Below are 114,719 nucleotides of genomic sequence, written 5' to 3'. Positions count from 1 at the left end.
CTTCTGTCTACAATTTATACGTGATCGTCTCCTGCGTTAGACTTACACCGTGGACGTGCTGAGCGACGTGATCGCCTCCATGCGCATGGGCGTGCCGCGCTCGGCGCGTGTCGAGTGGCCGGCGCCGTGGGGGCAGCGGTTCCCGTCAGCGCCTGGCTTGGCGGGCTTCCAGGTCGTGCTACAGGGCTCGTGCTGGGCGATCCCGCCGGAGGGCGAGCCGATCCCGGTCGGGACGGGCGACGTGCTGTTCTTCCCCCACGGGCACGGCTACGCGCTGGCCGACTCGCCCACCAGCCCCATCGCGGAGCCCGACTGTGACCCCTATGCCCACGCCGAGCTATTCGCCTCTGCCTCTATGGAGGGCACCGGGCCCGTCACCGTGACGCTCTGCGGCGGCTACCAGCTCGACTCCAGCCGGGCGCATCCGCTGCTCAGAGGGCTGCCCGAGATGATCCACCTGCCCGCCAGGCTGGGGCACAACACCGAGCTGCGCGCCGCCGTCGAACTGCTCGGCAAGGAGATCGACGACCCGCGGCCAGGCGCGGACATGGTGGTGTCGGCACTGCTGGACATGCTGCTGCTGTACATCCTGCGTGCCTGGTTCAACGTCTCGATGGAGCACTGCAAGGTTGGCAGCTGGGCCGCCGCGCTGGCCGACCCGGCCGTCAGCGCCGCGCTCGACGGCATCCACCGCGACCCTGCCCACCCGTGGACGGTCGAGTCGCTCGGCCGCCGCGCCGGGCTGTCCCGCGCGGCGTTCTCCCGCCGGTTCACCCAGTTCGTCGGGCAGCCGCCGCTGACCTATCTGACCTGGTGGCGGCTGGGCACGGCCGCGCGCATGCTGCGCGACTCCGACGCCGTGCTGAGCGAGATCGCCGCCGCGGTCGGCTACGGCTCGGAGTTCGCCTTCGCCAACGCCTTCAGGCGCGAGTACGGCATGGCCCCCGGCAAATACCGCCGCCTGGGCTGCCCGCCTACGGGCCGAACAGCGGTAGGCACCGCTCCAGCCCCCGGATCTCGAAACCCGGCTCGGCGGCCCACTTTCCAGACCCGGCGGGCGCGCTCCAGATCGTCAAGGCCGGACAGGTCGCCGTAGGTGGACTCGTGCGGCGCGGGAGTTTCGCTCGGCTGCGCACCCAGCAAGGCCGGCACCTGTTCACTGTGAAGAAGCCGGTCGACAACTCCATGGCGTGCCTGGAGTACGAGACAGCGATCGATGACCGGGAGCAGATGCACCACGCCATTACGGTCATGGGCATTCATTCCACGGTCCGGATCGTCAAGACCCGCCGCACCGCGACGCTGGGACCATGATGATCTGCGTCGACGAAGTCGAGCACGCCGGGGCCTTCGTCGAGATCGAGCGCACAGTGAGCGGCGAGGAGTCCGGGGCCTCAAGGTGACCACCCACTTCGACGACATGGAGACAATCCGGCAACTGGTCACGGACGCGCCGGCTTCCTGAGGGCACACCAGACCCGTACGGCTCCCGCCCCCTTCTCAGCGCGGGAGCAGCTCACCCGCTACATGTCGGCACGTATCCGGCCTCGACGATGGACCTCCGAGCGCGCTCAGCCACGGCGGGGTCGTACTCGACCGAGGTCACCGCTCCGCCGCCGAGGCGCTGGCACATCAGCGCGGCCGAGTAGCCGGTGCCGCGAAGCACTTCGCCGCCTCCATGGACACCCGTCGGCCGGTGGAGCGCCGTACCCGCACCATGATCGGGCTGCGATGCGCTCACGCCCACCTGCGCGGAGGCGACGCCGAACAGGCCGCGGCAACGGTGCTCGGCTTCCGCCAGGACCTCACGGGGATCGCATCGGCTCGCGTCCGCGGCGAGCTGCGGCAGCTCCGTCGGGGGTGGCAGCCGTACCGGGCTGCGCCGCGGGTGGCTGAGGCAGGTGCGCTCGCGGCTGGATTGCTGCGCTGAGTGGCACCTCGGACAGCAGAAAGCCCCAGGCTGGAGCTCCTCACGGTATGCGGCTACTGCTCGAGCAGGGTGACGGGTGGGAGTGGCTCCGGGTGGTGGGTGGGCTGCTCGGCCCGGCCGAGCAGGGTTGCCTCGTCGATGGGGTTTTCGTGGGTGCCCGGCGCCGTGCAGGCGTGGGCGCCCGCGACGGCGCCCAGCCGGACGGCCTCCTCCAGGGATCGTCCCCCGAGGAGGCCGTACAGGACGCCGGAGACGAAGGCGTCGCCTGCGCCGTTGCTGTCGATCACCGGGCCCGGCAGCGGGGCGGCGGGGATGTGCCGGAGCCCGTCGGCGTCGAGGACGTGGCAGCCCTCGGCGCCCGCCGTGCAGATCACCGTCGTGGCGCGGCCCCTGTCCAGGATGTCGCGCATGACGGCGTCGCGGCGGGAGCCGAGGGCCGTGTCCGACAGGAAGACCAGGTCGGAGGAGTAGGCGAAGTCCCTGTGGTGGTCGTTCTCCCCGTCCCAGTCGTGCAGGTCGGTGGAGACGGACCTGCCCTCCAGGTCGGGGTAGACGTGCCGGGAGAAGTCGGTGATGGACACGTGGACGTGTCGGGCCTCACGCACCGCCGCCAGGTAGAGCTCCCTGGGCAGCCGCTCGCCCGGTACGGCCCGTGGATCGAACAGCGACAGCCGCCGCCCGTCGGGGCCGACCAGCAGGACGCTGCGCCGGGTGCCCTGGGGGGCGAGTCCCCAGGCGAACTCCACCCCCCTGGTCTCCAGGTGGGTCCGGATGAACCGGCCCTGCGGGTCGTCGCCGATCAGGTCGACCAGCTTCACCTTGAGCCCGAGGGTGTGACAGCCGAGCGCGACGCCGCTGCCGGTGTTGCCGATCCGGTCGACCATTGGCGGGACGGGGTAGGTGTCGGCGTACGGCAGTGGCAGTTCGGGCACGTAGGCCGTGGTGTCCACTCCGGTACCGCCGATGACGACGACGTCGTAACCAGTCTTCATCACGCCAGGATCTCAGCCGCCGGGGACGGCCCGCGTGGCACGGGGCCGTGCGCCGCGCGACGCGTTCCTAGCGGTTGACCAGCGGGCCGGAGCCCGTCGAGCGGCGCACGACCAGCTCGGGCTGGAACATCAGCTCGATGTGCCTGCTCGGGATGCCGTTGATCTCCTCCAGGAGGGTCGCCACGGCGGCCGAGGCCATCGCGCCGATGGGTTTGCGTACGGTGGTCAGCGGCGGGTCGGTGAACGCGATCAGCGGCGAGTCGTCGAACCCCACCACCGACGCCTCCCCCGGGACCGACAGGCCCCGGTCCCGGCAAGCCCGGATCGCGCCCAGCGCCATCAGGTCGGAGGCGCACACGATCCCGGTGCAGCCCCGCTCCAGCAGCTGCGCCGCCGCCGCCTGTCCTCCCTCGACCGAGAACAGCGAGTGCGAGATCAGCTCGTCCACCTCGGTCACGCCCAGCAGCTGCGCCATCGCCTGCCGGTAGCCCTCGATCTTGCGGATCACCGGTACGAACCGGCGCGGCCCGACGGCCAGGCCGATCCGCTCGTGGCCCAGGTCCACCAGATGCTGTACGGCCAGCCGCGCCGCGGCCCGGTCGTCGGGGGAGATGAACGGCGCCTGGATCTGGCCGTTGTAGCCGTCCAGCAGGACGATCGGCAGCCCTCGGTCGATCAGCCTGGCGTAGCGGTCCATTTTGGCCGTGGTGTCGGCGTGCAGGCCGGAGACGAAGACGATGCCGCTGACCCCGCGGTCGATCAGCAGTTCGGTGAACTCGTCCTCGGGAGCGCCGCCGGGGAGCTGGGTGCACAGCACGGGGGTGTAGCCGTGCTGGGTCAGCGCCTTCTCGATCGCCTGGGCGAACGCCGGGAAGATCGGGTTGTCCAGCTCCGGGGTGACCAGGCCGATCAGCCCGTTGCTGCGCTGGCGCAGCCGCTGCGGACGCTCATAGCCCATCAGGTCCAGCGCCGTCAGCACCGCCTGCCTGGTCCCCTGCGACACCCCCGACTTGCCGTTGAGCACCCGGCTGACCGTGGCCTCACTCACCCCCGCCTGCGCGGCGATGTCCGCCAGCCGGATTCCCGTGCCATCGGGGCGGGATCGGGGCGTGTGCGTGAGTTCACCGTCCATCAGACGTACCCCACCATGCGGTCGAATCGGGTGCAAACCAAGCGGCGTTCAGCTCCTTGGATATGAGACTCGTTGCTGAAACTTTGTGCAAACGGTAACACTCCCGTCCCGGCGTTACGGGCGTTGACCCAGTTGTGGCCGGTTTTCCTCTGACTCGAAACTTTCCTACCAGTCGGAAAGAGAGAAGTGACCAGCAGGTGTGCGATTTCTGAAAACACCTATGGACACGTGGGCAATTGGCGCGATGTACTACCTCATCAATCACAAGGCTGGATCCGGGCAACACGGTCCGGGAGGAACGAGCGCGCATGAGTACCGTCGTCCTCGACAATGTGAGCAAGGTCTACCCCGGCGGGTACCTCGCGGTTGATCGAATGAACCTGCGCGCCGAAAACGGGGAGTTTCTGGTCTTACTGGGACCCTCCGGCTGCGGTAAGTCCACGCTGCTCCGGATGATCGCGGGACTGGAGGAGATCACCTCCGGGGATCTGTGGCTGGGCGGTGAGCTCGCCAACGACTTCGCCCCGCGCGACCGCGACGTCGCCATGGTCTTCCAGAACGGCGCGCTCTACCCGCACCGCACGGTGCGCGGCAACATGGCCTTCCCCCTGGAGATCGCCAAGGCCGATCCGGCGATGGTCAGGGAGCGCGTGACGGAGCTCTCCAAGGCGCTGCACATCGACGAGACCCTCGATCGCCGCCCTGGAACGCTCTCCGGTGGCCAGCGCCAGCGCGTCGCGATGGGCAGGGCGATCGTCCGCCAGCCCTCGCTCTTCCTGATGGACGAGCCGCTGTCCAACCTCGACGCGGGCATGCGCACCGAGCTCCGCATGGAGATCTCCTCGCTGGTCCGCTCGCTCGGTGTGACCACGATCTACGTCACTCACGACCAGGTCGAGGCCCTGACGCTGGCCGACCGGATCGCCATCATGAACCGGGGCGTGCTCCAGGACGTCGGTACTCCCGGCCAGGTCTACAACGACCCGGCCACCGCCTTCACGGCCGCCTTCCTCAGCTCCCAGCAGATCAACCTGCTCGCGGCCACTGTGCGTACCCCGCAGAACCAGTTCATCCTGCTGGACTTCGGGGTTCACCAGATCATGATCCCTTGGACCGATCCCCGGGCCTACGTCATCTCCCAGCATGTCGGTCGCCAGATCATCGTCGGCCTCCGCCCGGACTGCCTCGCTCCGGTCCCCGAGACGTTCGAGGGCCCCATCTTCCTCGGCCGGGTACGGGCACTGGAGTACCACGGTCACGAGTGGCTCGCCTACGTCGAGAGCGGCATCCCCTCCGTGACCGTTCCCGAGCCCCCGGACCCTCGTCACAAGGGACGTGACCTGGTCACCGCCGCTCCGGGCGGCCGGGCCCGGGCGGCCCTCAGGCGCCTGCTGCCCGGTCTCGGCTACGAGCCCGAAGTCCAGCGGGAGCCGGAGCAGGCCGGCGGGGGCACCCACCGCCGGGCCGATCTGATCGTCCGTGTCGGCGCCCGACCTGTCTGGCGGGCCGGTGAACCCGCCCGCGTGGGTGTCGACGTCACCCGTCTGATGCTCTTCACCATGGACGGCTCCCGCATCGACCCCCCGCACCGCTGACCTGCCGGACAGGCCGCCACCGGCGGCGCCGTACCCACCCGGTCCCGGAGGTCAGCGACCGATGATGGAGACGATCTCGACGACGCGGATGACACGGTCCGCCTCCGCCCGGTGGAAGGACGGCCCCTCGGTCCGGGCGAGGATGAGGTGCAGGTGAGCGTCCGGCACCGGGAGACTCATCAGGCGGTGGTGGCCCGCGTCGAGGACGGAGGGACGCAGGAGGGTGAGGTCGGCCACCTTGACCCCGACGAGACCCCCCGCCCCGTCGAGCGAGGGCGGCGCCTGCCAGCTGCGGTGGACGATCTCGCCGGTCCCGGAGTCCACGGTGACCGCCCAGTCGGCGCCCATCAGGGCGGGCAGTGCGTCCACGAGGGTGACGAAGGCCCTGCCCGGGTCCGCCGCGACGTGCTTCAGCAGATCGTAGTCGGGGGCGGAACCGGGGATCTCCCGGGTGGGCCAGACGGCTTCGACGCGTATTCCGGGGACGACGGAAAGCCGCGCTCTGACGGTGACGGCGTCGGCCGTGCCGGGCCAGGAGACGGTGAAGTCGTCCATGGCCCGGCCCGTCTGGCGCTCCAGCACCGTCATCTGGAGAATGTCGGCTCCCAGCGTGCCGAGGACCCGGGCGACCTGGCCCAGGGCACCCGGGCGATCGGGAAAGGACACCCGTAGCCGCACCATCATTTCGATCACCTCTCTCTGGACACCAGGGTGTCCCGGACAGGTTTCGCAGAGGTTCCGGGGAGATGTCGTCCAGCATAGCCCTGGCGCCCCCGGGACATCGGTCCGGCAGTCCCGCCGAGGGAGATGTCAGCGGATGACCTTCGGGCCCGAGCCCGTCGAGCCCCGCACGATGAACTCCGGCTGGAAGATGAGCTCGGAGTGCTTCACGGGCGCGCCGGAGACGGCCTCCAGCAGGGTGTGCACTGCGGCGGTCACCATCGACTGCACGGGCTGGCGCACGGTGGTCAGTGGCGGGTCGGTGAACGCGATCAGCGGCGAGTCGTCGAACCCCACCACCGACACCTCCCCCGGGACCGACAGGCCCCGGTCCCGGCAGGCCCGGATCGCGCCCAGCGCCATCAGGTCGGAGGCGCACACGATCCCGGTGCAGCCCCGCTCCAGCAGCTGCGCCGCCGCCGCCTGCCCTCCCTCGACCGAGAACAGCGAGTGCGAGATCAGCCCGTCCACCTCGGTCACGCCCAGCAGCTGCGCCATCGCCTGCCGGTACCCCTCGATCTTGCGGATCACCGGCACGAACCGGCCCGGCCCGACGGCCAGGCCGATCCGCTCGTGGCCCAGGTCCACCAGATGCTGTACGGCCAGCCGCGCCGCAGCCCGGTCGTCGGGGGAGATGAACGGCGCCGGAACGTCGTCGGCGTGCCCGTTGAGCAGGACGATGGGCACGCCCTGCCCGATGAGCTGGGTGTAGCGGTCGGAGCGCGCGGTGGTGTCGGCGTGCAGCCCGGAGACGAAGATGATGCCGCTGACCCCGCGTTCCACGAGCAGCTCGGTGAACTCGTCCTCCATCGCTCCGCCGGGGAGCTGGGTGCACAGCAGCGGGGTGTAGCCGTGCTGGTTCAGCGTCTTCTCGAAGGCCTGGGCGAACGCCGGGAAGATCGGGTTGTCCAGCTCCGGGGTGACCAGGCCGATCAGCCCGTTGCTGCGCTGGCGCAGCCGCTGCGGACGCTCGTAGCCCATCAGGTCCAGCGCCGTCAGCACCGCCTGCCTGGTCCCCTGCGACACACCCGGCTTGCCGTTGAGCACCCGGCTGACCGTGGCCTCGCTCACCCCCGCCTGCGCGGCGATGTCCACCAGCCGTGGCGAGGTGCCACCGGCGAGGCTTCCGCTAATCGGCATCGCGCTCCCACCAGACCGCGGAGTCGGGCGCCAGCCGTGCCGCGTCTCCCACGAGTGCGGGCTGGTCGCTGGCCAGCAGCATCCTGCCCGGGGCCGGCAGGTCCACCGGCTCGCCGGTCAGGTTGACCGTGCACACGAACCCGTCGCGGCCGAACGACAACGTGCCCTCGGGCGACTCGAGCCAGGTCAGCGAGCCGTCGCCGAGCTCCTCGCGCTCCCGTCTGAGGGCCAGGGCGGCCCGGTAGAGCCGGAGTGTGGAGTCCGGGTCGCCGAGCTGGGCCTCGACGCTGAGCCCGCTCCACGAGGCGGGCATGGGCAGCCAGCTGTCCTCGCTGCCGGGGAGGCCGAATCCGAAGTCGGGCCCGGAGGCGGCCCATGGGATCGGCACCCGGCAGCCGTCGCGGCCGTCCTCGGGGTTGCGCAGCCGCTGCGGGTCCCGCAGGAACTCCTCCGGCAGGTCGAGCACCTCGGGAAGGCCGAGCTCCTCTCCCTGGTAGACGTAGACGGAGCCGGGCAGGGCCAGCATCAGCAGCGCGGCCGCCCTGGCCCGGCGCAGGCCGAGCTCGCCCCCGCCGTAGCGGGTGACGTGCCGCTTGACGTCGTGGTTGGACAGCACCCACGTCGTCGGCGCGCCCACCAGGCCGGCGGTCAGCACCGACTCCTCGATCACCGCGCGGAACCGCTCCGCGTCCCAGGGGGTGGTCAGGAAGTGGAAGTTGAACGCCTGGTGGAGCTCGTCGGGGCGGACGTAGTTGGCCAGGCGCTCGGGCGTGGGCGCCCAGGCCTCCGCCACCCCGATGCGCTCGCCCGGGTAGGAGTCGAGAAGCCTGCGCCAGGCGCGGTGGATCTCGTGGACGCCGTCCTGGTCGAAGAACGGGACGACGTCGGCGCCGATCATCTTGACCTGGTCGGGGTGGCCGACGTCGGGCAGTCCTGCGGCCTTGACCATGCCGTGCGCCACGTCGATCCGGAAGCCGTCCACGCCCAGGTCGAGCCAGAACTTCAGGACCGACGCGAACTCGGCGTGGACCTCCGGGTTCTCCCAGTTCAGGTCGGGCTGCTCGGGGGCGAACAGACGCAGGTACCACTGACCGTCGGGAACCCGGCTCCACGCCGGGCCGCCGAAGACCGACTCCCAGTCGTTGGGCGGCAGCTCGCCGTCCGGGCCTTTGCCCTCGCGGAAGATGTAGCGCTCACGCTCAGGGCTGCCGGGCCCGGCGGCCAGGGCCTGCTGGAACCAGACGTGCCGGTCGGAGGTGTGGTTGGGCACCACGTCCACGATGATCCGCAGGCCCCGGGCGTGCGCGTCGTCCAGCAGCGCCTTGGCGTCCGCCAGCGTCCCGAAGATCGGATCCACGTCCCGGTAGTCGGCCACGTCGTAGCCGAAGTCCGCCATGGGAGAGGTGTAGAACGGCGTCAGCCAGAGCGCGTCCGCCCCCAGCTCCGCCAGGTAGTCCAGCTTGCCGCGGATTCCCAGCAGGTCGCCGATGCCGTCGCCGTTGCCGTCGGCGAAACTGCGGACGTAGACCTGGTAGATCACCGCGTCCCGCCACCAGGTGGTGGCGGTCCCGGTGTGCCGGTCGTGGATCAGCTCGGTCATGAATTATCCCCCGATTCTCGACATTCGATGGTGCTGGCGGGACCGCGTTACGCGCGCGTGGCGCGACCCAGCCTCCAGATCCGCAGGCTCGGGCCGTCGCCGGGCAGCGTCACCTCGCCCGCCGCGTCCGCCGCGAGGTCGTCCGCGCCGTAGACGCCGGTCACGGACGCGCCCAGCGGTAGGGTGACCGGGTCTCCGGCCGCCCGCCGCGCCGACACCAGCAGCGACTCCGACGCGGTCTCGCGCAGGAACACCAGGCTGTCGGTGTCGGCGTGCAGCCAGCGCAGGCCGCCGTGGCGCAGCGCGGGCTCGCTACGCCGGAGCCCGAACAGGGCCTGGTAGGCCTCCAGCGTCGTCTCGTCCCGGTCGTCCGGCCGGTTCCACGGCATCGGAGTGCGCGCGTTCTCGCCGTTCCAGCCGGTGAGGCCGTACTCGCTCCCGGCGTAGATCATGGGAACGCCCGGCAGCGTGGCCTGCAGTCCGGCTGCGACCAGCTGTCCCTCGCGGGAACCGGTGACGGTGCGGATGCGGGCCGTGTCGTGGGAGTCGAGCAGCTGCCAGGAGTGGGTGAGCGAGCGCCACGACATGCGGGCGCCGAAGACCCGGACGGTGTCCAGCGTGCCAGGGCCGTCCTGCTCCGGGACGCCGCCCGGCACGCCGAGGAAGTCGGGCAGGTCGAGCTCGGCGCCGCGCAGCCAGCGCCAGACCGGACGGGTGAATCCCAGGTAGTTCATGGTGCCGTGCCAGCCGTCGCGGTCCAGGTCGCCGGCGGCGTCGTGGGCGTGCTCGGCGACGAGGGTCGCCTCGGGCAGCGCGGCGGCGACCTCACGCCGCAGCAGCGCCGCCACCTCGTGGGTGTACTCGTCGGCGCCGCGACGGCCGGTCATGTTGGCCACGTCGACCCGCCAGCCGTCCAGGGTGCCCAGCCAGCGGCGGAGCGTGGCGATCATGCGCTCGTGCACCAGCGGGCTGCCCCAGTTGAGCTTGGGCAGGCTCTTGACCCCGCACCACGACTCGTAGTCACCGGTCTCGGGGTCGAAGTAGAACATCTCCCGCTCCGGCGCGGCCACGTCGGAGCTCGCGGCGGCGAACCACTCGTGCGCGTCACCACAGTGGTTGGTGGTGACGTCGCCGACGAGCCGCATGCCCCGGGCGTGCAGCGCGTCCGACAGCCGCCGCAGCGCCTCGTCCCCCCCGAGGAGCGGATCCACCGTGTCGAAGGTGGAGGCGTCGTAACGGTGGTTGGAGCGCGCGGGGAAGACCGGGGTCAGGTAGACGGTGTCGGCCCCGAGCGACTGGATGTGGTCCAGGTGCTCGGTGATGCCGTCCAGGTCGCCGCCGAAGAACTGTTCCGAGGTGCCGGGGCCGCGCCCGATCACCTCGTCCCTGTCCCACTCACGGGGCAGCGCCCACGCCGGCAGGCCGGCCGGGTCCAGCGGGCCCGCCTGCGCGGAGCGGGCGAAGCGGTCGGGGAAGATCTGGTAGATGATTGACTCGCCGGTCCAGGCCGGCGGCGCGTCGTACGTCACCAGGCGGAAGTCGGTGGCGTCGGGCAGGTCGTGCCCGACCACGCCCGCGGCGGTCAGCCAGACCGGCTTCCCGGTGTCGCGGCGCAGGTAGAAGCGGTACGGCGTGACCGGGTTGTGCGCGGTCACCTCCGCCTTCCACCACACGTCGGCGGGGCCGTACCCGCCGATCGCCCTGCCGGTGCGGTCCGGGTCGATCTCGGCGGCGGCGAAGTGCGGCTCGCCGTCGTACGTGGTGCGGACGTGCACCGCGGTGACCTCCATGGCGCGCGGGATCCGCGCCCAGACCGTGACCCGCTCGCCGAGCGCGGGCGTCAGGGTGGAGACGTAGAGGGCTGAACCGTCGTGGTGTGGCTCGTCGATGAGGTACATGTTTTCCTTTCGCGATAAGGAGTCGACGTTTCAGCCCGTGGACGTGCCCGGGGTCGCGACTTGTCCGTCGGGTCCAGGGGGTGGGACACCCCCTAGCCCTTGACCGCTCCGGCGGTGAGGCCGGAGACGATGTACTTCTGCAGCCAGAGGAAGACCCCGACCGTGGGGACCGCGGTGATCAGCGTGGCCGCGGCGAACATGCCGAAGTTGGCGTTACGCCCGTCGCCGGAGATCATGCCGAACATGCCCACTGCGAGGGTCTTACTCTCCGGGTCGCGCAGAAAGATGTTGGCGATGATGAACTCGCTCATCGTGCCGATGAAGGCGAGCATCGCGGTGACCGCGATGATCGGCGTCACCAGGGGCAGGATGATCCGCCAGAAGACCTGCGCGTGCGTCGCGCCGTCGACCGTCGCCGACTCGTCGAGCTCCTTGGGGATCGTGTCCAGGAAGCCCTTCATCAGCCAGGTGTTCACACCGAGCGCGCCACCGAGGTAGAGCAGCATCAGGCCCCAGGCCGTGTTGAAGCCGAAGGCCGGATAGAGCTCGGTGACCTTCGTGAAGATCATGAAGATCGTCACGATCGCCAGGAACTGCGGGAACATCTGGATCAGCAGCAGCGCCAACAGGCCCGTCCGACGGCCGGAGAAGCGCATGCGGCTGAAGGCGTAGGCCGCGAACATGCTCAGCAGCAGGCTCGCGAACGAGGCGGCCAGCGCGATGAAGACCGAGTTGAGGAACCACCGCGCGAACGGGTAGACGTCGGAGCTGAACAGGTTGGCGAAGTTGTCCAGGCTCGCCCCGGTCGGCAACAGTTCCGAGGAGGCGAGCGTGCCCAGTGGGTTGATCGCCGCCGAGAACACGAACATGATCGGGAAGAGCGCGAACGCCACCACCGCGAGCACCACGAGATGGCGCCAGCCGACCTGCTTGAACCAGCGCGTCATGAGTACACCTCCTCCTGGCGGCGGGTCTGCCGGAACGTGATCGCCGAGACGACGGCCACGATCGCGAAGATGAAGACCGAGATCGCCGCGGCGAAGCCGAACTGTGCCGAGCCGGTGCCGAACGCCAGCCGGAACGTGTAGGTGATGAGCAGGTCGGTGGCTCCGACCTGGGGGCTTTCCGCCGGGAACGGGCCGCCCTGGGTGGTGAGCTGGATCGCGTTGAAGTTGTTGAAGTTGAACGCGAAGGAGGAGATCAGCAGCGGGGTGAGCGCCACCAGGAGCAGCGGCAAGGTCACCTTGCGGAAGGCGTACACCGGTGAGGCACCGTCGATGCCGGCCGCCTCCGTCAGCTCCCTGGGGATCGCCTGCAGCGCGCCGGTGGTCACCAGGAACATGTAGGGGAAGCCGAGCCAGAGGTTGACCAGGATGACCGCGAACCTGGCCGTGGTCGGCTCGCCGAGCCAGTCCAGGCTCAGCCCGAACATCTGGTTGATCAGGCCGAAGTCCCGGTTGAACATGTCCCGCCAGACCAGCAGCATCGCGAAAGCCGGCATCGCGTACGGCAGGATCAGGGCGATCCGGTAGATCTTCGTGCCCCGCATCCGCGGGTGGTGCAGCAACAGCGCCACCCCCATGCCGAGCCCGAACGTGGCGGCCACGGACGCCACCGCGAAGAACACGTTCCACACCAAGACGCCGAAGAAGTAGCCGGAGACGGCCGGGTCGGTGAGAGCCCGCGTGAAGTTGGCGAAGCCGACGTTGACCTGCCAGCCCTGCGGAAGGTTCTGGCCAGAGGAGTCCACGAAGAAGCCGCTGGACTCGTCGGCGACCCAGCGCTGGCCGTTCTCGGCGTCGACGACGCAGTCGCACGCGGCGTCGTAGGTCTTCTGCGCCCTGCCCTCGACGGCCCGGCTCAGGCCGTTGGCCTTGATGGCGCCGCCCGGGGTGGGGACGGAGAAGGCGGTGATCTCCGGTCCGCGCTCGGCCGCCTGCGGGGTGGTCAGGACGGTGTAGCCGGGAGCCTGCGTGACCTTGCCGCTGAGGCTGACCTTCGCGCCGGGGAGCGGGGTGAGCCCGTCCGCGGCGCCGACCTGGACCTGCTTGGTCTTGGTGTCGACCAGCAGGAAGACCAGCTCGTCACCCTTGAGCGCGGCGGTGAGGCCGTACTCGGGCGAGCCGGGCGCCTGCTGTACCGAGCCGGACTCGATCGCCGTGATCGCCGCCGGCTTGTCCCCGCGGTGGCCGTCGCCGAAGTTGGTGAAGGCCGTGGTCATCGTGTAGACGACCGGGAAGACCTGGAAGGCGATCAGGAAGATCGTGCCCGGCACCAGATACTTGGCCGGGACGTACCGGCGGCTCAGGTAGAGGTAGCCGATGACCGCGGTGACGACGCCCAGGACCGCGAGCGCGGCCCAGGCCTCGGTGGCGATCAGCGGGGGCACCGCGTAGAGCAGGACCGCCGCCACGACGCCGAGCACGGCGATCCTGCTCACCACGAAGGCCGTGGAGATCTCCCGTCGCCTGGGGGCCGGGCTGTGCTTTCCGGTCCCGCCCCGCGGCCCCGGCCGGGGAGGGCTCCCGCCCTCCCTGGCCGTCGTCAGCTCCGGAGTGGACATTCAGTCGTCCCTGATCAGTTCTTCAGCGAGCCGTCGATGGCCTTCTGCGCGGCGGCCGCGGCCTTGGCCGGGTCACCGCCCTTGACCACGGCGGTCTCGGCGATGCCGAAGGGCCCCCAGATGGCGGACATCTCGGGGATGGCCGGCATCGGGAAGCCGATCTTGCCTGCATCCATGAACTTGCCGGCGTCGGGGTCGGCGGCCTCGACCGCCTCCAGCGCGGCGGTCAGCGCCGGCGGACGGGGGTCGGCCTCGTAGAGGGCCTTGGCGACGTCGGGGTTGGTGACGTAGTTGCTCACGAACTCCTGGGCCAGGGCCTTGCTGCTGCCCTTGGAGGCGACGAAGAAGGACTGCACGCCGACGAACGGGGTCGCGGGCTTGCCCCCCTCGAAGCCCGGGACCGCGGTGATGTCGTAGCTCAGGCCGCTCTTCTTCACGTCGGCCATCGCCCACGGGCCGGAGATCAGGAAGGCGCACTTGCCCGCGGCGAAGTTCGGGATGGAGTTCTCGTTGGTGAGCGAGGTCTTCAGCGCGCCGTCGCCCTTCTCCCCGAGGTCCTTCAGTTTGCCGAACGCCGCGACCGAGCCCTCGGAGCCGACCAGGACCTGCTTGGGGTCGGGGTCGCCGGCGTCGGTGGTTCCGAACAGGGCGCCGCCACCCGAGGCGAAGATCGGGTAGATGTGGAAGGCGTCGCCGAGCTGGGTGACCGGCAGGCAGAGGATCTCCTTGACCTTGCCGTCCTTCTTCAGCTTCGTGCCGGTCTTGACCATTTCCTCGATGGAGGCCGGGGCGTCGGGGACAAGTTTGGTGTTGCGGATCAGCGCGATGTTCTCCACGGCGTACGGCGCGCCGTACACCTGGCCGTTGAAGGTGACCGCCTTCAGCGCGATCTCCGAGAACGACGACTTCTGCTCGGCGGTCAGGTTCACCGGGTCGATGGCACCGTTCTGGACCAGGTTGCCGATCCAGTCGTGCGCGCCGATCATCACGTCGGGGCCGCTGCCCTGCTGTGAGGCGGTGACGAAGGTCTGCTGGTTGTCGGCGCTGATCTCCTTCACCTCGACGGTGACACCGTTCTCGGTGCCGAACTCGTCGGCGAAGGGCTTCAGGGCCTTGATCCGGTTGGGGTCGGCCCAGATGACGAGCTTGCCGTTGCCCTTGTCCTTCGCGGGTGCCGAGGTGGCGGCCGTCTCGCTGGCGGCCGTCTCGCTGGGAGCCGCGGCATCAGGCGTCTCGCCGCCGCCACAGGCCGTGACGGCAAGAGCCAGGGCCGCCACCGCGGTGGCGGCACCCGCAACACGGACGCGCATGGGATCTCCTCGTGGTCTGTGAGGTTTTCGACATAAAGATCTTTTATGACCACTTTCACGCTTCGTGCCGCGCTTGAGTGATCTTGACCTTGATGTGACTTATGTTTCCGGGACGCTAGCGGCTGGTTGCAAGTTTTGGAAGAACTTGCGAAGCAGAGTTATCAGACCGCTATCTGGCCGTAGAAAGTCGCTTGCAATACATCCCTGAATCAGCCGATTTGTCCTGGTTTTGAAGATCGAAAATCGGAGGTTGACATCCTTGAGTACCTGAAATTTGCTGAAAGTCAGCTTGACGCTCCCAGAGCCGCGCGGGATCCTTCACCGGACATCACGGACACCCATCCGCGCCAACGGACATTGCGGGTAGCTGCGGTCCGGACCATCCCCGGGAGGAACAACCAGTGACCATCCTCGGCAACGACGACTGGTGGCGCGACGCAGTCGTGTACCAGGTCTACCCGCGCAGTTTCGCCGACGCCGACGGTGACGGCACCGGCGACCTCCAGGGTGTGCGGAGCAGGCTGCCGTACCTGAAGGTCCTGGGCGTGGACGCGATCTGGCTCAGCCCGTTCTACACCTCGCCCCTGGCCGACGGCGGCTACGACGTGGCCGACTACCGCGACGTGGACCCGCGCTTCGGCAGCCTCGGCGACTTCGACCAGATGATCGGCGACGCGCACGGACTGGGCATCCGGGTCATCGTGGACCTGGTGCCGAACCATTCCTCCAGCGCGCACCCGCGGTTCCAGGTGGCACTCGCGGCCGGGCCCGGCTCCCCCGAGCGCGACTGGTACATGTTCAGTGAGGGCTCGGGCGAGAGCGGCGAGCTGCCCCCCAATGACTGGGAGTCCATCTTCGGCGGCCCGGCGTGGACCCGGCTGCCCGACGGGCAGTGGTACCTGCACCTGTTCGCCCCCGAACAGCCCGACCTGAACTGGGAGAACCCGGAGGTCCGGGCCGAGTTCCGCGACATCCTGACCTTCTGGCTGGACCGGGGGGTGGACGGCTTCCGGGTCGACGTGGCGCACGGCATGATCAAGGCAGAGGGGCTGCCATCGGTCGGCCGGAGCAGCGACGAGAACGGCCGGCAGTCGGAGATGCTCGGCGACGAGGTCGTGCCGTACTTCGACCAGGACGGCGTGCACGAGATCTACCGCGAGTGGCGGCCGATCCTGGACAGCTACCCGGGAGGCCGGATCGCGGTCGCCGAGGCCTGGGTCGCCACGCCGCAGCGGCTGGCCCGCTACATCGGCGCGGAGGAACTGCACCAGGCGTTCAACTTCGACTTCATGATGGCCGACTTCCACGCCAAGTCGTTCCGCACCGTCATCGACAGGTCGCTGGCCGAGGCGGAGCTGGTCGGCGCACCCACCACCTGGGTGCTGTCCAACCATGACAAGTGGCGGCACGTGACCAGATACGGCGACGGCGAGGCGGGACTGCGCCGGGCCCGCGCGGCCACCCTGCTGATGCTGGCGCTGCCCGGCTCGGCCTACCTCTACAACGGCGAGGAGCTGGGCCTGCCCGAGGTCCTCGATCTCCCGGACGGACTGCGCGAGGATCCGGCGTTCCTCCGCACCGGGGAGAGCCGTGACGGCTGCCGGGTGCCGCTGCCCTGGGGCGGCACGGTGGAGGAGGGTTTCCGGTTCGGCCCGACGGGCGCCGCCAGGCCGTGGCTGCCGCAGCCGGCGTCCTGGGAGCCCCTCACCGCGGATGCCCAGGAGGACGCCCCGGACTCGACACTGAACTTCTACCGGACCGCGCTGCGGATCCGCAGGGAGCACCCGGCGCTCGGCGGCGGCCGGGTGGAATGGCTGGACTCGCCGGAGAACGTGCTGGTCATCGCGCGTGAGCCCGGCCTGGTCGTGGTGGTCAACATCTCCGACGGCCCGGTCAGCCCGGCGGAGCTCGGCCTGACCGGCGAGCCGCTGGTCTCCAGCGGCCCGCTCGGTGCGGACGGCTCGATCCCCGCCGACACCGCCCTCTGGCTCGCGGTCTGAAAGCTCACGGTCTGAGCGGCCTGAAGGGTCGCGAACCGGAGGGTCGCGACCCGGAGGCCGGCAGTCCGGAGGCCCACACCTCGGGTCGGATTCAGAACATATTTCAGGAAATTTCTGCAAGGCATTGCATAGATCATGTTCAGTGAGTAACTTCCGGGCAACACCCCCGAAACACTGACATATGTGGAGGCCTTGGTGGTCTGGCCGCTCCCCCCGCGGCACGTGGGCACGTCACGACCGGGCGCAGCCGCCCGGATCGCCGGGGCCGCCGTCGCGGCGGCCCTGCTCACGTCCTCGCTCGCTGTATCCGCCTCACCCGCCGCCGCACTCCAGGCGACCCCGGCCCCGGCCGGGGTCGCCTCCGCGCTGAGCCGTACGGCGGAGCCCTCCGACAGGGATCTCGCCCGCGACGCGCTCCGCGCCGACCTGAGCCGCGAGCGCTTCTACTTCGCGATGACCGACCGGTTCGCCAACGGCGACCCCGGCAACGACCGGGGCGGCCTGTCCGGCGACCGGCTCACCACCGGCTTCGACCCCACGCACAAGGGCTTCTACCAGGGCGGCGACCTCAAGGGACTGCTCGGCAAGCTCGACTACGTCAAGAACCTCGGCAGCACCGCGATCTGGATCACCCCCGCGTTCCGGAACCGCCCCGTCCAGGGCACGGGGGCGAACGCCTCGGCCGGCTACCACGGCTACTGGATCACCGACTTCACCAGGATCGACCCGCACCTGGGCACCAACGACCAGATGAAGCAGCTCGTGCGCGAGGCGCACAAGCGCGGCATGAAGGTCTTCTTCGACATCATCACCAACCACACGGCCGACGTGATCGACTACCGGGAGAAGACCTACTCCTACCGGTCGAAGGGGGCCTACCCCTACGTCGACGTCAACGGCGTGCCGTTCGACGACCGGAAGTACGCCGGCGGGAACACCTTCCCCAAGGTCGACACCGGCTCCTTCCCCTACACGCCGGTCGCGCCGAAGAACGCCAAGACCCCGGCGTGGCTGAACGACCCCACGATGTACCACAACCGGGGCGACTCCACCTTCAGCGGCGAGAACGACCAGTACGGTGACTTCTTCGGCCTCGACGACCTGTGGACCGAACGGCCCGAAGTCGTCAACGGCATGATCGACATCTACAAGACCTGGGTGCGCGACACCGGCCTCGACGGCTTCCGCATCGACACCGCCAAGCACGTCAACATGGAGTTCTGGGAGAGGTTCTCCCCCGCCCTGCGCGGCTACGCGGCCAAGCTCGGCAACAAGCGGTTCTTCATGTTCGGCGAGGTCTACTCCAGCGACCCCGCCTTCACCAGCCGCTACTCCACGCGCGGCGGGATGAACGCCACCCTGGACTTCCCGTTCCAGGAGGCCGCCCGCTCCTTCAGCGGCGGTACGGCCGGAGCGGCCCGGCTGGCCCGGCTCTTCGCCGACGACGACTACCACACCGACGCCGACGGCAACGCGGCCTCGCTGCCGACCTTCCTCGGCAACCACGACATGGGCCGCATCGGACGGTTCATCACCCAGGACAACCCCGGGGCACCCGACTCCGAGCTCCTGCGCAGGGACCTGCTCGCCCACGAGCTGATGTATCTCACCCGCGGCCAGCCGATCATCTACTACGGCGACGAGCAGGGCTTCACCGGCAAGGGCGGTGACCAGGACGCCCGCCAGCCGATGTTCGCCTCGAAGGCCGACAGCTACCTGAGCGACAACCTGATCGGCACCACGGCCACCCACGCCCAGGACAACTTCGTCCCCAGCCACCCGCTCTACCAGGGCATCTCCGCCCTGGCGAAGCTCCGCGACGCCCACCCGGCCCTGGCCGACGGCGCCCAGATCGAGCGCCTGGTCTCAGACGGCGTCTACGCGTTCTCCAGGATCGACGCCAAGGAGCAGATCGAGTACATCGTCACGGTCAACAACGCCAAGCAGGCGGCCACCGTGAGCGTGCCGACCTTCTCGGCGAACGCGGCCTTCACCAAGGTGTACGGCACGGCCCCCGCGGCGCTCACCACGGGCGTCGACACCGGTCTGGCGGTGACCGTCCCCGCCCTGTCCGCGGTGGTCTACAAGGCTTCGGCGAAGCTCGCCACCCCGGCGACGACCCCGGCCGTCTCGGTCGCGCTGCCCGGCGCCGAGATCCGGGGGACGGCCGAGGACGGCCGGATCCCGGTCACCGCGACCGTGCCGGGAACCGGCTTCGACCAGGTCACCTTCGCCGCCAAGGTGGGCAGCGGAAGCTGGACTGTGCTCGGCACCGACGACGCGCCCAACACCTCGGGCGGGAGCCGTACCTTCCGCGTCTTCCACGACCTGCGCGACATCCCCGCGGGCACGCAGATCACCTACAAGGCGGTCGTGAAGGACTCCGCGGGCAGGTTCGCCTCGGCGACCGTGGCGGCCGCCGTCGGCCCCGAACCCACCCCGGAGGAGCCCGGCGCGGTCAAGCGCGACTGGCTGGTCGTGCACGACCAGCGCGAGAACCCGGACGGCTGGGGCCTGCACGTCTGGGGCGACGTCGAGACGCCCACCGAGTGGGGCAGCCCGCTCCCGCTGACCGGCGAGGACTCCTACGGCAGGTTCGCCTGGATCAAGCTGAAGCCCGGGGCCGCCAACGTCGGGATCATCATCCACAAGGGCGACGAGAAAGACGGCGGCGACCGGATCGTCAACCCCGCCAGGACCGGCGAGGTCTGGCTGGCGGCGGGCAACCCCGACACCCACGCCTCCCGCGCGGCCGCCCAGGGCTACGCGACCGTCCACTACAGCCGCCCCGGCAAGGACTACGACGGCTGGGGCCTGCACCTGTGGGGCGACGCGCTCGCCGACGGGGTGTCCACCGAGTGGGCCACACCGCGCCCGCCGGACGGCACCGACTCCTACGGCGCGTTCTGGAAGATCCCGCTGAAGAACGCCTCCGGCCCGCTGAACTACATCATCCACCGGGGCGACACCAAGGACCCCGGCCCCGACCAGTCCTTCACCCCGGCACTGCAGGCGGACGCCTACGTCAACTCCGGCGTGGCGAAGATCCATCCGACCCGGGCGGCGGCCGAGAACGTCGCGCTCCTGCATTACCACCGGCCGGATGGGAATTACGAGGGCTGGGGACTACATCTCTGGGGTGACGTGGCCACTCCCACCGAGTGGGTCACCCCGCTCCGACCGGCGGGCGAAGACGGGTTCGGAGTCTACTTCCGCGTCCCCCTGACCGAGGGGGCGAAGAACATGAACTACATCATCCACAGGGGTGATGAGAAGGACCTGCCGGACGACCAGACACTGGACCTCACCGCCGTCGGCAACGAGGCCTGGCGGGTGGCGGCCACCGCCGGTTACCTGCTGCCCCAGCCCTCCGCCGGCGGCGCGGACGCCGACCTCACCAAGGCGGCGGCACACTGGATCGACCGGAACACCGTCGCCTGGAAGGTGGAACCGTCCCCCTCGCTCCACCACTCCCTGGCCTTCTCGGAGAAGGGCGACATCTCCTACGCCAAGGGCGACCTCACCGGCGACCTGCGGATCATCCGGCTTGTCCCCGGGACGCTCACCGACGCGCAGAAGGCGAAATGGCCGCACCTGGCCGGCCACGCCGCGTTCACGGTGGACCCGCGTGACACCGGACTGGTCGGGAAGGCGCTGCGCGGCCAGGTCGTGGCCGTCGAGCGGGACGCCACCGGCGCCCTGCTCAGCGCCACCGGCGTGCAGATCCCCGGCGTGCTCGACGACCTCTACGCCAAGGCCACCGGCGCCGAACTCGGCCCGGCCACGCACGGAGCCGTCCAGCTGTCGGTCTGGGCGCCCACCGCGCAGAAGGTCGAGCTGGCCCTCTACCGCGACGCCACCGGCGCCGGCCGCACCGTCCACGCGATGCGGCGCGACGACGAGAGCGGCGTCTGGTCGGTGCGGGGACCGGCGACCTGGAAGGGGAGCTACTACACCTTCCTCGTCACGGTCTACGCGCCCGCCGCCGGAAAGGTCGTCACCAACGAGGTGACCGACCCCTACAGCCTGTCGCTGGCCGCCGACTCGGTCCGCAGCCAGCTCGTGGACCTCTCCGACAAGTCCCTGGCACCCGACGGCTGGCCGTCACTGCCCAAGCCGAAGGCCGTGCCCCAGGACCGGGCGTCGATCTACGAGCTGCACGTGCGTGACTTCTCCGCCTCCGACACCTCCGTCCCCGCCGCGCAACGCGGCACCTACGCGGCGTTCACCGGAGACTCCGCCGGGATGAAGGAGCTGCGCGGGCTCGCCAAGGACGGCCTGACCCACGTGCACCTGCTGCCGGTCTTCGACATGGCGACCATCCCCGAGAGGAAGGCCGACCGCAGCGAGCCGGACTGCGACCTGGCCTCGATGCCCGCCGACTCCGAGGAGCAGCAGGCCTGCGTTGCCAAGGTCGCGGCCAAGGACTCCTTCAACTGGGGCTACGACCCGCTGCACTACACCGTCCCCGAGGGCTCCTACGCCTCCGACCCGGCCGGCTCCGGCCGGATCAAGGAGTTCCGGGGCATGGTGGCGGGGCTGAACAGGGCCGGGCTGCGGGTGGTCATGGACGTGGTCTACAACCACACCCACGCCGCCGGACAGGACCCCACCTCGGTGCTCGACCGCATCGTGCCCGGCTACTACCACCGGCTGCTCGACGACGGCACCGTGGCCACCTCCACCTGCTGCGCCAACACCGCGCCCGAACACGCGATGATGGGCAGGCTCGTCGTCGACTCCATCGTCACCTGGGCGCGCGAGTACAAGGTGGACGGCTTCCGGTTCGACCTGATGGGCCACCACCCGAAGGCGAACATGCTCGCGGTCCGCAAGGCGCTCGACAAGCTGACCCTCGCCAAGGACGGCGTGGACGGAAAGTCGATCATCCTGTACGGCGAGGGCTGGAACTTCGGCGAGGTGGCCGACAACGCCCGCTTCGAGCAGGCCACCCAGCTCAACATGGCGGGCAGCGGGATCGGCACCTTCAATGACCGCCTGCGTGACGCGGTACGCGGCGGCAGCCCGTTCGACGCCGACCCCCGGATCCAGGGCTTCGGCTCGGGCCTGGCCGGCGCGCCCAACGGCTCCCCCGCCAACGGCACGGCCGAGCAGCAGCGGGACCGCCTCCTGGGTTACCAGGACCTGATCAAGGTGGGGCTGACCGGCAACCTGCGCGACTACACCTTCACCGCCTCCGGCGGCAGGCAGGTCAAGGGCTCGGAGGTCGGTTACAACGGCTCTCCGGCCGGCTACACCGCCTCACCGGGCGAGGCCGTGACCTACGTGGACGCCCACGACAACGAGACGCTGTTCGACGCGCTGGCCTACAAGCTGCCGCAGGCCACCTCGATGGCCGACCGGGTGCGCATGCAGTCGCTCTCCCTGGCCACCGCCGTACTGGGACAGGCCACCTCGTTCGTCCACGCGGGCAGCGAGCGGCTCCGCTCCAAGTCCCTCGACCGTAACTCCTACGACTCCGGCGACTGGTTCAACCGGCTGCTGTGGGACTGCTCGAAGGGCAACGGCTTCGGCGCGGGCCTGCCTCCCAAGGCCGACAACGAGGACAAGTGGGCCTACGCCAGGCCGCTGCTCGCCGACCCGGCGCTCCGGCCGGACTGCGCGGCGATCGGCTCGGCCCGGGCCGCGTACGGCGAGCTGCTGAAGATCCGTTCCTCCTCCCCCGCCTTCGCGCTCGGCTCCCTGGCCGAGGTGCAGAAGCGGCTGACCTTCCCCACCAGCGGCACCGCGGAGACCCCCGGTGTCGTGACCATGCACCTGGACTCCTCGGGCATCGACCCGCGCTGGAAGTCGATCACCGTCGTCTTCAACGCGACCCCTTCGGAGCAGCCGCAGACCGTGGCCGCACTGAAGGGCGCCCAGGTGACGCTCCATCCCGTCCAGACGGCCGGCGACGACGCCACCGTGAAGCAGTCGACCTTCGACCCCGCCACCGGCACGCTGACGGTCCCGGCCCGTACGGTCGCCGTCTTCGTGCGGTCCTAGAGCAGATCCTGGAAAAACGCCGGGCCGGGTGTTGCAGCACCCGGCCCGGCAAGGGAATCCGTCCATCGATCCTGGAGGCCCCCCGCATGAGATCCTACAAACTGCTCGTCGCCACGGCGTTGAGCGCTCTGGTGAGCGCCCTCGTGGTGGTGCCCGTCGCGCTCAGCGCCCCCGCCCAGGCGGCGCCGCCCACGCCCGGCCCGATCGTCAAACTGTGGAGCTGGAACTGGAACTCGGTCGCACGCGAGTGCACCGACGTGCTCGGCCCCGCCGGGTACGGCGCGGTCCAGGTCTCCCCGCCGGGCGACTCGATGAGCAAGGGCGGCTCGGTCTGGTGGGACATCTACCAGCCCGCCCGCTACACCCTCGCCAGCAAGTTCGGCGACGAGAACGCGTTTCGGAACATGGTGAACACCTGCCACGCCGCGGGCGTCAAGGTCCACGCCGACGCGGTCTTCAACCACATGACCGGCCAGGGCAGCACCAGCTACGGCGGCTACACCTTCAGCAAGTACAACTATCCCGGCCTCTACTCCGCCGCCGACTTCCACTCCCCCACCTGCACGATCAACGGCTCCGACTACACCAACGACGGCTGGCGGGTGCAGAACTGCGAGCTGGTCGGCCTGGCCGACCTCAACACCGGTTCCGACTACGTCCGCAACCAGATCGCCGGCTACCTCAACAAACTGACCTCCCTCGGCGTGGACGGCTTCCGCATCGACGGCGCCAAACACATCAGCCCCACCGATCTGGCCGCCATCAAGGCCAAGCTGACCGGCTCGCCGTACATCCACCAGGAGGTCATCTACGGCGCCGGCGAGGCGATCACGCCGAGCCAGTACACCGGGATCGGCGACGTGCACGAGTTCGTCTACGGGCGCAAGCTCAAGGAGCAGTTCGCCGGCCAGATCAAGAACCTGCAGTCCTTCGGCCAGAGCTGGGGCCTGTCGGTGCCCAGTGACAAGGCCGTGGTCTTCATCGACAACCACGACACCGAGCGCAACGGCTCCACCATGAACTACAAGTACGGCGACGCCTACAAGCTGGCCAACGTCTTCATGCTGGCCTGGCCGTACGGCACGCAGCGGGTCTACTCCGGCTTCACCTGGAGCAACAGCGAGGCCGGCCCCCCGTCGGCCAACGGCGGGTTCGTCACCGACACCAACTGCGGCAACGGCCAGTGGACCTGTTTCCACCGCCAGATGACCGGCATGGTCGGCTTCAACCGGGCCGTCGCCGGCACTTCCGTCGGCAACTGGTACGACAACGGCAACAACGTGATCGCCTTCAGCCGGGGCGCCAAGGGCTGGGTCGCGATCAACAACGAGGGCGGCTCCGTCACCCGCACCTTCACCACCGGCCTGCCCGCCGGAACCTACGCCAACGACCTGGGCGGCGCCGCGGTGACCGTGAGCTCGGGCGGCACCGCCTCGGTGACCGTCCCCGCCAAGGGCGCGGTCGCGATCCACGTGGGCGGCTCGGGTCCCAGCCCCAGTCCGACGGTCACCCCGGGCAAGGTCGCCACCTCCTTCAACGCCACCGTGACGACGGTCTGGGGCCAGAACGTCTTCGTCGTCGGCGACGTCGCCGAACTGGGCTCCTGGAACCCGGCGAACGCGGTCGCGCTGTCGTCGGCGGCCTACCCGGTCTGGAAGGCCACGGTGAACCTGCCCTCCGGCACGACGGTCTCCTACAAGTACATCAAGAAGAACCCCGACGGCTCGGTGACCTGGGAGAGCGACCCCAACCGCTCCTTCACCACCCCGTCCGGCGGCACCGCGACACGTAACGACACCTGGCGCTGACCCGGTGGTCCGGCGCGCACCCGGGCGCCCCCGACACTCGACCGAGGAAACTCATGCGCTCACCATCCCGCCGCGCCGCCAGAGTGCTGGTCGCGGCCGCCTTCTCCCTGACCTCCGCCGCCGTCCCACTGTCGGCGGGGCTGGCCGCCAACAGCGTCACCGTCTACTACGCCACCGGCTGGGCCACCGCCAACATCCACTACCAGCCCACCGGCGGCTCCTGGACACCCGTCCCCGGCGTCGCCATGAACGAGACCGCCTGCGCCGGCTGGAAGAAGAAGACCGTCGATCTCGGGTCCGCCAACGGGCTCAAGGCCGCCTTCAACAACGGCTCCGGCACCTGGGACAACAACAACGGCGCCGACTACACCCTCGGCACCGGGACCGTGAAGGTCTCCGGCGGCCAGGTGACGGCCGGTGACCCCTGCTCGGGAGGGGAACCCGGCAAGCAGGCCGTCGTCTACTTCTACAAGAAGACCAGGGGCTGGGCCACCGCCAACATCCATTACCAGCCCACCGGCGGCTCCTGGACACCCGTCCCCGGCGTCGCCATGAACGAGGCGTCATGCGCCGACTGGGCCAGGAAGACCGTCGACCTGGGCTCGGCCACCGGCATGAAGGCCGCCTTCAACAACGGCTCCGGCACCTGGGACAACAACAACGGCGCCGACTACACCCTCGGCACCGGCCTGACCACCGTCAAGGACGGGGTGGTGCGCGCCAACGCCCCCGAACCGTGCGTCCCCGAACCGCCGGACACCACCGCCCCCTCCCGGCCCACCGGGCTGACGGCCACGGCCGAGGGCACCACCGTCAGGCTGAGCTGGAACGAGGCCACCGACAACGTCGGCGTGACCGGATACGAGATCACCCGCAAGAAGGGCTCCGAAGCCCCGGTGACGTTCAGCACCGGCACCAACACCGTCTACACCGACGCCCGGCTGGAGGCGCAGACCACCTACACCTACACGGTCAAGGCCCGTGACGCCGCGGGCAACATCTCCGAGGCGAGCGCCGCGGCCTCGGCGAAGACCGGCGACGCCCCACCGGCGCCGACCAAGGGCTCACCACTGGGCGGCGACCCGCGCGAGGACTCCATCTACTTCGTGATGACCGCCCGCTTCAACGACGGTGACCCGTCCAACAACCGCGGCGGCAGCCAGCATGTCACCTCCGGCAACGCCAGGAACAACGACCCGATGTTCCGCGGCGACTTCAAGGGCCTGATCGACAAGCTCGACTACATCAAGGGCCTGGGTTTCTCCGCACTGTGGATCACCCCGGTCGTGCTGAACCGCTCCGACTACGACTTCCACGGCTACCACGGCTGGGACTTCTACCGGGTCGACACCCGGCTGGAGAGCCCCGGCGCGACCTACCAGGACCTGATCAACAAGGCGCACGCCAAGGGGATCAAGATCTTCCAGGACGTCGTCTACAACCACAGCTCCCGATGGGGCGCCAAGGGCCTGTTCGTCCCCCCGGTCTGGGGCGCACGCGACGAGCAGTGGAAGTGGTTCTACAGCAAGAAGGTGCCCGGCAAGGAGTACGACCCGATGGAGGAGCACCAGGGCGACGACCCGGAGATGACGGCCAAGCAGAACGAGATGGCCAAAGGCAGGCCGTACAACGGCGACCTGTGGTCCACCACGGCGCCCGCCGGCAACACCTGCAAGGACTACGGCACACCCACCCAGGCGAAGAGCCCCGAGGGCTTCACCATCTACAACTGCCAGTGGCCGAGCCCGACCTCCGGAATGTTCCCCTCCGCTTACTATCACCAGTGCTGGATTGGCAACTGGGAGGGCGCGGACTCCAAGAGCTGCTGGCTCCACGACGACCTGGCCGACCTCAACACCGAGAGCAAGGTCGTGCAGGACTACCTGATCGGCGCCTACAACAGGTACATCGACATGGGCGTCGACGGCTTCCGCGTCGACACCGCCGTGCACGTCTCGCGGCTCATGTGGAACCGCCGCTTCCTGCCCGCCCTGCAGCAGCACGCGGTGGCCACGCACGGCGACAAGGGCAAGGACTTCTACGTCTTCGGCGAGGTCGGAGCCTTCGTCAACGACAAGTGGAACCGCGGCTCGGTCAACCACTCCGCGCAGTTCTACACCTGGAAGGAGCGGAAGGAGTTCAGCGCCGACGACGCCAAGGCGGTCGTCGAGCAGTACGACTACGAGAACCTGATGGGCACCGGCAACCAGCCCGTCAGCGACAACGCCTTCCTGCGCGGCAACACCTACCACGCGCCCGACCACTCCAGGTTCTCCGGCATGAACGTCATCGACATGCGCATGCACATGAACTTCGGTGACGCGCCCAACGCCTTCAACAACGGCAAGGACTCCGACGACAGCTACAACGACGCCACCTACAACACCGTCTACGTCGACTCCCACGATTTCGGCCCCAACAAGTCCAGCGAGCGCTACACCGGCGGGACCGACGCGTGGGCGGAGAACATGTCGCTGATGTGGACCTTCCGCGGCATCCCGACGCTCTACTACGGCTCGGAGATCGAGTTCCAGAAGGGTCAGAGGATCGACTGCGGACCGACCTGCCCGCTGGCGACCACCGGCCGCGCCTACTACGGCGACCACCTCGCGGGCAGCGTCACCGCCCCCGGCTTCGGTATCGTCTCCTCCGCCACCGGCGCGGTGGCCCAGACGCTGGACAAGCCGCTGGTCAAGCACCTGCAGCGGCTCAACCAGATCCGCCGGGCCATCCCGGCCCTGCAGAAGGGCCAGTACTCGACCGAGGGCGTCACAGGCCAGATGGCCTACAAACGCCGCTTCACCCAGGGGACGGTGGACAGCTTCGTGCTGGTCTCGGTCTCCGGGGGCGCCACCTTCACCGGCATCCCGAACGGCACCTACGTCGACGCGGTCACCGGTGACAGCAGGACGGTGACCGGCGGGACGCTCACGATCGCCGCCGGAGGCAAGGGCAACCTGCGGGCCTACGTCCTGTCGCTGCCCGGCAACCCCGCGCCCGGCAAGATCGGCGCGGCGGGGCCGTACCTGAAGTAGTCCCGATTCCGAGGAGAGCGCGGCGGGGACATCCCCGCCGCGCTCTCGCCTTACTCCACGCGTCAGGTCAACAGCTTCGCCAGGCCCGGGTAGTCGGTGACGATCCCGTCGTGGTCAAAGGCGAGGTCGGCGCTGAAGCCCTCGCTCTCGTAGCGCACGGCGTTGGGGCCGAGATGGGTGTAGCGCTGGGGGTGGTGTATCACCTGCAGGTGGGGGACCCCGACCCAGGCCATGACGAAGTCCATCCGCCCCTCGCACGTGTTGAGGCCGTGACGGAGCACCGGCATGGTTTTCGTCAGCGGTGAGAGCCCGAGGTCGCAGTCGAGCGCGTCATTCAGAACTCTCATGTCCCCGCCGGGCGGCGGTCCGTCAAGATCCCCCTCCTCCTTCGTCTCGCACGACCAGGTGCCGCGGGCGGAACGGCGCAGGTCGAGGGCCCGGGACCAGCCCGGGCCGTGAGCCCGTACGGACAGCATCTCGGTCATGTACCCGGGTAAGGTCCGCAAGGTGTAGGCCAGCCGGTAGGGCACCGGGTCCGTGCCGATCGCCACGCCGACCGCAGTCAGCTCCGGCCCGAGGTCCACCTCCGCGTATTCGGCGCCCCTATCCTTCATCCACACGAGCCCGCGCATCCCGGCCCCCCTCTGCCGGCCTCCGGTCGCCCTTCCGCGAGATGGCCGACGGCACGGGCGTACCCCGGCAGGCGAGCCTGGACCGCCGTACCGGTCCAAGAACGTCAAAAAAGACGTATCCCCCGGGCTCGTCCGGCAAGGCCCGCCACCCGGGGCCGGGCTGTCAGCTCGGTAAGGGCGGCCTGGAGGTCGTCAAGCTGTCCGAGGGTTCCTTGTGTAAGAGAATCACTCCGCAGGTCCGCGGTCGAGCAGCGACTGGACCAGCGCGCCGTACTCCTGGATCAGGCTTTCGCTGTCCGTCACCTCCGGTCCCAGCAGGTCGAAGGTGCGCAGTCCGCCGGCCAGGCCGAGCAGCATGCACAGCACGAGGTGGGTCTGCCTCAGGTCCGGGGAGGTGTCGCCGATCATCTTCGCCACGCCGTTGAGATAGCGCGTCCGCATCTCCGCCCGGGTGGCCCCCGGGTCCGGGGCGTCGTGGACCAGCAGGGGGGCCATCGCCCACGGTTCGGCGGCGTTGTCATCCCGCCGCGTGACGATGTTGCGCACCAGCCGGTATCCCACCGGCTCGTCGGTCTTCCCGTCTTCGTCGGTGGACGGCATGGGCGGGGCGGCCACCGAGTACAGCTGCGCCTTGCTGCCCATCACCTTCATCACCATCGCGGGCGAATATCCGGCCAGTTCGGCCACGTCCTTGATCGTGGTGGACGTGTAACCGCGTTCGCCGAACAGCCGGCGGGCGGCGGTGATGATGGCGTCGCGGGTGGGACTCTCGTTCACGAGATCACCATCGATTCCCGAGTGTCCTCGATGTCGAAGTCGATGACGACGGACTGGGACATGACGGCGATCTGCCGCGCCCGGGTGTGCCCGCCGTACGGGGCCATCATGGTCAGGACGTAACGTCCGACCGGGGGCAGAGCCAGTTCGTAGCAACCGGTCGTGTCGCTGAACACGGTGGAGACGCACTCCCCGGTGGGTTTCGTCAGCGCGACCAGGCCGTGGTCCAGGGCTAGGGTGCCGGCGCTCAGCCGGCCCGAGATCGTCAGTCGTTCGGACAGGCGGATGCGGTGCCTGGTCTCCGGGTCCAGGAACTCCAGCACCTCCGAGTGCGGCGCCCACCCGTCTGCGCTGGTCACCACCAGGTATCGGCCCGGTCCGGGCAGCACCAGGGAGAATGCGCCATCATTGTCCGCCCGGCTCCAGTCGACTGCTTCACCATGGGTGTCCAGGATAGTGACCACCGCCTGCCGGATCGGGCGCAGGTCCTCCCGCAGCACGGTACCGCTGACCATGATCTCCTCACCGCCGGCCTCCGCGGCGCGGGCGGGAGCGGTGTCCGCGCCGGACCTTCCGGCACCGGGCAGCGTCGCCGCGGTGACCGCGGCGTCGCCGGTGACGCTGGTGACGCCGCGCCGAGGGATGAACAGGGCGACGGCGGCTGCGGCGAGGGCCGCGACGGACGCGGACCAGAAGACGTTCTTGAAGGCGCCCAGGGTCGGCAGGGTGAGCGGGCCCGCCTGGAAGGTCATGGAGGTGAGGATCGCGGCCACCACGGCGCTGGAGGTGGCGGTTCCGAAGGAGCGCAGCAGCGAGTTCAGCCCGTTGGCCGAGGCCGTTTCGGTGATCGGCACCGAGCGCATGATCAGCGTCGGCATGGCTCCGTAGGCGATCGTGGTGCCGATGTTGACCACGACCGCACCCAAAATGATCATCGCTATCGAGCCGGTCAGGAACACCCGGCCGGCGTAGGCCGCGGCGAGGATGACCGCGCCCGTGATCAGGGTGGTCTGGGCGCCGAAACGTCTGGTGATGGCCGCCGAGACCGGGGACAGCACGACCATGGCGATGCCTGCGGGGACCATGCACAGTCCCGCCGTCAGCACGCCGAGTTCGAGGCCGTATCCGGAGATCTTCGGCATCTGCAGCTGCTGGGTGGTGGACAGCATGTTCGCGTACATGGCGAAGCCCACCAGGACGGAGGCGACGTTGGTCAGCAGGACCGGACGGCGCGCCGAGGTCCGCAGGTCCACCAGCGGATGGTTGACGCGCAGCTCGTAGGGGAACCAGATCGCCAGCACGACGACCGCGGTGATGAACACCAGGATGGTCGGCTCGCTGCCCCAGCCCCAGCTCCCGCCCTTGGAGATGGCGAGCAGCAGGGCGGCGAGCGCGATCGAGAGCAGGACGGCGCCGAGGAAGTCGAACCTGCCGCGGGTGCGGACCGCGGATTCCGGGACGATCGCGAGGACGGCGCCCATCAACAGGACGCCCACCACGGCGGAGAACCAGAAGTTCGCCTCCCAGCCCAGGTGTTCGTAGATGACACCGGAGAGTGGCAGGCCCAGGGCGCTGCCGATCCCCAGGGTCGCGCTCATCAGCGCGGTGGCTGAGGCGACCTTCTCCTTCGGCAGCTCGTCACGGAGGATGCTGATGCCCACGGGGATCAGGGATATCGCGAATCCCTGCAGGGCGCGGCCCGCGACGAGTGCGGGGAAGTCGCCGCCGATGGCCGCGGTCAGGGAGCCGATGACCATCATTGTCATCGACGCGATCATCATCCGCCGCTTGCCGAACATGTCCGCCAACCGCGAGACGATCGGGGTGGCGACGGCGCTGGTCAGCAGCGTGGCGGTGATCAGCCAGGAGGCGTCGTCCGTGCTGACGCCCAGGATCTCGGGGAAGTCGGGGAGCAGGGGGACCACCATCGTCTGCTGCAGTGCGACGACGGTGCCGGTCAGGCAGAGGATCACGGTGATCAGGCCACTCGGCCTACGTTTTACGTGTCGGGCCGAGGGCGCGGACAATGTGGTCCCTCCAGGGAACATGGCTGGTGAATGACGATTCACCAGCCAGTGAACCACCATTCACCGCCTGGTGCAAAACCTGTCACTCCCCCACGGAAGCCCTGCGGAGGTGACCGGCGCCCGCCCCGTGAAGCCCGGAACAACCCCTGGACACCTCGGCCAATGGACTTCCCGTCACTGCCGCGACCCGTCAGGATTGGCCGTGTGAACCGCACAGCCGTACGTCTGGGAGTGCTCCTGCTGGCCGGAGCGGCGGTGGCGGCCGTGCTCCTCGCGCTGCTGACACCTTTCTCATCCGGGTCCTCCGACGAGGTCCGGGCGGGGCGGTTACCCGACGTCCGGGTCGACCGGCTGAGCGAGCGCGACCACGTGCTCACGATCGCCTCCGCCGCGCTCGGCCGGGAGGGCCGGGTCCGGGTGCTGCTGCCCGAGGGCTGGCGGCCGGATTCGGGACCGTGGCCGGTGCTGTATCTGCTGAACGGCTGCTGCCAGTCCGACTACGACGCCTGGGCCACCCAGGGAGAGGCCGCCAGGCTCACCTCCCGCTATCCGGCGATCGTGGTCATGCCGGAGGGCGGCGAGGTCGGCTTCTACTCCGACTGGCGCGAGGGGCCCGGCTGGGAGACCTTCCACCTCACCGAGGTCCGCCAGATCCTGGAGCGCGACTACGGCGCCGGGGACCGGCGGGCGGTGGCGGGAACGTCCATGGGCGGGTTCGGCGCGATGTCCTACGCGGCCCGCCATCCCGGCATGTTCCAGGCCGCCGCCTCCTTCTCCGGCGTGCTGCACACCCGGGACGGCAACGGCGGCGTCGACTGGCTGCTCAACCGCAACGGCCAGGACTCCAGGAAGCTCTGGGGCGGTCCGCGGGATCCCGAATGGGCCGCGCACAACCCGGCCGACCTGACCGGGAGGCTGCGCGGGGTGCGGCTCTTCGTCTCCTGCGGGGACGGCTCTCCCGGCCCACTTGACTCCCCCGCCACCCCCGGGGACGAGGGGGAGGCGTCCCTGTTCCGCCAGGCCATCACGTTCGTCGAGCGCGCCAGAGCGGACGGCGCCGAAGTGGCGGTCGACTTCTACGGGCCCGGCACGCACAGCTGGCCGTACTGGCAGCGCGGCCTGGAACGCGCGCTCCCCCTGCTCATGGGTTCCCTCGGCGTCACGATCTGACAATCTGTCACGCTCCGTTACAATGAAGTGGCATTTAGTCACTTAAGGTTATCTAAGTAGCGATTGATCCCCAGCGGTTCTGGCTATGAGACCCAGTAACCAATCGGTCCTGAATCACGGGGGAGCACGATGACGAACTTCGACCAGATCAAGGGCAAGGTCAAGGAGGCCGTTGGCGAGGCGGCCGACAACGACAGCCTGGCCAACAAGGGCCGGATGGACCGGGCCAAGGGTAAGGCGAAGGAAGCGGCGGACAAGGCCAAGGACAAGGCCAAGAAGGCCGCTGACGAGAAGCGCGGCCACTTCGCCGAGTAGGGATCGCTCCCGAACGTCGGGCGCCGCGGACGGCATGGATGCCGTCCGCGGCGCCTTCCGTGTTGAGCCTCCAACCTGCGCGGAAAGTTAAGTCGGACGACTCTGGACGTTCAGCTCGGACACCTCTGTCCGGCACCCCTCGTGACTAGCGTCCGTCAAACACCCCAGTTCAGGGACGTTTGCCGTATGTCATGAGGAGCCACCTTGCGCGTCTTGGCCGTTGTCCCCGCCCGTGGAGGTTCGGTGGGTGTCCCACTGAAGAACCTGGCCGCGGTGGGCGGAACTCCCCTGGTCGCCCGTGCGGTGAAGGCCTGTGTGCGGGCCGAGCTGGTCGACGGGGTAGTGGTCAGCACCGACCACGCGGAGATCGCCGCCGTGGCCCGCGAGGCCGGAGCGACCGTGATCGACCGGCCGCAGGAGCTGAGCGGCGCGACCGCCTCCAGCGAGTCGGCCGTGCTGCACGTGCTCGACCAACTGGCCGAGACCCCCGACGTGGTCGTCCTGGTGCAGTGCACCAGCGCGTTCATCGACCCCGCCGACCTGGACACCGCCATCGCCAAGGTCCTCGACGGCCCCGCCGACGTGGTGTTCTCCGGGCTGGAGACGCACGAGTTCCTGTGGAGCGCCGGCGGCGCGGGTGTCAACCACGACCCGTCCTTCCGCCCTCGCCGCCAGGACCGCGAGCCGCACTTCCGCGAGACCGGCGCGTTCTATGTGATGCGCACCGAGGGCCTGCGCGAGCACGGACACCGCTTCTTCGGCTCCGTCGCCGTGCAGGCGGTGCCGTCGCGGCACGCCGTCGAGGTCGACACCCCCGAGGATCTGGAGATCGTCCGGGCGCTGGCGCCGTTCGTGGACCGGCCCGAGCCGATCGACGTGGACGCCGTGATCACCGACTTCGACGGGGTGCACACCGACGACCGCGCCTACATCGACCAGGACGGCCGCGAGATGGTCGCGGTCAGCCGCTCCGACGGCATGGGCATCGCGTTGCTGCGCCGGTCCGGGGTCAAACTGATGATCATGTCCACCGAGCACAACCCGGTGGTCGCCGCCCGCGCCCGCAAGCTGGGCGTTCCGGTCCTGCAGGGCTTGACCGACAAGCGGACCGTACTGCGCGACTGGCTGGCCATCGAGGGGCTGGACCCGGCCCGTGTCGCCTACGTCGGCAACGACGTCAACGATCTGGGCCCGATGGGCGAGGTCGGCTGGCCCGTCACGGTCCCCGACGCCCACCCGCGGGTCCGCGCCGCCGCCCGGACCATGCTCACCAGGCCCGGTGGGGCCGGAGCCGTACGGGAGCTGTGCGACCGGGTCCTCGCGGCCCGCCCGGACACCGAGGCGGCACCCGCGCCCGCCCCCCGTACCGAGCTGCGGATCACCCCGGTCGCCAGACCGGTCCAGATCGGCGACGCGCTGATCGGCGCCGGTCAGCCGGTCTACGTGATCGGCGAGATCGGCATCAACCACAACGGCGACCTGGACATCGCGCGCAAACTGATCGACGTGGCGGCCGAGGCGGGCTGCCAGGCGGTCAAGTTCCAGAAGCGCACGCCGGAGATCTGCGTGCCGCTGGAGCAGCGCGACCAGATCCGGCATACTCCGTGGGGCGAGATGACCTACATGGAGTACAAGCTCAGGACCGAGTTCGGCCGGGACGAGTACGCCGAGATCGCCAGGTACTGCCAGGAGCGGGGCCTGCACTGGTTCGCCTCTCCGTGGGACGTGCCGTCGGTGGACTTCCTGGAGTCCATGGGCGTGATCACCCACAAGATCGCCTCGGCCTGCGTGACCGACCTGGAGCTGCTCCGCGCGCTCGCCGCCACCGGCAAGCCGCTCATCCTGTCCACCGGCATGTCCACGCTGGAGGAGATCGACCGGGCGGTGGAGATCCTCGGCACCTCCAGGCTGGTGCTGATGCACGCCACCTCCACCTACCCGCTCCCCCCGGAGGAGGCCAACCTCCGCACGATCGCCACCCTCCAGGAGCGGTACGGCGTGCCGGTCGGCTACTCCGGCCACGAGCGCGGCCTGCAGATCTCGCTCGCGGCGGTGACACTGGGCGCGGTCACCGTGGAACGGCACATCACGCTTGACCGCACCATGTGGGGCTCCGACCACGCTGCCTCACTGGAGCCGGCCGGCCTGGAGCACCTGGTCCGCGACATCCGCGTCATCGAGACCGCTCTCGGTGACGGCGTCAAGCGGGTCTTCCCCGGCGAGGAGGCCCCCAAGTCCCGCCTGCGCCGCGTCACCGTATAGCGGGATCTGGCCCCACGCGGCCGGTTCGGCGCACCGAACCGGCCGCGACAGCTCAGCGTGCCCGGCCCAGCGCGCCGAGATACCGGCGCATCTGGCGCTTGGCCCGGTAGCCGACGCGCAGCACGTTGGGCGGGACCTCGACACGCAGGCGGGCACGGCGCCGGGCGGCGGCGTACCGCGGGCCGTCGAGCAGGGACCGGGCGGGTGCCAGGCGTCCCGCGCGGAGCCGGGCGACCAGCGTGACCATGTGGGACACCCAGTCGCTCTCCCCCCGCCGGTGGAAGTAGTTGGCCTGGCACCAGGTCTTCTCCGGAGTGCGGAAACGGCTCTCGGACAGGTCGTCCAGGGTGCCGAGCAGGCCGCTGCCCTCGAAGACCAGGTTGATCATCTCGGCGCCGACCCCGAAGTCCGAAAGCACCAGCAGGGGCACCGACTGGGCGATCGCCTCCAGCGCGGCGGTCGAGCTGACGGTGACGAATCCGGCCGCGTGCGCCAGGTGTTCGTGCATGGGCCCGGCGGCGAAGCGCACGGCGCCGGGACGCACCTGGCCGCCGTCGGCCAGCGACTGCCACAGCCGCTGGTAGTGGTGGCGCTCGTTGTGGGTCTGCCGCTCGGTGTCCAGCGCGCGGAGCTTGACCACCACGTCGAGATCCGGCCGCCGTCCGGCCAGTTCGGCCAGCGCGAGCAGGATCCGTTCGCGCTCTTCCCTGCGCCGGGGCACCTTGGCCTGGGTCGCGAACACCACCCGGTTGCGCGGGCCGGTGACGGGGACATCCTCACCGCTGTGCAGGAACGGCAGCCGGGTCAGGCCCACCGCCCCACCCCCGCCCAGCTCACGGCCGATCGCCGAGAACTCCGCGACCTCCCGCTCGCTGTGCAGGACGAGCAGGTCGCATCCGCTGCGGAACACCCACGCCTTCTCGGTCGCCGGGATGGAGATCCCCGGCAGCCCGGAGATGAACACCGGCCTCGGCACCAGGCCGGCGAGTACCTCGCTGACCAGCACGTCCACCACGGGTCCTGTGCAGGCGACCAGCACCACGTCGGGTCTGAGCCGCTCGGCCGCCCTGCGCAGCGCCCGGGCCGACAGCACGGGCGGATCGGCGACCGCACCCGCGACGGCCGCGTGGATCTGGGCCGGGGAGGGTGTGATGGGAGTACGGATCACCGTCAGCTCCGCCGTACAGCTCGAAGGAAGATCATCGAGCAGATGGGCGGCCCACTTCAGATAGGAATCCGAGTCGGCCACGGCCAGGACCTTCAACCTGTTACTCCAGTGTCGTGATGGGCGAACATCGACAGGTGGGAACGGAGCGAGGGCACCGCCCGGGCGGTCCACCACGCGTCGGGGACGTCCACTGCCTCCACGGCGACGCCCCGGGCCGTGAGCAGGACCCGCAGGGAGGTGACCGCGGTGGACGGCAGGCTCAGCACCCGCTGTCCGGCCGCCAGCCCTCGCAGGGTCATCTCGGCGGGGATCCCGCCGTCGTAGACGGTGATCCCGGGCTGTTCCCCGACCAGGGCGAGATCGTGGAGGTCCTCCCGGCGGTGCGGGAAGTAGGCCACCGGCTCGGACGAGCCGAGCTCGGCCAGCCAGCTGAGGTAGGGGTCGCGGTGGATCAGGCCGTTGCGGACCAGCGAGGTGCCGAGCACGACGGTCCGCTCCTCGGGGGCCGGCCTGCGCAGGGGCTGTGACCGCAGCCACGCGAAGTCGTGGATGATCAGCTCCGCACCCCTGTCCCGTACGGCCTGCGCCAGCTCGGCGGGGACGGGCAACGCGGTGAAGATCGACAGTCGGCCGGATCGGGAGGCGGCGCGCAGTCGGAGGGCTGCGGCCGTTCCGAGGGCGGTCCGCAGGGGACCGACGGCGGTGCGGGCCCGCAGCAGCGGCGTCCAGATCCGCCCGGCGAGCAGTTCCAGGAGCCTGATGGTGGCCAGGCCGTCGTCGACGATCACGATCCGGCCGGGAAGGGTGGTGAGCCAGCCCGCCTGGACCTTGCCGGAGAAGGCGTCGCCGACCGCCCAGGTCGTGCCCCGTTGGGGCCTGGGCATCTCGGACTCGGGCCCGCCCAGTTCCAGGCCCGGAGGCAGATCCAGCCGGGAGATCTCGCGACGGGTGACGGCCAGTGGGCGCAGCCCCGCCCGGGGCGCCATCCGGGCGTGGGCACCGAGCAGTCCGGCGTGGCAGGCCTCCACGGCGCAGAGCATCTGCAGTGGGGACTCCACCCAGGCAACGGCCGAACCCTGCTCCCGCGCGTGGCCTCGACCGTCCTCCACGCCGGGCGATGACCCGTTCACGACCGCCTCACCGTAACCGGGACGGCTTACACGCCTGGGAACTGCGGGTGAACACCCGGACACGCCGTTCTGCGCGCCCGGATCGGGGCGACCACGCGCGGGTTCAGGGTGACGCGGTCAACCGGCTGCCGCAGCCGACGCGGGTCCGGCCCACGGCGAAATCTCCTCGAATGCGATCGTTTCCGCAGGTAAAACGGCCCTCATCAAAAAGATCTACGTTTATGGTGAAACCCCGGGGTGTGAGGTATGCAACACAGCGGCCTTTCGCCGGTGTCGCCGCTCCGAAACGCCTATCCCACAGGCGTTCCCGGCTTCAACAGGCCATCCGGCACAGACTTGTCGATCTTGAGGGCGCCCCAGGCTTTCCCCCTCGATGCACACCTATTCCCAAGCCGTGGCAATTTGTACCACTTGTAACCGTTTGTCCTTTTCGCGTAGCTTCTATCTCACATCTGGTGACCGCCCAAGTTCTTCAGCTACACGTCACCATCACATTGCCCGTCCGCGCTCTATCGGAGCGGATCACTCCACCCGATGAGCACGGCCGCCGAATCCGCGGATCCCGCGGAACCGGGGAACCACTTTTTTGGGGTGAATCAGCGCTTAGTGCGCTGTAGGGCACTTCCCAGCCCGAACCCGTCAGCTAACCCGGTAGGCGGCATGAGAAGCGAAGCAAGGAGTCTCACCCCTCATGGCCACGAACCGCTTTAACCGCAAGACACGTAAGCTGACCAACATTCTTCTCGGCGCCTCCATCGTCGCCGGGGGTAGCCTCCTCGCAGTTCCTGCCGCCCTGGCGGACACTCACGGACCGAACACCGTCGCCGTGGCCTCCGTCAGAACCTCCCAGGCCGCCGGCAAGACCCCTCTGCAGCTCGAGGCCGAGCGTCTGCCCAGGGTCACGGCCACGCAGGTCCTGGACATCGCCGCCCAGCAGATCGGCATCTCGGAGAACGCCCAGGGCGGCGGGACCAAGTTCCAGTCCTGGTACATGTCCTCCCCGCGGGCCAAGGAGACCCTCGCCCGTGACGGCGGCACCCTTGCAGGCTACGCCAACGCCCCCTGGTGCGCGATGTTCGTCTCCTGGGTCGGCGAGCAGGCCGGCATCCAGCCCACCATGGGCTGGGACGCCTACACCGTCACCTACGCCCAGTGGTTCAAGGACAACGGGCACTGGGGCACCGTCGCCAAGCCCGGTGCCGTCGTCTTCTTCGACTGGCAGGGCAGCAAGAACATCAGCGGGATCGACCACGTCGGCCTCGTGAAGAAGGACAACGGCGACGGCACGATCAGCACGATCGAGGGCAACACCGGCAACGGCAAGGTCGAGGAGCGCGTCCGGCCCACGTCCCAGGTCGTCGGCTACGGCTACCCGGTCTACAGCGACTGATCGATCGGCACCGCACGCCACGGTCACCCGTCCCGCGACGGCTGATCCACCGGCACGGAGAAGGGGTCCGGCTCACCTGAGCCGGGCCCCTTTCTGCGTCCCGCCGTACATCACCCGGCATCTACCACCCGAGCCCCGCATCCGGGGCTCTCGGACGTCTACTTTCCTCAACGAAGGCACTTCCGCACAGAATGTCCCCGTGTGTCACTGTGTGATGGGAGCGCTCCCAAACACCTTTCTGAGAGGTTTGCGAGGTATGCGACCCTTCATTCCCCATTGACAGGCCAGTTGTAACGGTTGAGTTTCGGCATATTGACGTCCCGGCTGCCTATCGTCCACTCTTCGTGGGAGCGCTCCCAAAGCACATTGAGGAACCTGCCCCATCGCGCACCGCGTTTGTCGGGGACCGGCGCGCGATGTCACCTCCCATCGATTCGGGCGACCACCTGAGAGGGGTCCGTAATGTTGAACACCAAGCGGCATGGCAAGCTCGCCGCGGTTGCGGTGATGGCGGCCACCGCCCTGGCGATCACTTCCTGCAGCACGAATGATTCCACCAAGCCCGCGGCCGTCGGTGACTCCACCGCGCCCGCCGCCGCTGCCGAGCCGGTGACCATCACCGTGCACACCTTCGGCGGCGGTGAGAACTTCGGCTACAAGAAGGCCGTGGAGACGTGGAACGCCGCACATCCGGACATCCAGGTCAAGCACCAGAACCTGACCGACCGGTTCGAGGACGTCTACCTGCCCCAGCTGCTGCAGAAGCTGCAGGCCGGCAGCGGCACCGGTGACATCGTCGGCATCGACGAAGGCGCGATGGGTCTGATGAAGGCCCGCCCGCAGTTCTTCACCGACCTGGCGCAGTACGGGCTGGACAGCCGCAAGTCCGACTTCCCCGCGGCGAAGTGGGACAACGGCGTCAACAAGGACGGCAAGCTCTTCGCCCTCGGCACCGACATCGGCGGCATGGCCATGTGCTACCGCAAGGACCTGCTCCAGAAGGCCGGCCTGCCGAGCGAGCGCGACGAGGTCAGCAAGCTCTGGCCGGACTGGGACTCCTTCATGGCGGCCGGCAAGAAGTTCCAGGCCGCCAACACCGGCAAGGGAGACCCGAAGTTCCTCGACGGCCCGAACACTCTCTACAACGTGGTCCTGTCGCAGGAGGCGCCGAAGAACGGCAACATCGCCTACTTCGACACCGACAACCAGCTCGTCATCGACAAGAACCCGGCCATCAAGACCTCGTTCGACACGGTGAAGTCCTACAGCGAGGCGGGCCTGACCGCCAAGCTCGCCTCCTTCACCCCGGAGTGGAACGCGGCGATCAAGAAGGGCGGCTTCGCCGTCATGGGCTGCCCTGCCTGGATGGTCGGCGTCATCTCCGGCGCGGCCGGTGACGAGGGCAAGGGCAAGTGGGATGTGGCGGGAGTCCCCGGCGGCGCCGGCAACTGGGGCGGCTCCTACCTCGCGATCCCCGCGCAGAGCAAGCACCCGAAGGAGGCCGCCGAGGTCCTGAACTTCCTCACCGGCCAGGAGGGCCACGTCATGGCCTTCCAGGAGGCCAACGCCTTCCCGAGCTCCCTCTCCGGACAGCAGGACCCGGCGGTGGCCGACCTGAAGAACGAGTTCTTCAGCGACGCGCCCACCGGCAAGATCTTTGGCGACTCGGTCAAGGACCTGCAGCCCGTCTTCCTGGGTGAGAAGCACGCCCAGGTGAAGACCGCGGCGGAGAAGATCCTCGAGGGTATGGACAAGGGCTCCGTCCCCTACGGCGAGGCCTGGGCCAAGTTCATCGAGGCCGGCACCAAGGCAGCGGGCTGATCCCCATCCCGTTCCGCACGGGCCCGGCGGCGGCTACTCCGTCGCCGGGCCTGTCGCCTGCCCCTCGCTGAAAGGCTGACCGATGACCCTGAACGTCGACACCCCCGCTCCGGCGCGGCGGCCCGGCTCTCGCCGGTCCCCCGGGCACCGGAGCTCGGGACGGGGCGGCAGAGGACTCGCCAGGTTCGACCTCCGGGCGACTCCCTACTTCCTCGTCTCGCCGTACTTCCTCCTGTTCGCGATCTTCGGTGTCTTCCCGCTCGGCTACACCCTCTGGGTATCCCTGTACGACTGGGAACTCGCCGGCGACAAGACCTTCCTCGGAATCGACAACTACATCGAGCTGATCACCGACGCGGCCTTCTGGAACGCGGTGGTCAACACGCTCGGGATGTTCGTCATCTCGACGATCCCGCAGCTCGTCCTCGCGCTGATCCTCGCCAACGCGCTCAACAAGCGCATCCGCGGCCGGCTCTTCTTCCGTCTCGGCGTCCTACTGCCGCTGGTGACCTCGGTCGTCGCGGTCGCCGTCGTCTTCACCCAGCTCTACGGCCGTGACTACGGCATGATCAACTGGTTCTTCGGCCTGTTCGGCGCCGACGCCCTCGAATGGCAGAACCAGAGCTGGAGCGCGTGGATCGCCATCTCCACGATGATCGACTGGCGTTGGACCGGCTACAACGCGATCATCCTGCTGGCCGCCATGCAGACGATTCCCAAGGATCTCTACGAGGCCGCCGCCCTCGACGGTGCCTCCTCCCACCGGCAGTTCTGGCAGATCACCGTCCCGATGCTCCGCCCGACGATCGTCTTCGTCGTGTTCATCTCCACCATCGGCGGCCTGACCCTGTTCACCGAGCCGGTCATGTTCGAGGGCAACCCGACGATGGCAGGCGGTGCCACCGGCCAGTACCAGACGGTGGCCATGTTCATCGTCAAGAAAGCGTTCCGTGACTTCGACATGGGCTACGCCTCGGCGGCCGCCTGGCTGCTGTTCGTACTGATCCTCGTCGGAACACTGATCAACTACTCCTTCACCCGCCGCATCGGGGGTTCCAAGTGACGGCGATCCAGACCCGGCCGCGCTCGGCGCATGTGCAGGCCCGCAACCGCATCTGGGACGCGGGCCCGCTGACGAAGGTGGTCCTCGCCTTCGCGCTCGTGCTGTCGGCCTTCCCGATCTACTACATGTTCATCATGGCCACGCGGACCAACGACGAGGCGATCGACACCCCGCCGCCGCTGCTGCCGGGCGGCCACCTCGGCGAGAACATCCAGCGGCTTCTGTCCACCGAGGACGCCTACTTCGCCACCGGCCTGATCAACTCGGCCATCGTGTCGATCACGGTGACCGTATCCGTCGTGCTCATCTCCACTCTGGCCGGCTTCGCCTTCGCCAAGCTGAAGTTCCGGGCCAGCAAGATCCTGCTGGGCCTGATCCTGGTGACCATGATGGTCCCGCTCCAGCAGATGGGCATCGTCCCGCTCTACGAGATGATGGTGACCCTCGGCTGGACCGGCCAGATCCAGGCGGTGATCCTGCCCTTCCTGGTCAACGGGTTCGGGGTCTTCATGATGACCCAGTACACCACCCAGGCGGTGCCGGACGAGCTCGTCGAGGCGGCACGCGTCGACGGCGCCTCCACCATGCGCATCTACGTCAATGTGGTGCTGCCCGCGGTACGGCCCGGCATGGCGGTTCTGGCGCTGCTCACCTTCATGCAGAGCTGGAACGAGTTCATGTGGCCGTTGATCGTCCTGAACCCGGACAACCCGGTGGTGCAGACCTCGATCGCCGCGCTCAACCAGGCCCACGGCACCGACTACGTCATGTTGTTCACCGGCACGGCGGCCTCGGTCCTCCCTCTCTTCATCGTTTTCGTCGCGTTCGGTCGCCAGATCGTCGGCGGCCTCATGGAAGGTGCGGTCAAGGCGTGACCACGCAAGAGACGCAGATTCAGACGCCGGATCTGGTGTTCCCGACGGACTTCGTCTGGGGCGCGGCCACCTCCGCATACCAGATCGAGGGCGCCGTCTCCGAGGACGGCCGCGGCCGGTCCATCTGGGACACCTTCGTCAAGCAACCCGGCCGGGTGGTCAACGGCGAGCACGCCGATGTCGCCATCGACCACTACCACCGCTACCGCGATGACGTGCGGATGATGGCCGACCTCGGCCTCGGTGCCTACCGGTTCTCCGTCTCCTGGCCCCGGGTCCAGCCTGACGGCAGCGGCCCGATCAACGCCAAGGGCCTCGACTTCTACAGCCGGCTGGTCGACGAGCTGCTCTCGCGGGGCATCGACCCGTGGGTGACGCTCTACCACTGGGACCTGCCGCAGGCTCTGGAGGACGCGGGCGGCTGGCCGTCACGGGACACGTCGAAGCGCTTTGCCGACTACGCGGCGGCCGTGCACGAGGCGCTCGGCGACCGGGTGCGCAACTGGAGCACGGTCAACGAGCCGTGGTGCGCGGCGTTCCTGGGATACGCCTCCGGCGAGCACGCCCCCGGGCGGCGCGACCCGGCCGAGTCGGTGCGGGCCGCCCACCATCTCCTCCTCGCGCACGGCCTCGCCACCTCGGCCATGCGCGCCCAGCGGACCGACACCAGGATCGGCGGCTGCGTCAATCTGTATGCGATCTCACCGCAGACGGACTCCGACGCCGACGCCGACGCCGTTCGCCGGATCGACGGCCTGCAGAACCGCTTCTTCCTGGACGCCCTGCTGAAGGGAGAATATCCGGCCGACGTTCTGGAAGACCTCGGCGGGACGAGCGGATTCATCCAGGACGGGGACATGGAGGCCATCTCCGCCCCGCTGGACATACTGCTGATCAACTACTACAGCCGTTTCACCGTCTCCGGCACACCCGGCGGCGCGGCCTCGGCGGCGGCGGCCCCCACCGACACCGGCTCGCCCTGGGTCGGCAGTGAACACGTGTCGTTCGTCGAGGGCGGGCGGCCGGTCACCGCCATGGGCTGGGAGATCGACGACACGGGCCTGCACGAGATCCTGATGCGGCTGGCCCGTGAGTATCCGCGGATCCCGCTGATCATCTCCGAGAACGGGGCGGCCTTCGACGACGTCGTAGGCGCCGACGGCGTCGTGCACGACCGCGACCGGCTGGACTACATCGATGCCCACCTGCGCATCTGCCATGCCGCGATCGAGGCGGGAGTGCCCCTGGAGGGCTACTTCGCCTGGTCGCTGATGGACAACTTCGAGTGGGCGTGGGGCTACGGCAAGCGGTTCGGGCTGGTCCACGTCGACTATGAGACGCAGCTGAGAGTTCCCAAAGAGAGCGCTCTCTGGTATGCCGGGACCATCAGGCGTGGAGGCCTGAGCGGTCCGGCAGAATAAGGGGTCAGCGAATCTCTTATGGGGGCGAAGAACATGAACGGCGACCGTCGTCCGACCCTTGAGGCGGTCGCGGCTCTGGCCGGTGTCGGCCGCGGCACCGTGTCACGGGTCATCAACGGCTCACCGAAGGTGAGCGAGAAGGCCCGCGACGCTGTGCAGCAGGCGATCCAGGAGCTGGGCTACGTTCCGAACCGGGCCGCCCGCGCGCTGGTCACCCGGCGCACCGACACGGTCGCGCTGGTGGTCTCGGAGTCGGAGTTGCGCGTCTTTGACGAACCCTACTTCGCCGGGACCATCCGTGGCATCGGTTCGGCCCTGTCCGAGACCGGTCTGCAACTCATCCTGGCAATGGCCCAGTCGCAGCAGGACCACGAGCGGCTGGAGCACTACCTGACCGGGCAGCACGTCGACGGGGTGCTGCTGATCTCGCTGCACGGCGCCGACCCGCTGCCCGGACGGCTGGAGGCGATGGGTGTGCCGACCGTCATCGGCGGCCGGCCCGTCGGGCTCACGCCCTACAGCTACGTCGACGTCGACAACCGGGCAGGCGCCCGGCAGGCGGTCAAATACCTGCTGGGCAAGGGCCGGCGGCGGATCGCCACCATCGCGGGCCCGCAGGACATGGGTGTGGGCGTGGACCGGCTCGCGGGCTACCGTGACGCGCTACTGGCGACCAACCTGTCCGAGATCGTGGCGTACGGCGACTTCAGTGAGGAGAGCGGCATCGTCGCCATGCGCAAGCTCCTCGCCGAGAACCCCGACATCGACGCGGTGTTCACCGCCTCCGACCCGATGGCGCTGGGCGCGATCCGGGTGCTGCGGGAGGAGGGCAAGGCGATCCCCGAGGACATCGCGGTGATCGGCTTCGACGACTCCCCCGCCGGCTCGCACTCCTCTCCCGCGCTCACCACCGTGCACCAGCCGACCGAGGCGATGGGCCGCCAGATGGCCCATCTCCTCGTCGCCCGCATCAACGGCGAGCACCTGGAGCAGCCGGTGGTGATACTGGACACCCACCTGGTCGAGCGGGCCTCCGCATAACGGGCTGCCCTGGCCCATATACCTTCGAGCTGGTCAATTCTGTCCCCCGTCCTCCCGGCCTTCCAGCGAAAGGATCACCGTGTCCCGGCAGTTCACCCTCCGCAGCGGCACCATGCACGCCGAGATCACCGAACGGTCCGCCGCCCTGCGCGTGCTCCGTCACGGTGAACGCGATCTGGTGCCCAGCTGGGCGGCAGACGGGCCGATCCCCTACTACAGCGGCACCCTCCTCGCCCCCTGGCCGAACCGGATCGGCGGCGCCTCCTACACCTTCGGCGGCCAGACCCACCATCCGGTGGCGAACGAGGAGGACCGGGGCAACGCCCTGCACGGACTGGTCGCCGAGGTCGACTGGGAGGCGGTGGAGTGGCTGGCCGTGGAGGACGAGCACGGTTTCGTACGGCTGGCCCACACGATCACCCCGACCCCCGGTTACCCGTTCACCCTCTCCATGCAGGTGCTCTACTCCCTCACCACCGAGGGCCTGACCACCACGCTGACCGCCGAGAACCTCGGCGACAGCCCCGCCCCCTACGGCTGCGGCCCGCACCCGTGGCTGCTGGCGGGCGAGCGGGTCGAGGACTACGAGCTGCACGTGCCGGCGACCAGGGTGCTGCTGGTGGACGACCGGCTGCTGCCTCGCTCCCTGGAGGACGTCTCCGGCACGCCGTACGACTTCACGACCGCGCGGACGGTCGGCGGCACCTCCGTCGACCACGCCTTCACCGGCCTCGTCGCGGACGCCGACGGGCTGGTCCGGGTGCGGGTGAGCGGCCCGGACGGCGGGGTCGAGATCCGCTGGGACGCGGCGGCGCTGCCCTGGGTCCAGGTGTGCACGGGGACCGAGCTCGACTTCCGCGGGCTGGCCGTCGAGCCGATGACCTGCCCGCCGGACGCCTTCAACTCCGGCACCGACCTGATCGTGCTGCAGCCCGGCGACAAGGCCGAGACCTCCTGGACGATCGCCCCGCTCTGAGGTGGGACGGTGGGCGGCGGCACCGGACACCGCCCACCGCCTCCGAGCTCGCCACGCCGCCGCGGTGAGCTCGGGCAGCCGGTGTTCCCGCCAGGTCAGGAGTCCTGGTCGTGGGAGAGGCGGAACATCTCACACTCCAGGTCGAAGAACCGCCGGGTCCGGCCGAGCGCCGTCATGCCGAGTCTCCGGCAGACGGCCATGGACGCCTCGTTGCCCGGCATCACCAGGGCGTGGACCTCCTTCAGCCCGGAGGCGAAACCCCGCTCGACAGCCCCCCGGGCAGCCTCTGTGGCGTAGCCGTTCCCCCAGCATCCGGGGTGGAGGTGCCAGCCCACCTCGACCTCCCCCTCACCTCCGGGAATCGGCCGGAACAGTACGGTCCCGGCGGCCACTCCGGTGTCCCGGACCTCCACCGCCCAGGACCCGAACCGGCGGTCACGCTCGTGGAAGGCCCGCCAGCCGTCCACCGCGGCCGCCGCCTCGAAGGCGAACGGCGGCAGCCAGCGGGTGACCTCCGGGCGGGAGTAGATATCCGTCATCCGGTCGAGGTCGGTCTGGTCGTGGGTCCACTGGCGGACGATCAGGCGATCGGTCTCATAAACGGTCATGAGGACAACTCTGGCGCAATCTGCTGTCCGGCACCGGGTGGGGGCCGGATCGCCGGGAAGACGTTTCCTCCGTCGACGCCCTGTGTAAGAACTTCAATGACTGGTGAATTCTGGACCAGAACAGGGGATGAGCGATGGACCGCAACACATGCGTGATCGTGGGAGGTGGCCCAGCGGGGGCCGTGCTCGCCCTGCTGCTGGCCCGGGCCGGCGTCCAGGTGACACTGCTGGAGAAGCACGGCGACTTCCTGCGCGACTTCAGGGGTGACACCCTCCACCCCTCGACCCTGCAGCTCCTCGACGAGCTCGGCCTGGCCGGGGAGTTCCACCGGCTCCCCCATCGCAAGGTGCACCGCATGATCCTGCAGACCGACGACGCCACGGTGCCGATCGCCGACCTGTCCCGGCTCCCCGGCCGGTACGACTACATCGCGTTCGTGCCGCAGTGGGACTTCCTCAATCTGGTGACCGACGCCGCCAGGCGGTACCCCACCTTCCGCCTCATCATGAACGCCGAGGTCCACGACGTGATCCGCGAGGGCAACACGGTGCGCGGGGTCCGCTACCGGGACGCCGACGGCGAGCACGAGCTGCGGGCGACGCTCACCGTGGCCACCGACGGGCGGCATTCCGACGTCCGCCGGGCCGCCGGGCTCGTCCCGGTGGAGCACGGCGCGCCGATGGACGTGCTGTGGTTCCGGCTGCCACGCGAGTCCACCGATCCCGAGCAGCCGCTCCTGCGCGTCTCGACCGGCCACATGATGGTGGCGATCAACCGCGAGACGTACTGGCAGCTCGCCTATCTGATCCCCAAGGGCGGCTTCGACGCCCTGCGTGCCAGGGGCATCGAGGCGGTACGCGAACCCGTCACCCGGCTGCTGCCCTTCCTCGCCGGCCGCGCCGGGCTGCTGGCGGACTTCGGCGACGTGAGCATGCTGTTGGTCGCGATCAACCGGCTGCGCCGCTGGCACCGCCCCGGCCTGCTGGTCATCGGTGACGCGGCGCACGCCATGTCACCGGTCTTCGGCGTCGGCATCAACCTGGCCGTGCAGGACGCGGTGGCCGCGGCCAACCTGCTGGCCGGACCACTCGCCGCCGGTGCCGAGATCCCCGAGTCCCTGCTCGCCAGGGTCCAGCGCCGGCGCACTCCGCCCACCGTGATCACCCAGCTCGCCCAGCGCGTGGTCCAGAGCCGGCTGATCCGTCCCGCCCTGTCCGGGGACGCCAGGCCGCTACGGCTGCCGCGCGACATCTCCCGGCTCCCGGTGATCGGCGCTCTCACCCGCCGTTTCATCGGCTTCGGCATCCGCCCCGAGCATGTCAGAACCCCGGTTGAGTCTCACGATACATAAAGAACTTTCTCACTCTGTGGACAATAAGGTGAGTTCGCACCTCCGGTTGCAATAGCCTGATGTGTCGTGAGCATCAACCTCGATTCCTGGCGGCAGCTGCCTGCGGCGCAGCAGCCCGAGTGGCCCGACCGCGACGAGCTGGACAAGGTCGTCGCCGAACTGAGGGGGCTGCCGCCCCTGGTGTTCGCCGGGGAGTGTGACAACCTCAAGGCGGACCTGGCGGCGGTGGCGCGGGGCGAGGCCTTCGTACTGCAGGGCGGCGACTGCGCCGAGACGTTCGCCGGGGCCACCGCGGACGACGTGCGCAACAAGCTGAAGACCCTGCTGCAGATGGCGATCGTGCTCACCTACGCGGCGAAGGTGCCGGTCGTGAAGATCGGCCGGATGGCCGGGCAGTTCGCCAAGCCGCGCTCCAAGAACACCGAGATCCGTGACGGCGTGGAGCTGCCCGCCTACCGCGGCGACATGGTCAACGGCTTCGACTTCACCGCCCAGTCCCGGGTCCCCGACCCCTGGCGGCTGCTGCGCGCCTACCATTCCTCCGCGGTGACGCTGAACCTGGCCCGCGCCTTCACCAAGGGCGGCTACGCCGACCTGCGCCAGGTGCATGCCTGGAACCAGGACTTCGTGGCCGAGTCCCCGGCCGGCAAGCGCTACGAGCAGCTCGCCCGGGAGATCGACCAGGCACTGGCGTTCATGCGCGCGTGCGGGGCCGAGCCGGAGGAGTTCCACAGCGTGGAGTTCTACTCCTCGCACGAGGCGCTGATCCTCGACTACGACCGGGCGCTCACCAGGATCGACTCGCGGACCGGCCAGCCGTACGACGTCTCGGCGCACATGGTCTGGATCGGCGAGCGCACCCGCCAGCTCGACGGCGCGCACGTGGAGTTCTTCTCCCGGATCCGCAACCCGATCGGGGTGAAGCTCGGCCCGACGACCAGCATCGAGGACGTCCTCGCCCTGATCGAGAAGCTGAACCCCGACAACGAGCCCGGACGTCTGACGTTCATCACCCGGATGGGCGCCTCGAAGATCCGCGATCACCTCCCCCCGCTGGTGGAGAAGGTCACCGCGAGCGGCGCCCAGGTGGCGTGGATCTGCGACCCGATGCACGGCAACACCTTCGAGACGCCCAGCGGCCACAAGACCCGTCACCTGGACGACGTGCTGAACGAGGTCGCCGGATTCTTCGAGGTACACGCCGCGCTCGGCACCCACCCGGGAGGCATCCACATCGAGTTGACCGGGGACGACGTCACCGAATGCGTGGGCGGCGGCTGGGACATCGCCGAGGGCGACCTGGCACGGCGCTACGAGACGGCCTGCGACCCGCGCCTCAACCGGGGCCAGTCGCTGGACCTGGCCTTCCGGGTGGCGGAGCTGTACCGCTCGGCCTGACCCGCTGAAGGCGACCCCACGCGAAAAAAGCCCCGCACCGTCACACCGGCTGCGGGGCTTTCTCGATCCGGATCTCAGTTGTCCTGAACGCCCATCTCGCTCGCGAGCTCGGCCCGGATGGAGTCCATGTCGAGTGCGCGGACCTGGCCGATCAGGTCCTCCAGCGCCGGCGCCGGCAGGGCTCCGGGCTGGGCGAAGACGACGATGCCGTCACGGATCGCCATGATCGTGGGGATCGAGGTGATCTCGAAGCCCTGGGCCAGCCCCTGCTCCGCCTCGGTGTCGATCTTGCCGAACTTGATGTCGCCGTGCTTCTCCGACGACTTCTCGAAGATCGGCCCGAACGTGCGGCACGGTCCGCACCAGGCCGCCCAGAAGTCCAGCAGGACGATCCCCTCGTCGGCGATCTCGTTGAAGTTCTTCTCGGTTACCTCGATGGTCGCCACCGTTGGCTCCTCTTGTCTCTCACAGCTGTACGGCTCGAATAACCACGTACCCCCGCCGAGCATTCCATCCCTTGAACCCGAGGAGAGAGGGACCGTCGGCGCCCGGCGCCGACGGACGGCGGCATCCGGGCGCGGGCCCCGGATCCGGGTCCTCTCAGGGAGATCCCCGATGCGGGGTCCCGCGTCGGGGACCATGATGGGGGACGCATACCTTAGGGAGGCCCCACGCGACTGGAGAGACCATGGCGAGTGCCGGAATCATCGACGACTACGTGGCAGAGCTCGGCCGTAGCCTCAAGGGTCCGAGGAGGCCGAAGCTCGATCTGGTCACCGAGGCGCGCGACAGCCTGTTCGACACCGCCGAGGCGCTGGAGGACGGCGGGCTGGACCGGGCCGAGGCCGAACTGGCCGCGGTCGAGGAGTTCGGCCCGATCGGTGAGATCGCACCGGGCTACCAGGAGGAGTTGTCGATCTCGGCGGGCCGGCGGCTGGCCGCCCTGCTCTTCGTCAGCGTGCCGCTCACCGCGCTCATGTGGAGCGTGATCTGGCAGGTCTTCCCCACCGATCCGGTGGACTACGCGACCAGGCCCGGCTGGTTCGTGCCGGTGGCCCGGAGCGTGGACATCCTCCAGATGCTCACCGGCGTGCTCGGCGCGGCCGCGCTGCTGGCGCTGGGGCGAGGGCTGCGCAGGGTCCGGCGGCCCCGGCTCGTCACCCGGGGACTGGCTGTGTTCGTCTGGGCCATGCTTCCGGTCATGCTCACGCTGTGCGGGGCGCTGATGTACGGCTCGCACGGCCCGGCCGGTCTCTCCGAGTATCCGCCGGGCGTCGGATTGGCGCTGGTCAGCTACGGGCTCATGCTCGCCCAGCTGTACGGAGCGGCCCGGTGTCTGAGCATCACCCGGCGCCGGCCCCTCACGGTGTGACGCGCGGCTCCAGTACGCCGCCGATCGCGCCGATGAACTCCCGCCAGGCCGATCGCTTCCCGGCCAGAGCCGTACGGCCCGAGGAGGTCAGCCGGTAGGTGCGTCGCCTGCGCCCGCCCACCGTGGCCCACTCGCTGGCCAGATATCCCGCCCGCTCCAGCCGGCGCAGTGCGGGGTAGACGGTGCCGGTCGGCACGTTCAGCACCCCGCCGCTGCGTTGCTGCAACGCCTCGATGATCGCATAGCCGTGCAGGGGGTCGTGCTCCAGCACGGAGAGCAACAGGGCGTCCATGTGTCCGCGGAGCGCGTCGGTGTTCACCAGGCCCCCCGTCCCGAGCGCGCGGGCAGGGTGCCACCGCGCCCACCAGCCCGTCCGCTTCGCTCACTCACGGTCTCACCCTACCTCTACCTATAGGCACCCTACGTGTAGATGTTCTACATGTAGGGTGCCTATAGGTAGAGAGTCATAAAAACGGAGGTGACACCATGGACGTGCTCGACCTGGCTCGGACGCAGTTCGCGGTGACGGGGAGTCTCCACTTCCTGTTCGTCGTGCTGACCCTGGGCCTGGCCCCCCTCGTCGCGATCATGCACACCCGCTATGCCATGACCGGCAAGCCGGTCCACGAGCGGATGACCCGCTTCTGGGGCCAGATCTATGTGATCAACTACGCGCTCGGCATCGTCACCGGGCTGGTGATGGAGTTCCAGTTCGGCCTGAGCTGGAGCGGCCTGTCCCACTACGCCGGAGACATCTTCGGTGCGCCGCTCGCCATCGAGACGCTCGGCGCCTTCTTCCTGGAATCCACCTTCCTGGGGCTGTGGATCTTCGGCTGGCACCGGCTGCCCAAGCGGCTCCATCTGGCGTGCATCTGGCTGGTGGCCCTGACCGCCTACGCCTCCGCTTTCTGGATCATGGTGGCCAACTCGTTCCTGCAGAACCCGGTGGGGACCGTGGAGCGGGGCGACCACCTGGCGCTGACCGACTTCGGCGCGCTGCTCACCAATCCCATGCTGACCATGTCACTCCCCCACGTGCTCGGCGCGGGCCTGTGGACCGGTGGTTCCGTGGTGATGGGGGCCAGCGCCTACCAGCTGTTCCGGCGGACCGCCGAGCGGGAGTTCTTCACCCGCTCGCTCCGTCTGGGGGTGGTCGTCGCGTCCATCGGCTCGCTGGTCACGGTCGGCTTCGGCTACGCCCAGTTCGGCCCGGTCGGCCTGATCCAACCCGGCAAGTTCTCCGGCGAGCCACTGGCCGGGGCCGGGCTCGGTGCCATGATCACGATCGGGCAGACGCTGCAGTTCCTCATCGTCTTCGCGCTGCTGCCCACGGTGTACTGGCTGCCGCGCTGGCGCTGGGCACACCCCGTCATCATGCTCATCACCCCGCTGCCCTTCCTGGCCGCGATCTGCGGCTGGCTGGCCCGCGAGGTCGGCCGCCAGCCGTGGCTGATCAACGGCAGGCTGACCGTCGCCGACGCCATGTCCCCCGGCCTCACCACGGAGATGGTCGCCTTCTCGCTCTTCGGATTCGTCGGCGTGCTCGGGCTGCTCGCGCTCGTCGACTACCTCCTGATCGCCCGCACCGTCCGGCGCGGGCCCGGCGCCGCCACCCTCGGCGCGGACGACGGCCCCGCCGGCTCCACCGAGCGCGCGCACGCGCTCAGCTTCTAGGGAGAAGACCGTGGACATCCTCTGGACGGGCGTGTTCGCCCTCCTGCTGATCGGCTACTTCGCCCTGGAGGGCTTCGACATCGGCCTGGGCATGCTACTGCCCGTGCTCGGCCGGACCCAGGAGGGCCGCGACCGCGTCGTCGCCGCCATGGCGCCGTTCGTCCTGGCCGGCGAGGTCTGGCTGGTGGCCGTGGCGGGCGTGCTGTTCGGCGTCTTCCCCTCGATCGAGGGGGACACGCTGTTCGGCCTCTACCCGCTGGTGGTCTCCCTGCTGCTCTCCTGGATCCTGCGCGACGCGGGACTGTGGTTCCGCCGCCGCCTGGACGGCCGTGTCTGGCGTGCTGCCGGGGACTGGGCGATCTGCATCGGCTCCTACGGCCTGGCACTGAGCTGGGGCATGGCGCTGGTGGCGATGGCCGGTGGCCTGTCCGGATCGCCGATCAGCCTTCTCGGTCTCGGTGGCGGCCTGGTCGTGGCCGCGCTGTTCGCCTTCCACGGCTGGACCTTCGCCTCCTGGCGGCTGCCGGGGCAGGTGACCGGGGCGAGCCGGACCGGCAGGGCGCTGCTGGTCTCGGCGTGTGCCGCAGCCGCGCCCGTCACGGTGCTGCTCGCCATGCTCGCTCCGTGGCTGCTGGAACACACCGCCCCCGCCGGGACGCTGAATGTGTTGAGTGTCATCCTCCTGCCGTTCGCACCGCTCATGGTGGGGGCGCAAGTATGGGTATGGCGCACGTTCGGTCCCCGCCGTGCGGCCGACCGGCTCCCGTCCTTCTTCTGAGGCTTTCAAAGGTTCGCATGCACAAGGATCTCCTGAGGCTCGCCCGGAGCGAGCGGGCCGTCCGCCGGCACCTGGCTCTCTGCCTGGCCGCCGCGGTCCTGGCCGGGCTACTCGTCCTGGTCCAGGCGGAACTGCTGGCCGGGGTGCTGTCCGGGCGGTTCGCGACCTCCGCCCTGGTCTTCCTGGCGCTGGTCGTCGGCGTCCGGGGGACACTGGGCCTGGTGCAGGGACTCGCCGCCGGCCACACGACGACCGGCGTGAAGTCGGCGCTGCGCCACCGGCTGCTGTCGCGGCTTCAGGAGACGGGGCCGGCCCGGCCGGCCTCCCACCGCTCCGGTGAGCTGGTGACGCTGACCGGCCGTGGCCTGGACGCTCTCGACCCCTACCTGTCGGGGTATCTCCCGGCGGTCGCGGTCGCGGGCGTCGTGCCGGTCGCCGTGCTCGTCCGGCTGTCCGCCGCCGACCTGACCAGCGCGGTGATCGTGCTGATCACGCTGCCGCTCATCCCGATCTTCGGCGCTCTGGTCGGCATGCACACCAAGGCCGTCACCGAACGGCAGTGGCAGGCCCTGTCCCGCCTCGGCGGTCACTTCCTGGACGTGGTCCGCGGCCTGCCCACGCTGCGCGCCTTCGGCCGGGCCCGCTTCCAGGCCGAGGTGATCCAGCAGGTCGCCGACGCCCACCGCAGCGCGACAATGCGCACGCTGCGGGTGGCGTTCCTGTCGTCGCTGGTGCTGGAGCTGGCCGCCTCGCTGTCGCTGGCGCTGGTCGCCGTACCGGTGGGACTGCGGCTGCTGTCCGGCTCGCTGGACCTGTCGACCGCGCTGCTGGTGCTGCTCCTCGCGCCCGAGGCGTATCTGCCGCTGCGCACCATGGGCAGCAGGTTCCACGCCGCGATGGAGGGGGTCGCGGCGGCCGACCAGGCCTTCGCCGTACTGGACGGCCGGCCGGAGCGTCCGGCGGAGGCTGAGCAGGCGTCCGGCGCGGTCAAACGCGGGCGCATCGCGCCGGAGATCCGGCTGGAGAACGTCACCGTGCGCTACCCCGACCGCGAGGAGGCCGCGCTGGAGGACGTCTCACTGGTGATCGCATCCGGTGAACGGGTCGCGCTGGTCGGCGAGAGCGGCGCGGGCAAGAGCACCCTGCTCCACCTGCTGCTAGGCTCCGTCTCCCCCACCTCCGGCCGGGTCCTGATCGACGGCGTCGAGCTCACCGGCCTCGGCGCCTGGCGCGAACGGCTGGCGTTCGTGCCGCAGCGGCCCCACCTGTTCGCCACCACGGTGGCCGACAACATCAGGCTCGGCTCTCCCGGCGCGACGATCGACGAGGTCCGGACGGCGGCCAAGGGCGCCTACGCCGACGAGTTCGTGGCGGCGCTGCCCGAGGGATACCAGACGGTGCTCGGCGAGCGCGGCGCCAACCTGTCGGCCGGGCAGCGACAGCGGGTCGCGCTCGCCCGCGCCTTCTGCCGGCCGGCGGCGGATGTCCTGCTGCTCGACGAGCCGACCGCCCGGCTCGACGGCCGTAGCGAGAGCGCGGTCGTGACCGCCACCCGCGCCCTCGCCGAGGGCCGCACCTCCGTGATCGTGGCGCACCGGCCCGCGATGATCGGCCTGGCCGACCGGGTGATCCGGCTCACCGACGGCCGCGTGGTGTCCGACCGGCCGGCGGATCGCTCCGAGGACGGCAGGTCCGGCGGCGCCGTTCTGGCGGAGAAGACCGGGGGGTCTGTGTGAACCGGATGGGTGGACGGCTGGCTCTCGCCGCCTCGGCCGGAGCGGCGGCCGAACTGGCCGGGCTCGGGCTGATCGGCTCGGCGGCGTGGCTGATCACCAGGGCCGCCGAGCAGCCCCCGCTGGCGGCGCTGAGCGTGGCGATCGTGGGAGTCCGGGCGTTCGCGACGAGCAAGGGCGTCTTCCGCTACGGCGAGCGCCTGGCCGGGCACGACGTCGCGCTGCGGGCCCAGGCCACGACCAGGGAGCGGCTGTATGAGGCGCTCATCCCGGCCGGGCCGCTGAAGCAGCGGGGCGCCGACCTGCTCAGCCGGATGGTCGACGACACCGACGCTGCGCAGGACCTGCTGGTCCGCTGCCTGCTCCCGGCGGTGGCGGCGCTGGTCACCACGGTGGCCGCGGTCACGCTCGCGCTGTTCCTGCTTCCGGCGGCGGCGCTGGTGCTGCTGGCCGGGCTGGCGGTGGCCGGGGTGCTGCTCCCGGCCGGCACAGCCGCCGCCGCCCGGCGCTGGTCGGCGCGGATCGCCCCCGCGCGGGCCGAGCTGGCCGCCCGGGTCGCCGATCTGGTGCACGGCTCGGCGGACCTGGCCGCCTACGGCGCCGGCGACCGGGCGCTGGCGGCCTGCGCCGAGGCCGACGCGCGGCTGGCCGCACTGGAGCGCCGGCAGGCCAGGGCCAATGCGACGGCCATGGCCCTGGGCGTGCTCACCCAGGGCCTGACCGTGCTGGGGGTCGTGCTGGCCGCCCGCGACGGCGGGGCGGGCGCGGTCGCCACGGGGGTGCTCGCGCTGGTCTCGCTGGTGTCGTTCGAACCGGTGCTGCCGATGGCCGCGGCCGGGGAGCGGCTGACCGGGGTGCTCACCGCCCTGCGCCGGCTGAAGGAGGTCCGCGCGACCCCGCCCGCCGTGACCGAACCCACCGTCGCGGCCTCCGTCCCCGGAGGCCCGCCGACCGTCGAGGTCGACAACCTCGTGGTCCGGCACAGCGCCGACCGCTCCCCCGCGCTCAACGGCGTCAGCCTCACCCTCACCCCCGGCAGGCGTGTCGCCCTGGTCGGCCCCAGCGGCGCCGGCAAGAGCACGCTACTGTCGGCCCTGATGCGCCTGGTCGAACCCGAGTCCGGCACGGTCCGGCTGAGCGGGGTGGACATCCGGACGCTGGCCGCCGACGACGTCCGGCGGGTGATGACGGGACTGACCCAGGATCCGTACGTGTTCCAGGCCCCGCTGAGGGACAACCTGCGGCTGGCCGGCCCGGAGGCCGGCCAGGACGCGCTGGCGCAGGCCGTACGGCGGGCACGCCTGGAGCGGTGGGTGGAGCGGACCGGGTGGGACACCGTGCTCGGGGAGGACGGGCGGACGGTGTCCGGGGGGCAGTTGCAGCGGCTGGCACTGGCGCGGGCGCTGCTGAACGACCCGCCGGTGCTGCTTCTGGACGAGCCCGCCGAGGCGCTGGACGAGGAGACGGCAGACGCGCTCATGGCCGACCTGCTGGACGCCACCCACGGCCGCACGACGCTGCTGGTCACCCACCGCCTGCACGGGCTGGAACGGGTGGACGAGATCATCGTGCTGGAGAACGGCGCGGTGGTCCAGCGGGGCACCCACGAGGAGCTGGTGGACCGCGCCGGCTACTACCGCGATCTGTGGCGGTCGGAGGCGCTGACCGCCGGGCGCTGAGCGCTCCCCCTTGAGTTTACCGGGCAGTGTGGTTTATGGTGCAAACCATAAGGTTTGCACCACAAACCACTTTGAATGCTCAAGGAGATGCCGTGGACGACGACGAGGGGGCACTGAGCCCGCAGGAGACACTCCGGCTGATCGAGCAGCAGGGCTCGGCGGCCGCCCACCGGCTCACCCCCGACCCGGTGCCGCACTACCTGGCGTGGGGAGTCGCCTGGATCGTCGGGTTCGGAGCGCTCTTCCTCTACCACGGCCTGTCCGGCACGCCGTACGTACCGATCCCCTTCGCCGTCGCGCTGGCGCTGCAATTCGGCTCGTCGCTCCTGGCGATACTGGTCAGCGCGCTCACCATGTGGCAGCTGGGCAGCCCGGTGCGGGGCGCATCCCAGTCGCGCGGCATGATGTACGGCTTCGCCTGGTTCTTTAGCTTCTTCACCGTGTGGATGGTCGCGATGCGGTTCGCCCCGCAGCTTCCCCCCGCGGAGAGCAGTCTACTCTGGGCGAGCCTGTCGATGATGGTGGTCGCCGTTCTCTACATGGCGGGCGGCGCCGTCTGGCTTGCCCGGCCCATGTTCGTCTTCGGCGCGGGGCTGGCCGTTCTCAACGGGATCGGCGCGACGGCCGGGCCCGGCTGGCACGCCCTGCTGATGTCGGTGGGCGCGGGAGGCGGATCCGTCGTCGCCGGGCTGATGCTCCGCCGGAGAATGCGCCGATGACCCCCGAACTCGACCCGGTGATCCACGCACAGGCCCGGCTGCGGGTGGTCGTCACGCTCAACACCCTGGGCGAGGGGGATCGGATCACCTTCCCGGGACTGAAGGACCTCCTCGGGATGACGGCGGGGAACCTGTCGGTGCACCTCAGCAAACTTGAGGAGGCCGGATACGTGGAGATCGTCAAGACCCACCGGGGCCGCACCCCCGTCACCTACGTCGCCCTCACCCGCCGGGGCCGCCTCGCCTTCGAGGACTACACGGCGGCGATCCACCAGTTGCTGAACACGACCCTGACACCGCCCGCCGGCGACAGCTGACCCCCGATCCGGAAGAAGAAGGTCCCCTCGATGGCAGAACCGACGACGCAACAGACGACGAGCCCGGCGACAGGGCCGAGGGAGCCGGCCGCCGAGCCCGCGACGGAGATCCTGGCACGTGCCGTCGGGGTCACCCGGCGCTACGGGGAGGTGCTCGCGCTGGACGACCTCTCCCTCGACATCCACTCCGGCGAGCTGGTCGGCCTGCTCGGCCCCAACGGTGCGGGCAAGTCCACCCTGATCAACCTGTTCGTGGGGCTGCGCAGGCCCAGCTCGGGCCGGGTCGAGCTGTTCGGCGGCTCCCCCGCCGACCCCGGCCGGCGGCTCGGCATCGGCGTCACCCCGCAGGAGACCGGGCTGCCGGCGACCCTGCGGGTCGGCGAGGTCGTGGACTTCGTCGCCGCCCACTACCCGCAGAGCGTCGACCGGGGGGCGCTGCTGGAGCGGTTCACCCTGTCCGGCCTGGACCGCCGCCAGGTCGGAGGCCTGTCGGGCGGTCAGAAGCGACGGCTCGCGGTGGCGCTGGCGTTCATCGGCGACCCCCGGCTGGTCTTCCTGGACGAGCCGACCACGGGACTGGACGTCGAGGCCCGCCGGGCACTGTGGGACGGCATCCGGCACTTCCACGCCGACGGCGGCACCGTCGTTCTCACCAGCCACTACCTGGAGGAGGTCGAGGCGCTGGCCAAGCGGGTCGTGGTCATCGGACAAGGCCGCGTCCTCGCCGACGGCACCACGGCGGAGGTGCGGGGCATCGCCGGCGTCCGCCGCGTCACCCTGACCGCCGACGACCTCCCCGACCTGCCCGGCGTCCTGAGGACGGAACGGGAGGGCACCCGGACCCACCTGCTCACCACCGACGCCGACGCCCTGGTCCGCACCCTGGTCCGCGCCGACGTCCCCTTCTCCGATCTGGAGATCCGCGCCACCTCCCTGGAGGAGGCGTTCCTCACCATCACCGCCCGCGAGTCCCAGGCCGCCTGAGCCCCGCCGGTTCCCGCCGCGGCTCCCGGCACCGCGGCACCGGCCGGCCGGCCGGCCGCGACCCGGCCCGGCCCGGCCCGGTCCGGCAGCAGTGCCCGTACGGCTCAACAGGGGCGCCGTACGGCACTGCTGCCGGCGCATCCCGTCTCCCCGAGAGGACCACCCCATGTCGCTCCTTCTTACTCATACCCGGTACCAGTTAATGGAGACCGTCCGCGTGCCGATCGCGCTGATCGGAAACGGTTTCTTCCCCGCCGCCTCGATGCTCTTCTTCGTGGTGCCGTTCGCCGGGGACCATCCCGTCGGGGCCACGCTGGCCACCGCGTCAATGATGATCTTCGCGGTGATGTCGAGCGCCCTGTTCACCCACGGCCTGGGCGTCGCCGAGGACCGCGCCCAGCCCTGGGACCCCTACACCCGCACCCTTCCCGCCGGGCCCTGGCCGAGGTTCGGTGCCCGGATCCTCACCGCGCTGGCCATGATGATGATCGGGATCATGCCGGTGCTGCTCGTGGCCGCGCTGCTCACCGAGGCCACCGTGACGCCCGCCCGGCTGCTGCTCGGCCTCGGCGCCCTGGTGGTCGCGTCGGTCCCGTTCCAGCTCCTGGGTCTGTTCATCGGCTACGCGCTGCCATCCAAAGCCGCGATCGCGGTGGTGCAGCTGACGCTGTTCCCGATGGCGGTGGGCGGAGGGCTGTTCATGAACCCGATGGCCGCGCCGGCGTTCATCGAGGTGGTCGCGCCCTTCCTGCCCAGCCGGGGCGCGGTCGAGCTGGTCTGGGCGGCGGTCGGCCACGGCAGCCCCGGGACGCTGTCGATGGTCATGTTCGGCGTCTGGACCCTGGTGGCCGGAGCTCTGGCCGTGTGGGCCTACCGGCGCGACGAGGGCCGCCGCTTCTCCTGAGCGCCACGGCCCGGAAGACGGAGGCACTGCCCCAGGTCCCGCAGACGGCCGTGCCGCCGGGGTCGCGGCGACCCCGGCGGCACGGACTGATGGAGACTAGTCGCCGGTCTTCTCGGCGAGGGTCGCGGTGGCGGTCTGGGGGTGGCCGTCACGGACGTAGGTGATGGTCACCTCCTGGCCCGGCTTGAAGCCGCGGACCGCACCGACCACGGTGGTGCCGTCCTCGACCACGGTGTCGTTGATCTTGGTGATCAGGTCGCCCTGCTTGATCCCGGCCTTTTCGGCGGGACTGCCGTCGGAAACCTGGCTGACCAGGGCTCCTCCCGCGTCGCCGGTGGCGTCGGCGAGGGTCACGCCCAGGAAGGCGTGGACCACCTTGCCCTTGTCGATGAGCTGCTGGGCGACCTGCTTGGCGGTATTGATCGGGATGGCGAAGCCGACGCCGATGTTGCCCTCGCCGCCGTTGGTCGCGATGGCGGTGTTGATGCCGATCACCTGACCGGACGCGTTGACCAGCGCGCCACCGGAGTTGCCCGGGTTGATCGCCGCGTCGGTCTGGATGGCGCCGCCGATGGCGGTGGGCGCGCTGCCCCGCTGCGGCATGCCGTTGCCCCAGCCGGGCGGCAGCTGCGGCTGCTGCTGGCCGCCGACGGTCAGCGTGCGGTTCAGCGCGCTGACGATTCCGGCGGTGACCGAGCCGGACAGGCCCAGCGGGCTGCCGATGGCGAGCACGGAGTCACCCACCCTGAGCTGGTCGCTGTCGCCGATCGAGGCCGCGGTGAGCCCGGAGACGTCGTCCGCCCTGATGACCGCGAGGTCGGTGACGGGGTCGGTACCGACGACCTTCGCGGTGGCGGACGTGCCGTCGCTGAACTTGACGCTCACCTGGGCGCCCTGCCCCAGCCCCCCGGCCTCCACCACATGGTTGTTGGTCAGGATCAGGCCGTCGGCCGACAGCACCACACCGGACCCCTCGCCGCCGCCGTTACCGGTCTTGACCTGGATGGACACCACCGCAGGCTGGACGGCCTTGGCGACGTCGGCGACCGTGGTCACGTTGCCGACCGGCCTGGCGACCGGGCCGGCGGAGGAGGCGAGCGTGGTGGTGCCGCCGAACGAGGTCGCGGCCAGGGCACCCACCACTCCGCCGCCGACGGCCATCGCCGCCAGGGCCAGACCCGCGCCCAGCTTCTGCCCCGTGGTGAGCCGGACCCGCTGGGCGGGCACCGAGGGCGCCTCGGCCGTGAAAGATTCCGGCACCGGGTGGATCATCGTCGGCTCCGGACCGGTGTCCTCGCCCGCGACGTACTCGCCGGCGCGCGGCGGCACCTTGCCGAACTGGGTCCAGCCGTCGTTCCTGGGGGTCGTCTCGGCCGGAGTGGTGTCCTGCTCGTTCTTGTTCGGATCCATGTCTTCCCCAAGTCCTGCATCCGCCCGTGAGTCGCCGGGCGGCGACCGGTCCTCCCGGTGAATCAAACGATGCCCGAACGCGTGTAAGCCCAGGTTAAGAGGATGATCTATGTTGCCCGAATCCTCTGACAGCCGCTTTATCACGCGTGGTCAGCACCGATGCCAGGCCCGGTTCTCCCTCGAAAAATTTACGGCCGCGGCCAGTACTCCTCGCGCAGGAGCCGCTTGTAGAGCTTGCCCGTGGGGTGGCGGGGCAGCTCCTCGCGGAAGTCGACCGACTTCGGGCACTTGTAGGGCGCGAGCCGGGAGCGGCAGTACTCGATCAGCTCGGCCTCCAGCCCCGGACCGGCCAGGTCCATGGAGACCGGCTCGACGACGGCCTTGACCTGCTCGCCCATCTCCTCGTCCGGGACCCCGAAGACCGCCACGTCCGCCACCTTCGGATGGATCGACAGGACGTTCTCGGCCTCCTGCGGGTAGATGTTCACCCCACCAGAGATGATCATGTAGGAGCGGCGGTCGGTGAGGTAGAGGAAACCCTCCTCGTCGAGGTAGCCGATGTCGCCGAGGGTGGTCCACCCCCGGCCCTGCGGATCCCGCGAGGCCCTCGTCTTGTCCTCATCTCCGTGGTAGACGAACTTGGGGCCGTCGGAGAAGTAGACCGTGCCGTGCTCGCCCGGCGGCAACTCGTTGCCGTCCTCGTCGCACACGTGTACCACGCCGAGCAGCGGGCGGCCGACCGTGCCCCGGTGCTTGAGCCAGTCCTCCGAACCGGCGTAGAGGAGCCCGTTGCCCTCGGTCCCGGCGTAGTACTCATGGATGATCGGCCCCCACCACTCGATCATCTTCTCCTTGACCGGGACCGGACAGGGCGCGGAGGCGTGGATCGCGCACGTCAGCGACGACAGGTCGTACCGTGCCCGCACCGCCTCCGGCAGCTTGAGCATCTTGATGAACATGGTCGGCACCCACTGCGCGTGCGTGACCCCGTACTTCTCGATCAGCGCGAGCGCCTGCTCGGGGTCGAACCCCTCCATCACCACGAGCGTGGCGCCCACGCGCTGGAAGTTCATGCAGTAACGCAGCGGGGCGGCGTGGTAGAGCGGCGCCGGGGAGAGATAGACGCTGTCGGCGGACGGCGCGAACAGGAACCGGATGAGCCGCAGCAGCGGCCCCGGCGTGTCCAGCGGGGCCATCGACAGGGTGGGTTTGACGCCCTTGGGCCGGCCGGTGGTGCCGGAGGAGTAGAGCATGTCCACGCCCTGGCACTCGTCCTCGATGGGGGTGGCGGGGTGGGCGGCCACCGCCTCCTCGAAGGAGTCGAAGCCGGGGGCGACACCGTCCAGCATGAGCCTGAGCTCGACCTTCGGGGTCGCGGGAGTGATCGAGGCGGCGACCTCGGCCAGCTTGGCGGAGGAGATGAAGACGCGTGCCTCACAGTTGCCGACGATGTAGGCGAGTTCGTCGGTCTTCAGCCGCGAGCTGATCGCGGTGTAGTACAGGCCGGACCGGTGCGCGGCCCAGGCGACCACCAGGAACAGCGGGTGGTTCTCCAGCATGAAGGCGATGTGATCGCCCGGCTGGAGTCCGGCGGCACGGAACAGATGGGCGAGGCGGTTGGACTCCTCGTCCAGCTCACGGAAGGTGACGACCCTCCCCGAACCGGCCATGATCAGAGCGGGCTTGTCCGGCGATGTCGCCGCGATGGCTCCCGGGTGCATGAAACCGAACGCTACTCGGTTTGATGGCCGGTGAGAAGGCACGACCGGGCCGTGGCCCCGCACGGTGCGGGGCCACGGCCCGGTCACTTCCTTACCGGCGTCCTGCGCCGGGCGGGGTCAGGAGGAGACTGCGGCGTCAGAGGCGGCGATGACCGCCCCCTGGTAGGTCTGCTCGATGAACTGCTTCACCTCGGGGCCGGCGAGCAGCTTGGCGAGCTTGACCACGCGAGGGTCCTGCTCGTTGCCGGCCGCCGCGACCAGGCCGTTGACGTAGGGGTTGCCCTCGGCCTTCTCCAGCACCAGCGCGTTCTCCGCCGGCTTGAGGCCCGCCTCGATCGCGTAGTTGCCGTTGATGACGGCGGCGTCCACGTCCTCCAGCGAACGGGGCAGCTGCGCGGCCTCCAGCGGCTGGAACTTCAGGTTCTTGGGGTTGGTGGCCACGTCACGCTCGGTGGCCGTGGTGCCGACGCCGTCCTTCAGGGTGACCAGGCCGTTGTCGGCCAGCAGCTTCAGCGCCCGGCCCAGGTTGGTGGCATCGTTCGGCACGGCCACGGTCGCGTTCTCGGCCAGCGCGGCGACATCAGTGATCTTCTTGGAGTACAGGCCCAGCGGCTCCAGGTGGACCGGCTGGACGAAGCTCAGCTTGGTGCCCTTGGAGGCGTTGAAGTCGTCCAGGTAGGGCTTGTGCTGGAAGAAGTTGGCGCCGAGCTGGCCGTCGTCGAGCTGCACGTTCGGCTGGACATAGTCGGTGAACTCGACGATCTCCAGGTTCAGCCCCTCCTTGGCGGCGAGGTTGTCCTTGACGAACTTCAGGATCTCCGCGTGCGGGACCGGGCTGGCACCGACCTTGAGCACCTCCGAGGCCGAGGCCTGACCCGCGGCGGCGCCGGTGGTGCCGGCGGGCTCAGCCGAGCCGCAGGCGGTCAGCGTGAGGGCCAGCGCGGTGATCGCGGAGGCGATTCCAAAGAGCTTACGCATGGTGGTGCACTTCCTTTTTATGTGAAAACCGGAGGTTTTATATGAAAACCAGAGGTCCCGGCCTGTGCCGGGATCCCTCGGGAGCAGAGCGGAGTAGGAGCGGAGTAGAAGGGGGTCAGTGGCGCGCGAGACGGCGGGCGACGGTGTCGCCCAGGGTCTGCACGAGCTGGACGATGACGATCAGCACGACGACGGTGACCACCATGAGCGTGGTCTCGAAGCGCTGGTAGCCGTAGCGGATGGCCAGGTCACCGAGCCCTCCACCGCCGATCGCCCCGGCCATCGCCGAGTAGGAGATCAGCGCGACCACGGTCACGGTGAGCCCCGCGACCAGGCCGGACATCGCCTCGGGGAGCAGGACCTTGCCGACGATGGTGGGACCGCCGGCGCCCATGGCCTGGGCCGCCTGCACCTTGTCCTGACCGACCTCGCGCAGCGCGGTCTCCACCAGCCGGGCGAAGAACGGCGCGGCGCCGAGGGTCAGGGGGACGACCGAGGCGACGGTGCCGATGGTGGTGCCCACGATCAGCCGGGTCAGCGGGATCACCGCGATCATCAGCACGATGAACGGCAGGGAACGGCCGATGTTGACGATAAGCCCGAGCACCCGGTTGAACATCCAGGAGGGGAACAGCCCGCCCCGATCGGTGACGACCAGCGCCACGCCGAGCGGCAGCCCGAGCAGCACGGTGAACAGGGTGGACCACACGACCATCTGGGCCGTCTGCCAGGTCGACTCCCCCAGCAGGGGAACCATCTCATCCCACGTCATGCGATCTCCTCCGTCGGCCGCGGTCCCTCGATGCCGTCCCTACCGGCTCGCCCGTTCACCGGGCCTCCTCGACCAGCAGTCCACGCCCGGACAGGTAGGTGAGGGCGGCGGCGCGCTCGTCACCGGTGAGACGCAGGCGCAGGCGTCCGGCGGAGACGCCGGCCACCTCCTCCAGCGCCCCGCCGAGGATGCTGATGTCCACGTCGAACCTGCGGACCACCTCCGAGACCATGGGCTCGTCGGCCTGCCCGGTGAAGGTGATCGTGACGCTGCCGGGATCCGGCGCGGGCAGGGGGAACAGTTCCGCGGTGAGCCGGGAGCCCGGCCTGGCGATCAGCTCCGGGAGGGTTCCGGACTCCTCCACCAGGCCGTTGCGCATGATGGCGGCCGAGTCACAGATCGACTTGACCACGTTCATCTCGTGGGTGATCAGCAAGATGGTCAGGCCAAGTTCCCGGTTCAGGCTTCTGAGCAGGGCCAGGATCGACTGGGTGGTGCCCGGGTCGAGCGCCGAGGTGGCCTCGTCCGACAGCAGCACCGAGGGGTTGCCGGCCAGCGCGCGGGCGATGCCGACCCGCTGCTTCTGGCCGCCGGACAGCTGCGCGGGGTAAGCCCCGGCCTTGTCCGCCAGCCCGACCAGCTCCAGCAGCTCGGCGACCCGCCTGGCCCGCTCGGCCTTGCCGACCTTCATGACCTCCAGCGGGAAGGCCACGTTTCCGGCGACCGTGCGGGAGGACAGCAGCGCGAAGTGCTGGTGGACCATCCCGATCCGCTGCCGGGCCCTGCGCAGCTCGGCCTCCCGCAGCGCGGTCAGCTCCTGCCCGGCCACGGTGACGGTGCCCTCGGTGGGCCGTTCCAGAAGGTTCACGCAGCGCAGCAAGGTGCTCTTGCCGGCACCGCTCTGCCCCAGAACACCGAAGATCTCGCCCTCACGGACGTGGAGATCGACGCCGTCGACGGCGACCACCTCGCGGCCCCGATCTCGATAGACCTTCCGCAGGCCTGACACATCAATCACAGCTGTTCCCCAACATGAGTGGACCCGAAAAGACCTCAGGACGGGGAAGGGCTAGAGGGTGCCGGGAGGGAAGGGAAGATGGCTCAAACGGCGCAGAACGAAGGTGTCCGCGGGGCAGCTCATGATGTCGGGGGCTTTCGTGAGGGGGGAGCGGGCGTGGCGGAGGCTCAGCGCATGCGGCACATGCCGGGCATCTCACACATGCGCAGGCCGTAACACATCCCTCGCCCCTGCGAGGTCATGACGCCCTGGTGTGCCACGCTCACGTTCACATCTGCGTCAACATGGGCCCCGGTTACCCCTATTCCCGACATCTTATGTGATGTCGATCACGTGCTCCGGTAAGGGTCGCGGAGCGGAGCCACCCGGGCGGCGAACTCGTCCACACCTCCCCCGCCTCCGCCAGGCGACGCCGGACCTGCTGAGCCTGCAGATGGTGAGCGCGCAGACAGAAACGCACCCAGTGGAGCGTGTCGCCGTGCGGGCTCCAGTTCCGCCTGCCGCCGGCACTCAGCGCCCGGTAGTAGTCGACCGTGTTCTCCGCACCTCCCAGCCACTCCTCGATCGAGGAGAACTCCGGGGTGGTGATCTGGTCACGGCCGAGCACGAGCGTCTGCAGGGCGCGTGACATCCGGCCGTTGCCGTCTCGCCACGGGTGGATGCTCACCAGGTTGAAGTGGGCCATCGCCGCCCGCACGTGGCTCGGCGCGTCCAGGTCGCCCGCGTTGAGCCAGTCGACCAGCTCGCCCAGCAGCGCCGGCACCTTCTCGGCGTCGGGCCCCTCGTAGACGACCTCGCCTGTCGCGGAGTTGCGGACGTAGACGCCGCCGGGCCGTACGGCGCCCGGGGTCTTGTCCACGTGGTGGCCGATCAAACTCTAGTTGGCGCAAGGTGCATCGCTGATGCGGGAGAGGTCCAGGACGGTGTGGCGCGCGGCAGAGGCCTCCCAGACCAGAAGTGACCTTTCCGGTGTCGCCGCGCCGTTGGGCCGTCTGTCCGGAACCCTCGTAGCACCCCAGTAGGTAGGTCTCTCAGTTCGCATACCGCTTGGGCTCCGACCCTTCGGTTCCGCGAGGTCTGAAATCCCGAGAGCCAATCAGCGCCGTTTGCGGAAAGATCCTCACATGGGACGCGATCTGGTAGAGCTGCATATCCGCAGTGGAGACCTCACCGACTCCGGATCTTGGGTCTACGTTTGGCTGTTTGAAGGCCATGTGATCTATGTAGGGACCACTGGCCTTCCTCCGGAAGTCAGGACCTGGCTACATCTCCACGACCCCGATCCCGATATCGGCCGTGTGAAGGCCCGCTATCCAGGGGTCGGGCTTGACTCACTCGATGTGATCGCCTTCCGGCTGCCTGAATCCATGCCACGTCCGGAGATCAAGGCCGCGGTGATCGCCCACCTCAGCGCCACAGGACTTCTCTCTGAGCACTATGTGGGCGATCCGCCACAGCACAAGTCCACCGGGGATGAACTGTCTTCCCTTCTGCACCTGATCACCAATCGGATCGTCCAGTCCGAACCCAGATGATCTAGGGCGTCCAATACGCTCGGTCGGCTTAGAAGTTTCCACGCAGGAAGTCTGCTACTCGTTGTCGTGGTGATCAGTGAGCCGGCATTGAAGGGCGAAGTACCACCTCTTCGACCGCCCGCCTCTGAACTGGTATCGACTTCGCCGTTGCATCACCAGTTTGGAAAATCTCGGTACGCACCCCTCTGAGCTGCTGCGGGCCGGGTCAGGGGCGATTCTTCTTTGCCCGTGAGTCCCCACGATTCCCCCTTGCTCACCCTCCTTACAGGCACGTAACGGACACGACGTGACCTTCCAATCCGTAGGTTCCCGAACGATCTCCAACGGCGTTCGGATCGGTTCGTGGCGCTGGTCGTGTAGCCCCGACCGTTCACGTTCGTTCGCCTCGATCCGCCGTCGTCTATCCGGGTGGCTCCCAAGGCGGCTCCCAGACATACCTCTGAGCAAGGATCGTTTTCCAGCGGAAACCCGCCGCTCCTCCCCCGCACGATCACCTCAGCCAGCTACGACTCTCGTTCGGCAATCGTGATCATCCCGGGCCCAGAGCACCCTCGCCGGAGGCGTTTAGAAGGCGAGACGATCACTGGTGGAACGGTGGTCGGCGAGTGAGCGGACAGCATCCGGATTCCAGGCGCACTCGACGACGGGCAGTTCAAACCCTGCGGGGAAGCGCTCGATGAACTCCTTGGTGGGGTGGCCGTTGAGACGCCGGTAGAAAGCGATCGCGGAAGCGTTGTCGTGTAGCACTTCCAGGTAGACGGCCTTGCCCGGATGCCGTGTGGTAGCCCAGGTGAAGGCGTGATGCATGAGCTGACGGCCAATTCCGGAACGCTTGCGTCCGGGCTGGACGTGCAGGTTGTCGAGCAAGATGCGTCCGTCTGCTTGGAGGGTGAGGTAGACGAACCCCAAGAGGGCGGTGTCTTCGACGGCCACCAGCAGGCAGGAGGTGTGATCCTGTTCCGGGGCGACGGTGGTGAGTCGTGTGTTCCACATGGTCCTGCGCTCGTCAAGCAGTGGCCCGTTCAGATAGCTGGTGGGCATGATCCCGGCGTAGGCGGTCAGCCAGCTATTGGTGTGCAGCACTGCAATGCGCTCGGCGTCGTCCCTTGTTCCGAATCTGATGAGCATGGCGTAGAGGCTGGCATGGCCGCTGGTAGATCCGGTAATCGACTGGAATACCAGGGGAGAGCCGGGTTTCAACGGGAGTGGGACGGATGGCGCCGATCCGAAGGATGCCATAGGCGCCGCGTAGCGGGCGGGGCCGGTGGTCCGAAGCGACCTAGCGGCGGCGTGTCGCTGTGCACGGTGGGTTCGTTGGGTACGGCGGGTGCGCGGTGCGGCTATGGCCCGGGTCGCCGCCGCCCGGAAGACTGGGGGCTCCTCAGCCGGATGCGGCTCGGGCCCATGTTCCAGCAAGGGACGAGATACGCCTGGCCCGATGGCGACTCGGCCGAGATCGAGGTCCTCGATATGGGCGCGGTGACCCTCGCTACGGGGCGGCTGGCCGTCCGGGGCAACGACGCCTGGGTCGCAGATCCCGAGGGCGGCGGGGAAGCGTTCACCGAGGAGCTTGCTCCCGGCCGCTATCGGGTGCTGCTGTCCATGGTCGACTTCAACAGGCCGCGTGTCTGGCAGAGGGTGGCTGCCGTAAAGGTGGCGATCAAGGACGAATACGTCTCCTTATGGGAGATGGCGCTACGTCCCGGCCAAGTCCCTTCAAAACCCAGGGAGGAGGGTTCTTCGGGTTTGAGATCGACTGCGGGATGGGTGACGGCGCGTACTCGATGTGGATCAGACGCTCGGCGAGCGGTGAACCCCTTCGCCAAGACCATGCACGCTGAACACGACTTGGCCGCGCGCTCGGAAGACATCATCCGCAACGGACTCGGCCGGTTCACTGCATGATCACCGGTGACACCGGCCCCCCTCGTCGCGCTGTTCAAAGCGGACGATAACGACCATAAACGCTGTCTCGACTTCCTCGAACGTCACCCCGGCCCAGTACTCACCGAGGTTTGCCGGCTCGTCGAATCCCGCGCCGGCCCCGAGGTCGAAGCCCAGTTCCTCCAGTCAATCATCGACGGCGTTCTCGCCCTAGAAGCCATTATTAGTGCAGATATCGCCTGAATGGCCGATTCTATCCGAACCTACGCCGACTTTCCGCTAGTAGGGCTTGGCTACCTGGAGTTGTAACGGTGTGTTCCTACTCGGGGGTGAGGAGGATGACACCGCAGGAGCCTGAGGCCGTGCGGGCGCGACTGGAGTATCAACCCTTGCCGCGAAGCCTGATCAGCCTAGGAAGGCGCCCGGAAAATCCAGCATTGACTTTCATGATCCCCTCTGTGAAAGTTTGGAAAAGTCATGATCCTTACCTCCCCGAAAGGATAAAGATGGGACAGATTTCAACTGTCCGCGCGATAAACAATTCTCTGGTCACTCTCGATTTAGACGGGGTGACCGCCGAGGACCTACACGCATGGAACGGCCATATCCGCTTCACTCCTCGATACGGCAGCCGGGAGAACACCTCGGACGTCTGGGCGCTGGAGCTGGCGCCCAAGAGCGCGCTGGGCGCCGGGGTCAACGCGATCCGTGGCACGGAGCGGGAGAGGTTCACCTTCAGCGGCGGTGAAGTCATCATCTACGACTGCGCCGACATGCCCGGCGGCAGGTGGGCGGCGTGGGTGGGGCCGTGGCACATGGCGCACGGCATGTACTACGAGCCCGAATGGGAGGCCAACGACGTCATCAAGACGCTCTCCAGGGTCCAGTGGACCGACACGCCCGAGGGGCTGACCGCCGCTCCTGGCCAGCGCTTCACCCTCGAGCGGGCGAAGTACTTCCTGCCCGTGGCAGGGGTGGGAACCCTGCAGGTCGAACCCAAGAACCTGTCCTTCGTTCAGGTGCCGCGCTGGCGGGGACTGTCCGCCCCGGCCGGCGAGGTATGGCGGCTGAACAACACCGAAGGGCCGCAGTACGAATCGGTCATGCTGGTCACTGAGACCGCGGTGGTCACGATTGATCCGTGGGATGTCCCGCGCAGGGGCCAGCAGAACGCACCGTCGGCGCTGGCCAAGACCAACGCGCTGGCGACCGCGGCCGACTTCCTGACCAGGGTCAAGAGCGTCACCTGGGGAGCGTGACGGGTGGAACCCACCACCGCCGCCGTCATCGTTCTCTTCATCCTGGTCGCCCTGCTGATGGCCGCGGGAGCCGGGCTGTATCGCCGGGTCAAGGAGCTGGAGCTGGCCACCTTCAGCGGCGTGGGGGTGAAGCTGGCCCAGGAGAGCCTGTCCATCGGGCGCCCCGGGGCGACCACCATCGTGGCCAAGATCAACCGTCGCTGCCCCCTCTGCGAGGAGGTCGTGGCGGCCATCGCCAAGGTGGCCCCCGACCTGCCGGACAGCGTGGGCTTCACCGTCGTCTCCGACGATCCCGGATTCGACAAGCAACTACCCGAGAACGTCCAGCTCATCAACGATCCCCAGGTCTGGCGGTCGATCAACGTCCCGTACACGCCGGCCCTGCTCGTCGTGGACGAGCAGGGCGTGATCGTCTACACCACTCCCGCTGGCTCGGGAGACGTCGTGGCCGACCTCGCCAAACGCGCGGTCGCCAGAAAGGAAGTCTCGCTGTGACTGACATCTTGAGCCGGATCCCCAGTGCCACCGAGATGCCGGAGAACGCGGAGCCCACCCGGGTCGCGCTGAAGGACAGCCGCTGGAGCCGGCGCAGCCTGCTCGGCACCATCGCAGGCGTGACCATCGCCAGCGGGCTCGGCGCGCTGGACCTGCTGCCCTGGTCGAAGCCGAAGGCGGCCGACGCGCTGACCGAATGGACGGACGGCTGCCACGGCTACTTCAACTCCAGCACCGTCTGCACGCCCTCCTCGGCCGTCTACACCAACAACTGTTCCGGCAGCTGGCACAAGGACGACAGCAGCCACTGGAGCGGTTGTGGACGCTACAAATACTGGCCCGACACCACCTCGTGCGCCGGGCGGAACGCCTGGCGGTGGACCGGTTCGGTCGCCAGGCGCAAGTGCTCGGACGGCTGGTACATGTATTACGACTGCGGCGGTAGCAACACGAACATCACCCTGTTCTCCATCTGCAGGACCGCGATCTAACCGATGCCCGCAGCAGCTACTCGCCTGCTCGTCCCAGGCCTCACGGCCATCGTGGTGGCCGAGATGGCGGCCCTGTGGTACGGCCCCGGTGGTTTCGTCTGGCTGGCTGCAGCCTTGGTGGCAGGGTTCTCCCTGTCCGGCTCGGTTTGAAGCCTTAACAGCGCCTGGGTGCTGTCCTCGTCGGTCCGACGGGGTTCTGATGCGGCCGGTTTCATCATCGGCCTTTTCCTCGGGGCGCTCCCGACGGCGTTCGCTTTCATGATCGTCGGCTCGGTGCTCCGATCTCCGCTGCCCGAGCTCGTCTGCCAGATACTGGCCGGGCTGGCCGCGGTGGTGTTCATCCTGCGGGAGTTCGACGTGCTGAAGTTCCCGCTTCTGCAGAACGCCCGGTTGGTGCCACAGTTCGTGGCGATGACACCTTTCTGGGGCTCTGTACAGTTCGGTGCGGAGATGGGCACCGGTATGCGCACCTACTCGCCCACCGGTCTTCCTCACATCATGGCGCTCTGCCTGCTCCTGCTCGGCTCGTGGTCCGACGCGCTCCTGGCAGGCGCCGGGTTCGCACTGGCCCGGGCGCTGATGCTCCTCACCTTCCTGCTCGCCCGGGACAAGATGGCGGCGGACAAGGCCTTCGACTTCACCCTTCCGAAGATGAAGCTGCTGTTCGTCCTCGCCTTCGTTCCCCTGTTGTCCGTCCTGGTGGTCCTCCGGTGATTCTGCTCCTTGTCCGGTACGGCCTGGCCGTCCTGCTCGCTCTTGCCGTACTGGGCAAGGCACGGCACTTCACCGCGTTCCGCCGAAGTCTGGCGTTGCCCTGGGCGGGCGCCTTCGCGATCCTGGTCGTGGAGGCGCTCGCCGTCGCGCTGGCGCTCTCGCCCGCGCCCCATGTGGTGGTCGGCGTCGTGGCGACCGCCCTGGGCACGGCCTTCACCGCCGTGCAGACCTACCAGCTGGCCACCGGTGGTCAGGCGGTCTGCCTGTGCTTCGGCGCCGCCGAAAGGGTCTCCGTGCGAAGCTGGTCCAGAGCCGCCGTGGTGCTGCTGGCGGGATTAATCTTGCTGATGACTCAACCTTGAGTCGGCCCCCATGGGTTGTAACTGACGTGAGAGGCTTCCAGGAGTTCGTGGCCGCCCGCGGCCAGGCCTTGTCGCGGACCGCCTTCCTGCTTACCGGCGATCATCACGCCGCGGCCGACCTGCTCCAGGAGACCCTGGTGAAGGTGGCGGGCCGCTGGAGCAGGATCGCCGCGAGCGGCAACCCTGAGGCCTACATCCGCACCATCATGCTCAACCAGCTCAGAAGCTGGCGGCGACCGCGCAAGCTGGCATTCTTCTCCACCTCCGAGGTGCCGGAGACCGCCGAACCGGACCCGTCGGGCACAACCGACAGCCGGGTCATGCTGGTGCGGGCGCTGGCCCAGCTTGGAGCCAAGCAGCGTGCGGTGCTCTACCTGCGTTTCTACGAGGACCTGTCGGAGGCGGAGATCGCCAGGCAGCTCGGGTGCTCGGTGGGTACAGTCAAGCGCCACACCCACGACGCGCTCAAGCGGCTGCGGCAACTCGCGCCCGAACTGCTGGGGGCCTGACATGGGAGATGAGACACTGCGGGACGCCTACCGCGCACTGGAGCAGGAGGCGGGCCACTACGCCGACTCGGGGAAGGCCCTCGCCATCATGAGACGGCGGCGGCTGGCCATCGTCAGTACGGCGGTAGCCGTACTCGCCATCACGAGCGGCCTGTGGTTCACGCGGGCGACTCCGTCACAGGTGAACTCGGTGGCCACGCAACCGTCGGGTATCGGGCGGAGCATCCACACGGCCTGCATGTACGGTTGCGCGACCTACCTGACGCTCACCGACGGGCGGCAGGTCCTGCTCGGCAAACAGACCGCGCCGCCGCCGGGCAACCTCACCCTGTCCCCCGATGGGCGCTGGCTCGGCACGCCCACCCCGACCGCTTTCCAGCTGAAGGACCTGACCGGAACCACTCTCTACCAGAGCCCTTCAGCGGGACCGGGGGAGGTCGTGAGCCCGTGGGCCTGGTCGGCCGACTCCCGTACGCTCCTACTGGCCAGTCACGCCAGCGGCCACGTCAGCGCCTACTACCTGCTCGACCTGGCCGCCGGACAAGTCACCGAGCCCCAGGTACCCAAGGACTTCGAGCCGGTTGGACTCGCGCGGGGTGAGCTGGTGCTCTTCGGAGAGAGCCAGTACGGCAAGCGGACCACGAGAGTGGAGCTAACGGTGGGAGGCCGTCCGATCGTGTTGGACACCGGGGACGCGGAGCTGATCAACGAGGACGGCGGCCCATCACTTGTGGTGCACGAGGACCGGATCTACGCCCTCGTGCACGCGACCAACACCATGATCGAGTTTGGGTTGGACGGCAAGGAGCTGACGCGGTACCGGCTGAGCGGTCAGCCACTCGGGCCAAGCCGGGCCGGTTACGTCGTCTCCGATGCGGGCAAGGTGTCAGCGGGCGGACACCCGCTATTCGAACTGCCGCCGGATTCGCTGATCGTGGTGCCCGGCATGGCCAGACACTGACAATAGGTGCATGAGCGACCTCTGACGCCAGATCCCCCTCGACGAGGGGGACAAGGCTTAGAAGCTTTTGCAGGAACGGCAGGTCCCCACAGCTCCGGGGTCCTGCCGTTCTTTCTGTCAGTCCCACACCTCTCTGCGGCACTGTGTTAACAAGCGTGTTAGCAGAAGCCCCTCGAATACACCTTGCGGAGGGCGGGCCGTCGTCGGAGGGGCGGGTCAGGCGGCGGCGGGCTCGGCGACCTTGGCCGGGGTGAGCGCGATCTCCAGGACCTCCCGCACGTCGCTCACCACGTGGACGGTGAGCTCGTTGCGGACGGCCTCGGGGACGTCGTCCAGGTCGGGCTCGTTGCGTGCCGGGATCAGCACGGTGGTGATGCCCGCCCGGTGGGCGGCCAGCAGCTTCTGCTTGACCCCGCCGATGGGCAGCACCCGGCCGGTGAGGGAGACCTCGCCGGTCATCGCCACGTCGTTTCTGACCGGACGGCCCGACAGCAGCGAGGCCAGAGCCGTGGTCAGGGTGACACCGGCCGACGGGCCGTCCTTGGGGACCGCACCCGCGGGGAAGTGGACGTGCACCGAGCGGTCCTTGAGGGAGGCCACCGGCAGCTCCAGCTCCGCCCCTCGTGAGCGCAGGTAGGACAGCGCGATCCTGGCGGACTCCTTCATGACGTCGCCGAGCTGGCCGGTCAGGGTCAGGCCGGTCTCACCGGTCTCCGGGTCGGCCAGGGACGCCTCCACGTAGAGGACGTCGCCGCCGGCGCCGGTGACCGCGAGGCCGGTGGCCACGCCGGGCACCGCCGTACGCTGGCGGGACTCCGGCAGCGAGGACTCCGGCACGTGGCGCGGGCGGCCGAGGTAGGGGACCAGGTCGCCCACCGTCACGGGCAGTTCGCCCTCGCCGAGGGCGACGTTGGCGGTCACCTTGCGCAGGATCCTGGCGATCGAGCGCTCCAGGGACCGGACTCCGGCCTCCCGGGTGTACTCGCCCGCCAGTCTGCGCAGCGCCTCCTCCTCAACGGTGACGTCGGAGGCGGTGAGGCCGGCCCTGTCGAGCTGGCGCGGGAGCAGGTGGTCGCGGGCGATCGCGACCTTCTCGTCCTCGGTGTAGCCGTCGAGCGTCACGATCTCCATGCGGTCCAGCAGCGGGCCGGGGATGGCCTCCAGCACGTTGGCGGTCGCCAGGAAGAGCACGTCGCTGAGGTCGAGCTCGACCTCCAGGTAGTGGTCGCGGAAGGTGTGGTTCTGCGCCGGGTCGAGCACCTCCAGCAGCGCGGCCGTCGGATCGCCCCGGTAGTCGGAGCCGACCTTGTCCACCTCGTCCAGCAGCACGACCGGGTTCATCGAGCCGGCCTCGCGGATGGCCCGGACGATCCGGCCGGACTGGGCGCCGACGTAGGTGCGCCGGTGTCCGCGGATCTCGGCCTCGTCACGGACGCCGCCGAGGGCGACGCGGACGAATTTACGGCCCATCGCGCGGGCGACGGACTCACCCAGCGAGGTCTTGCCGACTCCGGGAGGGCCGGCCAGCGCGAGCACGGCTCCGCTGCGGCGTCCGCCGACCACGCCGAGACCCTGGGCGGCCCGGCGGCCTCGGACGGCGAGGTACTCGATGATGCGGTCCTTGACGTCGTCGAGGCCGGTGTGGTCGGCGTCGAGGACGGCGCGGGCCGCGGCGATGTCGTAGGAGTCCTCGGTCCGCTCGTTCCACGGGATGTCCAGGACGGTGTCGAGCCAGGTGCGGATCCAGCCGACCTCGGGAGACTGGTCGGAGGTCCGCTCCAGCTTGTCGACTTCCTTGAGCGCGGCCTCGCGCACCTTCTCGGGCAGGTCGGCCGCCTCGACCCGGGCGCGGTAGTCCTCCTCCTCGGTCTCCGGGGAGGAACCGTTGAGCTCGGACAGCTCCTTGCGGACCGCGGCGAGCTGCTGGCGGAGCAGGAACTCGCGCTGCTGCTTCTCCATGCCCTCCTGGACGTCCTTACGGATCGTCTCGGCCACGTCAAGCTCGGCCAGGTGCTCACGCGACCACTCGACCAGCATCGCAAGCCGGTCCGCCGGGTCGGCGATCTGGAGGATCTCAGCCTTGCGCGGAGTGCTCAGCCAGGGGGCGTAACCGGAGCTGTCGGCCAGAGCCGACGGGTCGTCCATCTGGTTGATCGCGTCGACGACCTGCCAGGCGCCCCGCTTCTGCAGGATGGTGGCGGCCAGCGCCTTGTACTCCTTGGCCAGTTCCTCGGCGCGCTCCCCCGCCTGGACGGCCTCGACCACGGTGGCCTGCACCCACAGAGCCGCGCCGGGACCGGTCGTGCCGGTGCCCACGCGGACGCGGTCGACACCGCGCACCACGGCCGCCGGTTCCCCGTCGGGCAGCCTGCCCACCTGCTCGACGATGGCCCTGACCCCCACGGAACCGTACCGGCCGTCGAGCCGGGGAACGATCAGCACCTCCGGCTTGTTGTCGCTGAGAGCCTGAGCCGCGTCGATCGCAGCCCGGACCTCGTTCTCAGACAGGTCCAGCGGAACCACCATGCCCGGCAGCACGACCTGGTCGTCGAGCGGAAGGACCGGGAGGATCAAACTCTCACTCATCTGAACTCCAAGGGTTGAGTTACATCGACTCAATTAATGGGAGCCGCAAAATGTTCCCGAGGTTGAGCGTGTTCGCTTTGAGCGATCGTAATTGTGTAATTTTCCTCCCTGGCAGCCATCGCCGGGCCTGCCGCATCTCCCAGGTATGCCACCTCCTACGGGTGAGGTGGAGGATCCCTCCCAGGTATGACGCCATCCGGGCCGTGACTACCTAGGCTGGCCGGGTGAACCTGCCCGCCGGTCTCGTACGGCTCACCCTGCCGTTGACCCTGGCGGTGGTCGGCGGTCGAGCCGGTCCTCCGTTCCCCCGCTCCCCTCGCTTGCGGAAGCCACTGCCCCGGTTCCTCCAGCTGTTGCCGTTGCGCTCCGTCGACCTGGTCGTTGTGGCCAATGTGCTGCTCTTCTGGGCCTTGTATGAGGGCGGTCTCGGCCAGCTCATGTCCCAGAACAGGATTCCCGTCCCCTATCCGGAGTGGCGGATCTACTTCACCGCCGCGGCCTCCTCCATCCCCCTGCTGCTGCGCGAGCACTGGCCGCTGGCCGCCTGGCGGATCGGCACGCTGGGCATGTTCATCGCCGCCCCAACCGTGGACGGCCTGAACGGCCTGCCGGCGTCAGCCCCCGGAATCATCACCTATGTGCTGGTCGTCTACTCCGTCGCGGTCCGCTGCGAGCGGGAGATCACCATAGGCGTGTTGATCATCTCGGTGCTCGGCGTGGCGATCTCACCCTCCGATGGCCACGAGATCGTCATGGCCGCGATTCTGCTGGCGATCCCCGCGCTGCTCGGCTACAACGTCCGGGCCAGGCGGCTGGTCACCAGACGGCTGGCCGAGGAGGAGCGGCGGAGCAAGCAGGCACTGGCCGGTCAGGCGGTGCTGGAGGAGCGGGCCAGGATCGCCAGGGAACTGCACGACGTCGTCGCCCACCACATGTCGGTGATCGCCATCCAGGCAGAGGCCGTTCCGCTGCGGGCGGCCGGGGACACCGGACGTCTGGAGGAGGGGCTTAGGGAGATCCGCGCGCTGTCACTCTCGGCCATGACCGAGATGCGCCGCGTGCTGGGCGTGCTCAGGGAGGGGGACGGGCGCCCGGACATCGCGCCGCAGCCGGGCCTCGGCCGTCTGGAGGAGCTCGTCGGCACCGCGCGTTCGGCCGGGCTCACCGTGACACTCAAGCTGGGCGGCGACCTGCTGGGGCTGCCCGCGGCGGTGAGTCTGTCCGCCTACCGGATCGCGCAGGAGTCGCTGAGTAACGCCATGCGACACGCACCCGGCTCGACCGTCTCAATGAAGATCACTCGGTCCGGCGCCGAGCTGCACATCCAGGTGGCGAACGACGCCGGGCATCGTTCCCCCACGGAAACGGGACACGTAGGGCACGGTCTGATCGGGATGCGCGAACGGGTGTCCATGCTCGGCGGAAGCCTGTGGGCCGGACCGGTCGGAACAGGCTTCGCGATCACTGCCATACTGCCCATCGTGGAGAACGCGTGACGATCCGGGTGCTCATCGCCGACGACCAGGGCATGGTCAGGACCGGGTTCACCGTGTTCCTGGACTCCCAGCCGGACATCGAGGTCGTGGGCGAGGCGGCCGACGGCCGCGAGGCCGTGATCAGAGCGGCCGAACTGCGGCCGGACGTGGTGCTGATGGACGTGCGGATGCCGGTCATGGACGGGCTGGCCGCGACCCGGGAGATCCAGGCGTCCGGGGACCTCCCGCCGAAGATCCTGATCCTGACGACCTTCGACCTCGACGACTACGTCTACGAGGCGCTGCGTGCCGGGGCCAGCGGGTTCCTGCTCAAGGACGCCTCCGCGCGGCAGCTCGCCGAGGCGGTCCGGGTGGTCGCGGCCGGGGAGGCGCTGCTGGCGCCCTCGGTGACCAGACGGCTGATCGCCGAGTTCGCCCGCGTCGGGCCGCACCGCCCGCGTGGCCGGCTGGACCAGATCACCGAGCGGGAGACCGAGGTGCTCATCCTCATCGCCCAGGGACGCTCCAACCAGGAGATCGCCGAGGAGCTCGTCCTGTCAGAGCAGACGGTCAAGACCCATGTGGGCCGGATCCTGGCGAAGCTGAACCTGCGCGACCGAGCCCAGGCGATCGTCCACGCCTACGAGACAGGCCTGGTCCGCCCCGGCGGGTGACCCCCCTCACCCCCGGGAGGGATCCGCGGGGTGAGCACCGCAGGACGACGCCGGCGACGGATCTTGGTCCCTAGTGTCCTGTCCGGTTCACCAACCGGACAGGAGGCTCCATGTTCCGCCGCGCGCTCGCCGTGGTCACCGCCGCCGCGCTCACCTATGTGATCGTCCCCGCGCCCCCGGGCGACCGTGTCGTCAGGGTCTACGGCGAGCTCCGTACGGCTGAGCACGTCGCGGTCGTCGTCCCGGGCTCCGACACCACGGTCGCCTCCTTCGACGGCGGCAGGGCCAAGGCGTACAGCACTCCGGGTGGCGGCGCCAAGGCGGTGCTGGCCGAGGCGCGGGCGCTGGACCCCGGGGCCCGGCTGGCGGTGGTGGCCTGGCTCGGGTACGACAGCCCGGCGACCGTCAGCCTTGAGGTGGTGACCGGCGGAGCCGCCGAGAGAGGAGCCGTGGCGCTGCGGCGATACCTCGCCGAGACGCTTGCGGGCAAGCGTGTCAGTCTGCTGTGCCACAGCTACGGGTCGGTCGTGTGCGCCAAGGCCGCGCCCGGGTCGGGCGTCGCGAGCATGGTCGCCGTCGGCAGTCCCGGGCTCGGCGTCTCCGCAGCGTCCGAGCTCGGCGCCATCCCGCTCTGGGTGGGCAGCGGCAGCCGGGACTGGATGCGTGATGTGCCCAAGCTCCGGATCGGCCCGCTCGGCTTCGGCCCCGACCCGGCGGACCCGTCCTTCGGCGCACGGCTGTTCGCGGCGAGCGACGCCGGGCACAGCGACTACTTCGCACCCGGCGGCGTGTCCCTGCGCAACCTGACCTTGATCGCCCTCGGCCGGACGGGCGAGGTGTCACGTGGCTAGCGTCGCCGCCCGGATCGAGGCGGCCACCCCGGCGGGCAGGGACCGGGGGATGGACGCGCTGCGCGCACTGGCGATCCTCGGGGTGGTCGCGGGGCACTGGCTGGTCACGGCCTGGGTGCACGGGCCCGCTGGGAAGGTGTACGTCTCCAGCCCGCTCAGTTACCTGCCCGCGCTCACCCCCCTGTCCTGGGTGCTGCAGACCCTGGCGGTGTTCTTCTTCGTGGGTGGCTACGCCGCGGCCCGGAGCCTGCGGTCGGTCACCGATCGCCCTGCCTGGGTGCGGGCCAGGGTGGGACGGCTGCTGCGGCCGGTGGTGCCGCTCGCCCTGCTCTGGACGGGGATCGCGGTCGGCATGGCGCTGCACGGCCTGCCTGAACGGGCGGTCAGGTCGCTGGTGGTTCCGGCCGTCGGGCCGCTGTGGTTCCTGGCGGTCTTCGCCGCGCTCAACGCGGCCACCCCGCTGCTCCTGCGCCTGCGGCCGGGCACCGTGGCCGTCTCGGCGGTCGTGGTCGTGCTCGTGGTGGACGCGGCCGTTTTCTCGCAGGGCGGGCCGGACTGGCTGCGGTGGGCGAACCTGGCGGCCGGATGGCTGGTGCCGTACGCGCTGGGGATCGGCTGGGCGGACGGCGCGCTCGCCTCGCGCCGGGCGGCGGCCGGCCTGCTGGCGGGCGGGGTGGCCGGGACCGCGGTGCTGGTCATCGGGTTCGGGTATCCGGCCAGCATGGTGGGGGTGACGGGGGCGAAGGTCTCCAACCTTGGCCCGCCCACACTCGCCGTGGTCTGCTTCGGGATCGCGCAGGTAGGGCTGGCGCTGCTGGCCCGCGAACCGCTGGCCCGGTTGATGCGGCGGCCCCGGATCTGGGCGGTGGTGGCGCTGGCCAACCTGTCGGCGATGACGATCTTCCTGTGGCACCAGACCGCGCCGGCCCTGACCGCCCTCGCGGCGCTGCGCTTCGGTGACGTGCCCGGCCTGCTGGCGCCGCCCACCGAACCGCTCTGGGTGCTGCACCGGCTGGCCTGGTTGCCGGTGTTCGCCGCGCTGCTGGGTACGGCGTGGCTGTCTCGCCTCAGGCGAGGGAGGTTTGATGACCGGGTGTCGTGATCACCTTGACGGTCCGCGAGACCAGGTTCGCCTACCTGCTCAACACCGAGGCGCTCGGCGGCCTCGGCCGGGTGGTGCGGGCCGGGCTCGCGGCCTGACCTCCCCGCGTCCCACCGGACCGGGTGCTCCGGTGCGGCGTCGCCGTACTGGAGCACCCGGTCCGGAAAGGGTGCGTCTGTGAGTGCCCGCCGGGGGTCAGGGCCTCGGACCCGCCATGGCGGGGACACGGGATCGCGCCACGGGAGGCTCCGAGCGTCCTCTCAGAAGGCGTAGGGCCCGAACCGGCCCCAGGCCACGAAGGCGGCCAGCACGAGGAGCACGACGTTGACGGCGATGCCGGGATATTCTCCGCGTCGCGCGTGCACGACCGCGGCGGCGATCATGGTGATCACCAGGCCCGCGGCGGCGAGCGGGGTCAGTACGGGCAGGATCCCGGTGACCGCCGGCAGGATCAGTCCGATCGCGGCCAGCGCCTCGACGGTTCCGATGGCCTTGACCTGGCCGTTGGAGAAGTCCTGCACCCACGGCATGTTGCCGGCCAGCTTCTCCCGGGGCTGGATGGCCTTGGCGAGACCGCCGAGGAGGAAGGCTGCGGCGATTAATCCCTGGGCGATCCAGAGGGCGACGTTCATGGTGAGCTCCGAAGAATAAGTGAAGGCGACCCTTCGCTTGGTACGGACCGTAGCATAAACGCAGTGTTGCCTTCACTTCGTAGAATCGACGCATGGAATCGTGCAAGCGGCGGGGGCTGCGCAAGGACGCCGAGATCAACCGGGAGCGCATCCTGGAGGCCGCCCGTGCCGCCTTCGGCGAGCGGGGTCTCGACGTCCCGCTGGAGGAGATAGCCCGCCGGGCCGAGGTGAACATCGCCACCCTCTACCGCCGCTTCCCCGACCGGGAGGCGCTCGTCGAGGCGATCCTGGCCGACCGGATGGCCCAGTTCGCCGACGCCGCCGAGAAGGCGGTGCTGGCCACCGACCCCTGGGAGGGGTTCCACGGGCTGGTCGAGCACATCTGCGGTATGCAGGCCGCCGATCAGGGTGTGACCGAGGCTTTCACCGCCTGCTTCCCCGGCGTCCGGGCGCTGGAGGGCCCGCGCGAGCGGGCGATGGCGGCGACGGATCGGGTGATCGAGCGCGCGAAGACCGCAGGAGCGCTGCGCGCCGACTTCACCGGCCAGGATCTGATGCTGATCCTCATGGCCAACGCCGGGGTTCTCAGCTCGACCCGCTGCGCGGCTCCGGAGGCGTGGCGGCGGCTGGTCTCCCTGATCCTCGACGCCTGCCGCGCCGACCGGGCCTGTTCCCCGCTCCCTCCCGCCCCCACGGCCGAGAGCCTGCACGCCGCGATGCTCGCAGCCCGCCCGCACCGCTGACCCGGCGCCGCCCGAACCCCGACGCCTGCCGGCGCCTGGCCGGCCACGTCGCGCCGGTCACCGGCGTCATGACCGAGCACGCCCGGCGCACGTCCCGGTCCATCGCGCGGTCCGCCGCGGCCGTTCCGTCGCGGGAGGGAGATCCGGGCCGCGGTTCCCCCTTCTACACGGGCCGGAGAAATGTCAGTGGCGATGGCTAGCTTCGATCTACCCCCGATCCGAGGAGCCTGCCAGATGTACCGCCAGGGAGACATCCTGATCATGCCCGTCCGCGAGGAGGCCGTGCCCACCCCGGCTCGGACCGCACCGTCCGCGCCGCCTGACGCCCGTGGCCGTCTGGTGCTGGCCCTGGGCGAGGCCACCGGCCATGCCCACGCGGTGGTCGGCACCGGCACCCTGGTCCGCGGCCTGCGGCCGATGGACCCGCACTTCCTGCACCTGCCCTCCGGCGGGCGCGTCGTGCACGAGGAGCACGCCGCGATCCCCCTGCCCAAGGGGTGGTACGCCGTGCGACGCCAGCGCGAATACATCCCCGGCGCCTTCCGCGTCGTCGCCGACTGACCTCCCCGTCCCACCCTGGTCCCCCGTCCGGAGGCACCGCCGGGGCAAGCGTCCCCGTTCACCTGAGGAGCTTTCGATCATGACCGTCACCACCGAACTGGCCGACGTCCTGACCGCCGCCTCGCTCCGCTGGGAGGATGTGGCCTTCCAATCCGGCCCCGCCGACCGTCCCGGTGCCGAGGCGGGAGTACGGCTGGCCTATCGGATCGCCGGGCTGGCGGAGCCCGAAAAGATCATCTGGGTCGACTCCCCCGTCGCGGGCGCGAGGGCGATCGCCCTGCTAGGCGCCGGAAAGCCGGTGCGCGACGCGGTGCGGACCGGGCCGTGGGAGCAGGCCAGAGCCGACGTGCACGCCTCGCTCGGCCCCACCGCCTGGCCGCTGACCTGGTCGCTGACCGGGGGCCGGCTCTGGGATCCGGTCAGCAGGCTGGTCACCCAGATCCGCCGGAGCATCGCCGCGACCGAGGAGTCGGAGACCGTCGCGGCGGCGCTGCGCGCCTCCACTCTGGACGCGGTGCTGGGCCAGCAGGACGCGCCGTGGCTGTCGCTGTTCGACGCTCTGGGCAGGCCGGAGGTGGAGGGGCTGGTCCAGGTCGCCCGGGCGGCGGGCTGGTGGTGGCCGTTCGAACGGGTGGCCATCGTCTGCGAACGCCCCGCCGAACTGCACCTCGACGACCTGTCGCGCCTGCACCGTGCCGACGGCCCGGCGCTGCTGTTCCCCGACGGCTTCGCCGTGCACGCCTGGGGCGGCATGCCGGTCCCGGCCGACTTCGCCGCCTCCATGACGACGCTGACCCCCGAGCGTATCCGAGCCGAGGACAACGCGGAGCTGCGCCGGGTCATGCTGGAGCACTTCGGCTACGATCGCTACCTCGCCGAGTCCGGGGCGACCCCGCTGCACCAGGACGAGACGGGCATGCTTTGGCGGATCGACCTGCCCGAGGACGAGCCGGTTGTGATGGTTGAGGTGGTCAACTCCACCGCCGAGCCCGATGGCACCTTCCGTAAGTACTGGCTGCGGGTGCCCCCGTCCACCCGCACCGCCCGTGAGGGCGTGGCCTGGACCTTCAACCTGTCCGAGGCCGACTACCGACCGGCCCACGAGACCTGAGGCCCGGCGGGCCGGTCCACGTACGGGATACGCTCCAGGATCCCCCCGGCGAAGACATCGTAGAGGCCGGTCGGTTCCAGGTGGACGTAGCCGATGTGGCAGTCGCACAGGGCCGCCGGGCACGGTCGGGCCTCCGGGCGGAAGGTGCCGTCGTAGAGGTTGCCGAGAACGGCCGGGACGAAGTGGCAGCGCCGTACGGTGCCCTCGCCGTCCACCGAGATCACGGTGTCTCCGGTGCGGCAGGGCTGCCCGGCGCTGTGGTGCGGTGTTCGGCTGTAGGAGAACAGCGGGTCGATCGCCGTCCAGTGGTCCGCCTCCGGATCGGTGTAGAGGTGGCCCTCGGCGGCGTTCACCCACAGATACACCTCCTCGGGCAGGTCGGCCCGCAGGCGCCGGGCGTGGTCCAGGTGCTCGGGCAGGCCGACGATGCCGACGCTGAAGCGGACCCCGCGCCCGGCCAGGTCCCGGCACCTGCCCAGGAACCGCTCATAGGAGACCTGGCCGGGGTGGTAGGTCACCCAGAGGGCGAGCGTGTCGAGGTCCGCCTCGGCCAGCCAGTCGGGACGGCAGCTGAAGTTGGTCTGGATGGCGACCCGACGGACGTGCGGGAGGTGGCTGAGCTCGACCATCGCCCGCCGATACCAGGAGCGGACCAGCCCCTCACCCCACGGTGTGAACAGCACCGAGACGGGGTGGTCGCGCCCTGCCACCCACCCGGTGAACCGCTCCAGCGCCGCCCGGTCCTGGCGGAGCTGTCCGGGGTTGTCACGGCGCTTGGCGAACGGGCAATAGGGGCAGTCGTAGTCGCAGCTCGACAGCGGGCCGCGGTACAGGACCGTCAGATGATCGGAGTCCCGCCCTGCTGCCGGAAGGACGGGCAGTTCGCCGATGTCTTCGCGCCCGCTCACCTGTTCTCGTATCCCGCCATCAGCTCGCCGACCCGGCCGGAGAACAGCGCCGGGCCGATCGCGTCGGAGTGTGCCAGACCCTCGGCCGTGAGTCGGAGCCGCCCGGCACCGCCCACCTCACCGGCCCCACCGTGCCCGGTACGTACCCCGTCCCTGGGACTGACCGGCTCCAGCCAGCCTCGGCCGGCCAGGCGGTCCAGGTCCTCGCCGAAGTCGGCCGTCACCTTGGTGCCGAAGCGCTCCCGGTAGGCGGCGGTGTCCAGTCCCTCGGCCTGGAGCAGCGACTGGATCAGGTGGCGGCGGCGCCGCTCGTCCTCATCCAGCCGGAACCCCACGTTGGCGACCGCGAACTCCTCGGGCGGGAGCCGTACGTAGTCGTCGATGATCGCGCGCACCTGACCGGCGCCGACCGCGTACTCGTAGGAGTAGTGGAGATCGGAGGTGTAGGACCGGGCACCGCAGCCGAGCCCGACCATGCCGTCGCTCTGGCAGCAGTACTCGGTCGCGCCGGCCGATCCCGGCAGCCGGAACATCCGCATCGACACCTGCTCGTACCCGGCGGCCAGCAGGTGGTCGCGGCCCTGCCGGTAGAGGCCGAGCCGGTGGTCGTCCCAGTCGCGGGCACGACGGCCCAGACCGGTGAGCGGGCGGACGTACAGCGGGTAGAGGTAGAGCTCCTCGGGCTTCCAGTCGAGCGCGGCGTCCAGCGAGTGGCGCCAGGACTGCTCGGTCTGCCCGTCGATCCCGTAGATCAGGTCGATGTTGAGCGCCTCGAAGCCGGTCTCTCTGATCCGGCCGAGCGCCGCCTCGACCTCCTGCCGCCGCTGCGGGCGCACCGCCGCGCGGGCCTCGGCGTCGATGAAGCTCTGCACGCCGATCGAGACACGGGTGGCGCCCCGCTCGGCCAGGACGGTGAGCCGGCCGGCTGTCGCGGTCGCCGGCGAGGTCTCCACCGACAGCGGCACGGCCTGCAGGTCAATGCCCATGATCCGCTCGGTGAGGTCGAACATCCGGGTGAGCTCGGCCGCGCTCAGGTAGGTCGGCGTGCCGCCGCCGATAGCCGCGGTCACGAACCTCGGCTCCCGCAGGGCATCCCGTACGGCTCGCGCCTGGCGTTCCAGGGCGTCCAGGTAGGCGGCGACGAGCTCCTCGGGGGCACCGGTCCGGGTGAACAGGTTGCAGAACCCGCAGCGCATCTCGCAGAACGGGATGTGCAGGTAGAGGGAGAGGCTCCCGAGCGGTTCGGCCGCCCACACCTCCCGCAGCGACGGGCGCGGCTCCAGCGGCCGGTACGCCGTCTTGTGCGGATAGGCGTACACGTAGCCCTGGTAGGGGCTCGCGGCTGAGGCGACTGAGACCGCGCCCGCCCCGTCCGCCGTCTCCGGCGTCCGCCCGGAAATCGGAGTCACCGCCACTCTCCCCGCTTCATCGTGAACTCTCCGTAGGGCACGGTCCAGACGACCTCGTGGCCGATCCGGTGCCCGACATATCCGTTTTCGCCGTAGGCGGTGCCGTGGTCGGAACAGATGATCGCGAACCCCGGCCGCCGGGCGCTCATCAGGGCGAACAATCTGCCGATGTGCCGGTCCACGTACTCCAGTGCGGCGGCGTGGCTCTGCCTGCTGTCCCCGTGCTCGCGGGTGGCTCCCGGCAGGTGGAACCAGTTCGGCTGGTGCAGCGCCGAGACGTTGACGAACAGGAACACCGGCCCGTCCGTCCCCGCCACCGCCCGCTCGGCGCACGCGATCTGCGCCTCGAACGAGGTCGGCGAGGTGACCCCGAACTCCGGCTCCCAGTGGCTCTCGGCGAACAGCCCCGGCAGCGCGGACCCGAGCGGGGTGAGCTTGTTGAAAAACCCCACTCCCCCGACGCAGACCGTGTGGTACCCGGCCCCCGCCAGCCCGCCGGGTAGGTGGGGCGCGTCGAACACCCATGTCCCGTCCGCCGTGGTCTCGCTGCCGGGGAACGCCGCCGCGAACAGCCGCGGATGCGGCCCCGGAGCGGCCGGAGTGGGCAGGAACCCCGCCAGGATCGCGGCGTGCGCGGCATAGGTGAAGCTCCCCGGACTGTGCCGCCGCTCCCACCGCCCGCCGGGCAGCGCCCTCGCCAGGTTGGGCAACCGTCCCGCGCCGACCAGCTCGTCGGCCACGTCGTAGCGGAGCGTGTCGAGCGTCACCAGCAGCAGATCGTGACTCCCCACGATCGCGTTCATGTCCCGCACCACGCTCACCACGCTCCCGCCGTACGGCGGGCGAGGATGGCCCCGACCTGGGCGTCGTAGGTGTCCAGGCCCTCGGCGCCGCCACCGGGAAAGCCGGTTAGCCGGGGCAGCAGGTCGCCAAAGGCGTTGACCTCGGCCACTGCGACACTCCGCCAGTCAACACCGATCATCAGGTCCACCCCGGCGGACAGGCTGCCGGGGAAGCACGCCGCCGCCCGCGCGCAGGCGTCGAGAACCCGCTCCCAGCCCTGCGGGCCGAGCCTGGCCCTGACCGCATCGAGATCGCCGCGCTCCCCGCCGAGGTGCAGGTTCGTGATGGGGGTACGGCTGGCGCGGACCACGGCGTGGGTCGGCGTGCCGTCGACGACGACCACCCGCAGGTCGATCGTCCGCCCGCCGATGCCCGCCTTGGGGAACCACCGCTCCACGTGGAGGCCGTCCCCGGCCAGCAGATCGACGATCGCCGCCACGTCGGCCTCGTCCTCGTAGGAGCGCACCCGAAGCGAGTTGTGCAGCCCACCGGCGGCCAGCTCCGCGGAGGTCACCGCCTTGACCCGCTCTCCGGAGGCCTGCAGGGCGACGACCCCGGAGGCCGACGAACCGTGGGCCGGTTTGACGAACACCCTCCCCCAACCGGCCCGGTCCATCCGCTCGCGCAGCTCGGCGTAGCCGCCGACCGGCCCGGCCAGCGTGGGCGGCACCGGCACCCCGGCCGCCGACAGCCTCGCGTGGCACAGCCTCTTGTCGAACATCACCGCGATCTCCCCGACGTCGGCGAGCAGCACGGCCCCCGGGGTCCGGCCGACGGCCCGGCGGATCCTCTCCGTCCCGGCGGTGAAGGCGGCGTGCCAGGCGGACCCACCGCCGACCCGGGACGGCTCGCCCGGACCGCGCAGCAGCGCGTCGGCCTCGGCGTCCTCTCCGGGCGACTCGATCCGCACGAGCGTCCCGGGCTCCAGCCGGATGTCCTCGCCCCGGAGCACGGAGGTCCACGGCACGACCTCGGGCTCGCGCAGGCCGTGCCGGACGCAGGCCTCGGCGAACATGGTCACCCGCCGCTCCCCCGGCGTGCCGACGACCGTCAGGGAGGTCATTCCGCGACCGCGACGTAGCGCCAGTCCTCGTCGGGCTCCTCCCGCTCGGACAGATCGACCTCGACACCAGGGAAGGCGGCCTCGACACGCTTGACCATCTCGTCGGTCAGGTAGTGGTGGTGCAGGTCCAATCGCTTGAGGTGAGTCAGCGGCTGGCCGGACAGCAGCGCCTCGGCGCCCTCGTCGGTAAGCACCCCCATGGACAGGGCCAGCGACTCCAGCCGCGCCACCACCGGCGCCGCCGCCACGGCGGCCGCGACCTCGTCCTGGATCTCGCTGTCTTGCAGGCCGAGGTGCCGCAGCGCGGGGAGGCTCTCCCCCGACAGGATCGGCGCCAGATCGGCGGCCGAGGCGTCGCCGTCGTACTCGGAGACGCCCAGCCACAGCTCCAGGTATTCGAGGGCGGGGAGGTCGCACGCGGCGACCGCGCGGACGACCTCGGCGGGCAGCCCGCCCGCCTCGAACCTCAGCACCCTGAGATTGTCATGCCGGACCGGCCGCAGCCGGAGCCCGGACCCGCCGCGCACCTCCAGCCGCTCCAGCAGCGGAAACGCCTCCAGCAGGGGGGTGATGTCACTCTGCCGGATCCAGGAGATCTCGCACTCATCCGACGGTATCGCGCCGAAGAACAGGGAACGCAGCGCCGGGAGCCGGGAGGCGTTCGCCGCGAGCAGGCCGACGGTCTTTGAACTGTCGTTCTCGTAGGCATCCTCCCAGCCGCCGACGACGATCGCCCTGACCTCGCTGGTGTCCACCTTCTCCAGGAACCGGGCGAACTGCTGCTCGAAGCTCTCCTTCGCGCCGTAGACGTCCGCGGAGATCCGCCAGGCGACCCGGTCCGCGGCGGGTGTCTCCCCCTCGTCGGATGTCAGGGCAGCGATCGGCAGGCCGGCGTAGGTCCCCCTGTAGAGACCGTCGACGTGGTCGTTGAACTCGCTGTGGTCCATCGGGCTCCTGTCCGGCGAAACGTGGCAGACCATGTCCTACCAGAGATCGCCGACACTTCCGGAATCACAGCCGCGTTTCCGATCACGCGAAGCGTTCGGCGATGATGAGGCTTATGGACAACGGCCACATCCGGCTCAGTTCGGCTCAGGGGCGCTGGGTCCTGCTCACCACCGTGCTCGGTTCGGGCATCGCGCTGCTGGACGGCACGGTCGTCAACGTGGCGCTCCCCGCGCTCGGTGCCGACCTCGGGGCCGACATGGCGGGGCTGCAGTGGACCGTCAACGCCTACACCCTCACCCTGGCGGGCCTGATCCTGCTGGGCGGCTCGCTCGGCGACCGGTACGGCAGGCGCAAGATCTTCCTGATCGGGGTGGTCTGGTTCGCCATCGCCTCAGCCCTGTGCGGGCTGGCACCGAACGTGGAGACGCTGATCGCGGCCCGGGCACTCCAGGGCGTCGGCGGAGCCCTGCTCACGCCGGGATCCCTGGCCATCATCCAGGCGTCCTACGTCCGCGAGGAGCGGCCCAGGGCGATCGGAGCCTGGTCGGGGCTGGGCGGGACGGCCGCGGCCGTCGGACCGCTGCTCGGCGGCTGGCTGGTGGAGACCGCCGGATGGCGGTGGGTGTTCCTGATCAACCTGCCGCTGGCCGCGCTCGTGGTGGCGGTGGCCCTGCGGCATGTACCGGAGAGCAGGGATACCCAGGCCACCGGGCGGTTCGACGTGCTCGGCGCGGCGTTGGCCGCGCTGGCGCTGGCCGGGATCACCTACGGCCTGATCGCCCTCCAGCCCATCCCGGTCACAGTGGGCGTCCTGCTGGGTGTGGCGTTCGTCTGGCTGGAGATCAGGCGCTCGCCCGGCGCGCTGGTGCCGGTCGGGGTCTTCACCTCGAAGGTGTTCACCGTGGTCAACGTCGTCACGTTCATCATGTACGCCGCGATGGGTGTGGTGTTCTTCCTGCTGGTCGTCCAGCTCCAGGTCTCGGCGGGCTTCTCCCCGATGGCGGCCGGATCCGCGATGATCCCGGTGACGGTCCTGATGCTGCTGCTGTCGCCCCGGTCGGGCGAGCTGGCCAAGCGGATCGGGCCCCGGATCCCGATGACGGCGGGCATCCTGACCTGTGCTGCCGCGCTGCTGCTGATGTCGAGGATCGGTGAGGGCACGTCCTACGTGGTGGGCGTGCTGGGCCCGACGGCCCTGTTTGGCCTGGGGCTGTCGGCGGCGGTCGCGCCGCTCACCGCGACCGTGCTGGCCAGCGCCGAGGAGCGCTACGCGGGGGTGGCCAGCGGCGTCAACAACGCCGTCGCCCGGACCGGAGGCCTGCTGGCGGTCGCCGCCCTCCCGCCGCTGGCCGGCCTGACCGGCGAAGCCTTCAAGAATCCGGCCGCCTTCACCACCGGATTCCACACCACGATGCTGATCAGCGCGGCGATGATGGCCGTCGCCGCGCTTATCACCTCCCTCGCCATCCGCGTGAACGTGCTGATCGAGGCGGAACCGCAGACCGGCTGCCCGGTGGAGGCCCCCCAGCAGGGCCGCTGAGCGGACCGGCGCCGCGGAGGCGGCTCTCAGAAGGTGAACGCCTGGCTCCGGACGCTGTTGTCGAAGTTGGACACCAGCAGTTCCGGCTCACCGACCGAGCGGATCTCCGGCAGCCGGGTGAACAGCTCGCGGAACATCGTCCTGATCTCCTGGCGGGCAAGGTTGGCGCCCAGGCAGAAATGCGGCCCCGGACCGCCGAAACCCACATGCGGCTTGGTGTCGCGGGTGATGTCGAATCGGTCGGGGTCGGGGAAGACCTCACCGTCCCGATTGGCCGAGCCGTAGAAGAGCACGACCTTGTCCCCGGCCTTCAGGTGCAGACCGCGCAGGTCGTAGTCCTCGGTGACGGTACGGCGGAACTGCATGATGGGCGAGACGTGGCGGACCATCTCCTCGATCGCCCCCCCGATCCGCCCGTCGAAGTCCTCCACCAGCAGGCGCCGCTGCTCGGGGTTGTCGGTCAGCAGCTTGAGGCCGTGCGCCATGGTGTTGCGCGCCGTCTCGTTCCCCGCCACGAGCAGCAGCGCGAAGAACGACCCCAGCTCCCGGTCGGTCAGCCTCTCCCCATCGACATTGGCGGTGACCAGCGCAGAGACCAGGTCATCCCGCGGCTTCACGGCCCGCTCCCGACCAAGCCTGATCACCAGGCGCTGCAGGGCGAGCAGCGCGAGCGTGTTGCCCGCGGCCATCCGGACGGTCTGCACCAGGCTGGGCCGGATCCCGCTGTAGGCGGTGGAGACGTCCACGTGCGCGTGCACTCTGGCCCGCACGTCGCCGGGGACCCCCATCATGTCGCAGATGACGTGGATGGGCAGCCGGGAGGCGACCTGGCCGACGAAATCGCCGGGGCCGGCCGTCACCACGTCGTCGACGATCCGCGCGCACGCGGCGTCGATGTCGCTCTGCAGGCCGGCCAGCATCCTGGGGCTGAAGGCCCGGGAGACGATACGGCGCAGCCGGGCGTGCCGGGGGTCGTCCATGTTGACCATGGACTCGCCGAACACGTACTTCACCCAGCCGGGTGGCTCGGGGCTGGTCACCCCGGGCTCGCTGGAGAACACCCTGGCGTTACGGCTGGCCTCCACCACGTCGGCGTGCCGGACGAGCGCGTAGAATCCCCTGCCCGAGCGGAGCAGCGGCACCCGCTTCTCCGCGAAGAACACCGGCCGGTCCAGGTCCCGCAGGCGCGCGAACGCCTCGTGCCGCTCCTTGAGCGGGCGGCGCCAGAACCCCAGATCGGCCAGATCGATCTCCGCACTCTCAGTGCTGGCGTGCTCACTATCCGCGCTTGTCACGTGAGTTCATGTCCCCGTGGCCCGGGTGTCTGAATCCCCCGGAGACCATCGCTCGTACGAGAGCCGCGTCCCCGCCCCGGCCGGGAAACGCTCTTCGGCTACCCGCTCTCACAGGACCTTGGCGCGCGCCGTGATGCTGCCGCGCAGGTCTTTCTTCAGATCGCTGAGGCGTGCGCCGGAATCTTTGGTGGCGACCCCACCGAAACTGGCCGTGGCGGTGCCCCGGCGCGGGCCGACCCACGCGCGGATGACAATGGTCGTCGAGTCCCCCTTGTCTAGGGAGGCGATCCAGCAGGTCAGGGCCGGGCGGTCAACGGAGCACTTGACACTGCGCGGCTTGCGGACCACTTTGACCGCGCGGAAGTGGCCGGAGAATTTCCCGAAGAGCGCCACGTAGTACTGGCCTTGGGCCGTCCTGTTACGCACCTTGACGGTGTAGGTGAGGTACCCACCTCGACGGACGTACTTGGGAAAAAGGACCTCGAAACGGAAGGCGGCCGCCCCGGCGGCGGACCTGGCGGCCACCTGGGTGGCAGCCTGGGCGGGGCTCTGGACAAGGAGGGTGCCGCCCAGCGCGGCGACGAGAGCCGCAGCGCTGAGTCTCTGGGCGAGGTGACTCATACGCCGCATCATCTAACAAATCAGCTGGAATTCCTCACGATTACACCAAGGAGAACCGTCCACCGGAACGACGGAACGGGAACCGGACCCCACCCGGCCACCACCGACCGGCGGGCGGCATCCGGGCGAAGAACTTCCAGCGCGGCACCGAGGTCAGCGCAGGTACGGCTTCAGGTGTCCGTTGAGCGCGCCGCAGCCCAGATACTTCTCCACCGTGTGGAAGTCAAGCCAGTCCAGGTTGACCAGAGCCTCCTGGTCAACCCCGGTGAAGCAGGACCGCAACTCCGGAGGGATGGCCGCGATGTCGTCCTTGTCGGCGATGTTGATCCAGCGCCCGACCTGCGGGGGCCGCGCGCCCCAGCCGTTGACCGGGGCCGGCAGCAGACGCTCGAAGATCACGTTACGCATGCCGAGAGGACTGCCGAGGGTGATCAGCAGTTCCACCTCCAGGCCGGGATCTGCCCAGAGCGTCTCGTAGGCCACCACGCTGCCGAGCGAGTGCGCGATCACCACCTTCGGCCGGTTACGCCTGATCACCTCGGCCACGGCCGCCCGTGCCTCCGCCCGCGCCGCCCCGCCGGCGGTCATGTAGGTGGCCACCTCCGGGCAGAAGAACCGGGCGAACTCGATGGCGTTGCCCTGCAACCGGTCCAGCAACCAGCTGGTCATCCGGTACAGCGCGCCGGTCAGCCCCTCCCCCACCGCGTCGAGCTGCTTGGCCCAGGCGACGAAGACCGTCTGAGCCCCGACGTCCATGCGCTGCACGGCGCGAGGGGAGTCGTCCTTGCGCTCGCCCAGCAGGTGCGCGTAGTAGGCGACCTCCGCGATATAGCGCTCCCCGGCATGCGGACTGCCACCGGTCAGGCCCTTGTGCAGGTAACGGTCCCACTTGTCGCGCATCGCGGCGGCGGCGCCACTGACCGAGTTTCCCGCATCGCGGTAGTAGTTGTACTTGCCTATCCCGTGCACACCGACAATGTCGCCCACGCGCCCGCCTCCCACTGACGATCTTCATGATCTGCCCCCGAGTCACTGTGACGGAAGGAGCAGGGCGCCACAAGCCCACCCATGTCCTTGTCAGCACTCCTTTATCGGGGCATAAATCACTTGATGTAGAGGTTCGGCCGCCAGCTATCCTGAACGCCCGCCCTCACAACAAGGAGTCACCCGCCATGCCCGGTCCGCTTCAGCTCAGCGGCTCGGTCTCCGTCCCCGAGGCCGAACTCCACTGGCGGTTCTCCCGTTCCTCGGGTCCCGGCGGGCAGGGGGTCAACACCACCGACAGCCGGGTCGAGCTCAGCTTCGACCTGGCCGCCACCGAGTCACTCGGCCCGCTCTTCAAGACCCGCGCCCTGGAGCGTCTCGGATCCCGCCTGGTCAACGGCGTCATCACCATCGCCGCCTCCGAGTTCCGCTCCCAACTGCGTAACCGTGAGGCCGCCGAGATGCGCCTGGCCCAGCTCCTGCGCGAGGCGATCGCCCCGCCGCCCAAGAAACGCCGGCCGACCAAACCCAGCAGGGGCGCCGTCGAACGGCGGATCACCGCCAAGAAGCAGCGCTCCGACCTCAAACGCCTGCGCCGCGGCGACCCCTGAGCTCTCCCACCGCGCACACCGGCCGGCTCAGCCACGCCCACCGCGGCGGAACAGAGTCACCGGCCACCAGACCGGCATCTCAGCGGGGCAGGCAGCCGGACACGCCGTACCTCGCCCCCCGTTTGAAGGCCGACATCCGCTGGGCGGCGGTCCCGTGGTCACCGACGTCGGTCCACGGCGTCGCGTCCCCCAGCCGCCGGTGCGCCGCCGCCATCTCCTCCACATCCCCCTTCTCGAACCGCAGGAGCCCGTCCGCCGCCGCGCCGTACAGGGCGGCTCCCGCCAGGCAGTCGGCCTGGAGCTCGTAGGTGCGCAGGACCAGCGAGGCGTCGAGCCGCCGCTGCACGGCATGCCCCCACTCGTGGGCGATGACCAGATACACCCACGCGTCCCCGAAACGGTAGCCCTCCCTCATGAGGTCGACATCCCAGGCGATGTAGTCATCGTCCGAGCAATACCACGCATTGTCATAGGTGAGCCGGACCGCGCCGCAGAAAGGCGGCTTTCTCACACCTCTCTGGTAGCCGCCGAAAACGCCGGGCCGCGAGTATCTCCCGGTGAAGAATCGCGACCAGTGGGTCGACCAGTAACGGTTGACCACGTAGACAGCCGCCGAGATGTCCCTGTCCATGTCGTCCGCCTGCCGTACGGACGCCGAACCGACCCCGCCACCCGCACCGAAGGTGATCAGGGCAGTCAGGGCGAGTACCAGCCAGACCACTCTCCACCGCCGCATGCTCACGACCGCCTCTCGTCGGCCCCCGACCCTGCCTCGACGGTAAATGCGGCTCCAGTGCCACGGAAGAGCGAAGTGCGATTCATAACGATATTTCACGAAGCTTGCAGAAAACGGAGCTCTATGCGATATGAATCACTTTCGCTACGACGGGAACGCCGGAATGCGGGCCGGCGAACCATCCGTACACGACCAATTCCCCTTGCGGTTCAGTCGCGGCGGTCCTCCATCTCCCACAGGTGGTCGATGACGTGCCAGGCGATGCGGCGGGCGGCATAGCGGACGGGCCAGCCGCCGGAGACCACGGAACCACCGTCCGAGGGCGTGGCCAGCACCTCGGCGATCTCCGCGCGCATCGCCACCAAGCCGGAGGGGTCGCGGAACGGCTTATGCCGGACACCGATCTTGCGGGCGTACGCACGCTCGGCCTCGGCGACATGGGCGGCCATCTTGTCCCGGTCCCGGCCACCACCGCGCGGGCCCTTCCTCAACTCCTCCGGCGAACCGGCCACGGCCCCGTCGAAGAGTTCCCATGCCGCCCTGAGCAGCGCCACAGCGCGCTCCGCCTCGGCCGCGGCCACAGGTCTGCCGTCCAGCTCGGGAATCGCCTCGATCGCCCCGAAATCGGTGGTCACCCCTCCCGGTGCACGCTCCACGATCACCGGGTCACCGGGCTCGAACGCCAGCCCGGCCCGCTCGGTGATCACCCGGTAGCGCGGCGCGTAGTCCACCAGCGCGCCCAGCGCGAGCTCCTCGGACTTCCCGATGCGGCACCACCCCGGCCATTCCACAGAGCAGGCGAAGACCTTCTTCGGACCGATCTCCAGATAAACATCCGTCATATACGGCAGCCTCGCACCGATACCTGGCAGCTCCGGTCAGGTATCGCCGTCGATCATCTCGATCAGATCGGCGATCGAGTCGACCACCTGGGACGGGCGGAACGGGTAACGGTCCACCTGTCCCCTGCTCATGACGCCGGTCAGCACCAGGATCGTGTGCAACCCCGCCTCCATGCCGGAGACGATGTCGGTGTCCATCCGGTCGCCGACCATGGCGGTGCTCTCACTGTGGCCGTCGAGGGCCCGCAGCGCGCTGCGCATCATCATCGGGTTGGGCTTGCCCACGAAGTAGGGCTCCACGCCGGTCGCCTTGGTGATCATCGCCGCGACCGCGCCGCAGGCGGGCAGCGAACCCTCGTTGGACGGGCCGACCGGGTCGGGGTTGGTGGCGATGAACCGGGCGCCGCCCTCGATCAGCCGGATGGCGCGGGTGATCTGGGTGAAACTGTAGGTGCGGGTCTCGCCGAGCACCACGTAGTCGGGATCGATGTCGGTGAGAACGTAGCCGACCTCGTGCAGAGCGGTGGTCAGGCCTGCCTCACCGATCACGTAGGCGGAACCGCTGGGACGCTGGGAGTCCAGAAACCTCGCCGTGGCGAGCGCCGAGGTCCAGATCGACTCCGGCGGGATGTCAAGACCCGCCACGCGCAGCCGTACGGCGAGGTCGCGCTGAGTGTAGATGGAGTTGTTGGTGAGCACCAGGAACCGTTTGCCCGACTCACGCAGACGGCGGATGAACTCGTCAGCCCCAGGCACCGGTTGCCCTTCGTGAACGAGCACTCCGTCCATGTCCGACAACCAGCACTCGATCGGCTTGCGCTCGTCCACCGTTCCCCCGCGTTCCAGGCCAACAGGTACGGAACAAGGATGGCAGGTCAAAGACGGGCACCACGTCATCAGGCCCGCATATGTGACGGCCCTGCGGGGACTCTCCTCCCACGGCCGTCTGCCCGGTCAGGGGACGAGAGCCTCCAGCGCCGCTTCGGCCCGGCGCATCGACTCCTCGGGATCGACGTCAGGCGAACCGATCTCCGGATCGAAGTTGAGGTCATGGAAGACGTCGGTGACGCCCTTGGCCTCCAGCATGGCCACGTCCTGCCGGATCTCCTCGAACGAGCCGGTCAGCAGGGTGCGCCCGACGGCTCCGGACGGGCGGATCCGGGTAACCCCCCGGGTGACGAAACGCAGCGCCTCCGGATCCCGTCCCGCGGCACGGGCCGCTTCCTTCACGATGGAGATTTTCTCATCGATACGGTCGAGGTCCTCGCGGCTCGAACTGATCCAGCCGTCCGCCAGCCGTCCCGCCCGTCGCAGCGCCACCTCCGCGCTCCCGCCCAGCAGGATCGGCGGCGGCGGGAGCGGCCTGGGATCCTGGTGCACGGGCGGCAACTCGTAGAACTCCCCCTTGTGCTCCACGACCTCCTCCGACCAGAGCCGCCGCAGCACGTGGATGAACTCCTCGCCGCGCCGCCCGCGCCGCTCGAAGGCCACTCCCGACGCCGCGAACTCCTCCGGGAGCCAGCCCAGCCCGAGCCCCGCGTCCAGCCTGCCGCCGGACACCGCCTGCAGACTGCTGAGCTGTTTGGCCAGCATCGCCGGCGAGGAGAAGGGCATGTTGAGCACCGCCACGCCGAGCCGGACGCGGCTGGTCACCCCCGCCAGATAGGCCAGCGTGACCACCGGGTCGTGCACGCTGCGGTAGACCGGCCCCATCGGACTCCCCTGCGGATACAGCAGGCGCTGGAAGGTCCACACCTCGTGATATCCGAGCATCTCCGCCCGCTGCGCGATCCGCAGCATGTTGACGGGCGTCGCCCAGGATCCCGACACCGGCACCGCGAATCCGATCCTCATGCCATGCACCTTATGCACCCTACGGCGGAGCCGTGGATCAGTGGTTCACTAGCCGGGTGAGCGACAGCGAGGGCCTGATCGAGGAACTGCGCCAGATCGGCGTCCGGTACGGCGGCGCGCCCGCCGAGGTGCTGCCGACCAGACCGGACGTGATCATTGTGCGGGCCGGGTCCGTCGTGGTGAAGGCACACGCCCCCGGGGCCGAGGAGGCTCCGCTGGTGGAACGGATGCGGGCCGTCGCCCATCCGGCGCTGCGCGGCATCATTCTCGGCCCGGTGACCGAGGAGGTCATGGCCGTCCATGATCGGCTGGTCACCGTGTGGCCGGCCGGAGTCCCCGTGGACCACAAGGACCCGGACGCGGCCCCCTGGGAGGCGGCCGCGCGGCTGCTGGCCCGGCTGCATGCCGTACCGGCCGGGGCACTTCCCCCGCTGCCGGCCGCAGGCGGCCCCGCCCGAGTGGCCACCACAGTCGCCCGCCTGGACGGCGGCTCCGCCGCCGGGCGCGTCGTGCGCCGCGCCCTGGCCTGCCTGCCCTCTCTTGACGCCGGGCCGCGCTCGACGACCCACGGCGACTGGCACATGGGCCAGCTGGTCCACACAGGGGACGGGTGGATCCTCATCGACGTCGACGACCTGGGGATCGGCGATCCGGCCTGGGACCTGGCCAGACCCGCGGCCTGGTTCGCGGCCGGTCTGCTGGAGGAGGAGGTATGGCACCGGTTTCTGGGGGCCTACCGCGCAGCGGGCGGGCACGCCGCCGGGGCCGACGGCGACCCGTGGGAGTGGCTGGATCTGCCGGCGCAGGCGATGACCGTGCAGTTGACGGCGGCCGCGCTGGCCACCGCGGAGCGGGAGGGACGGCTGCCGGACGAGGTCGAGCACGTGCTGATCGACACCTGCGAAAGGATCATCCGACTCCGAAGCGCCTGCCGGAGCGTGCCCACGCAGTAGGTTGTGGTCAGTTCACCACAGTGCCAGGGCAAGGAGATCAGCCAGATGCAGTGCCCGAAGTGCCGCGGCGTCATGCGCACCTATGAGCGCCACGGCGTCCACATCGACCAGTGTGACAACTGTCGCGGGATCTTCCTGGACTACGGTGAGCTCGAGACGCTGACCCGTATGGAGAGCCAGTGGTCCCAATCGCACGCCGCCGCCTCTCCGCCGCCCGCGCACGGCGCTCCCGCCTGGGGCGCACCGCAGCACGGCGGCTCCTATGGCCACCACCGCCAGCGCAGCTGGGTGGGCATGCTCTTCTCGACCTGACCTGATCAAGGACAGACCGAGACCGCGATCTCGTCACGGGGTCGCGGTCTCCGCGTTTCCCGCGGAGAGGCGTCAGCCGGGGAAGTCGCCCGGCTTGAGGTGCCTGGGCGAGACGGTGCCGCCCACGACGGCGTTCAGGGTGATGGTCCAGTTGCTCCAGCGGATCTGGGTCGCGGTGTAGACCGTCTTGAACCGTACGGACCTGCCGAACTGCTCGAAGGAACACGATCGGGTGAAACCACCGACCCTGGAGTCCCAGTCCGTGCCGAGGGTGTAGTAGACCTTGTAGCTGCCGTCCCGCACGCCCCGGACCTTGAACGTCGACTTCCTGCGGATGTAGACCCGGACCGCCTTCTTCTTGCCGCGCACCAGCACGACGACCGCGTCCCGCCCGTTGCCGTTCTTCAGTTCGAGGTAGGCGCGCCCGGGACGGCCCTCAGATCTGATGTACCTGCCGTTGGGCAGGCGGCGGGATCTCTCCCCCGTGACCTTCACCGGGATGACATCGGTGCGGTAGTCGCCCCGGTCGGCCAGCGCGGCCGCGCTCCTGCGGAGGTGCGACAGCTGCCCGACCTCCCGGACCCCGGTCAGTACGGCGGGCCCGGTGCACACGTCCTGTGCCCGCACGTCCTCCTGGGCGGCGGAAAGCGCGCTCAGGAACCGGCGGAGTGTGCTCACGTAGTCGTCGTGTTCGAGCTTCACCTCGGACGGCGGAGTCAGTGTCTCCAGCCCGGTGACCGCATCCTCCATCGTGGCGACCGTCTGTCTCAGTCGCCTGTCGAGTCCCTTGCCGCCGGTCGCGTTCAGCTTCTTGAGCGCGTCCCTGATGGGACCGCGCGCCTTGCCGAGCTCGGCCCGGTAGTCCCCGGTGGTCAGCTCCGCGGGGACGGGCGTCCCGCTGGGCTCGGCCGTCTCCGTGCCTCCCCCGGCCATACCGCCGGACGGGCCGGCTCCGGGTTCACCGGAGGTGCCGGAGGTGCACGCGCTCAGAGCCAGCACGGTGACCACCGCACACGACAGCAGACGGGGGGTCCTCATCTCCACCACTATCGCCGGATCGATCACGACACGTCAACGGTGGAACAGCACTCCCGGGGCGATGGTCTCCCCTCCCGGTCCGGCCTGCCGAGCCGCCGGGGGAGGCCGTTCAGGGAGAATCGGCTGAATGGAACGGCCGGTCGATAACGGGGCCGCTCAGGTCGTAGTCACGGGCCAGCAGTTCCGCCTCGACCGCGGCGCAGACCGTCTCGGCGACGGTGACGCGGGCCAGCCGCTTGTCGTCCCCGGCCACCACGTGCCAGGGCGCCTTCGGATGGTCGGTCCGTTCGAGCATGTCCTCCACGGCGGCCTCGTACTGCGGGCGCTTCTCCCGGTTCCGCCAGTCCTCGTCGGTGAGCTTCCAGGCCCGCAGCGGGTCACCCGCCCGATCCCGGAAGCGCCGCAGCTGCTCCTCCGCGGAGACGTGCATCCAGAACTTGACCATGATCATGCCCTCGGCGACGAGGGTCCTCTCGAACTCCACGATCTCGCCGTAGGCGCGCGACCACTGCTCCTCGGTGGCGAAGCCCTCGACGCGCTCCACCAGTACCCGCCCGTACCAGGAACGGTCGAGCACGGTCATGCCTCCCCAGCCGGGAAGGACGGGCCAGAACCGCCACAGGAAGTGGTGCCGTTTCTCGTCGTAGGTCGGAGCCCCGAACTGGGCGACCCGTACGTGCCGCGGATCGAGCAGGCGCACCAGCCGCTTGATGGCCCCTCCCTTGCCCGAGGCGTCCCAGCCCTCGAACACCGCGCACAGCGGGGGCCCGATGCGTCTGTCGCCGATCTGGCCGCCCAGGACGAGCCGCAGGTGCAGCAGGCGGTCCAGCGCGGCCTCGAGCCGCTCGTCTGCCTTCCCCTTCGACAATTTCTGTGTCAGATCAACCTGGGACAGGCGACTCATCGGATACCTCCAGCGCGGAGACCCCGGGCTTCGGCCCCGGGGAGGAAGTCGAGAGGACCAGCTTCGCATCGTCGGCGGGGAGGCGGCCATGTGCCGGGCCGCTCCGGCGGCTCCGGTAAAGGCTCGGAAGGGTGACGGCCTGGGTGACGGGGCCTTTACCGGGCCGGCTCGGGGAGCCGGCTCAGGTGACGGTGATCCGGAAGATCGCGTCCCCCGAGACGCGACTGCTCTGCTCGTCGGCGGGCACCCGGTCAGCCGGGCAGCTCCGGCAGTTGGAGATCGTGACGGTGGCCGTACCGGGCCTCTTGGCGTTGAAGACGAAGTAGCGGACCCCGCCCGCGTTCTTCGCCTCGGAGCCGGGCCGGTACTCCTCGCTGATGAACGAGGCCACCAGGACGTCCGGCAGGTCGGCCATCCGCCAGCTGTCACCGGCGGAGGCGTTCTCGTCCACGCCGAGCGAGAACCGCTGACCGGGGGCGAGCCGGACGTCCACGGTCGTGCCGACCTTCCCGTGAACCATCACGCCCAGAGACTGGACCGCGGCCCCGTTGCCGCATCCCGCGACGAGCGCCACCAGCAGAAGGACGACCAGCGTCGTTCGGTGAATCACGCGACTCACATTAGCGACCGAGGCTGCCGCCGCCTCAGAAGGTCACGCCGTCCCGTTCCTCCAGCGGGGCGGGACGCCAATCCCGGCCGGTCCGGCAGGGGTATCGCCGAGTCGCTCGCCGGCCGTCAGCCCAGGCGGGATCGGTAGACCTCCCTGGCCCGCTCGATCAGCTCCAGGTGGTCGCCGAGCTGTCCGGCGGTCTCGAACGTGCCCTCCTGCCGGAGCACCTCCTCCATTCCGTCCAGCCACTCCAGGCACCAGCGGATGTCCGCTTCCCTGGCCACGTGACGGCCTCCGAGGTCGAGGTAGACCGGGCTGGTGTGGGCGTAGGCACCGCGGGTGAGGGTGCGCTCGTGCGGCCCGCCGGTGGCCAGGGCGACGACGTAGGTGGGGTCGGTGACGGCCAGTTCGGCGGTCAACTCGCCGGGCGGTCCCTCGGCCAGGACGCCGTCGGCGGTGCGGATCTCCAGTCTCTCCACCTCGGGGCCGATCGATCTCACGGTGACCGTGACCCGGGCTCCCGGTGAGAGGTCCAGGGTGGCGCCCGGCCCGTGTCCGTCGACCGACAGCTCCAGCCAGGGACCGGTGGTGCCGAACGTACGGCCCCGCCTGACGGCCTCGGCGAACGATCCGGCGGTGAGCGAGCCGTCCACGCGGGCGTAGACACGGGCCCAGCCGGGCGGGTTGGACTGGTTGCCGCGCCGGGCGAAGGAGACCATCGCGTCGGTCCCGGCGGTGACAGCAAGCCGGTTGCCCGCGCCGATCAGGTGCCGGTAGACGACGGCGGTCGCGGCGATCGAGGAATGAGTGAGCACGTCGAGGCTGTCCACCAGGCCGAGGGCGGCATCGGCGACGATCTCCCTGGAGGAGCAGTTGCGCCCCCGCCACAGCAGGTGAGCTGGGCCCTCGGTGTCGGAGATCGGGTTGTGGAAGGGGTGGCTGTAGCCCATGAGCGCGCCGAGGCTCCGCAGTTCCTCGCAGGCGACGCTGTTGGGCGGCCAGTCCACGGTGCCCAGGAAGCCGGTGTGGAAGCGCGAGGGTGGCGCCGAGAGCCCGAAGGCGTAGAAGTGGCCGAGCAGGTCGTTGCGGTATTCGACGCCCAGCCTGGCCAGGTGGGTGGCGTCCGACCACGGCAGGTCCTGACCCGCCCAGTGTGTCAGCGCCTCGGAGTCGTAGACGCGCGCCGAGGAGACGTTTCCGGCGACCAGATTGAGCACGTGCAGGTCCTCGCCGTGCTGCATGGCCGCCGCGAGTGCCGGCGTGCCGACCATGTCACCGGCCCAGTTGAGGTGGACGTGCATGTCCCCGCCGTACCAGCTGCGCGCCGCCGCGTCGTAGAGCCGCTCCGGGGACAGTTCCAGCAGGGTCTCCTCGCCCGGCACAGGGGTGATCACCACCTCGGCGGAGCCGTACTCCATCCCTCTGGACACCCGTACGGTCAGCGGCTCGGCCGGGACGTCCAGCACGACGTCGTCACCGTGGAAGTAGGGCATGACGTGGTAGTCGCGCCTGTCCGGGGCACCCTCGGGGTACCAGCCCTGTCCGTGTTCGCCGTACACGCTCCACCTGCACGGGAAACCGGCGCGCAGCCGCAGGCGGGCGGTGGGGGCGGGACGGGTCAGGGGCGCGAGGTCCACGGGCCCGCCGTCGGCGATCACCTCGCTCCCACTGGTGATCTTGATGAGCCGGGCGCCGTGCGGGCCGATCTCGTGTGCCCGGCCGTCCACCAGCACGGTGACCGGCTTCTCGCGGGCGGAGTCGACCAGCAACGTCGTGTGCAGGGGCTTCCCTTCCAGTACGGCCTGCGCGTGCGCGTCGACCGTGACGCCGTCGGAGGTGAGCCGGAGCGCGGCGAGGTTGTCGAGCACCCTGCCGGCGAGGACGTTCCGCACGACCTCGTCCATGTCCAGCTCCGCGAGGTGGTTCTTCCGCTCCTCCGGGGACACCTCCGGATAGCGCGCGGCGAGCATGCCGTGGCAGACGTCCCAGAAGGTCGTGGCACCCATCAGGTAGGCGTCAGTGGTCATGGATCTGACGTAGAAGATGGGGTCCTCCCCCCAGGTGACCCCGTGCTCGGCGAGCAGCGCCCGATACTCCTCAAGTGCCCGCGCCACAGCGGGCGGCATGGCTGGATCGTCACACATGGATCTCTCCCGTGGTGGAACTCCCGTTGATCGCCGCCATCGTGACATGACCGACATAAGCTGCTAATGGCACAGAGAATCGAAAGATCTGATTCATGCATACCTGAGGGCAATACGTGATCCCCGGAGGAGGATATGTACCCCGAGGTCCGGGAGGTCTCCGGGGAACGGCTGTCAGGTCACCGACGCCGTGCCGAGACGCATCCTCATCGCGTGCTCCACGAGGGCGATCAGCACCTTCTTGCCGGACTCCCGGCTGCGGGCGTCGCACAGCACGATCGGGATGTCGGGATGGAGGGTCAGGCCGAGCCGGACCTCGTCGAGGTCGTACCGGCGGGCCCCGTCGAAGCAGTTGACCGCGACGACGAAGGGCGTCTCGCGCCGCTCGAAGTAGTCGAGCGAGGGAAAGCAGTCGGCCAGCCTGCGGGTGTCGGCCAGGACGACCGCGCCCAGCGCGCCGAGGGCCAGCTCGTCCCAGAGGAACCAGAACCGTTCCTGCCCGGGGGTGCCGAACAGGTAGAGCCGGTAGTCGTCGCCGATGGTGATGCGGCCGAAGTCCATCGCGACCGTGGTCGTCTGCTTGGCCTCCACCCCGGACAGGTCGTCGACCCCGACCCCCTGGTTGGTCAGCGTCTCCTCGGTGCGCAGCGGCTCGATCTCGGAGACCGCCCCGACCAGGGTGGTCTTTCCTGCCCCGAAGCCTCCGGCGACCAGGATCTTGATCGCCTTGGGCAGCCTGACCTGGCCGGCGTCACGGCTAGAGTGCACGGAGTCCATTGAGCACCGCCCTGTACAGCCTCTCGTCGTGCATGTCCGTCTCCGAATGTGGTTCTTGCAGGGCGATGAATCCCTGATCGAGCAGGTCGCTGAGCAGGACCCGGATGGTGCCTGCGGGAAGGTTCATGTGCGCGGCGATCTCCGCAACCGACTGAGGCTGCTGGCAGAACCGCACGATGGCCAGGCACTCGGGGTCGAGTCCGCTCTCCCTCGGGGTGGCGGAGCGGGTACTCACCGCCAGGGTGATGAGGTCGAACCTGCCCTGAGCCGGTTCGGTCCTCCCCCGGGTGAGAACGTAGGGCCGGACGATCGGCCCGGCCTCCTCACCCACCCACTGCGCGTTGGGGCGCTCTCCGTAGGGATTCATCGCGGGACGTCGTCCACGACGGCCTGTGCCGACCGCGCGGGTGAGGTGAGGTACTGGCCGACCCGGGTGACGAGCATGGCCATCTCGTAGGCGACCAGGCCGACATCGGCATCGTGCGTGCAGAGCACCGCCAGGCAGGCTCCCTGCCCGGCCGCGCTCACGACCAGGTAGGCCGACCGCATCTCGATGATGGTCTGCCGCACCGCACCACCCTCGACCCGGTCGCTGACCCCCCGCCCCAGGCTCTGGATCGCCGATCCCACGGCGGCCAGGTGCTCGGCGTCAGCCTGGCCGAACCCCTCCGACGTCGCCAGCAGCAGGCCGTCGGAGGAGAAGACGATCGCGTGCTCGGCCTCCCCCACTCGCACGACCAGGTCATCCAGCAACCAGGCCAGGTCGGTGAAAGATCCTGTTCCCTGCACCACTCTTGTCCCCTCTCTGCCGACTTCCTGCCGACGGGTGTTAGGTCGCCGGCCTCCGGCGGCTCGTCGGCGCCGGGCGGCCCGCACGAATCGAGATCATCACTGGCGTGCGTCACACGGGGGGTTCTCCTCCGTTCACGGGATCACCGCCCCGTTCGAGCAGGTGCGCCGCGTCGGAACGGCCGCGGCGCGTGCCGCTCTGGAAGGACGCCATGGTCGCGCGGATGGTCTCCGGCGAGCGCTCGTCGTCGTCCTCGGGTGAGGGCACCGACAGCGGCTCGTCGTCCTGCAGCGGGGCGGCGAGATGGGTCTGGGGGACGCGGCGCGGCAGGCCGCCCGGCGTATGACTGGTGTCGGGCGGGGGCATGACCGTGGGCAGCGGGAGTGCGGGGGTGCCGGAGACATCCGCGGATTCGGAACGGTCCGCGACCGGCGTGGCCGCCTTGCCCCACGGGGCCGGCATCGGGGTCGAGGTCGCCCCGTGAAGGTCGTCCCCGATGGACCTCTCCCCCCTGTCGAACAGCCCTTCGAGCAGCTCGCCGCCCGAGTCGGCACCACCGGCGAGCTCCCGCGGTCCGGCCATCTGCCCGCGGACCACGGGCGTCCCACCCGCCGACGTGCCCGTGCTCGCCGTACGGGCCTGTGGGACGCTGACGGCGGTCTCGGACTCCGACTGCTCGGTGACCAGGTCCTGCGGGATCAGGACGACGACCGTCGTCCCACCGTACGGCGAGGTCTTGAACGTCACCCGGACCTCGTGCCGTTCGGCCAGCCGGCTGACGACGTACAGTCCCAGGCGGGCGTTGCCCGACAGTTTGAGCTCCGGAGGGTTGGCGATCCGCTCGTTGGCTCGGACGATGTCCTCCGGGTTCATGCCCAGGCCCCGGTCCTCGATCTCCAGCGCGTACCCGTGAGCCACGATGCTCCCGCTGACCTGCACGGTCGTGTAGGGCGGGGAGAAGGAGGCGGCGTTCTCGACCAGCTCGGCGATCAGGTGGATGATGTCGCCCACGGCACGCCCGTCCAGCGCCACCTCTCCCAGGGGCAGCACGTCCACCCGGGTGTAGTCCTCGATCTCGGCCAGCGAGCCGCGGACCACGTCGATCATCGGGACCGAGTCGCGCCACGCGCGGCCGGGAGCCGCGCCGGACAGGACGAGGAGGTTCTCGGCGTAACGGCGCATGCGGGTGGCCAGGTGGTCGAGCCGGAACAGATCCCGTAGGTTCTGCGGGTCGTTCTCCCGGCGCTCCATCACGTCGAGCACGCCCAGCTGGCGGTGGACGAGCGACTGGGTACGGCGGGCGAGGTTGCGCAGGATGTCGGCGATGTCACGCCGGAGCTGGGCCTGCTCGACCGCGACCTTGATCGCGGTCTGCTGCACGGCGTTGAACGCCTGGCCGACGTGGCCGATCTGGTCGTTGCCGAACTCCAGCGGCGGCGCCTCGGCCGCGATGTTCACCTCCTGCCCGTGGCCGATCCGTTCCACCACGGAGGGAAGCCGCTCGTTGGCGAGATCCCAGGCGGCGATCCGCAGCTTCTCCAGCTGCTGGATCAGTGCCCGCGCGGTGGTGATGGAGAGGATCACGGAGGCGACGACCGCCAGCAGGCCAAGGCCACCGGCCAGCACGAGCCGTACGATGACGCCGGTCGCCACCGGAGTGGCGCGCTCGACCACGCCGGCACCGCCCGCCAGAACCATCTCGTTCAGCTGTGACAGCGCGGGCTGGGCGGCGGCGCTCCACTGCCCGATGTTCACGGTCCCGGCCAGTTCGGCATTCGGGCCCTGGGTTATCCGCTCCTCCATGTCGCGTACCCGGGTGAACGACTCACTGGAGGCCAGGCGCTGGTAGGCGGCATGGTCGGCCGGAGGGAGCTCGGCCACCGCCTGGGTGGTGAGGAAGCGCTGCGCACCAACGATCTGCGTGAACAGGACGCGCTCAGGACCGGTGAACCGGCCCCCGGTCAGGGCGCCCGCCGCCAGTGCGTCCTCCTGAGCGAACATTTCCCGGGCCCGGCTCAGTGCGATGAACGTGCGGGTGTCCTTGGCGATCGCGTCGTCGTCCAGTGTGGCGAGCGAATCATAGACGGAGTAAACGGAGTCGATGATCTGGGTGAATGTCGTGGCGGCCCGGATCCTGTCCAGACGACCGGCGTCGATCGATTTGCGGGCGGAGCCCAGGCGGTCCAGCCGCTGGAAGACCTCACCGAGCCTCTGTGTGAGCGTCTCACTCGCCATCAGCTTCACACTGCTACCGCCGACAAGTTCACGCAGGTGCGCGCCGGCCGAGTCGGTGCGCTCGCGCTGGGCGTTCAACACCCCGCGCTGCTGAGAGGCCACGACAGGATTGCCCAGCGCGACCAGAGTGAGCCGCCGCTCGGCCTGCAACTGTGCCACCAGTTCAACGCTCGGGTCGGAGACGCCCGAGTTGAGCGTGGCCACCCCCAGCATGTTCAGTCCCTCACGCACCGTCACCCATGCCGTGAACGCCCACAGGGCGGCAAGTGACACCAGCAGTGCCGTGACCTTGGTCCGCAGACGCGCGTTCCGCAAGCGCATAGCACCCATCCTGGTGAAAGTGAAATCACGTACGTCTCATAGCGACTAATGCGCGTGAACCAATCAACGCCATATCGCACGACTGGCGGCATCCCGCGCCACACCCGGAGAACCTTAGCAATGACCCCAAATACCCTCAAGGTGAAATTAGCTAAATGTGGCTATTTGTCCTTTTTTTGAAACAAAGTTCTCCTGCTGAATTTCGACGGCCGCAGATTACCGCGCCCGAGTCACTCCATCACGGGGTACAGAGCACACCGCGCCAGGTGCAGTGCCCCCAGGACCGCCGCCCTGACGATCGCAACCGGTAGATACAGGTCCTTGTCATGCCAGAGCGTTGGAGCATCGACCGGTACGCCGCGCTCGGTGACCGCCCCCAGAAGGAAACGGTACGCGCGCTCCACCGCCTCCAGCCGCCCCTCCTCATCTGCCGTGCCGGTCAGCAGCAAGGTCTGCAACGCGTAGGCGGTCTCTTCCGCCGTTCCCTCCCACCGGCCCCAGGATCCGTTATCACGCTGGGTGTCGAGCACCCAGCGCACGGCCTTGCGCACAGCGCCCGCCGACTCTCCGCCGCCGTATTCCTCCAGCGCGAGAGAACAACAGGCCGTCGCGTAGTACGGCGAGACGTGCCAGCGGTCCAGCCAGCTTCCCTCCGCTCCCTGGCAGCCGCGCAGCCACGTCGACAGCTTGTCCACGGTCGCCGCGTAGCGCGGTGCGGCAGCGGCGTCACACCTCAGGTACTCTCCGAAAGCGTCGAGCACGTGCGCGTTGACCGTAGGAGAGGCTCCTTCCTCCCCCCGCCAGGTGCAGAAATGGGTGTCCATCTCGTACGCCCACAGGGCGTCGGGCTCACGGGGAACCCCAAGCAGTGCCAGCGCGTGCAGGGCGACCGAGGTGCTGTCGGCGTCCGGCGGCAGTCCCGGTCCCGCCGGCACCCCAGTCGGACCGACCACGTCGCCCAAGCTCGCCACCAACTCCAGCGGCACGTCCACTGGGATGCCCGCGCGCCGCAACCAGCTCAGCGTCCAGCCGCGCTCGAACACGGTTATGGGGAGGGCACACGGCACCGGCCCGCCGAATCCGGCCACAACCTCTTCCAGATATCGCCGTACCGGATTGACCGGGTCAGACTCACCCGCCGTACCAAGCCACGCGACACCGGCCGCAGGCGACGCCCCGATCGTGGCGACGGCCCCCCCGGTCGTCTCGGGTGAGCCTCCGGCCGTTCCGATCGGGCTGGGAACGACGCCGGATGCCCCAGCCGCCGCCTCGCCCACCACCTCCAACGCGTGAACCAGTTTCTGCGGAATCTCCACGCCTGACGCCATCCGCGCCCGGATCGCCAGCAGTTTCACGTCGTCCATGCCTGCAGGAAGGTCCAGCCGCTCGACGCTCCCCCTCGCCTCAAGGTGCCCGTTGATCAGGGAGACCAGGGAGGGCACGATGAGCTCGATCGCGGGCATGTCGGGCAGGACCAGACCACTGTCCGGGTGCGACCAGCGGCGCAGCACCTCGACACCCCGGTGTGCAGCCCTGGCCAGTACGTCACGGTCCGGGCCCGCAGGCTCACGGCGCAGTTCGGCCAGGAGCGCCTCGGTGGCGCTCAGGGTGGGAACGAGGGCATAGCCGTCGGGAGCGCCCCAGCCGCCGTCCGGCCGCTGGGCAGCCAGCAGGAAGCCGAGTCGTTCTGCATGCCCGGCCAGCCATGGGGCCAGGCCGGCCACCCGTCCGGTCTCATACGGCGAGGCCGAGACCTGGCCCCATGGCTCGGCCACGAGTCCGGCGACCAGCTCGCGGGCCTCAGCGGCCACGTCGAACTCCCCGAAGAGCCGCTGTTCCGTCGTGGTCGTCGTGAGGAGATCGTCGACACTCACAGTGCACCCCAGTAGTCGGCCACGCGGTAGAAGCCCGCGCAGAAGTCCATCTGCCGTTCCAAGTAGCCGGCCAGCTCGGGGTGGCCGGGCCGAAGCGGGGCGATCAGCTCCCGACTCCGGACGGCGAGCTCAGCGACCCGCCGCTCAACCTCGACACGGGAGACGCCCAGCAGCAGGGCGTTGAGGTCGCCCCAGAGCACGTCTCGCTCGTAGGTGCCCAGGTCATTGAGGAGGCGGATGACCTGCTGCACCGCCGATGCGGCCTTCTGGACCTGATCGAGGTCGGCGATGGCGTGCGGAGCTGTGGTGTGCAGCCAGTGAGCGGTGAACGCGAAGGAGAAGCCGAGATTGTCGGCGTTGCCGAGATACTCCTCGAACGACGGTGTGATCTTCTTGTCCTTCCACCGCCACTCCAGCAGCATCGCCTCCAGCATCCGCCAGAGCTCCTCGCGCCATATGGGCCCGATTACGGGGAACACGGGCGAGACGGTGAGCTCGTCGCGGATGTCGGCCAGCAGGCGGGTGAGGTCGTCGCCGGGGACCGGCGGAGCGCCCTCGGCCACCTCCAGACACCGCCGCGCGATGTTGTCCACCTCGGACCGGGAAGTAGCCACGTAGTCGACGAGCCAGTCCAGGCCGAACGCCCACAGGCAGACCTTGTTCGCCATCCGGAGCTGCTCGGCGGTGAACCACGGCCCGCTGAACGCCATGGCAAGTGACAGCGTGCTGTAGAGGGCGGCGTCGAACGGCTTGGCCGAGAACAGGTCCGGATAGGCCGCCGCCCAGTCGCGCATGTCCCGCTGGGACTGCCCGGCCACAGCACAGACGGTTCCGCTGGCTGTGGCCGCCGGCCATGTCGTGAGATCGGTCCGGGGAGTCACCGAGCCTCACCCTGGGCGCGGTCAGCGAAGGCGACGTCCAGCTCGATCCTCTGTTTGAGGCGGAGCGAGGCGGCCGGGGACGGGACGAACGGCCCCGGAGTACGCACCGTCAGGCGGAACCGGCTCATGATGGCCGCGACTGTGAGCGGCGCCTGGACGTAGAAAAGGTGCTGGCCGAGGCACTGGTGGGGGCCTCCGCCGAAGGGGAAGTAAGCATACTTGTGCCTGCGTTCCTGCTTCTCCGGAGCGAACCGCTCGGGATCGAACTCCAACGGGCGCTCCCAGAACTCATCCAGCCGATGGGTGGCATAAGGAGTGATCAGCACCTCCGATCCGGCCTTGATCCGCACGCCGCCGATCTCGCTGTCCTCCATGACCATCCGGGGGAAGAGCCAGCCCGCCGGATACAGGCGCAGGAGTTCCTGCAGGACCATGCGGGTGTAGCGGAGGCGGGGGACGTGCTCGGGCGTAACCGGTCCCGCACCGACCACGCTGTCGACCTCCGCCTGCAGCCGGGCCGCCACCTCCGGGTGAGAATCCAGTGTCAGCCACAGCCAGGCCATGGTCATCGCGGTGGACTCCGACGCTGCGCCGTACACACTGACCAGAGCGTCGCGGATCTGCCGGTCGTCCATCGCACCGCCGTCGCCGCCGGTGGAGCGGCAGAGCACAGAGATGACGTCGACGCTGTCGCCCGGGTTGGCCCGTGCCTGACGGATCACCGGGAACACCACGTCGTCGACCGTCTTGACCGCCGACATAAAGGCCCGGTCACCAGGGATCCGGATGCTGTAGGGCATGAACGGCATGAGCAGCCTGAAGTTGATCGAGTTGGCCGCCAGATCGTAGGCGGGCGTGAGGCGCTCCCCGTCCCCCCTGGTCATCCTGTCCCCGAACAGCACCCGGATGACGGTACGGCTGACGATGCCGGACATCTCCTCGGCGGCGTCGACGGGCCGCCCCGTCCGGGCGTACTCGCCCAACTCATCGACACGCACAGCGATCGTCTTCGCCATCTCCTCGGCGAGCGTGGCAACGTACCGAGCGGTGAACAGGGGCTGCAGGATCTTACGGCTGCTCTCCCACGGGAGGCCGTCATCGAGGACGCTGGCCCCGAGGATGCGTCGCAGAGGGCGCCAGAACATGCCTTCGCGCCGGTAGTTCGTCCAATCGGAGCGCAGCACCTGTTGAACGTGCTCGGGGTGGGTGACCAGATAGGGCCGGAAGGGGCCCAGGTCCAGGCGGACAACCTCCCCGCCGGCCTCCCTGCCCAGCTCGGCGAGCGCGTTCACCGGATCCTTCGCCAGGCGGGGAAGCGCACGATGGACAGGAACGGCCCTGGCTCGCCGGACCACCTCGGCGGCCACGTTGGTCGACATCTCTAAGTTCTCCCACCCGGTAACTCGAACCTACGCAGCGTGATCACCGCTCACGACAGCGCGTGAGCGGTACGGGCACACTCGGGGACCCAGCCACCCATCGTGGAGCGTCCCGCACGAGAAGCGGATCGGGGCTGGTCGACTGGCAGCCCCTCCTCAGCCTTCTCGCGTCTCGCTATGCGTCTCCTCTTACGCTTCAGTAACTGAAGGGCCTTTTTGCGACATTCGTAACTCTTCGGGAGAAGTATCACATGATTGACCATTGACGATCAAGCTCGCAGTTAACAACATCCATCCCACTGCATGGCGAATCCCACTATCAGCTGGAAGTTAATGCAATATGAACTCAACATGTAACCAAACCATTGACCTGGAATTACACGTTGCAGTCATGGCTCCATGCCGCGCCATTCCTCCCCGGCGAGCCGACCTGGCCGGCAGGGCCGCAGAGTCCCCGATTCTCCCTGCGGCTCCCGAATGACCACGGGCCCAGTGGGTGTGCGCAACAGGTGACCACGTCAGCGTGTGAAGGCGGCCAGGAGGCGCTCGGCGGCCAGGGAAGGGGTCAGGACCCCGGCCTGGACGTCCCGCTCGACCTCGGCGGTGATCGCCGCGACCCCCGGGTGCTCGCGCAGGCCCGCCAGCAGGCGCTCGGTCACCAGGGACCACGTCCAGCCGACCTGCTGGTGCCGGCGGCGGGCGGCCAGCTCACCGGAGGCGGCCATGGTGTCCTGGTGGGCGACGATCTGCCGCCAGAGCTCCTCCAGACCGGTGCCTTCGAGCCCGCTGCAGGTCAGCACCGGCACCGTCCGCTCAGAGCGGAGCAGCCGCAGCGCCCCCGCCAGCTCCCTGGCCGCCTTCCGGGCGTCCAGCTCGTGCGGGCCGTCGGCCTTGTTGACCGCGATCACGTCGGCCAGCTCCAGCACGCCCTTCTTGATGCCCTGGAGCTGGTCGCCCGTCCTGGCCAGGGCGAGCAGCAGGAAGGTGTCCACCATGTCAGCGACGGCGGTCTCCGACTGGCCGACGCCGACGGTCTCCACGAGCACGATGTCGTATCCCGCCGCCTCCACGACGACCATGGCCTCGCGGGTCGCCCTGGCGACCCCGCCCAGGGTGCCCGAGGTGGGCGAGGGGCGGATGAAGGCGGCCGGATCAGCAGCCAGGCGGGACATCCTGGTCTTGTCTCCGAGGATGCTGCCGCCCGTCCGGGTGGATGACGGGTCCACGGCGAGCACCGCCACCCGGTGGTCCTGCCCGGTCAGGTACACGCCGAGGGCGTCGATGAAGGTGGACTTGCCGGCCCCGGGCACGCCGGTGATACCGATCCGGCGTGCCTTCCCGGCAAGCGGGGTCAGCTCGGCCAGCAGCCGCTGGGCCAGGTCCCGGTGGTCGGCCCGGGAGGACTCCACCAGGGTGATCGCCCGTGCGATCCACATCCGGGAGCCCTCCCTCACCCCCCGGGCGTAGTCCTCAAGCGTCCGCGTCATGGCCCAGCCGGGTGAGCAGGTCGGCCAGTAGCCCGCGGGCGGCGTCGGCGATCACCGTACCGGGCGGGAAGATGGCGGCGGCTCCGGCGGCGCGCAGCTCGTCGAAGTCGCCGGGCGGGATGACGCCGCCAACCACGATCATGACGTCGTCGGCACCCAGTTCCGCGAGTGCCTCGCGGAGGGCGGGGACCAGCGTCAGGTGCCCTGCCGCCAGCGAGGAGACCCCCACCACGTGCACGTCCGCCTCGACCGCCTGCCGGGCGACCTCCTCGGGTGTCTGGAACAGCGCGCCGACGTCGACGTCGAAGCCGAGGTCGGCGAAGGCGGTAGCGATCACCTTCTGACCCCGGTCATGTCCGTCCTGTCCCATCTTGGCCACCAGGATCCGCGGACGGCGGCCCTCCAGCCGCTCGAACTCGGCGCATGCCGTACGGACCTCGTCCACGCCGGACCCCACCTCCTCGCGGTACACCCCGGAGATCGTACGGACCTGACCGGCGTGCCGCCCGAACACCTGCTCCAGCGCGTCGGAGATCTCCCCGACCGTGGCCTTGGCGCGGGCCGCCTCGATGGACAGCGCGAGCAGGTTGCCGTCGCCCGCGGCCCCCTTGGTGAGTGCCTCCAGCGCCCGGGCCACCTGATCGGCGTCCCGCTCCTCACGCAGGCGGCGGAGCTTGTCGAGCTGCTGGGCGCGGACGGAGGTGTTGTCGACCTTGAGCACGTCGATGACCTCGTCGGCGTCGGGCCGGTACTTGTTGACACCGATGACCGGCTGCCGCCCGGAGTCGATGCGCGCCTGGGTACGGGCGGCGGCCTCCTCGATGCGGAGCTTGGGCAGCCCGGCGTCGATGGCCTTGGCCATGCCTCCGGCGGCCTCGACCTCCTCGATGTGCCCCCACGCCCTGCGGGCCAGCTCGTGGGTGAGGCGCTCGACGTAGTACGAGCCGCCCCAGGGGTCGATCACCCGGCAGGTGCCGGACTCCTGCTGGAGCAGGAGCTGGGTGTTACGGGCGATCCGCGCGGAGAAGTCGGTGGGCAGCGCCAGGGCCTCGTCGAGGGCGTTGGTGTGCAGCGACTGGGTGTGGCCCTGGGTGGCGGCCATCGCCTCGATGCAGGTGCGCACGACGTTGTTGAACACGTCCTGGGCGGTTAGCGACCAGCCGGAGGTCTGCGAGTGGGTCCGCAGCGACAGCGACTTGGGGTTCTCCGCCCCGAACCCGGACACCAGGCGTGCCCAGAGCAGCCGGGCGGCCCGCAGCTTGGCGACCTCCATGAAGAAGTTCATGCCGATGCACCAGAAGAACGACAGCCGGGGCGCGAACCGGTCGATGTCCATGCCCGTCGCAACGCCCGCCCGCAGGTACTCCACACCGTCGGCGAGGGTGTAGGCGAGCTCCAGGTCGCAGGTGGCCCCGGCCTCCTGGATGTGGTAGCCGGAGATGGAGATCGAGTTGAACTTCGGCATCCGCTCGCTGGTGTAGGAGAAGATGTCGGAGATGATCCGCATCGACGGGCCGGGCGGGTAGATGTAGGTGTTGCGGACCATGAACTCCTTGAGGATGTCGTTCTGGATGGTCCCGGCGAGCTGCTCGGGCGCCACCCCCTGCTCCTCGGCGGCCACGATGTAGAGCGCGAGCACCGGGAGCACCGCGCCGTTCATGGTCATCGACACGCTCATCCTGTCGAGGGGGATCCCGTCGAAGAGCTGCCGCATGTCGTAGATGGAGTCGATCGCCACTCCGGCCATGCCGACGTCCCCGGCCACGCGCGGGTGGTCGGAGTCGTAGCCGCGGTGGGTGGCCAGGTCGAAGGCGACCGACAGGCCCTTCTGCCCGGCGGCCAGATTGCGCCGGTAGAAGGCGTTGGACTCCTCGGCGGTGGAGAACCCGGCGTACTGCCGGATGGTCCACGGCTGGTTGACGTACATGGTCGGGTACGGCCCGCGCAGGTACGGCGCGGCCCCCGGGTAGGTCTCCAGGAAGTCCAGCCCGTCCAGGTCCCCGGCCGTGTAGAGCGGCTTGACCCCGATCCCCTCGGGCGTCTCCCACACCAGCTCGTCCGGGCCGTTACCTGTGGCCTCCCGGACAGCCCGTGCCCATCCGGCCGGGTCCGGCGTGGCGGGCTCACCCCTGAGCCGGATTCCGGAGAAGTCGGGAATCATCGAGCCACCCCCAGGTCGTCGAAGGTCGTGCGGAGCACGC

General features: G+C 69.5%; 104 protein-coding genes and 1 riboswitch (1 of these 105 cut by a window edge). Of the genes, 51 read left to right on the top strand and 53 right to left on the bottom strand.

The window, feature by feature from the left end; translation table 11 throughout:
• Positions 1-49 precede the first annotated feature (49 nt).
• Entirely contained in the window at positions 50-1,096 is a 1,047-nt protein-coding gene (locus ACIN94_RS21085) for an AraC family transcriptional regulator (RefSeq protein WP_400708436.1), read from the top strand.
• Positions 1,097-1,104: 8 nt separating this feature from the next.
• Positions 1,105-1,314, top strand: a complete 210-nt coding sequence (locus tag ACIN94_RS21080; RefSeq protein WP_400708434.1) for a hypothetical protein — start codon at positions 1,105-1,107, stop codon at positions 1,312-1,314.
• Between the two features lie 202 nt (positions 1,315-1,516).
• Here ACIN94_RS21080 and ACIN94_RS21075 read toward each other — a convergent pair whose 3' ends face one another.
• Entirely contained in the window at positions 1,517-1,666 is a 150-nt protein-coding gene (locus ACIN94_RS21075) for a hypothetical protein (protein ID WP_400708432.1), read from the bottom strand.
• A gap of 12 nt (positions 1,667-1,678) precedes the next feature.
• Between ACIN94_RS21075 and ACIN94_RS21070 the strand changes: the two genes are divergently transcribed.
• Positions 1,679-1,930 carry a hypothetical protein gene (locus ACIN94_RS21070; RefSeq protein ID WP_400708430.1) on the top strand — a complete coding sequence of 84 codons (252 nt, stop codon included), beginning with the start codon at positions 1,679-1,681 and terminating at the stop codon, positions 1,928-1,930.
• A 53-nt stretch (positions 1,931-1,983) separates the two neighbouring features.
• Here ACIN94_RS21070 and ACIN94_RS21065 read toward each other — a convergent pair whose 3' ends face one another.
• Together ACIN94_RS21065 and ACIN94_RS21060 are read right to left on the bottom strand one after the other, a co-directional pair.
• Entirely contained in the window at positions 1,984-2,922 is a 939-nt protein-coding gene (locus tag ACIN94_RS21065) for a carbohydrate kinase family protein (protein WP_400708428.1), read from the bottom strand.
• A 67-nt stretch (positions 2,923-2,989) separates the two neighbouring features.
• A complete protein-coding gene (locus tag ACIN94_RS21060) occupies positions 2,990-4,054 on the bottom strand; it encodes a LacI family DNA-binding transcriptional regulator (RefSeq protein ID WP_400708426.1) in 1,065 nt (354 codons plus the stop codon).
• A gap of 308 nt (positions 4,055-4,362) precedes the next feature.
• Here ACIN94_RS21060 and ACIN94_RS21055 point away from each other — a divergent pair, with 308 nt between their 5' ends.
• A complete protein-coding gene (locus ACIN94_RS21055) occupies positions 4,363-5,649 on the top strand; it encodes an ABC transporter ATP-binding protein (RefSeq protein ID WP_400708424.1) in 1,287 nt (428 codons plus the stop codon).
• Positions 5,650-5,700: 51 nt separating this feature from the next.
• Here the strand turns inward: ACIN94_RS21055 and ACIN94_RS21050 are convergent, their stop codons facing one another.
• From ACIN94_RS21050 to ACIN94_RS21020, 7 genes are all read right to left on the bottom strand, one after another.
• A complete protein-coding gene (locus ACIN94_RS21050) occupies positions 5,701-6,333 on the bottom strand; it encodes an amino acid-binding protein (RefSeq protein ID WP_400708422.1) in 633 nt (210 codons plus the stop codon).
• A gap of 126 nt (positions 6,334-6,459) precedes the next feature.
• A complete protein-coding gene (locus ACIN94_RS21045; protein WP_400708420.1) occupies positions 6,460-7,509 on the bottom strand; it encodes a LacI family DNA-binding transcriptional regulator in 1,050 nt (349 codons plus the stop codon).
• Positions 7,499-9,109, bottom strand: a complete 1,611-nt coding sequence (locus ACIN94_RS21040) for a glycoside hydrolase family 13 protein (protein ID WP_400708418.1) — start codon at positions 9,107-9,109, stop codon at positions 7,499-7,501. Before ACIN94_RS21040 ends, ACIN94_RS21045 begins: the two co-directional genes overlap by 11 nt.
• Positions 9,110-9,156: 47 nt before the next feature.
• Positions 9,157-11,007: a glycoside hydrolase family 13 protein gene (locus ACIN94_RS21035; protein WP_400708416.1), complete on the bottom strand. Its 1,851-nt coding sequence runs from the start codon at positions 11,005-11,007 to the stop codon at positions 9,157-9,159.
• A gap of 92 nt (positions 11,008-11,099) precedes the next feature.
• On the bottom strand, positions 11,100-11,954 hold the full coding sequence (locus tag ACIN94_RS21030; protein ID WP_400708414.1) for a sugar ABC transporter permease: 855 nt from the start codon (positions 11,952-11,954) through the stop codon (positions 11,100-11,102).
• Positions 11,951-13,570 (bottom strand): ABC transporter permease subunit, encoded by a 1,620-nt coding sequence (locus tag ACIN94_RS21025; protein WP_400708412.1) that lies wholly within the window; start codon positions 13,568-13,570, stop codon positions 11,951-11,953. The genes ACIN94_RS21030 and ACIN94_RS21025 overlap by 4 nt, the downstream gene beginning before the upstream one ends.
• A gap of 14 nt (positions 13,571-13,584) precedes the next feature.
• Positions 13,585-14,880 (bottom strand): extracellular solute-binding protein, encoded by a 1,296-nt coding sequence (locus tag ACIN94_RS21020; protein WP_400708410.1) that lies wholly within the window; start codon positions 14,878-14,880, stop codon positions 13,585-13,587.
• Positions 14,881-15,281: 401 nt separating this feature from the next.
• On the opposite strand from ACIN94_RS21020, the gene ACIN94_RS21015 reads away from it, so the two are divergent.
• From ACIN94_RS21015 to ACIN94_RS21000, 4 genes are all read left to right on the top strand, one after another.
• Positions 15,282-16,880 (top strand): glycoside hydrolase family 13 protein, encoded by a 1,599-nt coding sequence (locus ACIN94_RS21015; protein WP_400708408.1) that lies wholly within the window; start codon positions 15,282-15,284, stop codon positions 16,878-16,880.
• Between the two features lie 183 nt (positions 16,881-17,063).
• Positions 17,064-22,886, top strand: a complete 5,823-nt coding sequence (gene pulA / locus ACIN94_RS21010) for a pullulanase-type alpha-1,6-glucosidase (protein ID WP_400708406.1) — start codon at positions 17,064-17,066, stop codon at positions 22,884-22,886.
• 86 nt (positions 22,887-22,972) lie between these two features.
• Positions 22,973-24,694 carry a carbohydrate-binding module family 20 domain-containing protein gene (locus ACIN94_RS21005; protein WP_400708404.1) on the top strand — a complete coding sequence of 574 codons (1,722 nt, stop codon included), beginning with the start codon at positions 22,973-22,975 and terminating at the stop codon, positions 24,692-24,694.
• A 53-nt stretch (positions 24,695-24,747) separates the two neighbouring features.
• The gene (locus ACIN94_RS21000; protein ID WP_400708402.1) at positions 24,748-27,729 is read left to right on the top strand and encodes a carbohydrate binding domain-containing protein; all 2,982 of its coding nucleotides are present in this window, start codon (positions 24,748-24,750) and stop codon (positions 27,727-27,729) included.
• Positions 27,730-27,791: 62 nt separating this feature from the next.
• On the opposite strand, the gene ACIN94_RS20995 is transcribed toward ACIN94_RS21000, so the two are convergent.
• The 3 genes from ACIN94_RS20995 to ACIN94_RS20985 form a co-directional block, all read right to left on the bottom strand.
• The gene (locus ACIN94_RS20995) at positions 27,792-28,361 is read right to left on the bottom strand and encodes a putative glycolipid-binding domain-containing protein (protein WP_400708400.1); all 570 of its coding nucleotides are present in this window, start codon (positions 28,359-28,361) and stop codon (positions 27,792-27,794) included.
• A gap of 225 nt (positions 28,362-28,586) precedes the next feature.
• Positions 28,587-29,138 carry a TetR family transcriptional regulator gene (locus tag ACIN94_RS20990; RefSeq protein WP_400708398.1) on the bottom strand — a complete coding sequence of 184 codons (552 nt, stop codon included), beginning with the start codon at positions 29,136-29,138 and terminating at the stop codon, positions 28,587-28,589.
• Positions 29,135-31,111: an MFS transporter gene (locus ACIN94_RS20985; protein ID WP_400708396.1), complete on the bottom strand. Its 1,977-nt coding sequence runs from the start codon at positions 31,109-31,111 to the stop codon at positions 29,135-29,137. Before ACIN94_RS20985 ends, ACIN94_RS20990 begins: the two co-directional genes overlap by 4 nt.
• A gap of 258 nt (positions 31,112-31,369) precedes the next feature.
• Between ACIN94_RS20985 and ACIN94_RS20980 the strand changes: the two genes are divergently transcribed.
• The 3 genes from ACIN94_RS20980 to ACIN94_RS20970 all read left to right on the top strand — a co-directional run bounded on the left by ACIN94_RS20980 (position 31,370) and on the right by ACIN94_RS20970 (position 34,912).
• Positions 31,370-32,335, top strand: a complete 966-nt coding sequence (locus ACIN94_RS20980; RefSeq protein WP_400708394.1) for an alpha/beta hydrolase — start codon at positions 31,370-31,372, stop codon at positions 32,333-32,335.
• Positions 32,336-32,464: 129 nt separating this feature from the next.
• Complete coding sequence (locus ACIN94_RS20975; RefSeq protein ID WP_400708392.1) at positions 32,465-32,650, top strand: CsbD family protein; 186 nt, start codon at positions 32,465-32,467, stop codon at positions 32,648-32,650.
• Positions 32,651-32,854: 204 nt separating this feature from the next.
• A complete protein-coding gene (locus ACIN94_RS20970; RefSeq protein ID WP_400708390.1) occupies positions 32,855-34,912 on the top strand; it encodes an N-acetylneuraminate synthase family protein in 2,058 nt (685 codons plus the stop codon).
• A gap of 52 nt (positions 34,913-34,964) precedes the next feature.
• Here ACIN94_RS20970 and ACIN94_RS20965 read toward each other — a convergent pair whose 3' ends face one another.
• Positions 34,965-36,161, bottom strand: a complete 1,197-nt coding sequence (locus tag ACIN94_RS20965; protein WP_400708388.1) for a DUF6716 putative glycosyltransferase — start codon at positions 36,159-36,161, stop codon at positions 34,965-34,967.
• 11 nt (positions 36,162-36,172) lie between these two features.
• Positions 36,173-37,210 carry a hypothetical protein gene (locus ACIN94_RS20960; protein WP_400708386.1) on the bottom strand — a complete coding sequence of 346 codons (1,038 nt, stop codon included), beginning with the start codon at positions 37,208-37,210 and terminating at the stop codon, positions 36,173-36,175.
• Positions 37,211-37,745: 535 nt separating this feature from the next.
• A riboswitch (cyclic di-AMP (ydaO/yuaA leader) is annotated at positions 37,746-37,882 on the top strand.
• A 19-nt stretch (positions 37,883-37,901) separates the two neighbouring features.
• Here ACIN94_RS20960 and ACIN94_RS20955 point away from each other — a divergent pair.
• The 7 genes from ACIN94_RS20955 (at position 37,902) to ACIN94_RS20925 (ending at position 45,797) form a co-directional block, all read left to right on the top strand.
• On the top strand, positions 37,902-38,600 hold the full coding sequence (locus tag ACIN94_RS20955) for a CHAP domain-containing protein (RefSeq protein WP_400708384.1): 699 nt from the start codon (positions 37,902-37,904) through the stop codon (positions 38,598-38,600).
• A gap of 462 nt (positions 38,601-39,062) precedes the next feature.
• The gene (locus ACIN94_RS20950; RefSeq protein ID WP_400708382.1) at positions 39,063-40,421 is read left to right on the top strand and encodes an ABC transporter substrate-binding protein; all 1,359 of its coding nucleotides are present in this window, start codon (positions 39,063-39,065) and stop codon (positions 40,419-40,421) included.
• Between the two features lie 82 nt (positions 40,422-40,503).
• Positions 40,504-41,484 (top strand): carbohydrate ABC transporter permease, encoded by a 981-nt coding sequence (locus ACIN94_RS20945; RefSeq protein WP_400708380.1) that lies wholly within the window; start codon positions 40,504-40,506, stop codon positions 41,482-41,484.
• Positions 41,481-42,359, top strand: coding sequence for a carbohydrate ABC transporter permease (locus ACIN94_RS20940; protein ID WP_400708378.1), 879 nt, complete (start codon positions 41,481-41,483; stop codon positions 42,357-42,359). The genes ACIN94_RS20945 and ACIN94_RS20940 overlap by 4 nt, the downstream gene beginning before the upstream one ends.
• Positions 42,356-43,780 carry a GH1 family beta-glucosidase gene (locus ACIN94_RS20935; RefSeq protein WP_400708376.1) on the top strand — a complete coding sequence of 475 codons (1,425 nt, stop codon included), beginning with the start codon at positions 42,356-42,358 and terminating at the stop codon, positions 43,778-43,780. Before ACIN94_RS20940 ends, ACIN94_RS20935 begins: the two co-directional genes overlap by 4 nt.
• A 33-nt stretch (positions 43,781-43,813) precedes the next feature.
• Complete coding sequence (locus tag ACIN94_RS20930; RefSeq protein WP_400708374.1) at positions 43,814-44,821, top strand: LacI family DNA-binding transcriptional regulator; 1,008 nt, start codon at positions 43,814-43,816, stop codon at positions 44,819-44,821.
• A 79-nt stretch (positions 44,822-44,900) separates the two neighbouring features.
• Positions 44,901-45,797, top strand: coding sequence for an aldose 1-epimerase family protein (locus tag ACIN94_RS20925; RefSeq protein WP_400708372.1), 897 nt, complete (start codon positions 44,901-44,903; stop codon positions 45,795-45,797).
• A gap of 95 nt (positions 45,798-45,892) precedes the next feature.
• Here ACIN94_RS20925 and ACIN94_RS20920 read toward each other — a convergent pair whose 3' ends face one another.
• Positions 45,893-46,405, bottom strand: a complete 513-nt coding sequence (locus ACIN94_RS20920) for a GNAT family N-acetyltransferase (RefSeq protein ID WP_400708370.1) — start codon at positions 46,403-46,405, stop codon at positions 45,893-45,895.
• Positions 46,406-46,539: 134 nt separating this feature from the next.
• On the opposite strand from ACIN94_RS20920, the gene ACIN94_RS20915 reads away from it, so the two are divergent.
• Positions 46,540-47,757 carry an FAD-dependent oxidoreductase gene (locus ACIN94_RS20915; protein ID WP_400708368.1) on the top strand — a complete coding sequence of 406 codons (1,218 nt, stop codon included), beginning with the start codon at positions 46,540-46,542 and terminating at the stop codon, positions 47,755-47,757.
• Between the two features lie 66 nt (positions 47,758-47,823).
• The gene (locus ACIN94_RS20910) at positions 47,824-49,155 is read left to right on the top strand and encodes a class II 3-deoxy-7-phosphoheptulonate synthase (protein ID WP_400708366.1); all 1,332 of its coding nucleotides are present in this window, start codon (positions 47,824-47,826) and stop codon (positions 49,153-49,155) included.
• Positions 49,156-49,229: 74 nt separating this feature from the next.
• Here ACIN94_RS20910 and trxA read toward each other — a convergent pair whose 3' ends face one another.
• Positions 49,230-49,601 carry a thioredoxin gene (trxA, locus tag ACIN94_RS20905; RefSeq protein ID WP_400708364.1) on the bottom strand — a complete coding sequence of 124 codons (372 nt, stop codon included), beginning with the start codon at positions 49,599-49,601 and terminating at the stop codon, positions 49,230-49,232.
• 242 nt (positions 49,602-49,843) lie between these two features.
• On the opposite strand from trxA, the gene ACIN94_RS20900 reads away from it, so the two are divergent.
• Positions 49,844-50,527 carry a permease prefix domain 1-containing protein gene (locus ACIN94_RS20900; protein WP_400708362.1) on the top strand — a complete coding sequence of 228 codons (684 nt, stop codon included), beginning with the start codon at positions 49,844-49,846 and terminating at the stop codon, positions 50,525-50,527.
• On the opposite strand, the gene ACIN94_RS20895 is transcribed toward ACIN94_RS20900, so the two are convergent.
• Complete coding sequence (locus ACIN94_RS20895) at positions 50,517-50,846, bottom strand: PadR family transcriptional regulator (RefSeq protein WP_400708360.1); 330 nt, start codon at positions 50,844-50,846, stop codon at positions 50,517-50,519. The two genes, ACIN94_RS20900 and ACIN94_RS20895, sit on opposite strands and share 11 nt — an antisense overlap.
• 167 nt (positions 50,847-51,013) lie before the next feature.
• Here ACIN94_RS20895 and ACIN94_RS20890 point away from each other — a divergent pair, with 167 nt between their 5' ends.
• The 8 genes from ACIN94_RS20890 (at position 51,014) to ACIN94_RS20855 (ending at position 59,315) form a co-directional block, all read left to right on the top strand.
• On the top strand, positions 51,014-52,201 hold the full coding sequence (locus ACIN94_RS20890; RefSeq protein ID WP_400708358.1) for a cytochrome ubiquinol oxidase subunit I: 1,188 nt from the start codon (positions 51,014-51,016) through the stop codon (positions 52,199-52,201).
• 10 nt (positions 52,202-52,211) lie between these two features.
• A complete protein-coding gene (locus tag ACIN94_RS20885) occupies positions 52,212-52,979 on the top strand; it encodes a cytochrome d ubiquinol oxidase subunit II (RefSeq protein WP_400708356.1) in 768 nt (255 codons plus the stop codon).
• A gap of 17 nt (positions 52,980-52,996) precedes the next feature.
• Positions 52,997-54,715 carry a thiol reductant ABC exporter subunit CydD gene (cydD, locus tag ACIN94_RS20880; protein WP_400708354.1) on the top strand — a complete coding sequence of 573 codons (1,719 nt, stop codon included), beginning with the start codon at positions 52,997-52,999 and terminating at the stop codon, positions 54,713-54,715.
• 5 nt (positions 54,716-54,720) lie between these two features.
• Positions 54,721-56,391, top strand: a complete 1,671-nt coding sequence (gene cydC / locus ACIN94_RS20875) for a thiol reductant ABC exporter subunit CydC (protein WP_400708479.1) — start codon at positions 54,721-54,723, stop codon at positions 56,389-56,391.
• 92 nt (positions 56,392-56,483) lie between these two features.
• Entirely contained in the window at positions 56,484-57,110 is a 627-nt protein-coding gene (locus ACIN94_RS20870) for a hypothetical protein (RefSeq protein ID WP_400708352.1), read from the top strand.
• Positions 57,107-57,427 (top strand): transcriptional regulator, encoded by a 321-nt coding sequence (locus tag ACIN94_RS20865; protein ID WP_400708350.1) that lies wholly within the window; start codon positions 57,107-57,109, stop codon positions 57,425-57,427. Before ACIN94_RS20870 ends, ACIN94_RS20865 begins: the two co-directional genes overlap by 4 nt.
• A 30-nt stretch (positions 57,428-57,457) precedes the next feature.
• Positions 57,458-58,411, top strand: coding sequence for an ABC transporter ATP-binding protein (locus ACIN94_RS20860; protein ID WP_400708348.1), 954 nt, complete (start codon positions 57,458-57,460; stop codon positions 58,409-58,411).
• A 166-nt stretch (positions 58,412-58,577) separates the two neighbouring features.
• Positions 58,578-59,315 (top strand): ABC transporter permease, encoded by a 738-nt coding sequence (locus tag ACIN94_RS20855; protein WP_400708346.1) that lies wholly within the window; start codon positions 58,578-58,580, stop codon positions 59,313-59,315.
• A 96-nt stretch (positions 59,316-59,411) separates the two neighbouring features.
• Here ACIN94_RS20855 and ACIN94_RS20850 read toward each other — a convergent pair whose 3' ends face one another.
• The 6 genes from ACIN94_RS20850 to ACIN94_RS20825 form a co-directional block, all read right to left on the bottom strand.
• Positions 59,412-60,725: a S1C family serine protease gene (locus ACIN94_RS20850; protein ID WP_400708344.1), complete on the bottom strand. Its 1,314-nt coding sequence runs from the start codon at positions 60,723-60,725 to the stop codon at positions 59,412-59,414.
• A 188-nt stretch (positions 60,726-60,913) separates the two neighbouring features.
• Positions 60,914-62,446: an acyl-CoA synthetase gene (locus tag ACIN94_RS20845; protein WP_400708342.1), complete on the bottom strand. Its 1,533-nt coding sequence runs from the start codon at positions 62,444-62,446 to the stop codon at positions 60,914-60,916.
• A 117-nt stretch (positions 62,447-62,563) separates the two neighbouring features.
• Positions 62,564-63,424: a MetQ/NlpA family ABC transporter substrate-binding protein gene (locus ACIN94_RS20840; protein WP_400708340.1), complete on the bottom strand. Its 861-nt coding sequence runs from the start codon at positions 63,422-63,424 to the stop codon at positions 62,564-62,566.
• A 115-nt stretch (positions 63,425-63,539) separates the two neighbouring features.
• Positions 63,540-64,196 carry a methionine ABC transporter permease gene (locus ACIN94_RS20835; RefSeq protein WP_400708338.1) on the bottom strand — a complete coding sequence of 219 codons (657 nt, stop codon included), beginning with the start codon at positions 64,194-64,196 and terminating at the stop codon, positions 63,540-63,542.
• A 55-nt stretch (positions 64,197-64,251) separates the two neighbouring features.
• A complete protein-coding gene (locus ACIN94_RS20830) occupies positions 64,252-65,214 on the bottom strand; it encodes a methionine ABC transporter ATP-binding protein (RefSeq protein ID WP_400708336.1) in 963 nt (320 codons plus the stop codon).
• 301 nt (positions 65,215-65,515) lie between these two features.
• On the bottom strand, positions 65,516-66,073 hold the full coding sequence (locus tag ACIN94_RS20825) for a Fic family protein (RefSeq protein WP_400708334.1): 558 nt from the start codon (positions 66,071-66,073) through the stop codon (positions 65,516-65,518).
• A 265-nt stretch (positions 66,074-66,338) separates the two neighbouring features.
• On the opposite strand from ACIN94_RS20825, the gene ACIN94_RS20820 reads away from it, so the two are divergent.
• Positions 66,339-66,749, top strand: coding sequence for a hypothetical protein (locus tag ACIN94_RS20820; RefSeq protein ID WP_400708332.1), 411 nt, complete (start codon positions 66,339-66,341; stop codon positions 66,747-66,749).
• 564 nt (positions 66,750-67,313) lie between these two features.
• Here ACIN94_RS20820 and ACIN94_RS20815 read toward each other — a convergent pair.
• The gene (locus ACIN94_RS20815; RefSeq protein ID WP_400708330.1) at positions 67,314-67,877 is read right to left on the bottom strand and encodes a GNAT family N-acetyltransferase; all 564 of its coding nucleotides are present in this window, start codon (positions 67,875-67,877) and stop codon (positions 67,314-67,316) included.
• Positions 67,878-68,153: 276 nt separating this feature from the next.
• Between ACIN94_RS20815 and ACIN94_RS20810 the strand changes: the two genes are divergently transcribed.
• The 10 genes from ACIN94_RS20810 to ACIN94_RS20765 all read left to right on the top strand — a co-directional run bounded on the left by ACIN94_RS20810 (position 68,154) and on the right by ACIN94_RS20765 (position 73,424).
• Positions 68,154-68,654 (top strand): DUF4241 domain-containing protein, encoded by a 501-nt coding sequence (locus ACIN94_RS20810; protein WP_400708328.1) that lies wholly within the window; start codon positions 68,154-68,156, stop codon positions 68,652-68,654.
• A 6-nt stretch (positions 68,655-68,660) separates the two neighbouring features.
• Positions 68,661-68,876 (top strand): hypothetical protein, encoded by a 216-nt coding sequence (locus ACIN94_RS20805; protein ID WP_400708326.1) that lies wholly within the window; start codon positions 68,661-68,663, stop codon positions 68,874-68,876.
• 326 nt (positions 68,877-69,202) lie between these two features.
• The gene (locus ACIN94_RS20800; RefSeq protein ID WP_400708324.1) at positions 69,203-69,892 is read left to right on the top strand and encodes a hypothetical protein; all 690 of its coding nucleotides are present in this window, start codon (positions 69,203-69,205) and stop codon (positions 69,890-69,892) included.
• Between the two features lie 3 nt (positions 69,893-69,895).
• Positions 69,896-70,387 carry a hypothetical protein gene (locus tag ACIN94_RS20795; RefSeq protein WP_400708322.1) on the top strand — a complete coding sequence of 164 codons (492 nt, stop codon included), beginning with the start codon at positions 69,896-69,898 and terminating at the stop codon, positions 70,385-70,387.
• Positions 70,384-70,878 (top strand): hypothetical protein, encoded by a 495-nt coding sequence (locus tag ACIN94_RS20790; RefSeq protein ID WP_400708320.1) that lies wholly within the window; start codon positions 70,384-70,386, stop codon positions 70,876-70,878. Before ACIN94_RS20795 ends, ACIN94_RS20790 begins: the two co-directional genes overlap by 4 nt.
• Before the next feature lie 3 nt (positions 70,879-70,881).
• Positions 70,882-71,028, top strand: a complete 147-nt coding sequence (locus ACIN94_RS20785) for a hypothetical protein (RefSeq protein ID WP_400708318.1) — start codon at positions 70,882-70,884, stop codon at positions 71,026-71,028.
• Between the two features lie 123 nt (positions 71,029-71,151).
• Entirely contained in the window at positions 71,152-71,592 is a 441-nt protein-coding gene (locus ACIN94_RS20780) for a hypothetical protein (RefSeq protein ID WP_400708316.1), read from the top strand.
• Positions 71,589-71,954: a MauE/DoxX family redox-associated membrane protein gene (locus ACIN94_RS20775; protein WP_400708314.1), complete on the top strand. Its 366-nt coding sequence runs from the start codon at positions 71,589-71,591 to the stop codon at positions 71,952-71,954. The genes ACIN94_RS20780 and ACIN94_RS20775 overlap by 4 nt, the downstream gene beginning before the upstream one ends.
• Before the next feature lie 26 nt (positions 71,955-71,980).
• The gene (locus ACIN94_RS20770) at positions 71,981-72,463 is read left to right on the top strand and encodes a SigE family RNA polymerase sigma factor (protein WP_400708312.1); all 483 of its coding nucleotides are present in this window, start codon (positions 71,981-71,983) and stop codon (positions 72,461-72,463) included.
• Between the two features lies 1 nt (position 72,464).
• On the top strand, positions 72,465-73,424 hold the full coding sequence (locus ACIN94_RS20765; RefSeq protein WP_400708310.1) for a hypothetical protein: 960 nt from the start codon (positions 72,465-72,467) through the stop codon (positions 73,422-73,424).
• 216 nt (positions 73,425-73,640) lie between these two features.
• Here the strand turns inward: ACIN94_RS20765 and lon are convergent, their stop codons facing one another.
• Positions 73,641-76,010 carry an endopeptidase La gene (gene lon / locus ACIN94_RS20760; protein ID WP_400708309.1) on the bottom strand — a complete coding sequence of 790 codons (2,370 nt, stop codon included), beginning with the start codon at positions 76,008-76,010 and terminating at the stop codon, positions 73,641-73,643.
• Positions 76,011-76,234: 224 nt separating this feature from the next.
• Between lon and ACIN94_RS20755 the strand changes: the two genes are divergently transcribed.
• From ACIN94_RS20755 to ACIN94_RS20740, 4 genes are all read left to right on the top strand, one after another.
• The gene (locus ACIN94_RS20755; protein ID WP_400708308.1) at positions 76,235-77,506 is read left to right on the top strand and encodes a sensor histidine kinase; all 1,272 of its coding nucleotides are present in this window, start codon (positions 76,235-76,237) and stop codon (positions 77,504-77,506) included.
• Entirely contained in the window at positions 77,503-78,159 is a 657-nt protein-coding gene (locus ACIN94_RS20750; protein WP_400708306.1) for a response regulator, read from the top strand. The genes ACIN94_RS20755 and ACIN94_RS20750 overlap by 4 nt, the downstream gene beginning before the upstream one ends.
• Before the next feature lie 110 nt (positions 78,160-78,269).
• Positions 78,270-79,010, top strand: a complete 741-nt coding sequence (locus ACIN94_RS20745) for an alpha/beta hydrolase (protein ID WP_400708304.1) — start codon at positions 78,270-78,272, stop codon at positions 79,008-79,010.
• Positions 79,003-80,112, top strand: a complete 1,110-nt coding sequence (locus ACIN94_RS20740; protein WP_400708302.1) for an acyltransferase — start codon at positions 79,003-79,005, stop codon at positions 80,110-80,112. Before ACIN94_RS20745 ends, ACIN94_RS20740 begins: the two co-directional genes overlap by 8 nt.
• A 260-nt stretch (positions 80,113-80,372) precedes the next feature.
• On the opposite strand, the gene ACIN94_RS20735 is transcribed toward ACIN94_RS20740, so the two are convergent.
• Positions 80,373-80,744 (bottom strand): DoxX family protein, encoded by a 372-nt coding sequence (locus tag ACIN94_RS20735; RefSeq protein WP_400708300.1) that lies wholly within the window; start codon positions 80,742-80,744, stop codon positions 80,373-80,375.
• A 92-nt stretch (positions 80,745-80,836) separates the two neighbouring features.
• Here ACIN94_RS20735 and ACIN94_RS20730 point away from each other — a divergent pair, with 92 nt between their 5' ends.
• The 3 genes from ACIN94_RS20730 to ACIN94_RS20720 all read left to right on the top strand — a co-directional run bounded on the left by ACIN94_RS20730 (position 80,837) and on the right by ACIN94_RS20720 (position 83,159).
• Positions 80,837-81,487: a TetR/AcrR family transcriptional regulator gene (locus ACIN94_RS20730; RefSeq protein WP_400708298.1), complete on the top strand. Its 651-nt coding sequence runs from the start codon at positions 80,837-80,839 to the stop codon at positions 81,485-81,487.
• Between the two features lie 234 nt (positions 81,488-81,721).
• A complete protein-coding gene (locus ACIN94_RS20725) occupies positions 81,722-82,048 on the top strand; it encodes a hypothetical protein (RefSeq protein ID WP_400708296.1) in 327 nt (108 codons plus the stop codon).
• A gap of 79 nt (positions 82,049-82,127) precedes the next feature.
• Positions 82,128-83,159, top strand: a complete 1,032-nt coding sequence (locus tag ACIN94_RS20720; RefSeq protein ID WP_400708294.1) for a DUF6745 domain-containing protein — start codon at positions 82,128-82,130, stop codon at positions 83,157-83,159.
• Here the strand turns inward: ACIN94_RS20720 and ACIN94_RS20715 are convergent.
• The 5 genes from ACIN94_RS20715 to ACIN94_RS20695 are packed head-to-tail and all read right to left on the bottom strand — an operon-like array spanning position 83,135 to position 88,329.
• Positions 83,135-84,049, bottom strand: coding sequence for an STM4011 family radical SAM protein (locus ACIN94_RS20715; RefSeq protein ID WP_400708477.1), 915 nt, complete (start codon positions 84,047-84,049; stop codon positions 83,135-83,137). The two genes, ACIN94_RS20720 and ACIN94_RS20715, sit on opposite strands and share 25 nt — an antisense overlap.
• 14 nt (positions 84,050-84,063) lie before the next feature.
• On the bottom strand, positions 84,064-85,467 hold the full coding sequence (locus ACIN94_RS20710) for an STM4012 family radical SAM protein (RefSeq protein WP_400708475.1): 1,404 nt from the start codon (positions 85,465-85,467) through the stop codon (positions 84,064-84,066).
• 5 nt (positions 85,468-85,472) lie between these two features.
• Positions 85,473-86,279 (bottom strand): STM4013/SEN3800 family hydrolase, encoded by an 807-nt coding sequence (locus ACIN94_RS20705; RefSeq protein WP_400708292.1) that lies wholly within the window; start codon positions 86,277-86,279, stop codon positions 85,473-85,475.
• A gap of 14 nt (positions 86,280-86,293) precedes the next feature.
• The gene (locus ACIN94_RS20700; protein ID WP_400708290.1) at positions 86,294-87,382 is read right to left on the bottom strand and encodes an STM4014 family protein; all 1,089 of its coding nucleotides are present in this window, start codon (positions 87,380-87,382) and stop codon (positions 86,294-86,296) included.
• Positions 87,379-88,329: an STM4015 family protein gene (locus ACIN94_RS20695; RefSeq protein WP_400708288.1), complete on the bottom strand. Its 951-nt coding sequence runs from the start codon at positions 88,327-88,329 to the stop codon at positions 87,379-87,381. The genes ACIN94_RS20700 and ACIN94_RS20695 overlap by 4 nt, the downstream gene beginning before the upstream one ends.
• Positions 88,330-88,442: 113 nt before the next feature.
• Between ACIN94_RS20695 and ACIN94_RS20690 the strand changes: the two genes are divergently transcribed.
• Positions 88,443-89,870, top strand: coding sequence for an MFS transporter (locus ACIN94_RS20690; RefSeq protein WP_400708286.1), 1,428 nt, complete (start codon positions 88,443-88,445; stop codon positions 89,868-89,870).
• Between the two features lie 26 nt (positions 89,871-89,896).
• Here the strand turns inward: ACIN94_RS20690 and ACIN94_RS20685 are convergent, their stop codons facing one another.
• The 3 genes from ACIN94_RS20685 to ACIN94_RS20675 all read right to left on the bottom strand — a co-directional run bounded on the left by ACIN94_RS20685 (position 89,897) and on the right by ACIN94_RS20675 (position 92,773).
• The gene (locus tag ACIN94_RS20685) at positions 89,897-91,165 is read right to left on the bottom strand and encodes a cytochrome P450 (RefSeq protein ID WP_400708284.1); all 1,269 of its coding nucleotides are present in this window, start codon (positions 91,163-91,165) and stop codon (positions 89,897-89,899) included.
• 108 nt (positions 91,166-91,273) lie between these two features.
• Positions 91,274-91,786: a hypothetical protein gene (locus tag ACIN94_RS20680; RefSeq protein WP_400708282.1), complete on the bottom strand. Its 513-nt coding sequence runs from the start codon at positions 91,784-91,786 to the stop codon at positions 91,274-91,276.
• Between the two features lie 153 nt (positions 91,787-91,939).
• Positions 91,940-92,773 carry a hypothetical protein gene (locus tag ACIN94_RS20675; RefSeq protein WP_400708280.1) on the bottom strand — a complete coding sequence of 278 codons (834 nt, stop codon included), beginning with the start codon at positions 92,771-92,773 and terminating at the stop codon, positions 91,940-91,942.
• 185 nt (positions 92,774-92,958) lie between these two features.
• Between ACIN94_RS20675 and arfB the strand changes: the two genes are divergently transcribed.
• Entirely contained in the window at positions 92,959-93,381 is a 423-nt protein-coding gene (gene arfB, locus ACIN94_RS20670; RefSeq protein WP_400708278.1) for an alternative ribosome rescue aminoacyl-tRNA hydrolase ArfB, read from the top strand.
• Positions 93,382-93,460: 79 nt separating this feature from the next.
• On the opposite strand, the gene ACIN94_RS20665 is transcribed toward arfB, so the two are convergent.
• The 4 genes from ACIN94_RS20665 to ACIN94_RS20650 form a co-directional block, all read right to left on the bottom strand.
• Positions 93,461-94,117 carry a neutral zinc metallopeptidase gene (locus ACIN94_RS20665; protein WP_400708276.1) on the bottom strand — a complete coding sequence of 219 codons (657 nt, stop codon included), beginning with the start codon at positions 94,115-94,117 and terminating at the stop codon, positions 93,461-93,463.
• Positions 94,118-94,326: 209 nt separating this feature from the next.
• On the bottom strand, positions 94,327-94,959 hold the full coding sequence (locus tag ACIN94_RS20660) for a hypothetical protein (protein ID WP_400708274.1): 633 nt from the start codon (positions 94,957-94,959) through the stop codon (positions 94,327-94,329).
• A 36-nt stretch (positions 94,960-94,995) separates the two neighbouring features.
• Positions 94,996-95,748, bottom strand: coding sequence for an HAD-IIA family hydrolase (locus ACIN94_RS20655; RefSeq protein WP_400708473.1), 753 nt, complete (start codon positions 95,746-95,748; stop codon positions 94,996-94,998).
• A gap of 165 nt (positions 95,749-95,913) precedes the next feature.
• A complete protein-coding gene (locus ACIN94_RS20650) occupies positions 95,914-96,813 on the bottom strand; it encodes a TIGR03619 family F420-dependent LLM class oxidoreductase (RefSeq protein WP_400708272.1) in 900 nt (299 codons plus the stop codon).
• 56 nt (positions 96,814-96,869) lie between these two features.
• On the opposite strand from ACIN94_RS20650, the gene ACIN94_RS20645 reads away from it, so the two are divergent.
• Positions 96,870-97,766, top strand: a complete 897-nt coding sequence (locus ACIN94_RS20645) for a phosphotransferase family protein (protein ID WP_400708270.1) — start codon at positions 96,870-96,872, stop codon at positions 97,764-97,766.
• Positions 97,767-97,811: 45 nt separating this feature from the next.
• A complete protein-coding gene (locus ACIN94_RS20640; protein ID WP_400708268.1) occupies positions 97,812-98,078 on the top strand; it encodes a zf-TFIIB domain-containing protein in 267 nt (88 codons plus the stop codon).
• A gap of 72 nt (positions 98,079-98,150) precedes the next feature.
• On the opposite strand, the gene ACIN94_RS20635 is transcribed toward ACIN94_RS20640, so the two are convergent.
• From ACIN94_RS20635 to ACIN94_RS20570, 14 genes are all read right to left on the bottom strand, one after another.
• Positions 98,151-99,116: a hypothetical protein gene (locus tag ACIN94_RS20635; protein WP_400708266.1), complete on the bottom strand. Its 966-nt coding sequence runs from the start codon at positions 99,114-99,116 to the stop codon at positions 98,151-98,153.
• 109 nt (positions 99,117-99,225) lie between these two features.
• A complete protein-coding gene (locus tag ACIN94_RS20630) occupies positions 99,226-100,020 on the bottom strand; it encodes a polyphosphate kinase 2 family protein (RefSeq protein ID WP_400708264.1) in 795 nt (264 codons plus the stop codon).
• A 181-nt stretch (positions 100,021-100,201) separates the two neighbouring features.
• Positions 100,202-100,630 carry a protease inhibitor I42 family protein gene (locus ACIN94_RS20625; RefSeq protein WP_400708262.1) on the bottom strand — a complete coding sequence of 143 codons (429 nt, stop codon included), beginning with the start codon at positions 100,628-100,630 and terminating at the stop codon, positions 100,202-100,204.
• A gap of 125 nt (positions 100,631-100,755) precedes the next feature.
• Entirely contained in the window at positions 100,756-102,774 is a 2,019-nt protein-coding gene (locus tag ACIN94_RS20620) for a CehA/McbA family metallohydrolase (RefSeq protein ID WP_400708260.1), read from the bottom strand.
• Between the two features lie 174 nt (positions 102,775-102,948).
• Positions 102,949-103,551: a GTP-binding protein gene (locus ACIN94_RS20615; protein WP_400708258.1), complete on the bottom strand. Its 603-nt coding sequence runs from the start codon at positions 103,549-103,551 to the stop codon at positions 102,949-102,951.
• Positions 103,532-103,918 (bottom strand): DUF742 domain-containing protein, encoded by a 387-nt coding sequence (locus ACIN94_RS20610; RefSeq protein WP_400708256.1) that lies wholly within the window; start codon positions 103,916-103,918, stop codon positions 103,532-103,534. Before ACIN94_RS20610 ends, ACIN94_RS20615 begins: the two co-directional genes overlap by 20 nt.
• A complete protein-coding gene (locus ACIN94_RS20605) occupies positions 103,915-104,343 on the bottom strand; it encodes a roadblock/LC7 domain-containing protein (RefSeq protein WP_400708254.1) in 429 nt (142 codons plus the stop codon). The genes ACIN94_RS20610 and ACIN94_RS20605 overlap by 4 nt, the downstream gene beginning before the upstream one ends.
• Before the next feature lie 109 nt (positions 104,344-104,452).
• Positions 104,453-106,897 (bottom strand): nitrate- and nitrite sensing domain-containing protein, encoded by a 2,445-nt coding sequence (locus tag ACIN94_RS20600; RefSeq protein ID WP_400708252.1) that lies wholly within the window; start codon positions 106,895-106,897, stop codon positions 104,453-104,455.
• A 230-nt stretch (positions 106,898-107,127) separates the two neighbouring features.
• Positions 107,128-108,771, bottom strand: a complete 1,644-nt coding sequence (locus ACIN94_RS20595) for a prenyltransferase/squalene oxidase repeat-containing protein (protein WP_400708250.1) — start codon at positions 108,769-108,771, stop codon at positions 107,128-107,130.
• Complete coding sequence (locus tag ACIN94_RS20590; protein ID WP_400708248.1) at positions 108,768-109,589, bottom strand: terpene synthase family protein; 822 nt, start codon at positions 109,587-109,589, stop codon at positions 108,768-108,770. The genes ACIN94_RS20595 and ACIN94_RS20590 overlap by 4 nt, the downstream gene beginning before the upstream one ends.
• A 59-nt stretch (positions 109,590-109,648) precedes the next feature.
• Complete coding sequence (locus tag ACIN94_RS20585; RefSeq protein ID WP_400708246.1) at positions 109,649-111,031, bottom strand: cytochrome P450; 1,383 nt, start codon at positions 111,029-111,031, stop codon at positions 109,649-109,651.
• Between the two features lie 518 nt (positions 111,032-111,549).
• Positions 111,550-112,518, bottom strand: coding sequence for a methylmalonyl Co-A mutase-associated GTPase MeaB (gene meaB / locus ACIN94_RS20580; RefSeq protein WP_400708244.1), 969 nt, complete (start codon positions 112,516-112,518; stop codon positions 111,550-111,552).
• Complete coding sequence (gene scpA / locus ACIN94_RS20575) at positions 112,502-114,679, bottom strand: methylmalonyl-CoA mutase (protein WP_400708242.1); 2,178 nt, start codon at positions 114,677-114,679, stop codon at positions 112,502-112,504. Before scpA ends, meaB begins: the two co-directional genes overlap by 17 nt.
• Positions 114,676-114,719, bottom strand: partial view of a methylmalonyl-CoA mutase family protein gene (locus ACIN94_RS20570; RefSeq protein ID WP_400708240.1) — the 3' end only. The gene runs 1,837 nt beyond the window's last position; 44 of the gene's 1,881 nt are visible here — the last part of the coding sequence; its start codon lies beyond the right edge, outside the window; the stop codon is at positions 114,676-114,678. Before ACIN94_RS20570 ends, scpA begins: the two co-directional genes overlap by 4 nt.

Source organism: Streptosporangium sp. NPDC087985, assembly GCF_044741965.1.
Lineage (GTDB): Bacteria > Actinomycetota > Actinomycetes > Streptosporangiales > Streptosporangiaceae > Streptosporangium.
This window is presented reverse-complemented; position numbering and strand designations above follow the sequence as displayed.

Excerpts from the sequence above, each read along its gene's own strand:
- ACIN94_RS21030 (WP_400708414.1), bottom strand. The coding sequence starts at position 11,954 with ATGACGCGCTGGTTCAAGCAGGTCGGCTGGCGCCATCTCGTGGTGCTC.
- ACIN94_RS20660 (WP_400708274.1), bottom strand. The coding sequence starts at position 94,959 with ATGACGGATGTTTATCTGGAGATCGGTCCGAAGAAGGTCTTCGCCTGC.
- ACIN94_RS21040 (WP_400708418.1), bottom strand. The coding sequence starts at position 9,109 with ATGACCGAGCTGATCCACGACCGGCACACCGGGACCGCCACCACCTGG.
- ACIN94_RS20620 (WP_400708260.1), bottom strand. The coding sequence starts at position 102,774 with ATGTGTGACGATCCAGCCATGCCGCCCGCTGTGGCGCGGGCACTTGAG.
- ACIN94_RS20635 (WP_400708266.1), bottom strand. The coding sequence starts at position 99,116 with ATGAGGACCCCCCGTCTGCTGTCGTGTGCGGTGGTCACCGTGCTGGCT.
- ACIN94_RS20860 (WP_400708348.1), top strand. The coding sequence starts at position 57,458 with ATGGCAGAACCGACGACGCAACAGACGACGAGCCCGGCGACAGGGCCG.
- ACIN94_RS20845 (WP_400708342.1), bottom strand. The coding sequence starts at position 62,446 with ATGCACCCGGGAGCCATCGCGGCGACATCGCCGGACAAGCCCGCTCTG.
- ACIN94_RS21045 (WP_400708420.1), bottom strand. The coding sequence starts at position 7,509 with ATGCCGATTAGCGGAAGCCTCGCCGGTGGCACCTCGCCACGGCTGGTG.
- ACIN94_RS20950 (WP_400708382.1), top strand. The coding sequence starts at position 39,063 with ATGTTGAACACCAAGCGGCATGGCAAGCTCGCCGCGGTTGCGGTGATG.
- scpA (WP_400708242.1), bottom strand. The coding sequence starts at position 114,679 with ATGATTCCCGACTTCTCCGGAATCCGGCTCAGGGGTGAGCCCGCCACG.
- ACIN94_RS20690 (WP_400708286.1), top strand. The coding sequence starts at position 88,443 with ATGGACAACGGCCACATCCGGCTCAGTTCGGCTCAGGGGCGCTGGGTC.
- ACIN94_RS21065 (WP_400708428.1), bottom strand. The coding sequence starts at position 2,922 with ATGAAGACTGGTTACGACGTCGTCGTCATCGGCGGTACCGGAGTGGAC.
- ACIN94_RS20705 (WP_400708292.1), bottom strand. The coding sequence starts at position 86,279 with ATGAACGCGATCGTGGGGAGTCACGATCTGCTGCTGGTGACGCTCGAC.
- ACIN94_RS20600 (WP_400708252.1), bottom strand. The coding sequence starts at position 106,897 with ATGCGCTTGCGGAACGCGCGTCTGCGGACCAAGGTCACGGCACTGCTG.
- ACIN94_RS21050 (WP_400708422.1), bottom strand. The coding sequence starts at position 6,333 with ATGATGGTGCGGCTACGGGTGTCCTTTCCCGATCGCCCGGGTGCCCTG.
- ACIN94_RS20720 (WP_400708294.1), top strand. The coding sequence starts at position 82,128 with ATGACCGTCACCACCGAACTGGCCGACGTCCTGACCGCCGCCTCGCTC.
- ACIN94_RS20920 (WP_400708370.1), bottom strand. The coding sequence starts at position 46,405 with ATGACCGTTTATGAGACCGATCGCCTGATCGTCCGCCAGTGGACCCAC.
- ACIN94_RS20725 (WP_400708296.1), top strand. The coding sequence starts at position 81,722 with ATGTACCGCCAGGGAGACATCCTGATCATGCCCGTCCGCGAGGAGGCC.
- ACIN94_RS20840 (WP_400708340.1), bottom strand. The coding sequence starts at position 63,424 with ATGCGTAAGCTCTTTGGAATCGCCTCCGCGATCACCGCGCTGGCCCTC.
- ACIN94_RS20850 (WP_400708344.1), bottom strand. The coding sequence starts at position 60,725 with ATGGATCCGAACAAGAACGAGCAGGACACCACTCCGGCCGAGACGACC.
- ACIN94_RS21060 (WP_400708426.1), bottom strand. The coding sequence starts at position 4,054 with ATGGACGGTGAACTCACGCACACGCCCCGATCCCGCCCCGATGGCACG.
- ACIN94_RS20610 (WP_400708256.1), bottom strand. The coding sequence starts at position 103,918 with ATGAATCCCTACGGAGAGCGCCCCAACGCGCAGTGGGTGGGTGAGGAG.
- ACIN94_RS20735 (WP_400708300.1), bottom strand. The coding sequence starts at position 80,744 with ATGAACGTCGCCCTCTGGATCGCCCAGGGATTAATCGCCGCAGCCTTC.
- ACIN94_RS21025 (WP_400708412.1), bottom strand. The coding sequence starts at position 13,570 with ATGTCCACTCCGGAGCTGACGACGGCCAGGGAGGGCGGGAGCCCTCCC.
- ACIN94_RS20855 (WP_400708346.1), top strand. The coding sequence starts at position 58,578 with ATGTCGCTCCTTCTTACTCATACCCGGTACCAGTTAATGGAGACCGTC.
- cydD (WP_400708354.1), top strand. The coding sequence starts at position 52,997 with ATGCACAAGGATCTCCTGAGGCTCGCCCGGAGCGAGCGGGCCGTCCGC.
- ACIN94_RS20680 (WP_400708282.1), bottom strand. The coding sequence starts at position 91,786 with ATGAGTCACCTCGCCCAGAGACTCAGCGCTGCGGCTCTCGTCGCCGCG.
- ACIN94_RS20945 (WP_400708380.1), top strand. The coding sequence starts at position 40,504 with ATGACCCTGAACGTCGACACCCCCGCTCCGGCGCGGCGGCCCGGCTCT.
- ACIN94_RS20975 (WP_400708392.1), top strand. The coding sequence starts at position 32,465 with ATGACGAACTTCGACCAGATCAAGGGCAAGGTCAAGGAGGCCGTTGGC.
- ACIN94_RS20665 (WP_400708276.1), bottom strand. The coding sequence starts at position 94,117 with ATGCGGCGGTGGAGAGTGGTCTGGCTGGTACTCGCCCTGACTGCCCTG.
- ACIN94_RS20640 (WP_400708268.1), top strand. The coding sequence starts at position 97,812 with ATGCAGTGCCCGAAGTGCCGCGGCGTCATGCGCACCTATGAGCGCCAC.
- ACIN94_RS21020 (WP_400708410.1), bottom strand. The coding sequence starts at position 14,880 with ATGCGCGTCCGTGTTGCGGGTGCCGCCACCGCGGTGGCGGCCCTGGCT.
- ACIN94_RS20695 (WP_400708288.1), bottom strand. The coding sequence starts at position 88,329 with ATGGACCACAGCGAGTTCAACGACCACGTCGACGGTCTCTACAGGGGG.
- ACIN94_RS21070 (WP_400708430.1), top strand. The coding sequence starts at position 1,679 with ATGGACACCCGTCGGCCGGTGGAGCGCCGTACCCGCACCATGATCGGG.
- ACIN94_RS20785 (WP_400708318.1), top strand. The coding sequence starts at position 70,882 with ATGCCCGCAGCAGCTACTCGCCTGCTCGTCCCAGGCCTCACGGCCATC.
- ACIN94_RS20810 (WP_400708328.1), top strand. The coding sequence starts at position 68,154 with ATGTTCCAGCAAGGGACGAGATACGCCTGGCCCGATGGCGACTCGGCC.
- ACIN94_RS20995 (WP_400708400.1), bottom strand. The coding sequence starts at position 28,361 with ATGCGCGGGCTCGTGTGGATGAAGGATAGGGGCGCCGAATACGCGGAG.
- ACIN94_RS20655 (WP_400708473.1), bottom strand. The coding sequence starts at position 95,748 with ATGGACGGAGTGCTCGTTCACGAAGGGCAACCGGTGCCTGGGGCTGAC.
- ACIN94_RS20630 (WP_400708264.1), bottom strand. The coding sequence starts at position 100,020 with ATGAGTCGCCTGTCCCAGGTTGATCTGACACAGAAATTGTCGAAGGGG.
- ACIN94_RS21005 (WP_400708404.1), top strand. The coding sequence starts at position 22,973 with ATGAGATCCTACAAACTGCTCGTCGCCACGGCGTTGAGCGCTCTGGTG.
- ACIN94_RS20820 (WP_400708332.1), top strand. The coding sequence starts at position 66,339 with ATGGGACGCGATCTGGTAGAGCTGCATATCCGCAGTGGAGACCTCACC.
- ACIN94_RS21055 (WP_400708424.1), top strand. The coding sequence starts at position 4,363 with ATGAGTACCGTCGTCCTCGACAATGTGAGCAAGGTCTACCCCGGCGGG.
- ACIN94_RS20765 (WP_400708310.1), top strand. The coding sequence starts at position 72,465 with ATGGGAGATGAGACACTGCGGGACGCCTACCGCGCACTGGAGCAGGAG.
- ACIN94_RS20745 (WP_400708304.1), top strand. The coding sequence starts at position 78,270 with ATGTTCCGCCGCGCGCTCGCCGTGGTCACCGCCGCCGCGCTCACCTAT.
- ACIN94_RS20835 (WP_400708338.1), bottom strand. The coding sequence starts at position 64,196 with ATGACGTGGGATGAGATGGTTCCCCTGCTGGGGGAGTCGACCTGGCAG.
- ACIN94_RS20900 (WP_400708362.1), top strand. The coding sequence starts at position 49,844 with ATGGCGAGTGCCGGAATCATCGACGACTACGTGGCAGAGCTCGGCCGT.
- arfB (WP_400708278.1), top strand. The coding sequence starts at position 92,959 with ATGCCCGGTCCGCTTCAGCTCAGCGGCTCGGTCTCCGTCCCCGAGGCC.
- ACIN94_RS20915 (WP_400708368.1), top strand. The coding sequence starts at position 46,540 with ATGGACCGCAACACATGCGTGATCGTGGGAGGTGGCCCAGCGGGGGCC.
- ACIN94_RS21000 (WP_400708402.1), top strand. The coding sequence starts at position 24,748 with ATGCGCTCACCATCCCGCCGCGCCGCCAGAGTGCTGGTCGCGGCCGCC.
- ACIN94_RS20615 (WP_400708258.1), bottom strand. The coding sequence starts at position 103,551 with ATGGACTCCGTGCACTCTAGCCGTGACGCCGGCCAGGTCAGGCTGCCC.
- ACIN94_RS20650 (WP_400708272.1), bottom strand. The coding sequence starts at position 96,813 with ATGAGGATCGGATTCGCGGTGCCGGTGTCGGGATCCTGGGCGACGCCC.
- ACIN94_RS21035 (WP_400708416.1), bottom strand. The coding sequence starts at position 11,007 with ATGTACCTCATCGACGAGCCACACCACGACGGTTCAGCCCTCTACGTC.
- ACIN94_RS20700 (WP_400708290.1), bottom strand. The coding sequence starts at position 87,382 with ATGACCTCCCTGACGGTCGTCGGCACGCCGGGGGAGCGGCGGGTGACC.
- cydC (WP_400708479.1), top strand. The coding sequence starts at position 54,721 with ATGGGTGGACGGCTGGCTCTCGCCGCCTCGGCCGGAGCGGCGGCCGAA.
- lon (WP_400708309.1), bottom strand. The coding sequence starts at position 76,010 with ATGAGTGAGAGTTTGATCCTCCCGGTCCTTCCGCTCGACGACCAGGTC.
- ACIN94_RS20890 (WP_400708358.1), top strand. The coding sequence starts at position 51,014 with ATGGACGTGCTCGACCTGGCTCGGACGCAGTTCGCGGTGACGGGGAGT.
- ACIN94_RS20865 (WP_400708350.1), top strand. The coding sequence starts at position 57,107 with ATGACCCCCGAACTCGACCCGGTGATCCACGCACAGGCCCGGCTGCGG.
- ACIN94_RS20730 (WP_400708298.1), top strand. The coding sequence starts at position 80,837 with ATGGAATCGTGCAAGCGGCGGGGGCTGCGCAAGGACGCCGAGATCAAC.
- ACIN94_RS20815 (WP_400708330.1), bottom strand. The coding sequence starts at position 67,877 with ATGCTCATCAGATTCGGAACAAGGGACGACGCCGAGCGCATTGCAGTG.
- ACIN94_RS20955 (WP_400708384.1), top strand. The coding sequence starts at position 37,902 with ATGGCCACGAACCGCTTTAACCGCAAGACACGTAAGCTGACCAACATT.
- ACIN94_RS20930 (WP_400708374.1), top strand. The coding sequence starts at position 43,814 with ATGAACGGCGACCGTCGTCCGACCCTTGAGGCGGTCGCGGCTCTGGCC.
- ACIN94_RS20585 (WP_400708246.1), bottom strand. The coding sequence starts at position 111,031 with ATGTCGACCAACGTGGCCGCCGAGGTGGTCCGGCGAGCCAGGGCCGTT.
- meaB (WP_400708244.1), bottom strand. The coding sequence starts at position 112,518 with ATGACGCGGACGCTTGAGGACTACGCCCGGGGGGTGAGGGAGGGCTCC.